The organism is Neobacillus sp. PVCKKU3 (genome assembly GCF_058323225.1).
Genome location: NZ_JBLVQN010000001.1, coordinates 173015 through 286413, shown reverse-complemented (window position 1 = coordinate 286413; position 113399 = coordinate 173015). Strand labels below are relative to the sequence as shown.

At 40.6% G+C, this 113399-nt stretch carries 127 protein-coding genes, 2 pseudogenes and 2 riboswitches (2 of these 131 running past the window's edge); of the genes and pseudogenes, 20 read left to right on the top strand and 109 right to left on the bottom strand.

Annotated features, from left to right (window positions below):
* The 33 genes from ACNQGS_RS01515 to ACNQGS_RS01355 form a co-directional block, all read right to left on the bottom strand.
* Positions 1 to 355 carry the 5' end (the start) of a TlyA family RNA methyltransferase gene (locus ACNQGS_RS01515; RefSeq protein ID WP_491485783.1) on the bottom strand. 476 nt of this gene lie to the left of the window's left edge, so 355 of the gene's 831 nt are visible here — the first part of the coding sequence; the start codon lies at positions 353 to 355; its stop codon lies off the left edge, out of view.
* Positions 356 to 358: 3 nt separating this feature from the next.
* On the bottom strand, positions 359 to 2254 hold the full coding sequence (gene dxs / locus ACNQGS_RS01510; RefSeq protein ID WP_491485782.1) for a 1-deoxy-D-xylulose-5-phosphate synthase: 1896 nt from the start codon (positions 2252 to 2254) through the stop codon (positions 359 to 361).
* A gap of 158 nt (positions 2255 to 2412) precedes the next feature.
* Positions 2413 to 3306, bottom strand: a complete 894-nt coding sequence (locus ACNQGS_RS01505; RefSeq protein ID WP_491485781.1) for a polyprenyl synthetase family protein — start codon at positions 3304 to 3306, stop codon at positions 2413 to 2415.
* Between the two features lie 2 nt (positions 3307 to 3308).
* On the bottom strand, positions 3309 to 3542 hold the full coding sequence (locus ACNQGS_RS01500; RefSeq protein WP_213144906.1) for an exodeoxyribonuclease VII small subunit: 234 nt from the start codon (positions 3540 to 3542) through the stop codon (positions 3309 to 3311).
* On the bottom strand, positions 3532 to 4887 hold the full coding sequence (gene xseA, locus ACNQGS_RS01495; protein WP_491485780.1) for an exodeoxyribonuclease VII large subunit: 1356 nt from the start codon (positions 4885 to 4887) through the stop codon (positions 3532 to 3534). Before xseA ends, ACNQGS_RS01500 begins: the two co-directional genes overlap by 11 nt.
* Before the next feature lie 123 nt (positions 4888 to 5010).
* Positions 5011 to 5868 (bottom strand): bifunctional methylenetetrahydrofolate dehydrogenase/methenyltetrahydrofolate cyclohydrolase FolD, encoded by an 858-nt coding sequence (gene folD / locus ACNQGS_RS01490; RefSeq protein WP_491485779.1) that lies wholly within the window; start codon positions 5866 to 5868, stop codon positions 5011 to 5013.
* 34 nt (positions 5869 to 5902) lie between these two features.
* On the bottom strand, positions 5903 to 6301 hold the full coding sequence (gene nusB, locus ACNQGS_RS01485) for a transcription antitermination factor NusB (protein WP_213144903.1): 399 nt from the start codon (positions 6299 to 6301) through the stop codon (positions 5903 to 5905).
* A gap of 302 nt (positions 6302 to 6603) precedes the next feature.
* Entirely contained in the window at positions 6604 to 7011 is a 408-nt protein-coding gene (locus ACNQGS_RS01480; RefSeq protein WP_213120236.1) for an Asp23/Gls24 family envelope stress response protein, read from the bottom strand.
* Positions 7012 to 7029: 18 nt separating this feature from the next.
* On the bottom strand, positions 7030 to 8385 hold the full coding sequence (gene accC, locus ACNQGS_RS01475) for an acetyl-CoA carboxylase biotin carboxylase subunit (RefSeq protein ID WP_491485778.1): 1356 nt from the start codon (positions 8383 to 8385) through the stop codon (positions 7030 to 7032).
* A 13-nt stretch (positions 8386 to 8398) separates the two neighbouring features.
* Complete coding sequence (gene accB / locus ACNQGS_RS01470; protein WP_491485777.1) at positions 8399 to 8908, bottom strand: acetyl-CoA carboxylase biotin carboxyl carrier protein; 510 nt, start codon at positions 8906 to 8908, stop codon at positions 8399 to 8401.
* 138 nt (positions 8909 to 9046) lie between these two features.
* On the bottom strand, positions 9047 to 9607 hold the full coding sequence (locus ACNQGS_RS01465) for a SpoIIIAH-like family protein (protein WP_213144900.1): 561 nt from the start codon (positions 9605 to 9607) through the stop codon (positions 9047 to 9049).
* A gap of 16 nt (positions 9608 to 9623) precedes the next feature.
* On the bottom strand, positions 9624 to 10286 hold the full coding sequence (gene spoIIIAG / locus ACNQGS_RS01460; protein WP_491485776.1) for a stage III sporulation protein AG: 663 nt from the start codon (positions 10284 to 10286) through the stop codon (positions 9624 to 9626).
* Entirely contained in the window at positions 10279 to 10908 is a 630-nt protein-coding gene (gene spoIIIAF / locus ACNQGS_RS01455; RefSeq protein ID WP_213144898.1) for a stage III sporulation protein AF, read from the bottom strand. The genes spoIIIAG and spoIIIAF overlap by 8 nt, the downstream gene beginning before the upstream one ends.
* Before the next feature lie 16 nt (positions 10909 to 10924).
* Positions 10925 to 12133, bottom strand: coding sequence for a stage III sporulation protein AE (gene spoIIIAE, locus ACNQGS_RS01450; RefSeq protein WP_491485774.1), 1209 nt, complete (start codon positions 12131 to 12133; stop codon positions 10925 to 10927).
* A gap of 29 nt (positions 12134 to 12162) precedes the next feature.
* A complete protein-coding gene (gene spoIIIAD / locus ACNQGS_RS01445) occupies positions 12163 to 12543 on the bottom strand; it encodes a stage III sporulation protein AD (protein WP_491485817.1) in 381 nt (126 codons plus the stop codon).
* A gap of 25 nt (positions 12544 to 12568) precedes the next feature.
* Positions 12569 to 12772, bottom strand: coding sequence for a stage III sporulation protein AC (gene spoIIIAC / locus ACNQGS_RS01440; RefSeq protein ID WP_007084610.1), 204 nt, complete (start codon positions 12770 to 12772; stop codon positions 12569 to 12571).
* Positions 12773 to 12783: 11 nt separating this feature from the next.
* Positions 12784 to 13299, bottom strand: coding sequence for a stage III sporulation protein SpoIIIAB (gene spoIIIAB, locus ACNQGS_RS01435; RefSeq protein WP_491485772.1), 516 nt, complete (start codon positions 13297 to 13299; stop codon positions 12784 to 12786).
* Positions 13300 to 14217: a stage III sporulation protein AA gene (gene spoIIIAA, locus ACNQGS_RS01430; RefSeq protein WP_213144895.1), complete on the bottom strand. Its 918-nt coding sequence runs from the start codon at positions 14215 to 14217 to the stop codon at positions 13300 to 13302.
* A gap of 177 nt (positions 14218 to 14394) precedes the next feature.
* On the bottom strand, positions 14395 to 14904 hold the full coding sequence (locus ACNQGS_RS01425; protein WP_491485771.1) for a TlpA family protein disulfide reductase: 510 nt from the start codon (positions 14902 to 14904) through the stop codon (positions 14395 to 14397).
* A gap of 43 nt (positions 14905 to 14947) precedes the next feature.
* Positions 14948 to 15079: a CcmD family protein gene (locus tag ACNQGS_RS01420; RefSeq protein ID WP_491485770.1), complete on the bottom strand. Its 132-nt coding sequence runs from the start codon at positions 15077 to 15079 to the stop codon at positions 14948 to 14950.
* 12 nt (positions 15080 to 15091) lie between these two features.
* Positions 15092 to 15853, bottom strand: a complete 762-nt coding sequence (locus ACNQGS_RS01415; protein WP_491485769.1) for a cytochrome c biogenesis protein — start codon at positions 15851 to 15853, stop codon at positions 15092 to 15094.
* Between the two features lie 3 nt (positions 15854 to 15856).
* Positions 15857 to 16537, bottom strand: a complete 681-nt coding sequence (locus ACNQGS_RS01410) for a heme exporter protein CcmB (protein WP_491485768.1) — start codon at positions 16535 to 16537, stop codon at positions 15857 to 15859.
* Entirely contained in the window at positions 16534 to 17238 is a 705-nt protein-coding gene (locus ACNQGS_RS01405; RefSeq protein ID WP_491485767.1) for an ABC transporter ATP-binding protein, read from the bottom strand. Before ACNQGS_RS01405 ends, ACNQGS_RS01410 begins: the two co-directional genes overlap by 4 nt.
* 25 nt (positions 17239 to 17263) lie before the next feature.
* Complete coding sequence (locus tag ACNQGS_RS01400; RefSeq protein WP_491485766.1) at positions 17264 to 18253, bottom strand: hypothetical protein; 990 nt, start codon at positions 18251 to 18253, stop codon at positions 17264 to 17266.
* Positions 18250 to 18621, bottom strand: a complete 372-nt coding sequence (locus ACNQGS_RS01395) for a hypothetical protein (protein ID WP_491485765.1) — start codon at positions 18619 to 18621, stop codon at positions 18250 to 18252. The genes ACNQGS_RS01400 and ACNQGS_RS01395 overlap by 4 nt, the downstream gene beginning before the upstream one ends.
* A 12-nt stretch (positions 18622 to 18633) precedes the next feature.
* The gene (locus ACNQGS_RS01390) at positions 18634 to 19137 is read right to left on the bottom strand and encodes a cytochrome c-type biogenesis protein (protein WP_491485764.1); all 504 of its coding nucleotides are present in this window, start codon (positions 19135 to 19137) and stop codon (positions 18634 to 18636) included.
* Position 19138: 1 nt separating this feature from the next.
* Positions 19139 to 21121, bottom strand: coding sequence for a heme lyase CcmF/NrfE family subunit (locus ACNQGS_RS01385; protein ID WP_491485763.1), 1983 nt, complete (start codon positions 21119 to 21121; stop codon positions 19139 to 19141).
* A 25-nt stretch (positions 21122 to 21146) separates the two neighbouring features.
* A complete protein-coding gene (locus ACNQGS_RS01380) occupies positions 21147 to 21599 on the bottom strand; it encodes a cytochrome c maturation protein CcmE (protein ID WP_213120218.1) in 453 nt (150 codons plus the stop codon).
* Between the two features lie 13 nt (positions 21600 to 21612).
* Entirely contained in the window at positions 21613 to 22671 is a 1059-nt protein-coding gene (locus ACNQGS_RS01375) for a hypothetical protein (RefSeq protein WP_491485762.1), read from the bottom strand.
* Between the two features lie 251 nt (positions 22672 to 22922).
* Positions 22923 to 23576 carry a c-type cytochrome gene (locus tag ACNQGS_RS01370; protein WP_491485761.1) on the bottom strand — a complete coding sequence of 218 codons (654 nt, stop codon included), beginning with the start codon at positions 23574 to 23576 and terminating at the stop codon, positions 22923 to 22925.
* A 10-nt stretch (positions 23577 to 23586) separates the two neighbouring features.
* Positions 23587 to 24039, bottom strand: a complete 453-nt coding sequence (locus ACNQGS_RS01365) for a PCYCGC motif-containing (lipo)protein (RefSeq protein WP_338088289.1) — start codon at positions 24037 to 24039, stop codon at positions 23587 to 23589.
* A 181-nt stretch (positions 24040 to 24220) separates the two neighbouring features.
* Positions 24221 to 24712, bottom strand: a complete 492-nt coding sequence (locus ACNQGS_RS01360) for a DUF6803 family protein (protein WP_213144882.1) — start codon at positions 24710 to 24712, stop codon at positions 24221 to 24223.
* 29 nt (positions 24713 to 24741) lie between these two features.
* Positions 24742 to 26535: an urease accessory protein UreH domain-containing protein gene (locus tag ACNQGS_RS01355; protein WP_491485760.1), complete on the bottom strand. Its 1794-nt coding sequence runs from the start codon at positions 26533 to 26535 to the stop codon at positions 24742 to 24744.
* Between the two features lie 253 nt (positions 26536 to 26788).
* Between ACNQGS_RS01355 and ACNQGS_RS01350 the strand changes: the two genes are divergently transcribed.
* Positions 26789 to 27673, top strand: coding sequence for a patatin-like phospholipase family protein (locus ACNQGS_RS01350; RefSeq protein WP_491485816.1), 885 nt, complete (start codon positions 26789 to 26791; stop codon positions 27671 to 27673).
* Between the two features lie 31 nt (positions 27674 to 27704).
* Here ACNQGS_RS01350 and ACNQGS_RS01345 read toward each other — a convergent pair whose 3' ends face one another.
* Positions 27705 to 28094: an SA1362 family protein gene (locus ACNQGS_RS01345; protein WP_491485759.1), complete on the bottom strand. Its 390-nt coding sequence runs from the start codon at positions 28092 to 28094 to the stop codon at positions 27705 to 27707.
* A 57-nt stretch (positions 28095 to 28151) separates the two neighbouring features.
* Complete coding sequence (locus ACNQGS_RS01340) at positions 28152 to 29096, bottom strand: DUF1385 domain-containing protein (protein ID WP_491485758.1); 945 nt, start codon at positions 29094 to 29096, stop codon at positions 28152 to 28154.
* A gap of 238 nt (positions 29097 to 29334) precedes the next feature.
* Here ACNQGS_RS01340 and ACNQGS_RS01335 point away from each other — a divergent pair, with 238 nt between their 5' ends.
* From ACNQGS_RS01335 to efp, 3 genes are all read left to right on the top strand, one after another.
* Complete coding sequence (locus ACNQGS_RS01335; RefSeq protein ID WP_491485757.1) at positions 29335 to 29832, top strand: YqhR family membrane protein; 498 nt, start codon at positions 29335 to 29337, stop codon at positions 29830 to 29832.
* Positions 29833 to 29910: 78 nt separating this feature from the next.
* Positions 29911 to 30972 carry a M24 family metallopeptidase gene (locus tag ACNQGS_RS01330; protein WP_491485756.1) on the top strand — a complete coding sequence of 354 codons (1062 nt, stop codon included), beginning with the start codon at positions 29911 to 29913 and terminating at the stop codon, positions 30970 to 30972.
* A gap of 21 nt (positions 30973 to 30993) precedes the next feature.
* Complete coding sequence (gene efp / locus ACNQGS_RS01325; RefSeq protein ID WP_213144875.1) at positions 30994 to 31551, top strand: elongation factor P; 558 nt, start codon at positions 30994 to 30996, stop codon at positions 31549 to 31551.
* 146 nt (positions 31552 to 31697) lie between these two features.
* Here efp and ACNQGS_RS01320 read toward each other — a convergent pair whose 3' ends face one another.
* The 9 genes and pseudogenes from ACNQGS_RS01320 to ACNQGS_RS01280 all read right to left on the bottom strand — a co-directional run bounded on the left by ACNQGS_RS01320 (position 31698) and on the right by ACNQGS_RS01280 (position 42173).
* A complete protein-coding gene (locus tag ACNQGS_RS01320; protein WP_491485755.1) occupies positions 31698 to 33074 on the bottom strand; it encodes a sensor histidine kinase in 1377 nt (458 codons plus the stop codon).
* Positions 33050 to 33760 carry a response regulator transcription factor gene (locus tag ACNQGS_RS01315; protein ID WP_491485754.1) on the bottom strand — a complete coding sequence of 237 codons (711 nt, stop codon included), beginning with the start codon at positions 33758 to 33760 and terminating at the stop codon, positions 33050 to 33052. The genes ACNQGS_RS01320 and ACNQGS_RS01315 overlap by 25 nt, the downstream gene beginning before the upstream one ends.
* Positions 33761 to 33861: 101 nt before the next feature.
* Positions 33862 to 36276, bottom strand: a complete 2415-nt coding sequence (locus ACNQGS_RS01310; protein ID WP_491485753.1) for a heavy metal translocating P-type ATPase — start codon at positions 36274 to 36276, stop codon at positions 33862 to 33864.
* 40 nt (positions 36277 to 36316) lie between these two features.
* Positions 36317 to 36523, bottom strand: a complete 207-nt coding sequence (copZ, locus tag ACNQGS_RS01305; RefSeq protein ID WP_491485815.1) for a copper chaperone CopZ — start codon at positions 36521 to 36523, stop codon at positions 36317 to 36319.
* A 573-nt stretch (positions 36524 to 37096) separates the two neighbouring features.
* Complete coding sequence (locus ACNQGS_RS01300) at positions 37097 to 37273, bottom strand: NlpC/P60 family protein (protein WP_491485752.1); 177 nt, start codon at positions 37271 to 37273, stop codon at positions 37097 to 37099.
* Between the two features lie 17 nt (positions 37274 to 37290).
* Positions 37291 to 37893, bottom strand: a pseudogene (locus tag ACNQGS_RS01295) (ribonucleotide reductase barrel domain-containing protein); the annotation flags it as partial.
* Positions 37894 to 37972: 79 nt separating this feature from the next.
* Positions 37973 to 38674: an HNH endonuclease gene (locus ACNQGS_RS01290; protein ID WP_491485751.1), complete on the bottom strand. Its 702-nt coding sequence runs from the start codon at positions 38672 to 38674 to the stop codon at positions 37973 to 37975.
* A gap of 380 nt (positions 38675 to 39054) precedes the next feature.
* Positions 39055 to 41007: pseudogene (locus tag ACNQGS_RS01285) on the bottom strand (vitamin B12-dependent ribonucleotide reductase); the annotation flags it as partial.
* A 329-nt stretch (positions 41008 to 41336) separates the two neighbouring features.
* Positions 41337 to 42173 (bottom strand): lipoate--protein ligase family protein, encoded by an 837-nt coding sequence (locus ACNQGS_RS01280; RefSeq protein WP_491485750.1) that lies wholly within the window; start codon positions 42171 to 42173, stop codon positions 41337 to 41339.
* A gap of 181 nt (positions 42174 to 42354) precedes the next feature.
* Between ACNQGS_RS01280 and ACNQGS_RS01275 the strand changes: the two genes are divergently transcribed.
* Entirely contained in the window at positions 42355 to 42738 is a 384-nt protein-coding gene (locus ACNQGS_RS01275) for a rhodanese-like domain-containing protein (protein WP_491485749.1), read from the top strand.
* A 133-nt stretch (positions 42739 to 42871) separates the two neighbouring features.
* Here the strand turns inward: ACNQGS_RS01275 and gcvPB are convergent, their stop codons facing one another.
* From gcvPB to gcvT, 3 genes are read right to left on the bottom strand one after another with little or no spacing between them, the layout of a single operon-like run.
* Entirely contained in the window at positions 42872 to 44332 is a 1461-nt protein-coding gene (gene gcvPB / locus ACNQGS_RS01270) for an aminomethyl-transferring glycine dehydrogenase subunit GcvPB (protein ID WP_491485748.1), read from the bottom strand.
* On the bottom strand, positions 44325 to 45671 hold the full coding sequence (gene gcvPA / locus ACNQGS_RS01265) for an aminomethyl-transferring glycine dehydrogenase subunit GcvPA (protein ID WP_491485747.1): 1347 nt from the start codon (positions 45669 to 45671) through the stop codon (positions 44325 to 44327). The genes gcvPB and gcvPA overlap by 8 nt, the downstream gene beginning before the upstream one ends.
* An 18-nt stretch (positions 45672 to 45689) precedes the next feature.
* Positions 45690 to 46796, bottom strand: coding sequence for a glycine cleavage system aminomethyltransferase GcvT (gene gcvT, locus ACNQGS_RS01260; protein WP_491485746.1), 1107 nt, complete (start codon positions 46794 to 46796; stop codon positions 45690 to 45692).
* 151 nt (positions 46797 to 46947) lie between these two features.
* A riboswitch (glycine riboswitch) is annotated at positions 46948 to 47024 on the bottom strand.
* A gap of 3 nt (positions 47025 to 47027) precedes the next feature.
* A riboswitch (glycine riboswitch) is annotated at positions 47028 to 47117 on the bottom strand.
* A 159-nt stretch (positions 47118 to 47276) separates the two neighbouring features.
* On the opposite strand from gcvT, the gene ACNQGS_RS01255 reads away from it, so the two are divergent.
* Positions 47277 to 48965 (top strand): DEAD/DEAH box helicase, encoded by a 1689-nt coding sequence (locus tag ACNQGS_RS01255; protein WP_491485745.1) that lies wholly within the window; start codon positions 47277 to 47279, stop codon positions 48963 to 48965.
* Positions 48943 to 49734: a YqhG family protein gene (locus tag ACNQGS_RS01250; protein WP_491485744.1), complete on the top strand. Its 792-nt coding sequence runs from the start codon at positions 48943 to 48945 to the stop codon at positions 49732 to 49734. Before ACNQGS_RS01255 ends, ACNQGS_RS01250 begins: the two co-directional genes overlap by 23 nt.
* A 44-nt stretch (positions 49735 to 49778) precedes the next feature.
* On the opposite strand, the gene ACNQGS_RS01245 is transcribed toward ACNQGS_RS01250, so the two are convergent.
* The 8 genes from ACNQGS_RS01245 to comGA are packed head-to-tail and all read right to left on the bottom strand — an operon-like array spanning position 49779 to position 54037.
* Positions 49779 to 49976 carry a YqzE family protein gene (locus ACNQGS_RS01245; RefSeq protein WP_213120191.1) on the bottom strand — a complete coding sequence of 66 codons (198 nt, stop codon included), beginning with the start codon at positions 49974 to 49976 and terminating at the stop codon, positions 49779 to 49781.
* A gap of 56 nt (positions 49977 to 50032) precedes the next feature.
* Positions 50033 to 50413: a competence type IV pilus minor pilin ComGG gene (gene comGG, locus ACNQGS_RS01240; protein ID WP_491485743.1), complete on the bottom strand. Its 381-nt coding sequence runs from the start codon at positions 50411 to 50413 to the stop codon at positions 50033 to 50035.
* Entirely contained in the window at positions 50410 to 50859 is a 450-nt protein-coding gene (gene comGF / locus ACNQGS_RS01235) for a competence type IV pilus minor pilin ComGF (RefSeq protein WP_491485742.1), read from the bottom strand. Before comGF ends, comGG begins: the two co-directional genes overlap by 4 nt.
* A complete protein-coding gene (comGE, locus tag ACNQGS_RS01230) occupies positions 50834 to 51166 on the bottom strand; it encodes a competence type IV pilus minor pilin ComGE (RefSeq protein WP_491485741.1) in 333 nt (110 codons plus the stop codon). Before comGE ends, comGF begins: the two co-directional genes overlap by 26 nt.
* The gene (gene comGD / locus ACNQGS_RS01225; protein WP_213144861.1) at positions 51150 to 51590 is read right to left on the bottom strand and encodes a competence type IV pilus minor pilin ComGD; all 441 of its coding nucleotides are present in this window, start codon (positions 51588 to 51590) and stop codon (positions 51150 to 51152) included. Before comGD ends, comGE begins: the two co-directional genes overlap by 17 nt.
* Complete coding sequence (gene comGC, locus ACNQGS_RS01220) at positions 51587 to 51943, bottom strand: competence type IV pilus major pilin ComGC (RefSeq protein ID WP_491485740.1); 357 nt, start codon at positions 51941 to 51943, stop codon at positions 51587 to 51589. The genes comGD and comGC overlap by 4 nt, the downstream gene beginning before the upstream one ends.
* A 23-nt stretch (positions 51944 to 51966) precedes the next feature.
* Positions 51967 to 52998, bottom strand: a complete 1032-nt coding sequence (gene comGB, locus ACNQGS_RS01215; RefSeq protein ID WP_491485739.1) for a competence type IV pilus assembly protein ComGB — start codon at positions 52996 to 52998, stop codon at positions 51967 to 51969.
* On the bottom strand, positions 52985 to 54037 hold the full coding sequence (gene comGA / locus ACNQGS_RS01210) for a competence type IV pilus ATPase ComGA (protein WP_464494550.1): 1053 nt from the start codon (positions 54035 to 54037) through the stop codon (positions 52985 to 52987). Before comGA ends, comGB begins: the two co-directional genes overlap by 14 nt.
* 258 nt (positions 54038 to 54295) lie before the next feature.
* On the opposite strand from comGA, the gene ACNQGS_RS01205 reads away from it, so the two are divergent.
* Positions 54296 to 54994 carry a helix-turn-helix transcriptional regulator gene (locus tag ACNQGS_RS01205; RefSeq protein WP_213144859.1) on the top strand — a complete coding sequence of 233 codons (699 nt, stop codon included), beginning with the start codon at positions 54296 to 54298 and terminating at the stop codon, positions 54992 to 54994.
* An 85-nt stretch (positions 54995 to 55079) separates the two neighbouring features.
* Positions 55080 to 55322, top strand: coding sequence for a DUF2626 domain-containing protein (locus ACNQGS_RS01200; RefSeq protein WP_213120184.1), 243 nt, complete (start codon positions 55080 to 55082; stop codon positions 55320 to 55322).
* A gap of 33 nt (positions 55323 to 55355) precedes the next feature.
* Here the strand turns inward: ACNQGS_RS01200 and ACNQGS_RS01195 are convergent, their stop codons facing one another.
* Positions 55356 to 56453: a class I SAM-dependent methyltransferase gene (locus ACNQGS_RS01195; protein WP_491485738.1), complete on the bottom strand. Its 1098-nt coding sequence runs from the start codon at positions 56451 to 56453 to the stop codon at positions 55356 to 55358.
* Positions 56454 to 56639: 186 nt separating this feature from the next.
* Entirely contained in the window at positions 56640 to 57275 is a 636-nt protein-coding gene (locus ACNQGS_RS01190) for an MBL fold metallo-hydrolase (protein WP_491485737.1), read from the bottom strand.
* Between the two features lie 94 nt (positions 57276 to 57369).
* On the opposite strand from ACNQGS_RS01190, the gene ACNQGS_RS01185 reads away from it, so the two are divergent.
* Both ACNQGS_RS01185 and ACNQGS_RS01180 read left to right on the top strand, forming a co-directional pair.
* A complete protein-coding gene (locus ACNQGS_RS01185) occupies positions 57370 to 57846 on the top strand; it encodes a hypothetical protein (protein WP_491485736.1) in 477 nt (158 codons plus the stop codon).
* Positions 57847 to 57950: 104 nt separating this feature from the next.
* Positions 57951 to 58127: a DUF2759 domain-containing protein gene (locus ACNQGS_RS01180; RefSeq protein ID WP_213144855.1), complete on the top strand. Its 177-nt coding sequence runs from the start codon at positions 57951 to 57953 to the stop codon at positions 58125 to 58127.
* 31 nt (positions 58128 to 58158) lie between these two features.
* Here ACNQGS_RS01180 and ACNQGS_RS01175 read toward each other — a convergent pair whose 3' ends face one another.
* From ACNQGS_RS01175 to ACNQGS_RS01075, 21 genes are all read right to left on the bottom strand, one after another.
* Positions 58159 to 59295 (bottom strand): YqgU-like beta propeller domain-containing protein, encoded by a 1137-nt coding sequence (locus ACNQGS_RS01175; RefSeq protein WP_491485735.1) that lies wholly within the window; start codon positions 59293 to 59295, stop codon positions 58159 to 58161.
* 143 nt (positions 59296 to 59438) lie between these two features.
* Positions 59439 to 60407, bottom strand: a complete 969-nt coding sequence (locus tag ACNQGS_RS01170; protein ID WP_491485734.1) for an ROK family glucokinase — start codon at positions 60405 to 60407, stop codon at positions 59439 to 59441.
* A gap of 9 nt (positions 60408 to 60416) precedes the next feature.
* Positions 60417 to 60626, bottom strand: coding sequence for a YqgQ family protein (locus ACNQGS_RS01165; protein WP_491485733.1), 210 nt, complete (start codon positions 60624 to 60626; stop codon positions 60417 to 60419).
* 67 nt (positions 60627 to 60693) lie between these two features.
* Entirely contained in the window at positions 60694 to 62076 is a 1383-nt protein-coding gene (locus ACNQGS_RS01160; protein ID WP_491485732.1) for a rhomboid family intramembrane serine protease, read from the bottom strand.
* A gap of 339 nt (positions 62077 to 62415) precedes the next feature.
* The gene (gene yqgO, locus ACNQGS_RS01155; RefSeq protein ID WP_213120176.1) at positions 62416 to 62610 is read right to left on the bottom strand and encodes a protein YqgO; all 195 of its coding nucleotides are present in this window, start codon (positions 62608 to 62610) and stop codon (positions 62416 to 62418) included.
* Positions 62611 to 62700: 90 nt separating this feature from the next.
* On the bottom strand, positions 62701 to 63657 hold the full coding sequence (locus tag ACNQGS_RS01150; RefSeq protein ID WP_491485731.1) for an L-lactate dehydrogenase: 957 nt from the start codon (positions 63655 to 63657) through the stop codon (positions 62701 to 62703).
* Positions 63658 to 63684: 27 nt separating this feature from the next.
* Positions 63685 to 64470, bottom strand: a complete 786-nt coding sequence (locus tag ACNQGS_RS01145; RefSeq protein ID WP_491485730.1) for a DUF92 domain-containing protein — start codon at positions 64468 to 64470, stop codon at positions 63685 to 63687.
* The gene (locus ACNQGS_RS01140; RefSeq protein ID WP_491485729.1) at positions 64467 to 65033 is read right to left on the bottom strand and encodes a 5-formyltetrahydrofolate cyclo-ligase; all 567 of its coding nucleotides are present in this window, start codon (positions 65031 to 65033) and stop codon (positions 64467 to 64469) included. Before ACNQGS_RS01140 ends, ACNQGS_RS01145 begins: the two co-directional genes overlap by 4 nt.
* Before the next feature lie 56 nt (positions 65034 to 65089).
* Positions 65090 to 65239, bottom strand: a complete 150-nt coding sequence (gene rpmG, locus ACNQGS_RS01135) for a 50S ribosomal protein L33 (RefSeq protein ID WP_082692947.1) — start codon at positions 65237 to 65239, stop codon at positions 65090 to 65092.
* 54 nt (positions 65240 to 65293) lie between these two features.
* On the bottom strand, positions 65294 to 65944 hold the full coding sequence (locus tag ACNQGS_RS01130) for a hypothetical protein (protein WP_491485728.1): 651 nt from the start codon (positions 65942 to 65944) through the stop codon (positions 65294 to 65296).
* A 4-nt stretch (positions 65945 to 65948) separates the two neighbouring features.
* Complete coding sequence (locus tag ACNQGS_RS01125; RefSeq protein ID WP_491485727.1) at positions 65949 to 67190, bottom strand: glycosyltransferase family 4 protein; 1242 nt, start codon at positions 67188 to 67190, stop codon at positions 65949 to 65951.
* Complete coding sequence (locus ACNQGS_RS01120) at positions 67183 to 67869, bottom strand: DUF4912 domain-containing protein (protein WP_491485726.1); 687 nt, start codon at positions 67867 to 67869, stop codon at positions 67183 to 67185. The genes ACNQGS_RS01125 and ACNQGS_RS01120 overlap by 8 nt, the downstream gene beginning before the upstream one ends.
* A gap of 362 nt (positions 67870 to 68231) precedes the next feature.
* Positions 68232 to 68891, bottom strand: coding sequence for a phosphate signaling complex protein PhoU (gene phoU, locus ACNQGS_RS01115; RefSeq protein WP_491485725.1), 660 nt, complete (start codon positions 68889 to 68891; stop codon positions 68232 to 68234).
* Positions 68892 to 68904: 13 nt separating this feature from the next.
* A complete protein-coding gene (pstB, locus tag ACNQGS_RS01110) occupies positions 68905 to 69678 on the bottom strand; it encodes a phosphate ABC transporter ATP-binding protein PstB (RefSeq protein ID WP_491485724.1) in 774 nt (257 codons plus the stop codon).
* 13 nt (positions 69679 to 69691) lie between these two features.
* Positions 69692 to 70489, bottom strand: coding sequence for a phosphate ABC transporter ATP-binding protein PstB (pstB, locus tag ACNQGS_RS01105; RefSeq protein ID WP_491485814.1), 798 nt, complete (start codon positions 70487 to 70489; stop codon positions 69692 to 69694).
* 38 nt (positions 70490 to 70527) lie between these two features.
* Positions 70528 to 71415: a phosphate ABC transporter permease PstA gene (gene pstA / locus ACNQGS_RS01100; protein ID WP_491485723.1), complete on the bottom strand. Its 888-nt coding sequence runs from the start codon at positions 71413 to 71415 to the stop codon at positions 70528 to 70530.
* Positions 71412 to 72335 (bottom strand): phosphate ABC transporter permease subunit PstC, encoded by a 924-nt coding sequence (gene pstC, locus ACNQGS_RS01095; RefSeq protein ID WP_491485722.1) that lies wholly within the window; start codon positions 72333 to 72335, stop codon positions 71412 to 71414. The genes pstA and pstC overlap by 4 nt, the downstream gene beginning before the upstream one ends.
* Before the next feature lie 95 nt (positions 72336 to 72430).
* Complete coding sequence (locus ACNQGS_RS01090; RefSeq protein ID WP_491485721.1) at positions 72431 to 73339, bottom strand: phosphate ABC transporter substrate-binding protein; 909 nt, start codon at positions 73337 to 73339, stop codon at positions 72431 to 72433.
* Positions 73340 to 73531: 192 nt separating this feature from the next.
* Positions 73532 to 75622: a peptidoglycan D,D-transpeptidase FtsI family protein gene (locus ACNQGS_RS01085; protein ID WP_491485813.1), complete on the bottom strand. Its 2091-nt coding sequence runs from the start codon at positions 75620 to 75622 to the stop codon at positions 73532 to 73534.
* Positions 75623 to 75795: 173 nt separating this feature from the next.
* Entirely contained in the window at positions 75796 to 77013 is a 1218-nt protein-coding gene (locus ACNQGS_RS01080; protein WP_423799103.1) for an MFS transporter, read from the bottom strand.
* Positions 77014 to 77128: 115 nt separating this feature from the next.
* Positions 77129 to 77737 (bottom strand): superoxide dismutase, encoded by a 609-nt coding sequence (locus ACNQGS_RS01075; protein ID WP_491485720.1) that lies wholly within the window; start codon positions 77735 to 77737, stop codon positions 77129 to 77131.
* A 371-nt stretch (positions 77738 to 78108) separates the two neighbouring features.
* Here ACNQGS_RS01075 and ACNQGS_RS01070 point away from each other — a divergent pair, with 371 nt between their 5' ends.
* From ACNQGS_RS01070 to ispG, 4 genes are all read left to right on the top strand, one after another.
* Entirely contained in the window at positions 78109 to 78804 is a 696-nt protein-coding gene (locus tag ACNQGS_RS01070) for a Crp/Fnr family transcriptional regulator (protein ID WP_491485719.1), read from the top strand.
* Positions 78805 to 78913: 109 nt separating this feature from the next.
* Positions 78914 to 79687, top strand: a complete 774-nt coding sequence (locus tag ACNQGS_RS01065; protein ID WP_491485718.1) for a DUF1189 domain-containing protein — start codon at positions 78914 to 78916, stop codon at positions 79685 to 79687.
* Positions 79688 to 79782: 95 nt separating this feature from the next.
* Complete coding sequence (locus ACNQGS_RS01060; RefSeq protein ID WP_491485717.1) at positions 79783 to 80112, top strand: hypothetical protein; 330 nt, start codon at positions 79783 to 79785, stop codon at positions 80110 to 80112.
* A 114-nt stretch (positions 80113 to 80226) separates the two neighbouring features.
* Positions 80227 to 81327 carry a flavodoxin-dependent (E)-4-hydroxy-3-methylbut-2-enyl-diphosphate synthase gene (gene ispG, locus ACNQGS_RS01055; protein ID WP_491485812.1) on the top strand — a complete coding sequence of 367 codons (1101 nt, stop codon included), beginning with the start codon at positions 80227 to 80229 and terminating at the stop codon, positions 81325 to 81327.
* 54 nt (positions 81328 to 81381) lie between these two features.
* Here the strand turns inward: ispG and ACNQGS_RS01050 are convergent, their stop codons facing one another.
* Positions 81382 to 81741 (bottom strand): DUF4190 domain-containing protein, encoded by a 360-nt coding sequence (locus ACNQGS_RS01050; RefSeq protein WP_213145293.1) that lies wholly within the window; start codon positions 81739 to 81741, stop codon positions 81382 to 81384.
* 371 nt (positions 81742 to 82112) lie between these two features.
* Between ACNQGS_RS01050 and ACNQGS_RS01045 the strand changes: the two genes are divergently transcribed.
* Positions 82113 to 82715 (top strand): 5' nucleotidase, NT5C type, encoded by a 603-nt coding sequence (locus ACNQGS_RS01045; RefSeq protein ID WP_491485716.1) that lies wholly within the window; start codon positions 82113 to 82115, stop codon positions 82713 to 82715.
* Positions 82716 to 82769: 54 nt separating this feature from the next.
* Here the strand turns inward: ACNQGS_RS01045 and zur are convergent, their stop codons facing one another.
* From zur to ACNQGS_RS01030, 3 genes are read right to left on the bottom strand one after another with little or no spacing between them, the layout of a single operon-like run.
* Positions 82770 to 83183 carry a zinc uptake transcriptional repressor Zur gene (gene zur / locus ACNQGS_RS01040; RefSeq protein WP_464494553.1) on the bottom strand — a complete coding sequence of 138 codons (414 nt, stop codon included), beginning with the start codon at positions 83181 to 83183 and terminating at the stop codon, positions 82770 to 82772.
* Positions 83184 to 83199: 16 nt separating this feature from the next.
* A complete protein-coding gene (locus ACNQGS_RS01035; protein WP_491485715.1) occupies positions 83200 to 84039 on the bottom strand; it encodes a metal ABC transporter permease in 840 nt (279 codons plus the stop codon).
* A gap of 1 nt (position 84040) precedes the next feature.
* Positions 84041 to 84808, bottom strand: coding sequence for a metal ABC transporter ATP-binding protein (locus ACNQGS_RS01030; RefSeq protein WP_491485714.1), 768 nt, complete (start codon positions 84806 to 84808; stop codon positions 84041 to 84043).
* Between the two features lie 179 nt (positions 84809 to 84987).
* Between ACNQGS_RS01030 and ACNQGS_RS01025 the strand changes: the two genes are divergently transcribed.
* Entirely contained in the window at positions 84988 to 85245 is a 258-nt protein-coding gene (locus ACNQGS_RS01025; RefSeq protein WP_491485713.1) for a DUF2624 domain-containing protein, read from the top strand.
* Between the two features lie 653 nt (positions 85246 to 85898).
* Here ACNQGS_RS01025 and ACNQGS_RS01020 read toward each other — a convergent pair.
* Positions 85899 to 86792 carry a deoxyribonuclease IV gene (locus ACNQGS_RS01020; protein WP_491485712.1) on the bottom strand — a complete coding sequence of 298 codons (894 nt, stop codon included), beginning with the start codon at positions 86790 to 86792 and terminating at the stop codon, positions 85899 to 85901.
* An 18-nt stretch (positions 86793 to 86810) separates the two neighbouring features.
* Complete coding sequence (locus ACNQGS_RS01015; RefSeq protein ID WP_491485711.1) at positions 86811 to 88124, bottom strand: DEAD/DEAH box helicase; 1314 nt, start codon at positions 88122 to 88124, stop codon at positions 86811 to 86813.
* A gap of 342 nt (positions 88125 to 88466) precedes the next feature.
* Here ACNQGS_RS01015 and vrrA point away from each other — a divergent pair, with 342 nt between their 5' ends.
* Both vrrA and ACNQGS_RS01005 read left to right on the top strand, forming a co-directional pair.
* Positions 88467 to 89210, top strand: a complete 744-nt coding sequence (vrrA, locus tag ACNQGS_RS01010; protein WP_491485710.1) for a VrrA/YqfQ family protein — start codon at positions 88467 to 88469, stop codon at positions 89208 to 89210.
* 131 nt (positions 89211 to 89341) lie between these two features.
* Positions 89342 to 90286, top strand: coding sequence for a 4-hydroxy-3-methylbut-2-enyl diphosphate reductase (locus ACNQGS_RS01005; RefSeq protein WP_491485709.1), 945 nt, complete (start codon positions 89342 to 89344; stop codon positions 90284 to 90286).
* A gap of 30 nt (positions 90287 to 90316) precedes the next feature.
* Here ACNQGS_RS01005 and ACNQGS_RS01000 read toward each other — a convergent pair whose 3' ends face one another.
* The 25 genes from ACNQGS_RS01000 to rpsU form a co-directional block, all read right to left on the bottom strand.
* Positions 90317 to 91432, bottom strand: a complete 1116-nt coding sequence (locus ACNQGS_RS01000) for a Nif3-like dinuclear metal center hexameric protein (protein WP_491485708.1) — start codon at positions 91430 to 91432, stop codon at positions 90317 to 90319.
* Positions 91419 to 92141, bottom strand: coding sequence for a tRNA (adenine(22)-N(1))-methyltransferase (locus ACNQGS_RS00995; RefSeq protein ID WP_491485707.1), 723 nt, complete (start codon positions 92139 to 92141; stop codon positions 91419 to 91421). Before ACNQGS_RS00995 ends, ACNQGS_RS01000 begins: the two co-directional genes overlap by 14 nt.
* A gap of 79 nt (positions 92142 to 92220) precedes the next feature.
* Positions 92221 to 92589 (bottom strand): cytochrome c550, encoded by a 369-nt coding sequence (gene cccA, locus ACNQGS_RS00990; protein WP_423799118.1) that lies wholly within the window; start codon positions 92587 to 92589, stop codon positions 92221 to 92223.
* Positions 92590 to 92964: 375 nt separating this feature from the next.
* Positions 92965 to 94104 (bottom strand): acyl-CoA dehydrogenase, encoded by a 1140-nt coding sequence (locus ACNQGS_RS00985; protein ID WP_491485706.1) that lies wholly within the window; start codon positions 94102 to 94104, stop codon positions 92965 to 92967.
* A gap of 428 nt (positions 94105 to 94532) precedes the next feature.
* On the bottom strand, positions 94533 to 95675 hold the full coding sequence (gene rpoD / locus ACNQGS_RS00980; protein WP_491485705.1) for an RNA polymerase sigma factor RpoD: 1143 nt from the start codon (positions 95673 to 95675) through the stop codon (positions 94533 to 94535).
* 43 nt (positions 95676 to 95718) lie between these two features.
* A complete protein-coding gene (gene dnaG / locus ACNQGS_RS00975) occupies positions 95719 to 97527 on the bottom strand; it encodes a DNA primase (protein ID WP_213144824.1) in 1809 nt (602 codons plus the stop codon).
* A gap of 179 nt (positions 97528 to 97706) precedes the next feature.
* Positions 97707 to 97829 (bottom strand): hypothetical protein, encoded by a 123-nt coding sequence (locus ACNQGS_RS00970; RefSeq protein ID WP_491485704.1) that lies wholly within the window; start codon positions 97827 to 97829, stop codon positions 97707 to 97709.
* Positions 97830 to 98184: 355 nt separating this feature from the next.
* The gene (locus ACNQGS_RS00965; protein WP_213145291.1) at positions 98185 to 98994 is read right to left on the bottom strand and encodes a pyruvate, water dikinase regulatory protein; all 810 of its coding nucleotides are present in this window, start codon (positions 98992 to 98994) and stop codon (positions 98185 to 98187) included.
* Between the two features lie 32 nt (positions 98995 to 99026).
* On the bottom strand, positions 99027 to 99662 hold the full coding sequence (gene ccpN / locus ACNQGS_RS00960; protein ID WP_338088285.1) for a transcriptional regulator CcpN: 636 nt from the start codon (positions 99660 to 99662) through the stop codon (positions 99027 to 99029).
* A gap of 207 nt (positions 99663 to 99869) precedes the next feature.
* Positions 99870 to 101252 carry a glycine--tRNA ligase gene (locus ACNQGS_RS00955; protein ID WP_491485703.1) on the bottom strand — a complete coding sequence of 461 codons (1383 nt, stop codon included), beginning with the start codon at positions 101250 to 101252 and terminating at the stop codon, positions 99870 to 99872.
* 289 nt (positions 101253 to 101541) lie between these two features.
* Entirely contained in the window at positions 101542 to 102294 is a 753-nt protein-coding gene (recO, locus tag ACNQGS_RS00950) for a DNA repair protein RecO (RefSeq protein ID WP_213144821.1), read from the bottom strand.
* Between the two features lie 31 nt (positions 102295 to 102325).
* The gene (locus ACNQGS_RS00945; RefSeq protein ID WP_213120142.1) at positions 102326 to 102469 is read right to left on the bottom strand and encodes a YqzL family protein; all 144 of its coding nucleotides are present in this window, start codon (positions 102467 to 102469) and stop codon (positions 102326 to 102328) included.
* 154 nt (positions 102470 to 102623) lie between these two features.
* The gene (gene era, locus ACNQGS_RS00940; RefSeq protein ID WP_217033700.1) at positions 102624 to 103547 is read right to left on the bottom strand and encodes a GTPase Era; all 924 of its coding nucleotides are present in this window, start codon (positions 103545 to 103547) and stop codon (positions 102624 to 102626) included.
* The gene (locus tag ACNQGS_RS00935) at positions 103537 to 103938 is read right to left on the bottom strand and encodes a cytidine deaminase (RefSeq protein WP_423799123.1); all 402 of its coding nucleotides are present in this window, start codon (positions 103936 to 103938) and stop codon (positions 103537 to 103539) included. Before ACNQGS_RS00935 ends, era begins: the two co-directional genes overlap by 11 nt.
* Before the next feature lie 199 nt (positions 103939 to 104137).
* Positions 104138 to 104527, bottom strand: coding sequence for a diacylglycerol kinase family protein (locus tag ACNQGS_RS00930; RefSeq protein ID WP_491485702.1), 390 nt, complete (start codon positions 104525 to 104527; stop codon positions 104138 to 104140).
* On the bottom strand, positions 104505 to 104921 hold the full coding sequence (ybeY, locus tag ACNQGS_RS00925; protein WP_378584408.1) for an rRNA maturation RNase YbeY: 417 nt from the start codon (positions 104919 to 104921) through the stop codon (positions 104505 to 104507). The genes ACNQGS_RS00930 and ybeY overlap by 23 nt, the downstream gene beginning before the upstream one ends.
* A gap of 50 nt (positions 104922 to 104971) precedes the next feature.
* Positions 104972 to 107143, bottom strand: coding sequence for an HD family phosphohydrolase (locus ACNQGS_RS00920; protein WP_491485701.1), 2172 nt, complete (start codon positions 107141 to 107143; stop codon positions 104972 to 104974).
* Positions 107144 to 107316: 173 nt separating this feature from the next.
* A complete protein-coding gene (locus tag ACNQGS_RS00915; RefSeq protein WP_491485700.1) occupies positions 107317 to 108279 on the bottom strand; it encodes a PhoH family protein in 963 nt (320 codons plus the stop codon).
* Complete coding sequence (gene yqfD / locus ACNQGS_RS00910) at positions 108276 to 109469, bottom strand: sporulation protein YqfD (RefSeq protein ID WP_491485699.1); 1194 nt, start codon at positions 109467 to 109469, stop codon at positions 108276 to 108278. Before yqfD ends, ACNQGS_RS00915 begins: the two co-directional genes overlap by 4 nt.
* Positions 109470 to 109484: 15 nt before the next feature.
* Entirely contained in the window at positions 109485 to 109769 is a 285-nt protein-coding gene (gene yqfC, locus ACNQGS_RS00905) for a sporulation protein YqfC (RefSeq protein WP_213144813.1), read from the bottom strand.
* Positions 109770 to 109859: 90 nt separating this feature from the next.
* Positions 109860 to 110285 (bottom strand): YqfB family membrane protein, encoded by a 426-nt coding sequence (locus ACNQGS_RS00900; protein ID WP_491485698.1) that lies wholly within the window; start codon positions 110283 to 110285, stop codon positions 109860 to 109862.
* A gap of 24 nt (positions 110286 to 110309) precedes the next feature.
* The gene (gene floA, locus ACNQGS_RS00895) at positions 110310 to 111293 is read right to left on the bottom strand and encodes a flotillin-like protein FloA (protein ID WP_213120132.1); all 984 of its coding nucleotides are present in this window, start codon (positions 111291 to 111293) and stop codon (positions 110310 to 110312) included.
* A 22-nt stretch (positions 111294 to 111315) separates the two neighbouring features.
* The gene (locus ACNQGS_RS00890) at positions 111316 to 111951 is read right to left on the bottom strand and encodes an NfeD family protein (protein ID WP_491485697.1); all 636 of its coding nucleotides are present in this window, start codon (positions 111949 to 111951) and stop codon (positions 111316 to 111318) included.
* 114 nt (positions 111952 to 112065) lie between these two features.
* Complete coding sequence (locus ACNQGS_RS00885) at positions 112066 to 112512, bottom strand: GatB/YqeY domain-containing protein (protein WP_213120130.1); 447 nt, start codon at positions 112510 to 112512, stop codon at positions 112066 to 112068.
* A gap of 13 nt (positions 112513 to 112525) precedes the next feature.
* A complete protein-coding gene (gene rpsU / locus ACNQGS_RS00880) occupies positions 112526 to 112699 on the bottom strand; it encodes a 30S ribosomal protein S21 (RefSeq protein WP_007087607.1) in 174 nt (57 codons plus the stop codon).
* Between the two features lie 218 nt (positions 112700 to 112917).
* Between rpsU and ACNQGS_RS00875 the strand changes: the two genes are divergently transcribed.
* Positions 112918 to 113399, top strand: partial view of a Na/Pi symporter gene (locus ACNQGS_RS00875; protein WP_491485696.1) — the 5' portion only. Its footprint extends 463 nt past the window's final position; 482 of the gene's 945 nt are visible here — the first part of the coding sequence; its start codon is at positions 112918 to 112920; its stop codon lies off the right edge, out of view.

Here is a 113399-nt window from a genome sequence, read left to right as displayed (position 1 = left end):
ACGCCAGCTGATTATAACCAACATCCAAGGCATATGACATCTTTGCGCCATTTTGCAGGGCACAATCAGTAAACCCTCCCGTTGATGCACCAATATCAATCAGAACCTTATTCGTGACACTTACATCAAAAACCTTGAGGGCTTTTTCAAGCTTTAGTCCGCCTCGGCTAACATATGGGAGCACATTTCCCTTTACGCTTAGTGAAATATCAATTTTTACTTTTTCACCAGGCTTATCAAGCCTCTCTTCATTTCCATAAACGAGCCCTGCCATAATAGCTCGTTTGGCTTTTTCACGGGTTTCAAATAAACCTTTTTCCACCAATAATACATCTAAACGCTCTTTATTTTTCATTGATTATGCCCTTTGTTGTTTTTTCCTGGCCAAAATGGAAACCCGTTTCACAACTTCTTCAGTCGTTAACCCGATTTCTTCAAGAAGGGAGCCGACATCCCCATGTTCAATAAACTGGTCAGGGATGCCCATTCTGTCAATTTGCGAATAATAATATCCCTTATCGTGTGCATATTCAAGAACCGAGCTGCCAAACCCACCCTGTAAAATGGCCTCTTCAATGGTGAGTATAGGGATATTTTCGTCCAAGATACCGCTTAGCATTTTTTCATCCATTGGTTTAATGAAACGAGCATTTACTACCTTTACTGAAATTCCTTGCTTTCCAAGAATTTCAGCCGCTTCTATGGCCATTGGAACTGTCGTGCCAAAAGTCAAAATAGAGGCATCATCGCCCTCTTTTAAAACCTCCCAGGACCCAATCGGAAGACTCTGCAATCCCTCATCCATCGGAACCCCTAAACCATTGCCGCGTGGGAACCTCATGGCAATCGGTCCGTCATCATAGGTCAATGCCGTATAAACCATGTGCTGGCCTTCGTTTTCGTCCTTTGGCATCATTAGCACTATATTTGGAACATGTCTTAGGAAGGCAATATCAAACACACCTTGATGGGTTTCGCCATCTGCACCGACTAGTCCCGCCCGGTCAATACCGATAAAAACATTTAAATTCTGCCGAGCAATATCATGGACCACCTGGTCATATGCCCGCTGCAGGAAGGTCGAGTAAATCGCCAAGAACGGCTTCATATTCTGGGTTGCCAAGCCCGCCGCAACAGTAGTCGCATGCTGTTCGGCAATTCCGACATCATACATTCGGTCTGGGAATTCCTTTGCAAAACCTTCAAGCTTTGAGCCAACGGGCATGGCTGGAGTAATCGCGACAATTCTTTCATCGCTTCGTGCCATCCTGCGCACAGTTTCACTGACAAGACTGCTCCAGGCCGGTGGCTGCTTTTTATTTGGTTTAACAAAATCGCCGGTATCCATTTTATATGGGCCGGTCCCATGCCATGTCCCTGTTTTATCGGTCTCTGCCGGTTTAAAGCCTTTCCCCTTCTTTGTGATTACGTGAAGAAGTACAGGTCCTTCGGTCTTTTTGGCGTAGCTGAAGTTTTCAAATAAATCTTCAAAATTATGGCCATCAATCGGACCAAGATACGTAAATCCCAGCTCTTCAAAAAACATACCGGAAACCAGTAAATATTTTAGGCTGTCTTTAATGCGTTCCGCAGTAGCAGCCAATACTCCGCCGACTGCAGGCACCTTCTTCAGCAGGACTTCAAGCTCATCCTTGACCCATTGATATTTTCCCGCTGTCCGCAATTGGCTAAGGATGTTATGAAGCGCGCCAACATTTGGGGCAATGGACATCTCATTATCATTTAAAATAACGATCATATCCTTTTTTTCATGGCCGATGTGATTCAATGCCTCGAGTGCCATACCTCCTGTTAAGGCACCATCGCCAATCACCGGTAAGACAAAGCTCTTTTCCTTTTTTAAGTCCCTTGCAATTGCCATTCCCATAGCCGCCGAAAGAGATGTAGAACTATGTCCTGTCTCCCACACGTCATGCTCGCTTTCAATCCGTTTCGGAAAGCCGCATAAGCCCTTAAATTGTCTCAACGTATCAAATTCACAGGCTCTTCCGGTTAGAATTTTATGGACATAGGATTGGTGACCGACATCCCAAAGAATTTTGTCCTTTGGGCTGTCAAAGCATTTATGTAAAGCAATGGTTAATTCAACAACCCCAAGATTTGGACCGATATGCCCACCAGTGGCAGACAGCTTTTCAATCAAGAATTGGCGAATTTCTTGACTTAAAGCCTCCAGTTCTTTATTGGACATCCCTTTTAAAAAGGATGGGTCTTTTATTGATAATAGATCCATTTATGGACCACTCACTTTCATACTTTTTCGTTCTAAGGTGTCTTTATAGATAATGATAAAATAGCCGCTAACACAATCGTGATAACGGCAGAATGACAACGTTTTCCACATGGAAACAATTATAACATACTTAATCTATTGCCTCAAATCACTGTTTTTCAATGGTTTCGGGAAGCGACCAAATCGGTAATTTCCATTAATAATGTCGTATTTAAACCGGTTTTCGCTAGGTTTTCTTTGGCTCGATGAGTCTGCTCTCGGAGGGCCGCCTTCGCGCCATCAAGAGATAGCAATTTTGGATAGGTGCTTTTTGAATTGGTTGTGTCACTTCCTACCGGTTTTCCGATTTCTTGCTCATTTCCAACTACATCCAAAATATCATCCTGAATTTGAAAGGCAAGTCCCAAGTGATGGGCGAATGCAGACAGATTCTCTATTTGACTTTGATTCGCTCCGGCAATCAATGCACCAGCTAAAACACTAAATCCTAACAGCTTTCCAGTTTTATGGATGTGAATATATTCAAGTTCCTGAAGGGTAAGGGATTTTCCTTCTCCCTCCATATCCGCCACTTGGCCGCCAACCATTCCTTCCGTGCCGGCCGCCTTAGCCATTTCCACGATTAGTTTTAGTCTTGTTTCAGCAGTAATAGAGTCATTTGGAATATTTCCAAGCACCTCAAAGCTGTAGGTTAACAGAGCATCCCCGGCCAGAGTTGCAACAGCATCACCGAAAACTTTATGGTTTGTCGGCTTTCCTCGTCTAAGATCATCATTATCCATGCTTGGCAAATCATCATGAATTAAAGAATAAGTGTGGATCATTTCAATCGCTGCTGCTGCAGAAAGCCCCTTTTTCGGATCCATTCCAAATGCATCTATTGTAGCAAAAACTAAGAGAGGCCGAATCCTCTTACCGCCTGCTTCAAGGGAATAGATCATAGATTCTTTTATTATCGCCGGTGCATCCAGCTTTCCAACCAGAGAACGAAGATTGCTTTCAAGCAGCTGCTTATATTGTTTTGCAAATGCCTCTAACTGTCCGGTTTCCAAATCTATTCCTCCTCAACTACGGAGAAATTCTCCGTACGTCCATCCTCCGTAATAATTTGCGTTAATTGTTCCTCAACACTTTTCAATTTATCGTGGCAAAGCTTAGATAACTCCATGCCCTCTTTATAATAAATAATCGCTTCCTCTAAAGGGACATCTCCTTCCTCAAGCTTCCCGACAAGCTGTTCGAGCTTGTTCATTGCCTCTTCAAAGGTTAACTTTTGTTCATTTGTCACTTTTATCCCTCTCCTTTATCTCTTCCACTTTACAGAATAGACTGCCATCAGTCAGCTGGATTTGGACCTGATCAGACACACTCACTTGATTGACGCTTTTAACAAGTCGGTTATCTTCTGTATAAGACAAGCTGTAGCCCCGCTCCATAATTTTTAGAGGACTAAGCGCCTGCAAGGTCGAAAGCATATGGTCAAAATCAGTTTGTTTTTTTGTCAGGATTTGCTTTAATGCCCGGTTCAATTCTTTATGGGTACGTTCGAAATGTTTTCCTGCTTCCTGCAATGCCTCACTTGGGTGGTTTCGCTCGAGTGATTTATCCAAATTAGTTAACTGCTCATTTTTTAATGAAAATAATCGTGATATGCCGCGCACAAGTCTTTCTGTCTCCTTATCAACCTGTTCAAGCTTTTGTTCATAAAGGCGCTGCGGATAACGAAAAGCATAAGATTTTTGGACGCGATTTAATCGTTCTTTCTCATAGCGGAATTTTTCCTGCATAGCGCGAATAAGTCGTGTTTGCCGCTGCAGGGTTCGATCCAGCAATTCCTCTATATGAGGAACAGCAAGTTCTGCGGCACCGGTCGGAGTAGGTGCCCTTAAATCAGCAACAAAATCAGCAATGGTAAAATCCGTTTCATGTCCAACAGCAGAGATGATCGGAATGGCTGATTGGTAGATGGCCCGAGCCACAAGTTCCTCGTTAAATGCCCAAAGCTCCTCAATCGAACCGCCGCCGCGGCCGACTATTAAAACATCAATGTCTTTATTATTGGCTTTTTCAATGGCCTTTGCAATAGAAGGAGCTGCGTTATCCCCCTGCACAAGGGCAGGAAACACCAGAATATTGACAATCGGAAATCGCCTTTTAATCGTTGTGATAATATCACGGATGGCTGCACCAGTTGGTGAGGTTATGACCCCCACTGTTTTTGGAAACAGGGGCAGTGCCTTTTTTCTCTCCGGCGCAAACAAGCCTTCTGCTTCAAGCCTTTGTTTTAATTGTTCATAAGCGAGAAATAATTCGCCAATTCCATCAGGCTGCATGTCTTTAATATAAATTTGATACTGTCCACTCGGTTCATAAACGGAGATGTCGCCTTTGACAATCACTTTCATCCCATTTTCCGGCTGAAATCTCATTACCCTGGAGTGGCTTGAGAACATAACAGCTAGAATTCGCGCCTTTTCGTCCTTAAGCGTAAAATACATATGCCCGCTTGAATGCTGCTTAAAATTCGAAATTTCCCCGCGCACATGAAGATCCCTTAAATGCGGGTCGGCATCAAATTTTCTTTTTATGTATTTGGTTAAAGCATTCACAGATAAATATCTTTGTTCCTGCATAAGTTCTCCTTTTTAAGTCCACAAGATAAAAACTGTCCCTATCCATTATATAATCAGCCCCCCGGTTTGTCCGCAAAAAGAACATAAGGGCTAATCATCATAGATAAGGACAATTTCTTAGACTTATTTGCGGTTCATACTTTCCTTCGCAGACTGTAAGGTATTATACATAAGCATTGTAATCGTCATCGGACCCACACCCTTTGGAACAGGAGTTATGTATCCAGCTTTTTCACTAACTTCAGCAAATGCCACATCGCCGCAAAGCTTTCCTGCCTCATTTCGGTTAATTCCAACATCAATAACCACTGCCCCCTCTTTAACATGTTCAGCAGTAATAAAGTTTGGAATTCCCACGGCTGCAACCAGAATATCTGCCTGTCTTGTTTGCTCGGCTAAATCCTTCGTTCTTGAATGGCAATAGGTGACAGTAGCGTGCTGATTAAGCAGTAATTGGCCAACCGGCTTCCCGACGATGTTGCTTCTGCCGACGACAACTGCATGTTTACCGGCAACAGAAATTCCATATTCTTCGAGCAATACCATAATTCCATATGGTGTACATGGCAAAAACGTTTTCTGTCCAGTCATCATTCGGCCTATATTAATGGGATGAAAGCCGTCAACATCTTTTAATGGCGAAATCGTTTCGATGACTTTTGTCTCATCAATATGCTTTGGCAGTGGAAGCTGGACCAAAATGCCATGAATCGCAGCATCATTATTCAGCTCTTCAATCTTTGCAAGAAGTTCCGCCTCTGATGTTTCTTCCGGCATTTCAATTAATATTGAGTTCATGCCAAGCTCTTTACATGTTTTCTCTTTATTGGTGACGTAAGTACGGGATGCATGATTATTGCCAACAAGGATAACCACTAAGCCCGGAGTTATCCCCTGACCTTTCAGGCTTGAGACCTCTTGGGCAATTTCATGCTTTTTTTTGTCTGCGACTTCTTTTCCATTGATAATAACAGCTGTCATTTTCCTTTTCTCCCTTCCCTTTATCTATCCATTGTTATTCCATAACAAGCTTTTGTTTTACTTTTGAAAGAATAGCATTAATAAACTTGCTTGATTGGTCATCTCCATATATCTTGGCAATCTCAATTGCTTCATCTAAAATTACATTTTCAGGGACATCAGGCTGCATAAATTTTAATTCATAGGCAGCTATTCTTAAAATATTTCTGTCAACTGCTGCCAAACGATCAATGGACCATTTTTCTAAGTTCTCAATGATTAGCTTGTCAATTTCTTCTTTATGCTCGACTACTCCGAGAACAAGCCGGGATAGATAATCGTCGCCTGCTTCCCCCTCTAATACGTGTTCGATTGCAGAGGATGGCTCGCTCTGTGAGACATCAATTTGAAAGAGTGCTTGTAAAGCCTTTTCTCTTGCAGTTCTTCTTTTCATTATACAGTTAACTCCTTTAGGGATTTTAAGTAATTTATGACTATTTTTCATCCATATTATAGTATTAAAATAATGTCGAAACCTTAGACATAAATTGATAATAGCATAATTAAAATTGATTCGCACTTTGAAATCGATTTCTCCGGATAAATGTAAACTCGCCGATTGGCGAGTCCGATAGGACGAAGACAGAGGCGTAGTTGAATTTATGCGTTAAGAAAGTATAAAGCTTTCGACAGAAAGTTTATACTTTCTTATTAGCAAACAAAAAACCAAAGGAGCGAATCCTTTGGTTTTTGCTTTTATACTTCTTCATCCACAATTGGTTCTACTTTCTGTGTTTCGAATTGGACGCCGACTACGTGGATGTTTACCTCTTCTGCTTCGAGTGCGGTCATGTTAAGTAGTGCTTGGCGGATATTTTCTTGAATTTTCCCTGCCACTGATGGAATGGAAATTCCAAATTTCATTAAACAGTAAACATCAATTTTGATTCCTGTCTCTGTCAGTTCTACCTTTACGCCTTTTCCGTGATTTTTCTTGCCTAGACGCTCCACCACACCTGTTGCAAAGTTTCCGCGCATTCCGGCTACACCTTCAACCTCGGATGCGGCAATACCGGCAATCACTTCAATCACTTCAGGAGCAATTTCGATTTTCCCCAGGCCATTGTTCTCATGTTCCATTTCCAAAATGCTAAATTCGCTCATCGTGCGATCCCTCCAGATTTATACTGACTTCATCACATCATACAACTCCAGGAATTTCGTATTAAACTGGCCTTCGACGAATTTTTCGTGCTCAAGAAGCTTTAAATGAAATGGAATCGTTGTGTGAATTCCTTCCACAACAAATTCGCTTAAGGCACGTTTCATTCTTGCGATTGCTTCCTCCCTGGTGCTGCCGTATGCAATTACCTTTGCAATCATGGAATCGTAGTAAGGTGGAATGGTGTATCCCGGATAGGCAGCAGAATCAATCCGAACTCCCAGCCCGCCAGGCGGTAAGTACATATTAATCTTTCCAGCTGAAGGAAGAAAATTCTTCTCCGGATTTTCGGCATTGATCCGGCACTCAATCGCCCAGCCATTGAAGGTCACATCCGCTTGGGTTAACGATAGTTTTTCACCATTTGCCACGCGAATCATTTCTTTAATAAGGTCAATTCCAGTGACCATTTCAGTTACAGGATGCTCTACCTGAATCCTTGTGTTCATCTCCATGAAATAAAATTTCCGATTGCGGTAGTCATATATAAATTCTACCGTTCCAGCACCTGAATAATCAACCGCTTTTGCAGCTTTTACAGCAGCATTTCCCATTTCCTCACGAATCTCTCCATCAAGGGCAGGAGAAGGAGTCTCCTCAAGAAGCTTTTGAAGTCTGCGCTGAATCGAGCAATCCCTTTCACCTAAATGAATGGTATTCCCATAATTATCACCAAGGACCTGAATTTCGACATGGCGGAAATCTTCAATGAACTTTTCGATATAAACGCCCGGATTTCCGAAGGCTGTCGCCGCTTCCTGCTGTGTGATATTGATGCCTTTGATTAATTCCTGCTCGTTTCTGGCTACGCGGATTCCTTTACCGCCACCGCCGGCAGTTGCTTTAATAATCACTGGATACTGGATTTTTTTGACAAGCTCAAGGGCTTCGTCAATATCATTAATGATCCCCTTCGATCCAGGAACAATTGGAACCCCTGCTTCGCGCATGGTTTCCCTTGCGATGTCCTTGGTTCCCATCTTTGTAATCGCTTCAGGACTTGGACCCACAAAGGTAATATTACATTCACGGCAAAGCTCGGCAAAATCGGCGTTTTCTGCCAAAAATCCATAACCAGGATGAATCGCATCACAGCCTGTTAATTTTGCGACACTTATAATATTAGTAACATTTAAGTAACTGTCTTTTGATGACGTTGGTCCAATACAGTAAGCTTCATCAGCCAGCTGAACATGCAATGCTTCACGGTCCGCTTCAGAAAATACCGCAACCGATTCAATTCCCATTTCGCGGCAGGCGCGGATAATCCGAACTGCAATTTCTCCTCTGTTTGCAATTAACAGTTTTTTTATCATTCCTTTACGCTCCTTATTCTGGCTTTACTAAAAATAACGGCTGTCCGTACTCGACTAATTGGCCATCTTTAACTAGCACTTCGACAATTTCTCCGGTTACTTCTGCCTCAATTTCATTAAATAGCTTCATCGCTTCGACAATACAAACGATGGAATCCTTCGTCACTTTTGAACCTGCTTTTACATAAGCCTCTGCGTCTGGACTTGGGGAAGCATAGAATGTTCCTACCATTGGTGAAGTAATTTTATGTAAATTCGTATCCTCTGTTTCAACAGCTGCAGCCTTTGGTGCTTCCTGTTTAACAGCTTGAACAGGTGCCTGCGGGGCCGGGGCCGGCACTGGGGCTGCTTGAACGGCCACAGGAGCTTGAGCAGCTGCCGGTTGTACAGCAGGCTGAACAACAGTTACACCATTATTCTTTTTCATTTGAATTTTAGAGCCTTCGTTTTCATATACAAATTCTTCAATACTGGATTGGTCAACAAGTTTAATTAATTCGCGAATTTCTTGAACCTTTAACATTGAATAACACCCTCTTGTTCAAATTAAAATTATTACTTGCTACTAATACTATACCTTAATACTTCATATGAGTTCAATCATCTTAATTATAAAACACAAAAACAGGAAAGCGCAAAAGCGCTTTCCTAACCTCTCTTTTTATTTAGATGGCTGGAAAGTAACGGCTACAAAATTACTTTCACCGATCTCCTTTTTCACTTCTAAGATTATTTTATTTGCAGCTGAAGCAGATGGCTTTTTCTTGGATTTAACGGTTACTCTTACCTTTTCACCATCAGCTCTTACCAATGCATCCTCATAGCCCATTGTTTTAATCATCGTTTCTAATAATTCTTCCTTTTGGGCAATGTCATTCAGCTTTTGCATTTGATCCTTCGCTTTCATCCGCTCTTCTGCAGGAAGATCAGTGGAAGCCATAGTAGCTGTTAATTCTTCCTTCTGTTCGCCACGCAGTTCATCAAGCTTTAAGCGAAGCTCTTCAAATTCCGCATCACCGGCAACTGTAGAAACGACTGTTTTTCCATCCTTTGCTTCGGTTTTCGTTTTAGTATCCTTATTTGCCACCTCGTTCTTCACATTTTTCTCCACAGAGGCAAGGTCTGTGCTCTTTTGCTCTGGAGATGTGATGTAATAAACCGACAATACCACGACCAGACTCAACATCGTTAATAACCAAACTGTTTGCTTTTTCAATAGCATTCTAAAAATCCCCCTTTTATTTTTTAGGAACAACTGATACACGATGGCTCGAAACTCCTAAAACCCGTGTAACAGCTTCGACTATCCATTTTTTCACTTGAATATTTTCTGCACCTTTCGCTACGACTAAGACACCGCGAATATCCGGCTTCTTGGTTTCCACGACAACCGGCACTTCTTTTTCGCCATTTCGGATAATCACCAGCTGCTCATCAATGGTATTATCCTGAACCTTGCGCTGGCCGCCCTGAGTATCCGATTCCTCGGTTGTTTGCGATTTGTTTGACCGATTCTTTTCGAAAATTTTCTTGTCTGAAGAATCAATGTTAACAATCACGGTAACATCATCGACACCCAGCATTTCCTGGAGTGCTTTCTTTAATTGGTCCTCATATTTTTCTTCATATTCAGCAATGGTTTTATTGCCAGAGCTTTTATTCAATCCAAAAGCGGCGACATCCTCATCGCCACTCGTCTTTGCGGTTGTGGCTGCCGGAATGGCCGTTGCGCCAGTGTCATTTTTTAACACGATATTTCCAACAAGCATTAGGCTTGCTCCAATACACAGAACAAGAAGCATATACTGGAATTTTCCCGGCTTTTTACCTGATTTTTCATCCTGCTCATCCATTCTAAGCAGCTTTTTTAGCCATGAAATTGGCCCTTTATTATTACCCATTCTTCTTCTGGATCCCCCCTTCAATCGAAACATCAACTGTTTCTTCTGTTACGTTCCATTTTTTAGAGAGAAATGCGGCAATTTTTTCTGTTTCTTCTGCCCGTTTTTTAGATGGAAGAGGTGCTTCTGTGTTGATCACTACTGGTTTAACTGCTTCGACTGTCTTTTCGCCTGTTTCTGGCTGTTTCAGAAGAACCATTACCTTTTGGAGGTTTTCAGGGAATGCTCGGTCACTTTCTGCATTTGTTTCTACATCAATTTGTGCGATTTCCAATCCATACTGCTCCATTAACTCCCCCTCTACACCCTTTTTTAGCTGGACAGCCATTTCTTTTAAAATATATGCATGTTGAGAGGCTTGTATTTCTTTTTTCTTTGAATCTATTAAATTTTTCATATTTTTTTCTTCAGGAGCCTGATAAGAAGGAATAGCTGCAATAGCTCCCTCAAAATCCTTTGAAATAATCTTGAAGAGAGGAGTTAGAATAATGGCAATTAACAAAAGGCCCGTCACCATCTTCGTATATTTCTGCATGCTTGAATTTGGCAGCAGCATATCAATCACCGTGGCCAGCAGGATAAATAGAATGATATTTGTAACCCACTCTTTTAAAAATTCCATTTTGCTCACCCACTCCCTATCGCATCATCATCGTCAAATTTCCGGCTGCGATTATGACTGTTATACTTAGAAAAAACATCAATGAGACAATCCCTAATGCGGCGAAAACATAGATGACACTTTTGCTGATAATATCAAGGCAAGTGATAATGGGCCCTCCGCCTAACGGCTGAAGGATGGCTGCAGCAAATTTATAGATAAATGAAATCATCAAAATTTTAAATGCAGGGAAGGCAACTATAATCAGCAAAATGGCCACTCCGGCAATCCCGACTGAATTTTTTAAAAGTACTGAGGCACTGACAACCGTATCAGTCGCATCGGTAAACATCCTGCCAATAACCGGGATGAAATTTCCGGTAATAAATTTAGCAGTCCGTATCGTAATTCCGTCTGTTACCGCTGTAGATGCTCCCTGGACGGAAATTACCCCTAGAAATACGGTTAAAAACAGTCCCATTAAACCGATGCTCCAGTTTCTTAATAGCGCGGCCAATTGAGTGACCTTATATTGATCAGACATCGTGCTGACAATGCTTAGTAAAGCTGCCAGGAACAAAAGCGGCAGGATTACGTATTGCATTAATAATCCACTCATATTCATCAAGAACAAAATAACGGGGTGAAAAAACGCTGCCGACACCAGTCCGCCCGATGCAGCCATCAAAGCGAGCAGCAAAGGAATCAAGGCGAGAACGAAGGAGATCATTGTTCCAATCGCTTCGTTTGTATAGGAAATGGCGATATGAAAACTATTTAAAGCGATAATCACGAGCACCATATACACAATCGCATAGGCCACTTTGCTGATATTGCTTTTTTCAAAGGCATTTTGCATCGTTTGCAGAAACATACTGAATATCGATAGCATGATTAATGAACCGAGCAATTTGCCGTTGGCCAGGAACTCATGGAAAAGGAATTTTAGAAATCCCATACCCCACTGCTTGAACGAAAACTCTTTCTCGCCTTTGATAAAGTCATACAGGCTTCCCTTCTGACTCTCCGGAAGAAAACCGCCGTATTTATTGCTAATATCTTCCCAAAACTGTTTAAGCTCTGTTAAATCCAGGCTTTCTAGCTGTGAATCCACCAGCTCCTGCGGCGAAAGAGGGCTGGCATTGGCTTGAGTGGGCTCTGACCCCTGTGCAGCTTGGACACTTGGACTATAGCAAAAAAAGACTAAGAGAATGATAATTGGAATAATCTGCAGACACTGCTTCATCTTTTACTAACACCTCTTCCCGAAAACGATTAATTCGGAATTAGTTTGATTATGGTTTCGATTAATACAGTAAGAATTGGTATAGCCATGGCGAGTATAATGACTTTTCCTGCTAATTCGATTTTAGAGGCGACGGCCCCCTGGCCCGCATCCTTTGTAATCTGAACGGCAAATTCGGCGATATAGGCAATCCCGATTATTTTAAGAATCGTCTCAACATAGACGAGATTCACCTTTGCATTTATAGCCAGTCTTTCGAGCATATGAATGATTTCGTAGATCTTGTCCACCATAAAAAGAAATATCGAGCAGCCAACAAAGACAATTAATAGGAAGGCGATGTTCGGTTTTTGTTCCTTAATAATTAAGGCAAGAAAGGTAGCGACGAGGGCAATTCCAACTATTTTAATAATTTCAATGGCAAAGCCCCCCTTTCTATTGGAACAAAAAGACCGATTTTATTTTTTGGAACAGATCATCTACGATGGATGCCACTTGAAATAAAATATAAATAAAGCCAAACAAGGTTACCCATTGTGCATATTCCTTTTTCCCAACTTGATCAAGAACTGTATGCAAAAAGGCGACCACAATGCCGACACCTGCTATTTTGAAAATAATATCCACTTCTAAACCCATTGCTTTTCCCCCTAAAATAATAAAATTATCAACAATAATCCTGATAAGAATCCAAGACTCTTGACCATTTTTTCGTACTTCGCTTGTGCTTGGACAGCCTCTGCTTCTTCTCTTTCCAGATGTGTTAGGGTCAGCATGATGTGTTTCTGCTGGGAAAAGCGGTCATGTCGGCCAAGGGTTTCGCCAAATTGCCTCATAATTTCATATTCGCCCTGTTTTAATGCAGTCGATTTCCATATTTCCTTTAGGCTCGATTCCCAAGCCTCTTTTACAGTTGTCTCTGAATTGGTCAACTTCCCTGCAAAGCTCTCAAAAAAAGTGGATAGGGGCTTAGCCATCTGGGCTGCCAGCCGTCTTGCGGCTTCATGAAGAGGCGTATGCCCATACATGATTTCAGCCTCAAGGGATTGTAGGGCAAATTTCAAAGTTCGCAGCTGCTTCGGCCTCTCGCTAAGGTTTCTTGCGGCCTCAAAGCCTGTGAAGGTAGTGGCAACAACAATAAAAATGGCACCAATCAGCTTAACCATCTATGTCACGCTCGCTTTTTGGTTCAATTTTTGTCCGCTTCCATCCAAAATTTCCGTGATCGTTCCCGGACCAGCCTTACGGCTAAGGATTATTAACCGATCAAAGATTCCTTGGCTGAGTATTTCTTTTAACGAAGGCCTTTTGCTGATTTCTTCCAGGCTCGTCCCATGGGTCGTCATGAACAGCTTGATGCCGGCATGAACGGCTTCCTGGATTGCTTCGGCATCTTCTTTACGGCCAATTTCATCTACGACCAGAACTTCCGGGCTCATCGAGCGGATCATCATCATCATTCCCTCCGCTTTAGGGCAGGCATCAAGAACATCCACACGGTACCCGAAGGTTAATTGCGGGATTCCATTTACACATCCCGCTATTTCACTCCGCTCATCGACGATGCCTACTTTGGAGGCAGCAATATTCCGGTAACCTGTTGAGATAATCCTTGCAACATCCCGCAGCAGTGTTGTTTTTCCTGTTTGCGGCGGCCCGATAATCATCGTGTTCATCCAGTTACCATTGCAGATGTAGGGAATAATAGGTTCGGCACTGCCGAGCTTTTCTTTCGCAATTCGAATGTTAAACGAAGAGATATCCCTTATCGCCTTTACTCTTTCATTCTCCAGAATGACTTTTCCAGCTAGACCGATTCGATGGCCGCCTGAAACAGTGATATATCCGCGCTTAAGCTCCTCTTCCAAGGTATAAATGGAAAAATGGCTAATTTTATTCATTAACTGAACGGCATCTTCAGGCTGAATAATATACGATAGAAAGGTTGGCGCTCCCCTCATCGTTAATTCGATGGGCCGATTTATACGAATCCGAATTTCTTCGATTTCCTTTTTTTGGACAGGAGGGATTTGATTGATCAGGTCGGCGATTTTTCTTGGTAAAAAATTAAGTAAAGTTTCCACGAAAGCTTCCTCCTTGATTTACCCTTCTCATTAATTAAAATGTATGCCTGCTTGGACACATTATGACTGACAAATCTTCTAAAAATTGCTTTCACTCTATTTTTTTACATCTATTTAATAGAAACGAAAAACGGGGACGGTTCTTCCGCTCAAAAGCAGAAGAACCGTCCCCGTGCATCATTTATCGTATTTCTTGATCCAGTTATACATTTGCATTTCGGTAACCGGACCATTGTAGTGTTCTCTTATAATTCCTTGCTTATCAATGACAAAAGTCTCAGGCTGGCCAGTTACGTTATATTGCTTGGAAACTTTGGCATTATAGTCGAATAAATAAACCATTCCTTCCTTATTGTCATTTGTTACCTTTTTTATTCGGTCAATGGTTTCGCCACGGTTTATCATAAGCAATGGATATTTGCCGCCATAATCTTTTTGATAGGCTGCTAATTCCGGGAACTCATCCTTACAAGGCTTGCACCAGCTTGCAAAGTAGTTTAAAATCACGACTTTACCTTTATAATCTGAAAGCTTTGTCGTTCCGCCAACATAATTAGGCAGTTCAAAATTAAAGGCTTTATCGCCAACATCGGTATGTTTGCCTTTTGTGACAAGGCTATAACCAAAAAATCCGAACATCGCGACAATAAGAATCAACACAAGTGGCTTAATAACCCGCTGGTTCATTCGCACTTCCTCCTGACGGGCTGTCTCCCAGCCTTATTCCTTCCTATTTATCTAACTGCTTTAAAAACTCAATTTCTTTTTTCAGCTTGTCATGCCGTTTTCCAATAATAAGCGTATACACAAAAATCACAACCCAAGCAACAGAATAAGCACCTAACATATATTCATAATTCATGGCCGGTTCCTCCTATTTATCTAATGACTCTCTTAATCTTTCCTTATATTGTTGTACTGTTATTTTCATTTTTTCAAAAGAAACACCCTTATGAAGTAGATAGGAATAAAGAATAGTAAAAGCTGTAATCGTGACCAGCAAGGCAACAAGCATTGTATCCTCAATTCCGCCGCCTTTTTGAGAAGGTCCATCACCAAAAACAATTGGGTGGAACTTTGTCTGCCACCAGCGGATTGCAAAGAAGACAATCGGTACGTCGGCAAAGCCAATAATTCCGAAGACTGCGGCGAGTCGTGCTTTCTTATCCCAAACCCCATCCATTTGCCGAATCATGATATAGGCAATGTAAATAAAGAATAGAATGAGCGTTGTAATAAGGCGCGGTTCCCACACCCACCAGGTATTCCAAGCGGATCTTGCCCAGATTGGACCTGTTGTCAGAACGATAATCGTGAAAACAACACCAATTTCTGCGGAAACATAGGCATACGTGTCATAAATCCTTTTCCGTTTTATTAAAAATAAAATGCTGAAAACGAATGTTACAAAAAACGCCAAGAAGGCAAGCCACGCTGAGCTTACATGGTAATAGAAAATTTTTTGCGCAGCCCTCATGGTTTTTTCTTCATCTGCAAAAATAAAGATAAAATATAGTGCCGTAAACATCGATATGATGGTTGCGCCAAACAATACTTTTCCTAGGTTAACACTTTTCGTGTCTGTCAATTGCGAAGGGGGCAGGACCGCTTTTTCCCGTTCGAGATTCATACTCATCACTTAAACCTCCAGCACATAATCAATTAATAAGAAACAAACAACAAAGAAAATCACATCATAGGCTGTAACCAGCTGAATCCACGCCAAAGCGCTCGAAAACTGATCCATGTTCGTTAAAATGATTTTAGTTGCCTGAACCACACCGATTAAAATAGGGGTGGTAATTGGAAATAACAACAGCGGCAGCAGCATTTCACTGCTTTTGGAATTCGCCGCAAGAGCTGCCAAAAAAGTCCCGATGGCAATAAAGCCAAAGCTTCCTAAAAAAATCACCAATAGAAAATACGGAAAACTGCCAAGAAATTTAAAATCAAATAATAAGAATAAAAACGGAACAGAAACAATTTCAACAACTAATATCATCGCAAAGTTTGCCAAGAACTTGCCTAAGTAAATACTGGCGGCCTCCATCGGTGCAACAAGCAGCCCCTGCATCGTATCGTTCCGTTGCTCCGAAATGAACGACCGGTTAAGACCCAAAATACCGGAAAACACAATAATGACCCAAATGATCCCGGGGATTACAGCCTTTGTCGTGTTATTGGCCGGATCAAAGGCAAAACTGAATACAACGATGACGAGTCCGGCAAAGATAATTTGCGTGACCAAAATTTGTTTTGTTTTTAACTCAGAATATAAATCTTTTTGGGCAAGCAAGAAGGCTGAGCGAAATAGATTCATGATACACCCTCCACCTGCAGCTCATATTTTTGTAAAACATATCCCAAGCTTGAATTTTCAATTCTGAAGTCATCGACAATTTTGCCGTTTTTGACAATAACAATGCGGTCGCAGATTTCGGCTGCCTGCTTGAAATCATGGGTGACCATTAAGGTTGTCGTTCCTTTCTCTTTCATGGAGAGAATCACGTTGTTTAAAATGGCAATTGCACCCTGGTCCAGCCCAGTATGCGGCTCATCCAGCAGCAATACTTCAGGTTCATGAATAATCGCTCTGGCAATGGCAATTCGTTGGATCATGCCGCGCGAGAAGTTTTTGACCGGTTCATTTAAAAAGAAGGATAAGCCCACTTCTTTAACAAGCTCGGCCGCTTTTTGTTCTACATTTTTAACCCCATATATATTCCCGAAGAAGACGAGGTTTTCTAATGGGGAGTAATGGTCGTAAAGCAAGCTGGAATGAGGCAGATAGCCTAATATTTTTTTTATTTCAAGCGAATCTTTCTTCAAGTCCAAACCATTGATCTTGATTATTCCTGATGTTGGTTTAATTAATGAGGCCAGCACCTTTAGAAGCGTGCTCTTTCCTGCCCCGTTTGGACCAAGAATCCCAACAGTTTCCCCTTTATGGATTGAGAGGTCAACACCACGTAAGATCAGCTTGTTGTCAGCCTGCTTCGTCAGTTTTTTAATTTCTATCATTTGCGCATCCCTCCCACTCCAGCTGCTATTCTACAAAATTGCGTAAATTTAATTTCACCTGAACCAAGTGCTGTTTGTAAGCATCAAGCTTGGCATGATATTCCTTTTCAGTCAGCTTTCCATCACCGAAGGTTTCTTCCAATTCGATAATCTTATCCATGATCGCTTTCTGCTTTGACATTAACAGCTTAAAGGCTTTTTCCTCCTTATCAGCACCAAGCCGCTCACTTTCAAGTCTCGCTTTTCTTCTAAAGTAGGCATAATAGGATAATCCTGCGATAACGATTGCCCCTAAAATAATCAGAAAAATATGCGGATTAAAACGATGCAATGGTGATTGCGCCCACATCCTGAGGTGGCCCGGATTATGGAAAGCCGGTGCCGTGTGGGTAACGGACGTATTTTTAGCGGTTCCCCCAGTTGCCTGTGTTTGCGTGGTACTATCGGGCTGGATATCCTTGTTATACTCCAGCTTAAAGGACTGACCTGCTTTTAAATTTTCAATACTGTATCCCCAATAATTTTGATCATCAAATTTAAACAGACCCTGATTGGTTGATTGTGCCCCTTTTATATCAATGCTTCCCCTGCCCTCTGGTACGAGAATTTGGAGCATCTGAACCGGGTAGTCAACCGTCAGATTGATTTCTTTATCCTTTGGCATCCGATAGCTATATGGCAGCACCATGGTTTGGTTGCCTGGAATCGACGTAGTTGTAATAAATCCTTTATCCACCTGTTTAAACGCAATTTTGTTATCTAGAAAATTTAAATCCTTGGCCCCTTCTGGCAGCGTTACAGTTAGTACCGCTTCATTCTGGTCATCGCCTTTATACTCTTCTGCCGATTTATTGGTGTAATCGACCATATTCATCAGATTTGTTGAACCGTCTTCGGCCGGACTGACAACGAGGTAATGCATATCAATTAAAATATTGGAGTCGGATGCTGCCAAACCCTTTACAGGAATAAACAGCATCAGGCCCAGGAGGATAACGGTGATTTTACGAATCACTTTTCATCACTCCTTTTGCTTTTGTAACTTTTCATTTGTTCTTCTATTTCTTTTTCCACTTCTGCCATTAAATCTTTATCTGTGGTGCCGCTGATTATTTCTTCTTCCTTCATAATGCTTGCTATTTCTATTTCATATTGTCTTTTTAAATTTTTATAATCAGCAGGGGAAATCTTATCCATTTTGTACTCAAACTCTATTTCGTTTAACGTAGTCAATAGGGCTTCCTTTGTTGAGGCTAAGTCTTGATTTTTCGAACCGAGATGTAAGTACGTATCCCACTTAAATAACGGTGACAAAATTAGAAACAAGCAAGTTAACGCCAAGGCAGCGGAAAAAATCATTGAAATGATGGAGATATCGTGCATTTTGTTCACATCCTATAGATACTTTTTACGTTCTTCATCAATTATGGAAGAGAGAATTTCGCCTTCCACTTCTTCCTCAGCCGTCTGATTTTCCATCACTGGTTCTTCCGTCCCTTTTCGTTTGACCCATTTACGAATAACAAAGAACAATCCACCACCAGCGGTACCTAATGCCACAAACGGCAGTACCCAGGCAGTCAAGCTAAATCCGTTTTTCTCAGGCGCGGTTAAAATTTCTTCGCCATAAATATTCACGTAATAGTCCCGAATCTTGTCCTTATCCCAGCCCTTATTCATCATTTCGACCAGGTCAGATTTAAAATCCTTTGTTAATTGGCAAGTATTAGGATCGCATTCATAATGGTCCTGTCCGCACCCGCATGTACAGGCAAACTGCTGCGCAACGGCTTTAAATTCTGGTGATTTATAGTCAAATTCTTTTGCTTCGGCATGAAAGATTGAACCCTGGAAGATAAACGCAATAAGGAGGAGCCCCAGATAAATTTTATTTCTCATGCTATGCCACCTCTTTGCGTACTCCGGTGTATCTCGGAGTAACATTTCCATATTTTCCGTTCCAAACGGCGAAAAGTGCACCAATGACAATCATAAATGATCCCATCCATAACCAGTTCATCATCGGATTAACCTTTACCACAAATGTGGCCTTCCCATCATCCTCCCAGGCACTTAAAACAATATATAAGTCTTCCTTCAATGAGGAGATAATCGCCACTTCAGAAGAAGGCTGCTCCCAGTTCCCATAGAAAACTTTTTCGGGCTGGAAAGTGCCTAATCTTTTTCCATTTTTAAATACCGTTACATCAGCGTAAACAATATCGTTTATTCCTTCCCGTTTTTGATCAAGCCGCTCGTAATTTAGCCGGTAATTATTAATCTCAAGCGAACCGCCTAATGGTACAGTTTTCATTGTTTCAACATCATAGTTTTGTGAACCAATAATCCCCATGGTGATGAAGGCAATTCCAAGGTGAACAATATATCCCCCGTAACGGCGACGGTTTCGAATCATCAGGCGGTAAAGGGCAGTTAACGGTTTTTCCTTCGTCATTTTTCTTCTTGCCTGAACCCCTCTATAAAACTCTAAGAAGTGAGTGATAAATAATAGAGTAATAACTCCGTAGCCAATGACGGCCCACGCTTTCTGAATACCCAGCAACACCATTAAAACCATAGCGATAACAGCAAGAATGGCAGGAATCAAAAAGTTCTTCCGAAGATTTTTCACGCTTGAACGCTGCCAAGCCAAGAGCGGACAAACTGCCATCACAAACATCATGGACAATAGAATCGGCGCTTCTACTTTGTTGAAGAATGGCAAGCCGACCGTTACCTTTGTGCCGCGGACTGCTTCTGAAACGAGCGGGAAAATCGTTCCCCAGAAAACAGCAAAGGCTGCACCTACAAGAAGTAAGTTATTAACTAAAAAGCTGCTTTCCTTTGAGACAAAGGATTGAAACTCTCCCGCACTGCGTTTTAGCAGATTATAGCGGCTCATTAGCACATACAATGCACCAATTACGGCAATAGCCATAAAGATTAAGAAATATAATCCCAAATTGGAATTCGCAAAGGCATGCACCGATGTCAATACTCCGCTTCGAACCAGGAATGTGCCGAATAGTGTCAGAGCATAGGAAACGATAATTAGGCAGATATTCCAGATCTTCAGCATGTTCTTCCGCTCTTGAATCATCACAGAATGCAGGAAGGCAGTAGCTGTCAACCACGGCATAAACGAAGCATTCTCAACCGGATCCCAGGCCCAGTAGCCGCCCCAGCCTAACTCTACATAGGCCCATTGGCCGCCAAAGATATTTCCGAGACTCAAGAATAACCACGCGATAATGGTCCAGCGTCTTGTCATTTTAATCCAGAAATCATCGACGTTTTTCATGATTAAGGCCGCCATTGCAAAAGCAAATGGGATGGCAAGACCTACATAACCAAGGTAAAGTGTGACAGGGTGGATAATCATCCCTGGATTTTGCAGCATTGGGTTTAATCCTTTTCCTTCAAGCGGGACCTCATCAAGCAACACAAATGGCTTTGCGACAAATCCCAAGATAAAGAAGAAGAAAACCGCATTGGCCATTAGGATCGCTGAAATGTATGGAACCATTGGGTTCCCTTTCATCTTCCTTGAAAACACAATCATGATGGTGTATAAAGTTAAGAAGAATGTCCAAAGTAACAAGGAGCCGGCATTACCTGCCCACAGGGCAGTCAGTTTATAAATAATCGGTAGTTCGCTGCTTGTATAGTCTTTTACGTATTCAAATTGGAATTGGGAAGTAGCTAATAGGTAGAACATCGACAGCATAGCCATTGACGTACAAACTAGCAATGCAATAGTTCCGCCTTTTCCACTATTTATTAGCTTTTGATTTTTCGTGCTGATCCCCAGTGTTATAACTAAGAGTGAATAGATTGCAACCGCAAATCCAATATAAATGGCCGCATTAGCAAATAGATACATTTCGTCACCTTCTTATGTTTGCCTGTTATTTTTCTTTCGGTGGCTGATTCAGCTTGTCCTTATGGGTTTCCGGATCGTAGTTCTTCATGTCTTTTCCTTCATATTTGGAAGGGCATCTCGTTTTCACTGTTTCAGCAGCGAAAGTATCTTTTTTGGTCGGCGAGCCTTGGAGAATGGTGATTACCCCTTCGGAGAAATTGTCAGGCTTTGGCCCATTATGAATGACATGCATGATATGTCCTTCGTTGTCTTTCACATCAAATTTCAACTCTATTTTGTCAGGATTCCATTTAATAGAGTCTTCGATTAAAAGTCCTTCAACGGTTACAAAATCATCTTTGTGCTCATCTTGGGTGGCCAAGAGATCTTTTAAAGTTAATTCAATTCCGCTCGAACCCGGAGTGGCAGCCATTAAGAGAAAAACAATTGCACCGGCAATGATAAATCCCCCGAGGAGAACTAACGTATTTTTCTTCATTCTTCTCACCTCATTAAATTAATTTTTTCATTTCCTCATCGTACGTTTCTTGATCAATCTTGCCTGTTAACAGCTTTTTCCTAAGTTCCTTTTTAGCTTCAACATTCATTGTCTTATTTTCCTTTTTGCTCGAAGCTTGTTTCATAACTTGAGGTTTTGTTTGTTTCTGTTTTTTGGCCGCACTTTGAACATTTGCCTTCATTCCTAGGTAGACGAATGCTCCGGCAATAATAAGGGCGATTCCGATAATAGACGCTCCGCCGATGCCGATAATAGGCTGTTTTGCCGTGTTCTTAGTACCATTGCCATCTAAAACTTGATCTGTCGCGCTGCCTTTCACGCCGGAATGGTTTTCATCATTTGGTGGTTGAACCTTGCTCATCGCTTCCATCGTTGATTCTGTTCCCGGTTTCTTGTAAGAAAAGGAGTATTTTAAATTTTCACCGGCTTTTACATTTTTATATTGATAAAAATAGAGTTCTTCTCCATATTCATTTTTTGAATTCTCCTGCGCCTTTGGCTCAGCTTGAATATCCTTGGCATTCATCGGCGCGTAAAACACAACATCAAGCTGTTCTGTTTCAGCTCTGTTTGAAAATTCGTATGTAAAACTTTTTTGGTCCTTCACATCAATAGACTGCGTATAGTATTCAATTACAAATTGATAGGTTTCGTTATTTTTAATGGTCTTACCCGGTTTCCAGACAACCATGCCCTTGTCTTTGTCAACATCATACGGCCGTTGAACCTCCGGCTTATCTTTTTCTGGAAATTCGGCTACTAGGAAGGCCTCAAACCCTTTATCCTTTGCAGGAACAGGAATTTCTATTTTCCCATCATAATCTTGCCCGCTTTTATTGGTAATCGTTCCGTACATTCCGACCAGCAAGGAAGGAATCTCCCTCGACGGCCAATCCTCCGGATAGTCAAACTCCGGCATGACTTGAACCTGCATACTCTTATATGGAAACTTTTCCGGCTGAAATACTGTCTCTGCGCTTGCCTTTGGTACGATCAGGCTTGTCATAAATGCTAAAATAACGAATAATGCCATCCATTTCTTTTTCCGCATAGTTATCCTCCTTGAATCAAAAAGCTCGTTAAAACCGTGACTTTTTCACTATAGTCCTCTTTGAAATAAATATAATCTTTCTCGATTGCCTGTTGTTGATGGACTATTGAACATTTTGTTAACCGGCAAAAATCGTTACCTTTTCGTCAAAAAATAACCATAAATTGTTCACATTTGTAAAAAAGGGATATTTTTTACATAATAAAAAAACAGCCCTAAATCCTTTAAAAGATTCAAGGCTGTTTTTTATGTCATTTCGGTTCTAATGAACGGATATAGGCGGTTATGTCAGAAATATCCTGTTCGGTGAGTTGTCGGGCGCCTTCTAGACCTTTCAATGATGGTCCCATCCGGGTTTCTTCTCGCCCATAAGATGCCCCAATCCAAATTTGTTTGTCACTTGTATATTTCAAGTATTGGGGACTGGAAAGGGCTGTTCCCATTTTGATTTTTCCTGCTCCATTTTCCCCGTGGCAGGAGAGACAATAAAGCTTATATTGTTCCTTTCCTCGTTCAGGGTCTCCTAATACAGTTGCCGATGCTTTTAAGTCCAGTTCTTCTGTCTGCCACTCTCTCATAAATGCAACTAGATTCTTCAAATCCTTGTCGGACAAACGAGTTTCATAGGAGGGCATACTTGTCCCTTCACGCCCATATTTCACATAATTGTAAAGGTCTTGATCAGAAACGGAACTTAAAAAATGTTGATTATTAATCGCTGTCCCGTCCTTTGCTCCTTCACCTTTTCCTGTTTCGCCATGACAGGCAAGACAGTTTTTTTCATACACTTTTTCACCTGCCGCAATGGCCTTGGAATTTTCACTGCTGAAAATGCCGCTATTGGCAATGCAAAAAACAATGCCAATTGTATTTAAAATATAGGTTCCGATTAAAATTTTCTTCATGGGCTGCTCCTTATTTTGGTTCAGGTGTAGGAGTCGGTTCCCCAAAATCTTCGTACTTCGTCGTAATTAGGTCATAAATCTTCTTAGGGCTTTTACCGTCAAGATGCATCTCTACCGCCTCCCGGGCGATATCTATACAGACGTCTCACGATATTCCCATCGAATCCCATTCTTTTACAGCATTACCAGACCCGAATTGGTCAACGAAGCAATCGAGGTTACTCTCATGGCCATCCTGCGCAAAACAGCCGCAATAGCATGGGACCTGCGCCAGCACCTTTGGGTATGTAGCTGCCATAATATAGGTTTCTTTAATTTGATCAGATGAATTTAACACATAATCAGGCAGCGGTTCGTGCTTTTTATCAAGGGCCCATTTTTTATCACTGACATTGGATCCGCACCCAGCTGCTATAAGGACAATAGCAAAACAAAGAACAAAAAGCGAAGGTATTCTTTTCAAAAGTTGTCACCCCTTCCAGCTTGATATCACAAATTTATTTTAACAAAAAGAAAGACAGCCATCAGACGCTAATTCTTACTATTTAGTGAAGTTTTTAAGCTTGATAAAGTACAAATAATAGATTCAATGAAAAAAATATAAATCGCCGGAAACTCCGAAAGGAATGTCCGACGATGGGTATCTACATGTTCATCATGTGACCGCCTGTGCTTGTACCAATGGATGGGTCAACCATTCCAAATATCATTGCAACATGCGCAACTACTAAGAACATCCCTACAAAAAAGGCATGTGTTTTTAGTTTTTCAACAGCGTTTTTATTTTTAAAGACGATACCCAGGTCAAGAAGCGCCATGCCTAATAACGGCACAACCCCCAGCAGGTAGAAGGTAACGGCGGTTACATCAATCCATCCCTTCCATTCGCCGTTAGCCGTCAGCGGGATATACGCATTCATTAAGAGATATATAAATATTCCGGTGAAATAAATCCCGGCAAAAATGCTGACTGCCTTATTTACTTTCTTTAAGGAACCATCAAGCTTACGGGAAAATAAGATTCCCAGTTCAGTAACAGCGATTGTTTCCGCACATATGACTGGAATGGCCATAAAGATAATTAAATTCCAGGGCTGATTATCAGCAAGCAATCCCATATAATGTGTCATGTTCATAATTTCTCTCTCCTATCAAATACTCTATATTATTTAAGAAACTGCTTTCTCACTACCTCTAAGTCAACATCCGTTACATCATCAACAGCTTTAATAATCCCTAGTAATTCCTCCTCATTGAGATAAATTCCATAAGTTCCAGTGCGGTCCAGTGTGAAATCAACTTCGGCAATCGCCTCCTTACCGGTAAATTCAGCCGCAATTTGCTTTGTTTTCGTATTCAGGATTAAAAAGCTCCCGGCAGCTTGATCAAATTGTGATAAATCGATTGTCAGCTTCGTCTTAATTCCTCTATTAACCACCATAACTAAAGGTTCAAACTCATAGCCAATTCCTTTGACAGCTAAGGATTGTTGATTATTAGTAACCTCAGCCTTTCTTACCAGACGCTCAGTTGGGACCTTGTTAATATCATTTCCATATATGCTTGCCTTTGTCTCGGATGAGCTTTTGGCTGTTGACTTAGTCGAGGCATCGATTCCGTCCGCCTTGCTGCTCGTAGCAGAAATTTCCCCAAGGTTATCAACCACCTTAATCATGCCCCGCTTCATTCCCATCCAGCAGCTAAATGGGATATCTTCAGTCCCCGGTGTAAATTCAATAACGTTTTTACCGTTTTGCAGCTTTTGCTGCACATTCATATCAGGAACCACAATCGTATTATTGCATCCGGTGAGCTGTTTGACATCAACCACCCACTTGACGGGCATCCCTTTTTTCACATATAAAACTCTTGGGGTGTAGCCATAAACGTCCGCCGTCATATTTAGAACCTGCACGCCATTCTTGATGGTTGCTTTAATCGCATCAGTGGAATCCGCCGACGAATTTGAGCTGGTTCCGCCAACGCTTGCCATGATGTCCAGCGGACCAGTTTGAACACCGGCAAGTGCCAGCCCCCTGTTGCTCATAATCAGCCCGAGCACAATAATGAGAATTCCACTGAATTTAAGGATTTTCTTTGTATAGCCGTTGCTTAACAGTCCCGAAAGAGCTCCAAAGCTTAGCATCAGCGGGACCGTCCCAATGGAAAACATAAACATGGACAATGCCCCGGTTAAGGCACTACCCGTACCAAGCGCATAGATTTGCATCGTCTGCAACGGTCCGCAGGGCATTAAGCCATTAAGAACCCCAACCAGAAAGGGCGTTCTTGGCATTTTCACCTTCTTACAAGTGATAGCAGGTAATTTAAAATGCAGCTTTCTAAAGACGCGGAATCCGGCCATATTAAAGCCCATAATCATCATAAATGTCCCTGCAAATATCTGAAGTCCGGCTTTGGCTGCCAACGAAAGGGCAAACACCGACCCGATTGCCCCAATAACTCCGCCAATGATGGTGTAAGCAGTCACTCTCCCTAGGTTATAAAGAAGCGATGGCTTTACGGCATCCCATCTATTATTTTTTTCTTTACCAATTGTCTGGGACAGCATGATGCCACCGCACATCCCTACACAGTGGAGCGAGGTGATTAACCCAACGACAAACAAAACAGCATACGAGGCGGAGTTAAGTTTTTCCTCCATATTAAAGCTGCCTGTATTGATGCCAAGGAGGACGATAGCAGCAACAATGATAAATATGCCGATAAATTTATAGCCCTTTGAACCCTCCGTACTGTATCCGGCCTGTCGGATTGCGTCTTTCAGCAAGCTTAAAGTACATTGGTCTTCGTCAAATTCAATATCAGCAAATTGACCACTGAAACTTGCTTGAACATTTTTTACCCCCTCTAGCTTTTTCACGGTTCTTTCTACCCGTTTTTCGCAGGACGAACAAGTCATATCGTAAACTTTTAATCTGATCCGTTTGACACCCATAACGGCCACCAGCCTTTAAACAAATTCCTTTACCTTCTTGATAGCTAAAGTATAAAAAACCGATATGTTGGTGGTATGAAGAAAAATAAGGGCCTGGTGACCAATTTGTGGACATAATTTTTCTAATTCTTGAACAACCTTCAAGCTGCCCATAGGGGGTTATCCACTAAAATATTTATCTTGTCTCCCGTACTATTTTGTAAAACAGCCGCTTAAAGATGTAACAATGAGTACATCATTGGGAGTGGCTGCCATGAATATTGATGGAGTTTTTTCCGGAGGAGGAATAAAGGGATTTGCGCTTATCGGGGCGTGTGAAGAAATTGAAGAACGAGGCTTTAAATTTGTCAGGGTCGCCGGAACCAGCGCTGGCTCCATAATAGCCGCTTTAATTGCCGCTGGTTATACAAGCAAAGAAATCTATCAGCTCATTGACGAAGTGGATCTAACTAATCTGCTTGATACCCGCAAAACCATCATACCTTTTAAACTCGCCAAATGGCTGTTACTTTATTGGAGATTAGGGCTCTACAAAGGGAACGAATTGGAAAAGTGGCTTAGGATAAAATTAGAGGCCAAAGGACTGAGAACATTTTCCGATTTACCGCCTCAAACGTTAAGGATTATCGCTTCAGACCTTTCTAACGGACAAATGGTTGTTCTTCCTGATGATTTACCGAAATACGGAATTTCACCGGGCTCTTTTCCAATTGCCAAGGCCATCCGCATGAGCTGCAGCATCCCATATTTCTTTGAACCTGTAAGATTACGGACAAATGACGGGACTAATGTTCTAGTGGACGGAGGGGTATTAAGTAATTTTCCAATGTGGCTTTTTGACCAGGAGAATATAAAAAAAACAAGACCTGTCCTCGGCATCAAATTAAGTCCAAGTGAATACGAACATGAAAAGCATAAAATAAACAACGCGATTGAACTTTTCGGGGCGTTGTTTGAAACGATGAAGGATGCCCACGATTCCAGATATATTTCCAAAAAACATGCCGAAAATATTATATTTATCCCTACAGAAGGGGTAATGACCATTGAATTGCACTTAACCGAGGAAAAGAAACAGGAGCTTGTAAACTTAGGCAGGGAACGGGCAAAGAGCTTTTTGAATAAATGGGGTTATTAATAAGGAGGTAGAAAAAAGAAAAATCGAGCGTTTAGAAGGACGCCCGATTTTTCTTTTTTCCTTTTTTTCCATCAATGACGGTAAGATGGGCAGGAGGTTTCTTTTTGCCCTTGCCTTTCTTTAATGTCGTCAATGTACCTAAAGTGGAACCTTTTACATTTGGCTCTCCACTTCGATGCTGCAAGCGTTTTTTAGACCTTCTTGCTGCTTTAAGAAATGCCCGCTGCTCTTTTTTCTGAGGGCTCGAATTTGAAAACTTGCGAACAACAAAATATATGACCAAACCAATTAAAACGAAGACAGCTATTTTTTGTAGAAATGCAGCCGGGTCAGCCGTAAAAGAACCATAAAGCCCAAGTAAAGCAAGGATAATAAGTACCCCCACAATAATTGCGGATGTCCGATTTTTCAAGAACGCCACCTCCCTATGAGCATCATAAGCATTTTTTTATCCTTTTAAACACTTCCTAACAACGATTTAGACAATTTCTTCTTGTTTGACGAATCTGTCTGTTTCCTCTTCTCTTCTTAACAATTCTTTAAAAGAGAGAATGGCTACTTCCACCTGCTCATCGTTTGGCTCCTTGGTTGTAAGAAGCTGTAGCCAAAGACCTGGCAGACCTAGATATTTTAGGACAGGAACGTCTCTTAGTTTATTTGTAAATTGGAGAACTTCAAAGGAAATCCCCAACACAACCGGTATTAATAAAAGACGGTCAACAATCCTCAGCCACAGCGGCGAGGTCGGTACCATCATATACACAAAAACACCGACAAAGACAGTAAATAGGATAAAACTGCTGCCACAGCGGTAATGAAGCCTTGAGTGGGCCTGAACGTTAGCTACAGTCAAATCTGCTCCGGACTCGTAGGTATTTATTACTTTATGCTCAGCACCATGATATTGAAACACCCTTTTAATCAACGGTGTTAAGGAAACAAAATAAATATAGGAAAGGAGAAGGATAAGCTTGAAGAAACCTTCAATCAGGACCTGGGAAAAATCCGATGAAAAAATGGGCTTTGTCAATTCCGCTAAGAAAACAGGAATAAGCGTGAATGCAAATTTACCAAATAAAAATGAAATAACCCCGATTACCGCCACACCCAGGTACATCGTCATTTTTGAAACTTCTTTTTCCTTTAAGGTGTCATCCTCCTTTGGGTCTAAATCAAATCTTTCAGTTGAAAAATTTAAATGTTTAGAACCATTGGCACTTGCTTCTATTATAGCAACGATTCCACGAATAAACGGAATTTTTTTAATTTTTGTTAAATAAGGATTTGTTTTACGCGGTAGATGGAAGTATTCGACTGAATGGTCCTTTCTCCTTATTGCGGTAACATAATGATGTTTACCTCCGAACATAACTCCTTCAACCACGGCTTGACCGCCATAAACATTATTTTGTGTATTAGACATTAGCTAGAACACCAACCTATGCAAAAGTAGCACGATAGCAGAAATGATAAATCTGTATGTACTTAAATGTATTCTACTAGAAAACCGAAAAAACCTCTAGGATATGACATAAGTTTTCCATTTAAATTATAAAATAATTTTTTTATGCAAGGATTGTTGTTACAGGGGCATAATAAAATTGGTATTTATTAAGGTACGAATCAATAATTTGTATCAAAAAGTTATGGAGGTTGTTGTAATGGCTTCTGAAAAAAAAGCAGGAAAATATCCTAAGCCGATGTCCTTGCCGGTAATGGTCTTTTGGACTGGTTTATTTGGAGGTGTTTTTTGGGGAACGATTGGTTTTTTTGCAAGCTACTTTAGTTTAACGGAAATCCGTCCCAATATAATCCTTGAACCATGGATGCTGGGGAACTGGAAATATGGCTGGAAAGGAACGATTTTGTCCATTCTCATCATGGGCGTGCTTTCAGTCGGTGCAGCCTACCTATATTATGCTTTATTAAAAAAGCTGAAAGGTATGTGGATTGGCTTAGGGTATGGAATCATTTTATTTTTAATTGTTTTTGTTATTCTGAATCCTCTTTTTCCTGGGATGAAACCATTATTCGATTTAAGCAGAGATACCATCCTATCTTCCCTTTGTCTCTATATTCTGTATGGGATTTTTGTTGGCTACTCGATCAGCTATGAATATCAAAATCAAGAAGTACAAAAAAACGAACCAGCCACTTAAACTGTTATTAGTCGTATTTGTGTGGTTATGATAAAATAATTGTGTCCGATAACGGATTGGAAAAGGAGAGTGGACACGATGGAGAAATTAGAAAAATTAAGGTCAAGTTTTTCAGCAGAAGGAATCGATGGCATACTTATTACAAGCCCCTATAACCGCCGTTACATATCAAATTTCACAGGTACAGCTGGCATTGTTTTAATCAGTGCTGATAAAGCTCTATTTATTACAGATTTTCGTTATGTTGAACAAGCCCAAAAGCAATGTGAAGGGTTTGAAATCATTAAATTTTCAGATACGCTTCCTAAAGAAGTCGCTGAACAGGCGAAAAAAATAGGGATTCAAAAATTAGGTTTTGAAGAGGACTATTTAACATACTCCTCCTTTAAAGTATATGAAAAAGAGGTAGAAGCTGAACTTGTCCCTGTTTCGGGATTAATCGAAAAGTTACGCTTGATAAAGACCGATTCAGAGATTAAGATATTAAAGGAAGCAGCGGATATAGCTGATGCCGCATTTAAACATATTTTAGACTTCCTTCGGCCGGGAAAAACGGAGCTGGAAGTATCGAATGAGCTGGAATTCTTTATGAGAAAAGCCGGAGCAATATCTTCTTCCTTTGATACCATCGTCGCTTCAGGGTATCGCTCGGCCCTTCCGCATGGTGTTGCCTCTGATAAGGTCATTGAAAAAGGGGATATGGTCACCCTTGATTTTGGTGCCTATTATAAAGGGTATGTTTCCGACATTACAAGGACTGTTGCTGTCGGCGAGCCTGACGCCAAGCTGAAGGAAATTTATCAGATTGTCCTCGACGCTCAATTACGCGGCATCGATGGTTTTAGACCAGGAATGACAGGAAAAGAAGCGGATGCTTTAACTCGGGACTACATAACAGAGCAAGGGTACGGAGAGTACTTTGGACATTCCACCGGACATGGGATTGGGCTTGAGGTTCACGAGGGACCGGCTCTTTCATTAAAATCTGACATTATCTTAGAACCAGGTATGGTTGTAACTTGTGAACCGGGCATTTATATTCCTGGACTTGGCGGCGTTAGAATTGAAGACGATACGCTTATTACGAAGGATCATAACGAAAGGCTCACACATTCTACAAAAGACTTAATTATTTTGTAACTATTTTAGGAGGATTTGCCAATGATTTCTGTTAACGACTTCCGTACTGGATTAACCATTGAAGTGGATGGCGGCTTATGGCGCGTCATGGACTTCCAGCACGTAAAGCCTGGTAAAGGAGCAGCGTTTGTCCGCTCCAAATTACGTAACCTGCGTACCGGAGCCATGCAGGAAAAAACATTCCGTGCTGGCGAAAAAGTAGAAAAAGCACAAATTGATAACCGTAAAATGCAGTATCTGTATGCAAGCGGCGACCAACACGTGTTTATGGACATGGATTCCTACGAGCAGGTTGAACTGCCTGCTGCAAGCATTGAATATGAATTAAAGTTTTTAAAGGAAAACATGGAAGTTCATATCATGATGTTCCAAACTGAAACACTTGGAGTTGAACTGCCAAACACGGTTGAACTTGAAGTAACTGAAACTGAGCCTGGCATTAAAGGTGACACTGCATCAGGCGGCTCCAAGCCGGCTACGATGGAAACCGGTCTTGTTGTTCAGGTTCCTTTCTTCATTAACCAAGGTGACCGCTTGATCATCAACACAGCTGAAGGTACTTACGTATCAAGAGCTTAATTGTTAAATGAAAACTCGCCGATTGGCGAGTCCGTAAGGACGATGACAGAGGCGTAGTTGAATTTATGCGTTAAGAAAGTATAAAATTTGGGAAAATTTTATACTTTCTTATTAGCTAAAAGAGCCTTAAGACCCTATTTGGGCGCTTAAGGCTTTTTTATTTTCGGAAAACAGACGGTAAATTTACTACCTATTCCTTCTTCACTCTCTGCTTCGATGGAGGCATCGTGCAGTTGTAAGATGTTTTTAACAATGGTCAGGCCAATTCCATTTCCCTCAATTTCCTGCCTGCTTTTATCTCCCCTGTACAATCTTTCGAAAATAAAAGGGAGGTCCTCTTTGTTAATACCAATGCCAGTATCAACTACTTCCACAATAATATCATCATTCTTTTCATATAATTGGACAAGAATCCTCCCGCCTGGAGTAGTGAATTTAATGGCATTTGCCAGCATGTTAACAAATACCTGCTTAATTTTATCTTTGTCTCCGGTAATTGAATACATTTTATCCGGTTGAATGGCGAAATCGATTTTAAGTTTTTTCTTTTCAGAAGGTGCATGAAAATCATGACAAAGCTCCAGAAGTAATTGATCTAGTTTGATGATTTCATAACTCAACTTGGTGCTTTCAGACTCAAATTCCTTTAAGACATTTAAGTTGTTAATCAGCCTGCCAAACCTGATTACCTCCTCATTTAGATAATGGAGCTTTTCTTGCGTAACTGGATATACCCCGTCAATCATGGCTTCTAGATTGTTTTGCAGGACATTTAACGGTGTCCTTATTTCATGTGAAATATCTGAGATTAATCTCTGTCTCAGCATATCCTGAAACTGTAATTTACCAGCCAATATGTTTACACTTTTTCGCAAGTCCTCTAGCTCGTAAATGTTGCTTTTCATAACGGATTTACTGTTAAAATCCCCCTTGGACAAGTCAACAGAAAGCTTGGCCACTTCCTTAATAGGACTCGAAAATTGCTTCGAAAAATAGAGACTTAAACCAGTTATGATGAGGAGGGTCAACAGTCCGCTGGCAATTATGCTTTTATTTATGGACGATTTAAAGTTTTGATCTTCCTCCGTTAAGAGGACAGAAGAATACTGGCCGATATCCACATAGCCAACTACTTTATCTTCCTCATTAAGCTGAAATGTCTTTGTGGTATAAACTCCTTTTTGCTGGACTGGCATTGTCCCCATGTTTAATTGGTTTTTGATTTCCTTCGGGTCCATTCCCCAAATCGTTTGCTCATGCTGGTCCCTTAACGTAATGCAATAATTGCCCATATAGGCCTCATGCATGAGTTCAATTCCGGTGTTTGCTGTTAATCTGCCATCTTTTTTATAGGCATCTTCAAAATAGGCAATAATTCTTTCGTACCTCTTGTTTTGAATGTCCATCATGTATTGATTAAATTTATTGGTAACTGTAAGATTTACAGTCAATGTTACAAGCAGGATAGAGGCAATGGTGCAAGCAATAAAAAATAAACTTAATCTGCGGCTAATGGAATGCATTTTAGCTCACCGCCAAATTTATAGCCTGCTTTCAGGACCGTGATAATATATTTTGGGTTTCTCGTATCTATTTCAATTTTCTTGCGAATATTTTTGATATGGACATCAATAGTCCGATCAAAGCCATCAAAATTTTCACCATATACCTTCCCAATTAGCTGCTCTCTCGATAATACCTTGCCCTTACTAGCCGCTAATGCCCAGAGAATATCAAATTCATTCGGTGTAAACGGGATTTCTTCTCCCCTCAAGATAACCAGCCTTTTTTCAAAATGAATGGATAAGTTCCCATCATCAAAAATCATCCAGACTGATGAGTTTGTGCCGTTTAATCTGCGGAAAAGAGCATTGACCCTTGCTGTCAATTCCCTTGGACTGAAGGGTTTAACTAGATATTCATCGGCGCCATTATTTAATCCTACAACACGGTCATTTAAAGAGCCTTTTGCTGTCAGCATAAAAATATGGACATCTGATGTTTCCCGCATCATTTTGCAAACATCCTCTCCAGCCATATCGGGGAGCATCAGATCGAGAATAACAAGGTCTATATTCGCTGTTTTAAAGATTTCCAATCCTTTTGATCCATTGCCAGCCCAGTAGACTTTGTAGCCGTTCTTCTCTAAATAAGCTTTGATTACATCTGATACGCTTCGTTCATCCTCAATCAATAAAATTTGGTTCATTTGAAATCACCTGATTGCTTTTTTGATAAGTAAAGTATACTTGCTGACAATGGTGAAAACGCAGGAAAAGGCTGACAATTGTGTGTCAGCCTTTTAAAAATTTATAGTTTAACCTTTTGTAATCTAAGTGCGTTCAGGACAACAGACACCGAACTGAACGCCATTGCTGCCCCAGCTAGCCAAGGAGCTAGGAACCCAAGAGCTGCAATCGGAATGCCCAAGGAATTGTAGGCCATCGCCCAGAATAAGTTCTGCTTTATGTTTGTGATTGTTTTTTTGCTCATGAAGATTGCATCTGCAATGCTGTTTAAGTCACCGCGAATGAGCGTGATATCAGCCGCTTCCATGGCGACATCGGTGCCTGTCCCAATGGCCATTCCAATATCTGCCACGGCAAGAGCAGGTGCATCATTAATGCCGTCCCCGACCATTGCAACTTTCTTGCCTTCCGCTTGCAGCTTTTTAATTTCCGCTGCTTTTCCTTCAGGCAAAACCTCCGCGATGACGGTGTCAATTCCTGCTTGGCCTGCTATGGCCTTTGCTGTCTGCTGATTATCACCAGTAATCATGATAACCTCAAGACCCATCTTTTTGAGGCGGCTGATGGCTGTTTTGGAGGTTGCTTTAATTGTATCAGCGACCGCCACAATCCCTGCATATTGCCCGTCGATAGCCGCTAACATTGCAGTTTTCCCGGCTCTTTCGAGTTCCTCCATTTGAGGAAGTACAGTTTCTATTTCCACATTAAATTTCGTCATAAGCTTTCTTGTACCAATTATTAATTGCTTTCCTTCCAGTGACGCCTTTATTCCAAAACCGGGGATGGCTTCAAAATCGGTTGGCTCCTTTAATAATACACCCTTGTCTTTAATTCCCTGCACAATGGCCTGGGCAAGCGGGTGTTCTGATTGCTTTTCAGCCGAACCAACCAAGCTTAAAAATTCTTCCTCAGTAATTGAATTGGTGTGGCGGACATCAGTTAACACCGGTGTCCCATTTGTTACTGTACCCGTTTTATCCAAAACCACCGTTGTGATTCGGTGGGTCATTTCCAAATGTTCGCCGCCTTTAAAAAGGATTCCATATTCAGCGGAACGACCGGAACCGGCCATGATTGAGGTAGGTGTCGCCAATCCTAAGGCACACGGACAGGCAATCACTAATACAGCAATCATTTTTTCTAAGCTTTCAGCGAAATTACCGGGTTCTACCCACAAATACCAGATCATAAAGGTGATTACAGCAATGGTCACGACAACTGGAACAAAAACTCCGGATATTTTGTCGGCAAGCCGTTGGATAGGGGCTTTAGAGCCCTGCGCCTCTTCAACCACTTTAATAATTTGTGCTAAAGCGGTATCCCGGCCAACCTTTGTTGCTTCAACTTTTAGGAAACCATTTTTGTTCAGCGTAGCCCCGATGACTTCATCGCCAATTTTTTTATCAACCGGAACACTTTCACCGGTCAGCATTGACTCATCGATAGCGGATTGGCCCTCTATGATTTTACCGTCAACGGGAATTTTTTCACCCGGCTTAATGTAAAGAATATCCCCGACAATAACTTCTTCAATCGGGATTTCCATTTCGCGGCCATCTCGGTTTACAGTAGCCATTTTGGCTTGGAGCCCCATCAATTTTTTGATTGCCTCTGAGGATCGTCCCTTTGCTCTTGCTTCAAAAAGCTTGCCTAATATGATTAAGGTGATTAAAACGGCACTGGTTTCATAATAGAGTTCTACCATATGAACACCTTTGCCAATCGTGGTGATTGACAAATATAAACTGTAAAAATAAGCGGCCGATGTTCCCAATGCAACAAGTACATCCATGTTGGCACTTTTATTTTTTAAGGCTTTATAGGCACCGATGTAAAACTGTCCGCCAATTAAGAATTGAACCGGTGTAGCGAGGAGCAGTTGAAACCAGGGATTCATGAACATATCCGGTACCCAAATAAAAGATGTAAACGAAAAATGCCCTGCCATTGCCCATAAAAGCGGAAAAGACAAAATTGCCGAGAAGATAAATTTTTTCGATTGCTTTTCGATTTCCTTTTGGCGATGGTCCACTTGATCTTTTGTTTCTTCTTTGAGTCTTGCCCCGTAGCCAAGATTTTCAACCTTTTTTATGATGTCTGCAGTTGTCAGGGCGGAACCGTTGTATTCTACAGTTGCTTTTTCAAGTGCCAAGTTAACGTTTGCCTTTGTGATGCCATCTAGCTTATTTAAGCCCTTTTCAATCCGTGCCGAGCAGGCTGCACAAGTCATTCCTGTAATATCAAATTCCACTTTTTCGGTTACGACATCATAGCCTAAATCTTTAATCTTCTGTTCGATTTCTTCCAGTTTTATCTGGGAAGGATCGTACTTAATTGCCGATTTTTCTAATGCAAGATTGACAGTTGCTGTTTCTACTCCGGTTAGTTTTTTCAGACCCTTTTCAATTCTGGCCGCACAGGCTGCACAGGTCATACCGGAAATTTGCAGGCTTGTTTCTTTTATAGTTTGACTCATAGTAAGTCAACTCCTCATATAGTGAGTTGAAATTGTCTTTTTAAACTACATCATAGCCTTGATCATCAATTGTTTCTTTAATTTGATCGAGGCTGACGGTTTGCGGGTTGAACTCGACATCAACCGTTGCTGCGTCTAAATTCACCTTAACGGCAGTGACACCATCCAGGGTCGCAACGCTTCCTTCAACCGCCTTTACACAATGTCCACAAGACATTCCTTTTACGTTTAATGTTACTTTTTCCATGTTAATCATCCTTTCAAAAATGTATTTGTTATTTTTGATTTCTAATTTTATGTTACTATACCCCCCTACCCTATGTAAAGTGTTTTGTCATGGTTTCACAAAACTTCCACATATGCTGCTGTAGCTTTATTTATGTTTTTAATCTAGCAAAACAATATAAAGACCGTATGTAGTTTTTTATGTGTCATGAAACGGTCAAATTTACAGTTCATGTTGAATCCTTTTTTCTATGCATATCTAATTGGCTTTTGCAAAGGCTCTGTTATTATTCATTGTTGATTTTCATGTAGGTATGAAAATTCATAGGCGGAGAATTTCCGGCTAATGTATAAAAAGGAAGCTTAAGAAGCAGAGATAAGCGGAGATATTCCGTTTAACTGCTCTAAATAACACAAAATCCAAAGATTTAAATGAAATAGCCGGAAAAACTTCCTTAATTTTTAAGGGAATATGAGTATTTCCCAAAATAAACGGAATTCTTCCGTTTATTTTTCAAACTCAGTAAAATCAACATTCAGTTATAACAGAGCTTTAAAAAAAAGAACATCGACTTTTGTCGATGCCCTGAACTTATTATATACGCTTGGCGCCAATGTATGTTGGCTTCCAATAGGTATTGCTTGTGTAAGCGATCATAACCCCTTTAGAAGATGATGCCATAATCATATTGCCTGCTCCAATATACATAGCCACGTGGGTTGAGTTTTTGTGAATAATTATAAAAAATAAGAGAATGGAGTATATCTCCATCCTCTCTCAAAAGCATTTTATAGACCACACTTTAATTGTGCGCCACAGTTAGTACATGTATTACAGCCGCCAATTTCTTTAACTTTTCCTTTGCGGCATACCGGGCATGTGTTGCCGACTTCAGAACCTATCGTTACATCCGTTGAACGAAGGTCAGTGATGGTTTCGACTAAGACTACATGCTGCTTTTCTTCTTTTTCAAAGATAGATAATTGTTCATTTGTGTTTTCTTCAGCTTTCAATGTTAAAACCTGAGAATCGCGTGAACCGTCTACATAGACAGTACCGCCTTTTGCACCGCCACGGTATAAACGCTCGTATACCTTTTCAACCTGCTCAACGCTGTATCCTTTTGGTGCATTAACTGTTTTACTGATGGAACTGTCAATCCAGCGCTGGATGACACATTGGACATCTGCGTGTGCCTCAGGAGCAAGATTCATCGCAGTGACGAACCAGTTTGGCAGATTATTTGAATCTGCTTCTGGATTTCGGTCTAAATACTCCTGTACGATGTCTGCTTTCACTTCGATAAATTTACCAAGGCGTCCACTACGGAAATATGAGAATGAGAAATAAGGTTCTAATCCAGTTGAAACACCAACCATTGTTCCAGTACTCACGTTTGTTACTCTCTATAATTAATCAGTTTATAGAGGGCGGGATTATTAGTACCCGCTCCATATGTCGCCATATGGGTCAGACTATATCACCAACCATTTTTGAATGCCTTTTTCTATGACAAGGGTATTCACAGAGAGTTACTAGGTTTGAAAGTTCATTAGCCTTCTCCCAATCTCCGTTAAAATTTCTAAAAGGTATAATATGATGAACAGAAAGTTCATGTCCGTACTGTTCTTCAGTCTTTCCACAGTCACGACAAGTATAGTTGTCACGTTTTCTTGCCAATCTTCTTTGCAATCGCCAATTAGGCCCATAGTAATCTATGTCTCCGCCATTCCAAGTCCCACTATTTTCACCAGAAAATAATTTATTTTTACTGTAATAGCTGCCCATACAATCAGTTGAACAAAAATTTAATGGCCGACAAGTAGAGGGTTTCTTCTCAAATTCCTTACCACAATTATTACATTTTACTAATAATTGTTTTTTGTATAATATTTTTCCCCTTCTACCATTAGCAAGACCAAGACAATGTTTTGAACAATATTTAGAAGTTAATTCACGATTCTTGGGCACACTGAATTTTTTTCCGCAAATATCACATTCTATTTCAACCCGATTTTTGAGATGCTGGTTAATTAATTGGGCATTTTGAATTTGATATTCTTGTTTACATTTCTGGTTACAAAAGTTGGTATTAAATATGGCTGATGGCTTTCTAAGTAATTCGTTCCCACAAAAACTGCAATTAACCTTTACCTTTTTTGACAATTCCATCCAAAAGTCAGGCGGATTGGTCTTGTGGAAACTAGATTGACATTGTCGTGAACAAAACTTTTTTCTATCGTAATGACTGGGTTTTACCTTTATTTCCTTATCACAGTTGAGGCATCTTTTAATCATTGAAAAACACCGTCCTGTTTTCTTTCATTATAAAACAGAACGTACGTTCCTTCAACAAAAATGGTTGCTCAGCATGTAGTCGTTGAGGGGTCAGCCACGACTTCCCTGCGGATTGTCTGGTAGGCAATCACCAACACTCTTACATTTTTACCCTTTATTTGTTGGCAAGACAAGGTAGTAAGAGATGCGCCAGAGTTTCCCGCATATAGCTAAGTTTACGCAGCGCTCTTACGAACACTGGGGGCAATAACTTTACCCGTTGGAGCAACAGTTAGCAAATGTGAATTCCTTATTCCGTTTTCCACAATAGATTCACGGATTTCTTCAGGCATTTTCTTCATAAATCCGGTATTAATAAATGCTTGGCGTAAGCGGTTTGTTTCCTCAAGTGTTTCACCAGTTAAGAATGGGAAGCTTCCCTTTTCTTTCGCCAATTCAACAGATTCTTTGTAAGCTGTAGTTGCAATTGTTTCGAAAACTTGATCGACCAGCTTATTTCCTTCAGGTGAACCGTACTCAGTTTCGCAGTAGATAAGCAGGTCGTGCAGACCCATTACCCCAAGACCAACGCGGCGTTCACCAAGTGCTTGCTTTTTGTTTTCGTCTAAGAAGTATGGAGTAGCGTTGATAACGTTGTCCTGCATGCGGACGCCGACTGCTACTGTATTTTTTAACTTATCAAAGTCTACTGTTTTAGTTTCCTTATCTGCCATTTCTGCAAGGTTTACTGCAGCAAGGTTACAGACGGAAAATGGTGCGAGAGGTTGCTCCCCACAAGGATTTGTAGCAACTACCTGTTGACCATATGCTTTCGCATTTGTCATGTCATTTGCATTATCAATGAAGAAGATACCAGGTTCTGCAGAGTAAGTCGCACAAATATTAACTAAGTTCCAAAGTTCTTTTGCCTTAATTTTTTTGTACACACGAACTTTGTGACCCAGTCTTTCCCACTCGCGAACATCCCCAACTTCATGCCATTTTTCATTATAGATTTTCATTTCCTCTTGGTCGTAGTTTTCTACGTAAGGGAAACGAAGTTCATATTCACCATCATTTTCAACAGCTTCCATAAATTCTTTCGTCAAGCAAACAGAGATGTTTGCTCCAGTGAGGAACTCTGGATTATGAACTGAATAAGTACCGCCAGTTGCGAGTTTTTCCTCAGCATCTGCAATAATTGATTCGCTGAAACCACCATAACCAGGAATGTTTTTATAATTTACAATTCCTTGGTACATCGCTTCTTCTTGAAGGGTGAATGGTTTAAATTTCAGCTTTTCTTTAGCAAGCTTTTTGATTGTTTCATCAGATGTATTTTCAATTAAGAATCTAAGGATTCTAGGATTTTGCATCTTAGAAATAATAAATTCAATGATGTCTGGATGCCAGTCCGCCAGCATGATCATCTGGGCGCCCCTGCGTGAGCCCCCCTGTTCGACCAAATGAGTCAACTTCGCAATATCATCCAACCAAGATACCGAACCGGATGATTTACCATTTACGCCTCTTGCCAAGGTGTTTCTTGGCCGTAATGTCGAACCATTGGTTCCAACACCGCCGCCGCGGCTCATGATTTCCATAACCTGCTTGCGGTGGTCAGAGATTCCTTCACGGGAATCCGCTACGAACGGCATTACATAGCAGTTGAAATAAGTTACCTCAGTGCCAGATCCCGCGCCATACAGAACACGGCCGGCCGGAATGAAGTTCAAGCTCACTAGCTCTTGATAGAACTTTTCTGTCCATTCTATGCGCTTCTCTTCCGTCTCTTCTACAGCAGCAATGCCAGTCGCAACACGTTTAGCAATCTGCTCATAGAAAAGCTCTAACGGCTTCTCAATGACATCCAGCGAACTATAAATAACTCCAGTTTCTGCTGCTTCACCATCGAGGACGCCTCTAAATTCCTCTTCTACTAAAACCTTAGCCTTCTTCTTCTCCCAATCGATTTCCTGAATGTATCCTAAGCCGCGTGCCGGGAATTTTGTATCTTCTTTAATCGTAAGAACAACAAAGTCGCCATTTGTGAGGGTGATTTTTTCAGTGTCTTTAAAGGTGTAGCGGTCTAACATGACCAAACGCGAAACACCCTTGTGAGTTATTTTCATATCTGGGGTGACCGGGTGCACCTGTGGAAATAGGCGGATATCCTCATTCAACCTCCCAAAATCAATATTCAATTCTTGTCTAAAAACTACAGACATGAATACAACTCCTTTATCTATATATTCTCTATCTTGTGTAAGAATCTAGTAAGCTTTTGCTTATCTAGTTGATTTAATAAATTTAAGTTACCATATATGAACATAGCATGGCAACAAAAAATCAATATATAGTACCGAAAATATTTTCGACACCCCTACATATTGTATGTCATACAAAAAACAATTATTTTGTCAAACTTTAAAATAAATAGATTCACGAGAAAATAAAAGATATAGTGCAATTTTCGCTATAAAACGAGAAATTTTAACAATTTTCGCCGGTTGCCTCCAATGAAATAGGAAAAAAGCGGCAAAGCCGCTTTAGCAAGTCATCTCTTAAAATTCCACTCATCATTTTCATACCGATCTTTGGCTAGCTTATTAACATAGGCAAGCTCTTCATCTGTCAACTGATAGGATTCAAGCTCAATATTTAAACCTTCTGCAAATCCTTTATAAAAAGCTTCCTTGGCCTCATCGAGAGTAATCCTTCGCGGACTAATCGCATTAATAGCAACAGCCTTATCCTTGAATGCTTTTTTCATCCGCTCCTTCACCCGGTCATTCGGGTATTTGAATAAGCTAAAAAGCTTGTCTTCATCCAGGTCCAAAAGAATCGAGCCATGCTGGAGAATGACACCCTTCTGTCGTGTTTGAGCACTTCCTGCGACCTTGCGCCCTTCCACCACCAACTCATACCAGCTTGGGGCATCAAAGCAGACCGCGGACCTAGGATTTTTTAAGGCATCCCGTTCCTCAGCTGTTTTCGGAACAGCAAAATATGCTTCTAGTCCCAGTTGATGAAATCCTTTTAGTATCCCTTCAGAAATAACACGATAAGCTTCAGTAACTGTTTTGGGCATTGCTGGATGCTCCTCTGAAACAATGACGCTGTATGTCAGTTCATGCTCATGGAGAACCCCTCTGCCTCCAGTTGGTCTTCTGACAAAGCCAAGCCCGTGTGTTTTTACCGCTTCCATATCAATTTCTTTTTCAACCCTTTGAAAATAACCAACGGACAGCGTCGGCGGGTTCCAGCCGTAAAATCGGATCACCGGTGGAATCTTTCCTTCACTGTGCCAATCTAACAAGGCTTCATCCAATGCCATGTTAAAAGCAGGAGAACTATTGCCAGAATCGATAAACCGCCATATTTCCTTTTCCATAGAAAAACCTCTTTTATTTATAATTTCCTTTTACTAGTCTATCAAAATGAGGGGGAATTTCAAAATGAGATGTTTTTGGTATAATTTTTTAAGAAGATTTTTGTCCATTCTTCTTTATCTTTAAGAAAATGACTTATATAATAAATACTAGTGCAACAAGCTTGAAGGGGGCAAATAGAAGTTGAATTCACTTTATGTTTTATTAATCATTGTCGTAGCGGTTATCATCTACTCTGTTTTTACTTTCTTTTATCAAAAAAGAATTGTAAAAACAGTAACAGAAGAGGAATTCCGTGCAGGATACAGAAAGGCACAGCTGATTGATGTTCGTGAACCAAATGAATTTGAAGACGGACATATTTTAGGAGCACGTAATATTCCAATGTCACAAATTAGAATGCGCATGAAAGAAATCAGACCGGACATGCCTGTTTATTTATATTGCCAAAGCGGCATGCGCAGTGCTCGTGCGGCTCAATTTTTACACAAAAAGGGCTACAAGGATCTAACTCAGCTTCAAGGCGGGTTCAAAAAGTGGTCTGGTAAAGTGAAAGCCAAAAAATAATCGTAAATGGGCTCCAGAACCTTTCTGGGGCCTTTTATATTGATTTTTATGAAAAATCGCAACAGCCTATTGGCGTATTGATATAAAAGCTAAAAAAGCAGGCTCCGGAGCAATCCAGAGCCTGTTAATCTTTTTATGCATTCTGATATCGTAAGACCGGCTTACGAGCAGCTGTCGTTTCATCTAAGCGGCCTACCACGGTTGTGTGCGGAGCCTCCTGGACGATTTCCGGATTTTCCTCGGCTTCCTTGGCGATTTGGATCATGATGTCGATAAAGGAATCTAACGTTTCCTTAGATTCTGTTTCTGTCGGCTCAATCATGATACATTCTTCCACATTTAATGGGAAGTAAATGGTTGGTGGATGGAAGCCGAAATCAAGCAGTCGCTTCGCAATATCCAATGTGCGGACGCCCAATTTCTTCTGGCGTCTTCCGCTTAATACAAACTCATGCTTACAATGTCTGTCAAACGGCAGATCATAATACTCCGCCAATCTTCTCATCATATAGTTAGCATTTAAAACAGCATATTCAGTCACTGCTTTTAAGCCGTCTGGCCCCATAGACCGAATATAGGTATAAGCGCGGACGTTAATGCCAAAGTTTCCGTAGTATGGCTTAACGCGGCCAATTGATTGCGGACGATCATAATCTAGAACATATTCGTCGCCCTGTTTGGCAATAACCGGTCTTGGCAGGAACGGAATTAAATCTGATTTCACACCGACAGGACCGGAACCAGGACCGCCGCCTCCGTGCGGGCCAGTAAACGTTTTGTGAAGATTCAAGTGAACTACGTCAAAGCCCATATCACCCGGGCGGGCTTTTGATAGAACTGCGTTTAGGTTCGCCCCGTCGTAATAAACCTTACCGCCAGCTTCGTGGACGATTTCAGCAATTTCAACAATATGTTCTTCAAAAAGGCCAAGTGTATTCGGGTTCGTCAACATTAACGCTGCTGTATCTTCTCCCACCACTCTTCTTAAGTCTTCTAAGTCTACAAGACCATTTTCATTCGACTTTACTGTAACCGTCTCAAGTCCTGCAACTGTTGCAGAAGCTGGGTTTGTACCGTGAGCGGAGTCAGGTATGATAACCTTGTTCCGTTTTAGGTCGCCATTTGCTTCATGGTATGCGCGAATCATCATCAATCCGGTCCATTCCCCGTGGGCACCTGCCGCCGGCTGTAAGGTCACTTCATCCATACCGGTAATTTCTTTTAAATGCTGCTGAAGGTCATATAAAAGCTCAAGCGCACCTTGAACTGAACTTTCATCCTGGAGCGGATGAATATGCGCAAACCCGTTGTAGCGGGCTACATTCTCATTAATCTTAGGATTGTATTTCATCGTACAAGACCCTAATGGATAAAAACCGGAGTCTACACCGTGATTCCGTCTGGAGAGGGACGTATAATGGCGCATGATATCCAGTTCTGAAACTTCAGGGAGCAGAGGCTCCTCTTCCCTTAAATATCCTTCTGGAAGGAGCGCAGCAACATCTGCTTCAGGAACATCCATTTCCGGAAGGCTGTATCCGACCCGGCCTGGTGTACTTACTTCAAAAATCAGCTTCTGGTCTTGATTATGCATGCAAATCCCCCAATTCTTTCACTAATGTATCAATCTCTTCCTTCGTTCTTTGCTCTGTCACGCAGATGAGCATATGGCCTGCAAGCTCAGGATAGTCACGGCCCAAATCATAACCGCCAATGATTCCTTTTTGGAGCAGCTGCTGATTAACCTCTTTTACCGGTTTATTTAAATTGACAACAAACTCGTTAAAGGAGTGACCATCATTAACTACTTCAAACCCTGCTTCTTTAAAAGCGATTTTTGCATAATGAGCCTTTTGTAAATTGGCTGTTGCGATTTCGCGGACACCTTTTTTTCCAAGGGCAGTCATCGCAACAGATGCAGCAAGGGCATTCAAGGCTTGGTTGGAGCAAATATTAGAAGTCGCCTTATCGCGGCGGATATGCTGCTCACGTGCCTGCAGTGTTAAAACAAAACCGCGGCGGCCTTGGTCATCTGTTGTCTGGCCGACAAGACGTCCGGGAACTTTACGCATTAGCTTGGTCGTAACCGCAAAATAGCCACAGTGCGGACCTCCAAAGGCAGTCGGGATTCCGAACGGCTGGGCATCGCCGACAACAATATCTGCACCAAATTTTCCTGGGGGTGTCAAAATTCCAAGTGATAATGGATTGCTGGAAACAACAAACATTGCTTTATTTTCGTGAATAATCTCTTCAAGCTCTTTTAAAGGTTCAATTCGACCTAAAAAGTTTGGATATTGAACGACAACCGCAGCTACGTCAGCATTTAGCAATCCTTTTAGGGCTTCAACATCAGTAATGCCATCCTTCACAGGAACCTCAATCACATCAAGGTATTGACCCTTTGCGTAAGTTTCCAGAACCTCACGGGATTCAGGGTGGACAGCACCGGAAACCAGGATGGTTTTCCGTTTAGTGTGGCCAGCACTTAGCATTGCTGCTTCAGCAAGTGCGGTACCGCCGTCATACATCGAGGAGTTAGCCACATCCATTCCTGTTAATTCACAAATCATTGTTTGGAATTCAAAAATCGCCTGCAGTTCCCCTTGGGAGATCTCCGGTTGGTAAGGTGTATAGGCTGTGTAGAACTCTGATCTTGAGATGACATGGTCAACGATAACCGGCATATAGTGGTCATAAACTCCGGCACCTAAGAAAGACACATTCGATTTTAAATCAGCATTCCGGCTTGCTAACTGAAAAAGTTCTTTCATCAAAGCTGTTTCTGATTTTGCCGGTTTAATATTGTATTCACCTTTAAATCGTACTTTTTCAGGAATATCACTGAATAGTTCATCGACAGTGGAAACGCCAATTGTCTCCAGCATTGCCTGCTTATCTTGTTCAGTCATGGGTAAATAGCGATGTTTCATAAACCTTGCTCCCTTCTGCTATTTCTTTTCTCTTTTATAAAAAGGTGTAGGAACCACTTTCGCTTTTAAACGTTTTCCGCGAATTTCAACTTCAACTTCGGTATCGAGTCCTGCATGTTCGGAAGAAATGAGGGCAAGTCCGATGTTTTTCTTTAAGGTTGGGGACTGTGTACCGGTGGTAACTTCACCAATTAGCGCTTCCCCTTTGTAAACTGGATAGCCGTGACGCGGAATTCCCCGGTCAACCATCTCAACCCCAACAAGCTTCCGGGACAAACCTGCTTCCTTTTGTTTCACGAGAGCTTCTTTTCCAATAAAATCAGCCTCTTTATTCAATTTCACTGCAAAGCCAATTCCTGCCTCAAGCGGGGAGATTTCCGGTGATAATTCCTGGCCGTAAAGCGCTAAATTTGCTTCAAAACGAAGTGTGTCGCGTGCACCGAGGCCGCAAGGAATAACTCCCTCGTCTTTTCCGGCTTCCAGAATGGCAGTCCAGAGTTCTACGACATCACCGGCATCACAATATACTTCAAAACCGTCTTCCCCTGTATAACCAGTTCTAGATACAAGTGCTTTTTTCCCATTTAAAACAACTTCCTGCTGGAATTTGAAAAAGCCGATTTGACTTAAATCCGTCTCTGAAGCAAGCTTCTGTAATACCTTTTCAGCAAGAGGGCCTTGAAGCGCAAGCTGTGCCATTGTTTCAGACAAATTTTCGATTGTTACATCGCCTTCAAGATGCTTCTCCAGCCAGTTGTAGTCCTTTTCAATATTCGATGCGTTGACAACAAGCAAATAATGATTGTCTTCAACCTTGTAAACAAGCAGGTCGTCAATAGTTCCGCCGTTTTCATAGCACATCGCAGTATATTGTGCCCCGCCGTTTTTCACTTTTGAGATGTCATTTGTCATCAATTTTTGTAAATAGTTGAGGCTGTCTGGGCCCTTTACCTCAACTTCGCCCATATGGGACACATCGAATAAACCGGCTTTCGTGCGGACAGCTTCATGCTCATCCTTGATGCTTGAAAACTGGACAGGCAGCTCCCAGCCGCCAAAATCGATGGTTTTTCCGCCGTATTCCTTGTAAACTTCAAACAGCGGAGTGCGTTTTAATTCCGTCATCATAAATCCCCCTTCATTTACTACATGTTCATTATTTGTAAAAATGAATTATTGCCAATTAACAAAACCAGGAAAACTCCTTGCCCTTTTCCTAAAAACAACAAAAAGGTGCAAAAAAGGACAGAAACCTCCCTTTACCAATAAAGAAGGTCTCTGTCCTTGCACCTGAAAGTTTACCTAAATCGGCTGTCCCCTTTGGTGGCTGGTATCATCCAGCACTCTCCAGAGCTGCGTCCAACAAGAGTTCTTTTGCCTGAGAGATTCACATAAGCTGCTTGCTCCTTCGGCGCTACAAAAAGTAGTCTCTCCCCTTGTTTTCATTCGCACTTATAATATTTTTTTCCAATTTGGTCATACTAATTATACTTAAAAAATAGATTACCTTATTTAAATATTTGAAACTTTCAAAGCTATTATCATCCTACCATTAAAACAACATATCGGGCAATAACATTTTATCGAAAAAAGGAGCTGAAAAGGATGAATGTCGAAATGGAATTTGATTCCTCCTGGCAGGATGATTTTTTACATAAAATTGATCATGATGGACCTTGGGGGAATTGGGAGCTTTTTAAATTGGCCATCGATATTGAAAAACACTTGGTGGTCCCGGAATTCGAAGGCCTGCAGGCCCCAAAGCATCTGCCAAATTTGACGCCTCTCCCTCATCAGCTTGAAACAGCCAAGCAGGTGGTTGAAAACATGAACGGAAAGGCCATCCTTGCGGATGAAGTGGGTCTCGGAAAGACTATCGAGGCGGGGTTAATTTTAAAAGAATACATGATTCGCGGATTAGTGAAAAAAGTGTTAATTCTTGTTCCCGCCTCCTTAGTCACCCAGTGGGCACAGGAATTAAATAGCAAATTTTATATACCAGCTGTCACTCAAAGAAAAAGCTATGTTTGGGAACAATGTGATGTCGTTGTTTCCTCCATCGATACGGCGAAACGAAATCCGCATCGGGAGATCATTTACAAGCAAGACTATGACCTCATCATTATCGATGAAGCCCATAAATTAAAAAATAATAAAACTAAAAACTACGAATTTGTTCAAAACTTAAAAAAGAAGTTTTGTTTATTGCTGACGGCAACACCTATTCAAAACAGGATTGAGGAGATTTTTAACCTCGTATCCCTATTAAAGCCTGGTCACTTAGGGAATGAAACTGTCTTTTACGAAAAATATAAACGTGATTCCCGTTCCTTAAATGATGACCAGCATCTAAAAGAGCTAGTCAATAAAGTCATGATCCGCAACCGCCGTGCCGATACAGGAATCGAATGGACGAAACGGCATGTGGAGACGATTCCGATTGAATTTACAAAATCGGAACGCGAACTGTATGACTCCATCTTAGAGCTTAAAAATGAGGGAGACTGGGTTCAAACGAGCAGTTTTTCTGTGATGACTTTGCAGCGTGAAGCATGCTCAAGCCGCGAGGCCGTTTTCTACACCTTAAAAAACATGCTTCTTAAAAAGGAAAACCCAACGCAGGCCTATCAAGAACAAATCAACTTTTTAATTAAAAAGGTAGAGACCGTCGAGCAAAATTCCAAGGCAGTAAAAGCCCTTGAATTAATTCAGAAAATAAATGATAAAGTGATTATTTTTACGGAATACCGGGCTACCCAATTATATTTACAGTGGTACTTAAAGCAGCACGGAATTTCCTCCGTTCCTTTCCGCGGCGGTTTCAAGCGCGGGAAAAAGGACTGGATGCGCGAGTTGTTCCAAAAGCATGCCCAGGTGCTGATTGCCACTGAAGCGGGCGGGGAAGGGATTAACCTGCAATTTTGCAACCACATTATCAATTTTGATCTGCCGTGGAACCCGATGAGACTGGAGCAGCGCATCGGAAGGATTCACCGCCTCGGTCAGGAAAAAGATGTCATGATTTATAATTTTGCCATCAAAGATACAGTGGAAGAGCATATTTTAAAGCTTTTATACGAAAAGATTGATTTATTTGAAAGAGTCATCGGAGAACTTGATGATATTCTAACAAAACTAGAATTCGGAAATATTGAAGATCATATAATGGATATCTTTGGCGACTCCTGCTCAGAAGGGGAAATGCGGATTAAAATGGAGAATTTATCTTCAATGATTGAATTTGCACAAAATATGAAAAAAGGAGAATCACATGCAGCAGCAGGAAATTCATAAGTTTCTTTTAAATTATTTTATGGCAAATGAATGTCCCATCGTCACTAATCACCCTGGATACTTAGATGTCCAACTAACAATTGAAATGGATAAGGAACTAATGAATCGGCCCTTTTACTGGCATTATTTAGAGAAAACTGGCGGAATACCAAATCCAATGAGATTGACCCTTATCACCAACCAAAAAGCAGCACCTGAAAATCTCAAAGGGGAAACCATCCATTTTGGTTCGCCCCGCCTGCATCAAATTTTTGAGTCTACAAAAAATTTAGCCAGATATATAAGGCTTTATGAAAATCACGGCAACTCCGCCGTCCAGACTCCCTTGCTGCCATGGCTGTGCATGAATGTAAAAATCTCCTATCAATGTGACCGTAAACGCGATATTTTTAAATCAATCGGCCTTCAGCTTATTAACGGGAAAATGGTGGAGGATTTTCATAATTACCTGCTTAAAATTTCGTTAACGCCGAAAATCCCTGATTACTCGTTTACATTATCACCACTGGTTAAACCAAAAAGCGGAATGGTTCGAATTGAAAATTATTTAAAATCAGTAATTGAAAATGATGACCATACCTGGGCCGATGAAGCAAAGATACGCTGGAAGAAGGATTTAGAACTGCTGAATCATTTTTATGAGGACATCGAAGATGAAAACGAAAACTATGAGACAGAAAAACAGGCTCTCAAGGATCAATATGAGCCGCGAATTCATATTTCCTTTATCAATGGCGGGCTGTTTTACTTAACAGAAAAGGCAATATAAAGAGGAAACCCCCAAGTCTTAAAATTATGCTTGGGGGTTACTTTTTAAAGTCCACTGTCTTTCATTTTCCGTCTCTTAACCTCTGAATACACAATATAGGGAAGGATGCCAAACCAGCGATACCAGAAGGATGCTTTGGTCTGTTTTCGCTCGAGGCGCTGACGTTTTCGTTCGTCTTTCGGCTGGTCCGCATATTTGACAATTGTTTGCGTCATATATTTTACATAATCATTCGTTTTCATGTACACACCTGCCTTTAACTTACATTACAAGTATGTCCAAGGTTTATCCTTTCAAATCAATAAGTAATCCATTTCATTAGCTTTTTTGACCTCGTGTCAAAATATCCTTTCCCGTTTACCAATTCTCCCGACTGAAGCCGGAGTGTAAAGGAAACTCTTTGGACATATCCTGACGGGGGATCGGCGAGAAAATCCATATTCCCCTTCTGAAATCCAAACGTTCCTTTAGACGGGATTGTTCCTGACACCTGAGCCTGAGTTTCGAATTTCTTTACCGATGACAAGAAATAATACTCTTCCTGGAAAATAACGGCTGATTCGTGCGCTAGCTTTCTCTCCGACAGAAGTTTCTCCACCTCCATTGAAAAAAACAGCAGAAAAATGATCAACAGACATAATGTAAGGGGATAAGTGAAGCCTTTTTGACTATTTTTCATGTGCTCTTATTCCAATCAATTAAAGAATAGGCGGTAACAGAATACTCTATACCTTTTAAATCCTTTACCGTTACCTTTACGGCATTATTCATCAAAGCAAACGAATGCTGTGAAACATTCTGCAGGATAATTTCATGCCCCGTCGAGTTAACCCGTCTTCTTAAATTGCTGCCGTAAATTTCATAATAAATGGTTTCTCCGTCTTTTGTTAGGATCAGCCGATTGGAAACTACCTCGGCCTTGGTCGACCAGCGGATTTCTTTTTTTATTTGGCTGCAGAAAACCTCCCATTCCATTGCTTGAATACTCGCTTGATTCTCCTTATTGTCAAGAATAAGTTGAAAGAGAGGTGTCATATAAAAAACAATAATTGAAAGAATTACCAACGAAAACATTACCTCAATGAGCGTAAAACCTTTTTCATTCGAGACTGCCACAGATTTCATTTTCCAAATGTAAGGGCGTTTTTTCAACTTTAACGCAAACCTCCTTTTGCCCGAAGGAGTCCTTCCAAGTAATTTGATAACCAATCTCATTTTGTACCAATGTATAATTGGCAAATGTCCGATTATCAATTAATTTTGCCTCCAGTTCCTCATACATGATCTGCCTCATCTTTTTCTCAATCTGCACATTTATGGATTGCTTTCTTAAATCCGTGACCGACGGAATGAAAACCAAACAAATCAAAAACATAGCTGATAAGGACAACAGTAATTCTAATAAAAAGAACCCTTTATTGTTCTGTAACATAAAACCGGCCTTTTCCAATTAAAATGGTCATTCGATAAGTCTTCTTCTCAGTTTCTATGAAGAAAGAACCAAATTTATTTACATTTCCATCAGGCTGAAATTTGAAATATAAGGGCATCGAACCTTCGATGATATGAAAACTTGAGGAGTAAGTTCTGTCGAGCAGATGCGGCTGGTCAGAGCGTAAAACAAGCGAGTATTTTGATTCGTTAGGCAAAATGACGACCGACACTTCCTGCTGGTGGGACATCGCATAGGACTGGGCATAAAATAAATCCGCTTTTAATTGGGTTAATAAGGCTTCATCCTCGACCATCGTATGCTGTGGTTTTAACGAAAAAACGGTTACCGAAGACAAAATCATGAAAATGGATAGGACTACTAATGACTCGGCTAAAGTGAAGCCTTGCTGGTTATGTTTCATTGGTTAGTGGTGGTATCAGATGCAGTTTTTGTATCGATGGCATCTTCCAACGTAACAGAACCATCCGCCCCAATCACAACTTCTTTTCCTGGGCAGCCCTTGGCCTCTTTTTTTATATATCCTGCACTTATTAGTTTTTCCATTGTTGCTGGTTCATTTTTTTCCATTTCATAGGCTTGTACCTGAGCCTCGACCATTTTCTGAAAGCCTTCACAGCCCTTAGTCTTTATATTTGCGTTATGTTTAGCGACGTTTGGTATTGTAATAATTAGAATTACAGAAATCACGAGCATAACAATCATCATTTCGATCAGTGTGAAACCAGCCTGTTTATCTCTATTAATACTTTTCATTTTCCTAAACCTCCATTTTTTTATTAAATTCCATCAAGCATATGAAACATGGGTAAAAGGATCGCTAAATACATGGAAACAACTAATAAACCGATAAACAGATAAAGAATGGGCTGAATCGTCCTTAGGCTTTTTTCAATTAGTACTTCCAGGTTCATCACACAATGCTTGCTGAAAAAGAGCAATTCCTGTTCCAATTTGCCATTTTCCTGGCCGTGTTTAATAATCATCGGAAAACCCTTGTCAAAAAAAATCATCGAAGCCAATATGGTTTCTAATTTTTCGCCCGTTACAAGCTTGGCCTTAATTTCTTTACCAAGTTCACTGTAAAAAGGCTGTCTTTTGTTTTCCTCAAAGAGACCCAAGCTCTCTGAAACTGAAATTCCGCCAGATAAAAGGAAGCTTAATTGAATGGAGAAATAATGAGTAAACAGCAATTTGAGGATTCTGCCGATAAAGGGCAGACGCACGAGCAGCATTCGCTGCTTTAAAATGGGATAGTTTCGGAAGATAAAATAATAATAAATTGCTGTTGCCAATAAGAATGCAAGCAAAGCACCAATGAGGATTGGGAAAATTTCATCGAAAGCATAGATGACCTTTGAAAAAAAATTCTCCTCCAAACCAAGCGATGAAAAAAGTTCTGTAAACCTTGGCAGCAATGTATTCTCTAGAAAAACGAAGAGAATCCCGGTAATAAAAAGCAGCAATACTGGATATTGAAGCAATTTTAAAAGCTTATGCAGATCCTTCTCCTTTAACAATGCGAGACGGCTGCCCTCAAGCAGCGCTTCTGCAAAACTCCCATGCTGCTCAGCAAAGTAAACAAAACCGGTTAAATCCTTGTGAAAGCCAAGCCTTTCAAGGACCTCATGAAACGGCAGCCCGTTTTTTAAAACTGTTAATGATTGATATAACTCCTCCTTTCTTTTCTGAGGCAAGTACAATGCTATGGAATCAATTGCTTCGGCAATTGGATATCCCCGTGCCAACAGCTCGCCAATTTGTTTTAAGAAGTTGGCTTGCTCAGTTACAGACCATTTATGATTCTTCATCATAAACCAGCCTGTCGTATTCAGATTCCTGAATAAATCCTAAGGCAATCCCCTTTTTAATGACATCCCGGATTGTCCGATAACGGGTTTCAACCTTCTCTCCCTTTGCAGCTTTCATGGCGCTATTCAAATTTTTCCCCGCCAAAAGCTCAAACACACTCGCCCTCTTCCACCTTCCATACGAATAACAAAATGGAGTGCATTCACCCTCGCAAAATGGACAAGTTAATTCAACAAGTCTTTGAGCAGTCACCGCAATTAAGGTCTGTTCAACCTCCAGCCAATTCACTCCAAATTCGTGCAGGCGGAACACCGCTCCCTTCGCATCTCTAGTGTGCATCGTGCTGAGTACTAAATGCCCGGTTAAGGCTGCACGTACAGCAATCCTAGCGGTTTCTGCGTCCCTGATTTCCCCGACCATTATGATGTCCGGATCATGCCTTAAAATCGCTTTGAGGCCGGCCGCATAAGTGACACCAGCTTTTTCATTCACTTGTACCTGCAGAACGGAATCGTAATTTTTTTCAATCGGGTCTTCGAGTGTAATAACATTACGATGGAATAGGTGGGCAGTTTCATTTAAAAGGGAATATAAGGTAGTTGTTTTCCCTGAGCCAGTCGGCCCGGTAAAAATGATTAAACCGTGAGCATGTTTTAATAAAGCTAGAAGTTTTCTGGTCATTGCCGGAAATAAGGAAAGCTGATGAAAAGGGATTTGCTCCTGCTGGGGTAATAGCCTGATGACAAGGCTTTCGCGTGTATTGGATGGCAGGGTAGATAGCCTAAGCCCCATTAATTGTCCGTTAACCTCACAAAAAATTGCACCGCTTTGCGGACGTCTTCTTTCGCCGATATCCATATTCGCTTTAAATTTAAAATGGGAGATCAATTTGTCGCATTCATCTTTTGGAAGGGATAATCGAGGAATGAGTTTGTTGGTTAACCGGATTTGAACGAGTGTGTCATTCTGCCTGGGAATTATGTGAATGTCAGTTGCTTGGTTTCTTGCAGCGTCACAAATAATTCTGTCAGCTAACATTTCAATTGAACTAACAATGGGAATCACCGCCTTTAAATTTTCTTTTCTGTTATTTCGACAGTCTTCTTACCCTTCCTTCTTTATTTTAAAAAAGTTTTTTTGTAAAGAAAAGGAGTATATTTCTAATTTTGTTACAATTTATCGTCAATAATTGTGAACATTTTCTAAACATATAGTGTTTACCTTGTTAACCTCATTCCCACTTTAGTATCGCTGTATTATAATGGAATAAATCATGGGGGTCCGAGGTGAAACGAGATGGAACAAACGTTAAAAATTACTAACGTGTTGTCAGATCCAACTAGATATTACATTTATCAATACATTACGAAACGCCACAAGGAAGTAACCGTTCAGGAGATCGCGGATAATTTCAACATCCACCCGAATGTGGCGAGATTGCATCTTTCTAAGCTCGAAGATGTGAACATGCTGGTTTCGGAAACAAAGAAAACAGGGAAAGGCGGACGGCCAAGCAGATTATATCGTTTGTCAGAGGATGTAATCCAGCTCCACTTCCCATTCCGCGATTATATGCTTTTATCAAAAGTCGCCATTCAAACGATGATTTCCCTTGGCGAAGCTGGAAGAGATGCACTTTATTTAACAGGGAAGCGTTTTGGGGTTGAAGTGATTGAACAGGAAAAAGCAAAAAAAGCTCTTGGCGATGAATTAAATTTTGATGAAAAGCTAAGCATATTAAAAAATGCAGCCACGCTGGCAGGCTTCTATCCGGAATTTGAAGCAAATGGGGATGAAACGAAAATTTATTTCTCGATTTTCAATTGCCCTTTCAAAGAAATAGCGGAAGAACATACCGAAGCTGTCTGCAATATGCATCATGAATTTTTAAAGGGAATGTTTGAAGCGCTGTTCGATTCAGTTGACCTGATTGAAAAGGAAAATATGATTGCTGGCTGTGAAACTTGCTCTTATCAAGCATTTGTAACAAACTAATTCTGAAACCATTATTTACATTATTCCTTCTTTTACTTATAATATTGTAATGATGGTATCGAAAGGGTAAAAGGAGGGGATACATATGGACCGCATGTTCAGAGTATGTGGTTTCTGGACGGGCATTTTTACTGTAATGTTATATCTTGGCGATTTAAACAAAACAGCATTGCTTTTCCTAGCCCAAACAGGATTCTTCGTTCTACTTAGTTATCTTAAATTGTCTGAACGTATGTATATGTATGTGTTCGGAGCATATCTAACTATTTTCTTTGCTGGCTTTACATATTGGACTACGTTCATGATGCCACTTGGTGGAGGCCACTAAGAAAAATAAAAACGCCGTTTCGATACGGCGTTTTTATTTTTGATTTTGAAATAAATTTATACCCTGCTTTACCATTCCTTTTTCCTGAATAACAATATGAAAATAAGAACTCATCCCACCCGGCATAATTAAACTGCGGATGGCCCGATTTCTTTTGCCGACCTCAGAAAATGGATTAGGGTCATAATGGTTCTCAAGCTCCTGGAGGATTCCTGCCTTCAACAGAAACTCATCCTGACGCAGCATGGTGACAAACTCTAACGCTAACTGTCTCCCTCTTTCAATCAGGTAGTCGAAATGGATATGCGTGGTGACATCCATCGCTCCTGGATTATCTAAAATATTATCATACATTCGATGCTGAAAAAATCCTCTCAGACTTCCGGTCGACCTTGCTGGATGCATCCATTCCTCGTTCGTATAGCCATAATCAGCCGTTACAATCAGCCCTTTTTTGATGGCAGTCGCGATGGAACCTAACATCTCCTTCATTGCTAAAGGCACTTCAATCCGTTGCTTCTCTTTTAATTCCAGCCCGCTTTCCTGCAAAAATTGCAAAATAGCTGGATTAGTCAATGGAACCCTTTGCTCAACAAATCCTTCGTTTTGAATGCCTATCATAACCTCAAGCAATTCACCATTTATTTTTTCAATGACATGAACAGGGAGGGCATCGAAAAGCTCATTTGAAAAAATCATTCCTTCGAAGTTCTTTATAGCCGTTATATCCTCTACCTGAATAACTGAAGGATATTGATCTAATAAATTTTGTTGCAGTCTCCGATGGTAGGGGCTTGTTTCGACAATGACATATTGTAAAGGACTTTTTATGGATTCCTGCCACTCCTGCAAAAAGGCATGGGCAAAGCGTCCGTTTCCTGCGCCAATTTCGCAAAAGGCATTAGGAAGTCCCGTTCTTTCGCAAACATAAGCAAACCATTTTGCCACCAGCCTGCCATATATATCTGAAATATTGCTGGTTGTAATAAAATCACCCTGCCGCCCGATTTTCTGCTGGTCTCGCATGTAGTATCCGTATTCCGGATGGTAAAGGGCAGCACTTATATAATCTGCATAGGTAATCAATTGGTTAGGTGAGTGTTGAATAAAGCTCTTTATGTACGAAATCATATTTTCTCCTTTTGAATTAACACTATTGACACGGTGTTAACTTTGGTATATTGTAAAGTTAGTAGCTTAACAATATCCCCTCCCATTATATGAATAGAACATCCCCCGAAAGACCCTTTCCTAAATGGAAAAGGGTCTTTCTATTTATTCACGAGCTCCTGCTCCAGGCTCGCACTGCTTTTCTTATTAAAATCCATTTAAAAAAGGGTTGCTGTCCATTTCGTCTGCGATGGTGGTAACGGCTCCGTGACCTGACAATACATACGTTTCTTCTGGTAATGTTAACAGCTTATCATGGATGCTTTTTAAAAGCTGGGTATGATTACCCCCTTGAAGGTCAGTACGTCCAATACTGCCTTGAAATAAGGCATCACCAGAAATCACAAACCCTTCCTTTGCAAAATAATAAGACACACTTCCTGGTGAGTGCCCAGGAGTATGATAAACGTGGAATGTAAATTCACCGATGTTCAATTCCCCTTCATCCTTAATTAGGTGATCAGCCGCATTGGCTTTAATAGGTTCAATTAACGGGAAAAACTGTGATCCGTTTAGAGCTGGATCCCCTAACCACTTTTCTTCTTGTTTATGAATATAAACCGGGATTTGATAAGCGTTTCGGACGTCTTCAACTGCCCCAATGTGGTCAAAATGCGCATGTGTCAATAGCACGGCCAGAGGTTTTAATCCTCTTGTGTTTAAAAGATTCAACAGCTTTTTTCCATCACCGCCAGGGTCGACAATTAAGCATGTTTTATCTTTGTTTTCAACAATGTAACAATTTGTTTGAATGCTCCCTAAGGGAATTTGCTGCCACTTCATTACTTTACCTCCAATTTGGATTTGCATTAGAATTATTTTACACTATATTCATGTCTTGGAGAAAGAAATGAATGAAATACAAGGGGGAATGAGAATGAAATCGGCTTTTGCGGTTGAAGCTAAGGGAGAAATAGAATTTCTGCCTGAGATTAAAGAGTTAATATTAAAGGAGACAAACATAGCCTTCCAAAAAGATAACATGTTTATTTATCTACGTGCCGATGATGCGGATTATGCAAAAGAAATTTTAACGGCTGCAGAATTGTTTGAGGAACTGCATCAAGTCATTCTTACTAATAACGGAATAGCAGGACCGTATTTCGAGGATTTTGGCATGCAGTTATTAGACGATTGCTATTGTTTGTTTAAAGCAGATTTACTTTATTTCTCATTTACTGCAGGAAACCCAAATGATATTCAAATGGCCAAATATCAGGTAGAAGAGCATTTGGTGTTTGAAACCATCCATAATGAGACAGCTTTATTTTTTTCAGAGACACATAATAAAGAACTGATTCAGAATATTGCTAAGGCATATAAAACTGTTCTTTCATTTACTATCGACAAATGAAAGAAAAAAATATAAAATAAGAAGCGAATGTATATAATATTGTTACATAATTTTCTAATCATGCAGGTAACTACCTAATTTTATTGGAAAAGGGGGGATTATTCATGGGATTGGTCATCATTTTCGCGTTAGTAACCATTTTAGCAGCACTCGGTGGATTTCGTTCACTTAAGAAAAAAAATTTATTAGGTGCATTTTGGGGAATCGCTTCCTTTCTAGTTTTCGGCTGGTTCACCGTTATGACTCTTATCAACTCAGGTTACCCTACAGGAACCCACTAAAAAAGACTGCCCTTGGCAGTCTTTTTTATAATTATTCCTTGACCAAGTCGAAAATTTTCTTGGTATTCAAATCAATGATTTTTTCAAACCGCTCTCCATATAGAATCGTTTTTCCTGATGGTGAAATCATTATTGGAGCATTTTTAAGGCCGGTTAAAATTTTTTGGCTGCTGTCTTTCTTCAAATCATAAGAAACAAGATTAAAACCTTCTGTGTACACATCAGCTTCCCCATCTTTTACTGCATTTAAAGCAATAAATTCCTTCTCCTTCTCGTTATAATCAAAATAAGGGACGAGCCAATCAGAATATTTCGTCAGCAGTGGGTTTGAAAAAGAATAGATTTCCTGCAAATCTTTATCCAAGAAAGAATAACGCGCTAATTGGTTTTGGTCATTTATCTCAATCTTGACAAGAAGATCTTTAAATGTTGAAAATTGTAAAACAGTTGGAAATAACGTTTTTTCCATCCCATTATTTAACCCCTTCTTAATCAGCGGAGCAAATAAAGAAGGATGTTCTTGATCCCAATTTAGAAAAGCAAGTTCATTTGCACTCATCCATTTATTAAATGGCTGCGGGAGTGGCAATTCCTTTGTCTCACCAGACTTAAAATCCAATAGGAAAACGTTAAAATCCCAATCTTCACTGAAAGTTGATACAAGCACTTTTGAGTCATGATACGGATTCCACTCAAAGGATAACTCGTAGGATGGAAACGACTGCTTAAGTTTTTCAATTCCCTTCGTATCGATTATTGTTACTAAACCCTCGTAGGAAGATGGCGAAGAATGAATTAAAATAAAACTTTTGGAAGGACTAATTTGCGCGGTGACAATCGGAAATTCACTATTGTAGATTAACTCGCTTTTCCCCGTCAAGAGATGATAACGATATACATTAGAAGATTGCCCGACATTGGTGATATAAACTATTTCCTGATCTCCCAGCCAGCCAATGCTTTTATAAAATTCACCATCCGGAATGGAAATGGGGAGCACCAGCTCATTACTTTTCTCTGTATTCGGTGCTTTCGGCTTCTCCGTTCCAGCAGAGCCTTTAGACTTTATCTGCTTATTGTCAGAACAGGCACCGAGCAGGAGGGCTAAAACAATTAAAAACATGGTTATGGCTAAACCTTTTGGAGCACTTTCCTTTATTTGAATCACTTTTCCCCTCCCCTCCAATTTCCTCTCTATATTTAGTACGAAAAAACAGCCTATTTTGTTTCAATAATATTAACTTTATTACAAAAACAGGAAAAAAGCCGCAAAACTCGGCTTTTTTCAAAAATTAAAAGCATCCTAATTATTTACAATTTATTTCTAATAAGCCAGGCTGCTCCCAGTACTCCAGCGTCATTTCCTAAATTCGCGATTGCCAGTTTGGTGGAGTTTCTGACAGGTGTAAAAGCAAACCGCCCAAAATTCTCGATTACAGGCTCTAACAGAATCTCACCTGCTTTGGATACACCACCGCCCAAAACGATTTTCTCAGGATTTAGCAAATTAGCAATATTGGCCAAAGCAAGCCCTAAATGAAAGGCAACCTCCTGAAGGATAGTAAGCGCCAGTTCATCACCCGTTCTTGCTGTATCAAAAACATCCTTTGCAGTTATCTTCCCATTTTTTGCATAAACATCCGCTAACGGGCCTTTAACTCCATCCTTCTGAATTTCTGCAAGCGCCTGCCGCACAATTCCTGTTGCTGAAGCAACAGTCTCAAGGCAGCCCGTTTTTCCGCAATTACAAGGTGCCCCTCCGAACGGAATAGCAGTGATATGACCAATTTCCCCCGCGGCCCCGTTTACTCCCTGAACAATGTTTCCGTTTGAAATCACACCGCCGCCTACTCCAGTCCCCAGCGTGACACAAACCAGATTGTTCGCACCACTGCCGGCACCCTTCCACATTTCTCCCAAGGCAGCGCAGTTTGCGTCATTTTCAACAGCAGCAGGAAGTGAGGTTGCTTTCTCCAGACTATCCTTTAGCGGAAAATTATCCTTCCAGCCCAGGTTAACTGTATTTAAGATCACACCTGTTTCATAATCGACAGGGCCTGGAGCACCCATTCCAACCCCTGCCAGTATATTTTTCGGCTGATTAAGCTCAAGCAGTTTTTTTTCTATCGATTTCGCAATATTACTCGTAATATACTGGCCCTCATCAGAATTATCAGTTGGGATTTCCCATTTATCAATAATTTCCCCATCCAATGTGATAAAAGCTATTTTCGTCGTTGTCCCCCCCAGGTCAACTCCCGCTATCCATTTTTCTGACAATATTCTCACCTATTTCTTTTGTCCATTTTCTTTTAAAAATTGGATTTCATGTCTTAAGATTAACAGGGCCGTTTGATATTCTTTAGGCTCCATAAGCTGAGACTGATACAGCTCTTTCAGTTCAGCCTCCATCAGCTCAAGGTCTGCTACCCTGTCGCCAATATAAATGATGGTTCCAAACCTTTTTAGAAATTGTTGAATTTCATAAACCGTTTTCATCGTGGGTCTCCCTCATTCCTAGTCAACAAAAAGTATAACCTATGCCAAAATTGTCCTCAAGGCAAATCTATTCACTGCCTGATGTTTTTATCTGTTGATTAATTTCATCAACCAAATTTGTATATTCTTTTTGGTTCGGGTTTAACTTGACTGCTTTTTCAGCATTGAGTTTTGCCGCATTTAGATGATTTTCCTCGAGATTTATTAACGCCAAATTAAAGTAAGCTTGATGAAATTTCGGATCAAGCCGAATAGCTTTTTGCAAATGGAGTTTGGCGTCCGTAAGCATTTGCTTTTTTATTTCAACGTAGGATAAAAGAAAATAGGTTTTTTCTGTTTCGGACTTTGAACGATCCTCAAAACTTTTTAAAACACTGTATGCCTTATCGTAATTGTTTTGTTTGATATACTCCTGCGCCAGCAGGAGTTGCGAATCTTCATCCTGTTTTTGCCCTGCAGCACTAAATCCATAGTTTAAGGAGCCCCAAACAATACCTGCACTCATGATTAAAAAGATGAGCTGAAGCGGAAGCTTTGATTTCTTTGGGAGACTGACCACACCGGCAGCCAGTAATCCTCCGGCCAAACCGCCTAAATGGCCGGCATTATCGATGCCAGATGAAGAAAATCCAAATACAAGATTGATAGCGAGAACGACAATTACATTTAGCCCCATCGTTCGAAAAAATAATTTTGGGTTCATCATGCCAAAATAAAGCAAAGCTCCGAAACACCCAAAGATCGCCCCGCTTGCTCCAGCAGATAAATGCGTACTAAACAAAAGACTCGCGATGACGCCAGCTACACCAGAAAATAAATAAATAAGGAAAAAACGGGTTCTGCCGAAGATTTGTTCGACAGCCGTGCCCAAAAAATATAATGCCAAGGTATTCATCGCCAAATGCAAAAAACCGATATGAATAAAAACAGGTGTTATGAATCTCCAGTATTCTCCTTCATATATTAGCTGATTAACCTTAGCCCCATATTTGATTAATGTCGAAGTATTTGTGCTTCCCCCATTTAATTCCATCCATACAAAAACGGCCAGCTGAATCACGATAAACACATAAGTAAAGAAAGGCTTGCTATAAGTAAGGACAGCCTTTTCCTTTTTTACTTTATTTACTGCCGTCCCCAAGGTTAATCTTTTCAGCTCTTCCACTTCATTTTCCGAATAATCGTTTTGGATATCAAAATGGATGTCTTTTTGCAGCCGTTCAGCAAGATCCTTCAAGCCTGTTTCCCATTCTCCCTTCGTTAATAGAAAAGAACTGACGGATGTTTTACTTCCTTCGGGAAAAAGGTAGGGATTCCTCAGCCTAAATTCATACTCATCGACAGGTGGAAATTCACTGATATAAATATTAACGATATCCAGTTGAGGGCGCCCTAACTGCTTGCGGATTTTTTCTCCATTGGCTGCCGCAAACTCGATATCTTTTTGCATAACATTGCTCCAATCAAGATTTTCAAGATGGACTCTAATGATTGGGGCTTTTTTGTTTTCTAATTTTTCCAGCCATATTTCCTTTTGGTTCTCAAATAATTGAATAATACGATAGTCTTGTTCGGAAATAAAAGAAAAGACAAGCCTCCAAAAAATATATCTCTCTCGATTAATGGCTCTCCCCTGCTTTCTTTCATAACAATTATTTTATAAATATTTGTATTCATTTTTGCCGCGTTTCTTTCATTATAAACGAAACTAAAGGCTTTACCGTTTTAAAAGGCTCTAAAAACCTGAGATGTTGATTTTTTGTCAAAAATAAAAAACCATCTGTGGTTTTCACCATTCAGATGGTCCTCCAAATACTGATTGCATCATTCTTCGTTTTATTCCGGGCAGACTCATCATTGAGCTAACCGCAATTCTCCTCAACCAACCGGAAGAAAGGAGTGTGTTGATAATACGGTATCTAAACCTATAAGCAAAATAACCAAGCGAACCAATCATTAAAATAGAAGTCAGCATTCGAGACATTTTTATCCCTCCTGCCATTATTTTGTGATTCTGACTGAAAGATTATCCAAACGTTCCAGAAAAAATAAAAATTTACTCGAATAAGAAAAATTATTTACCAGCAGGAAATACGGAATTCATTGTCTTCTTTAGTACATCGACAGAATGAGTAAATTTCTGCTGTTCCTCTTCACTTAATTCAAGCTCTACAATATTTCTTACACCATCCCTGTTCACGACGGCCGGAACGCCAATATACAGATCTTTTTGTCCATATTCTCCATCGAGATAAGCTGAAACCGTCAGAACAGAATTTTCATTTTGCAAGATTGCCTTTGTTAATCGCACAAGTCCCATAGCAATACCGTAATAAGTGGCACCTTTTTTCTCGATGATATGATAGGCGGCATCACGTACATTCATAAAAATCTGATCAAGTTCTTCCTGCCGGAACCCGTCTTTGCTTTCTGCCCATTTAGAGATAGCTGTACCGGCAATATCAGCATTACTCCATACGGGAAGTTCAGTATCCCCGTGTTCACCAATAATATAAGCATGAACATTACGCGTATCAATATCGAAATAATCACCAAGCAAGAAACGGAACCGGGCCGTATCTAGAATAGTCCCTGAACCAATTACACGTTCTTTTGGAAATCCGGAAAATTTCCAAACAGCATAAGTAAGGATGTCTACCGGATTAGTAGCAACGAGAAAAATCCCATTAAATCCGCTGGCCATTATTTTTTCAACGATACCTTTAAAAATTCTCGTGTTTTTTTCAACCAGGTCAAGGCGGGTTTCACCTGGCTTTTGGTTAGCACCGGCTGTAATAACTACAATGTCCGCTTCACCACATTCGGAATAGTCCCCGTACCAGATCTTTGTATGGGACGGCGCAAAAGGGAGACCGTGATTTAAATCCATCGCATCTCCTTCGGCTTTTTCTTTATTTAAATCAATTAAAACGAGTTCTTCAGTAATACCTTGATTTAAGAGGGCAAAGGCGTAGCTTGAACCCACAAACCCTGCTCCGATTACGACCACCCTATTCACACGATTCAACAAACTAAATCCCCCATTAACAAAATATTATTAAAGCATTTGAGCGACAAATATTGCTAAGGCCGCTGCCAACAAACCGGATAGAAAATTAACCATATCATTATCCACCAGAGAAATGCCCTTAATGCGGGAAGTCGGCATACCACAATGGTTTCGTTTTTCTGTTTCTATACCGCATTGCTTGCAAACATAAGCCTGTTGATAAAATGCACCAAATAATGTATCAATGACATTCCCAATATAGCCAAATAAAAATACCAACATTACATTAACGAGACTTAACTGAAATAACCAAAAACTAACCAATGCGATAATCAGTGACCCTAGTAGTGCTGCCATACTGCCAAGTAAACTGACTGCTCCGGAGGTGCCCTTTTCTACTCGCTTAAATGTCCGAATAAAAATCGGCTCTTTCCTGCTTAAACTGCCAATCTCCGAAGCCCAGGTATCAGAATTGGAACTAGCCAATGAAACAATAAAGCCAATTACCCAGCTTTCTCCTGGATGGAAATAATAGCAGATACTAAATAATGCAGCCATTCCGCCATTGGCGATTACCTGACGCCAATCCCTTGTAGACCCTTTTGCTAATTTCTCTTCCAATTCCCTTTTGGCATAACTTTTATATTTTGACCAGAAACTTGAGGAAACAAAAAACACGCCTAATATAATAAGCCCCTTAATTTCAAATCCAGCATAAATGGCAAGACCGACAAAAACAGCTGCAATAGCACCTGAGGCTGTCAGCGATTTCTCCCGGTAACCAGCTAAACCTCCTGCAAGGAGGATAACAATGATAAGGATTGGTACAATCATACAGTTTTGATAACCTCATTTGATGTAACAATTTTTGCTACTGGGATATCATATTGTTCAACAGGAAATTCAGGAATCAACTGCTCTTGGAAAGCAAGGGATAGGGTGTTCCCAAAGTACCCTGATAAAAACCGGTCGTAGTATCCGCCGCCAAAGCCCAAGCGAAACCCCGAACGAGTGTAGGCAAGCCCGGGTACGATGAGAAGGTCAATTTTATCTGGACTGACTTCTGTAGTTTGTTCTACATTTGGCTCAAGCAACCCATAGAAAACGGATTCTAATTGAGAAAACTCAGTTAAGCTTCGAAAAGATAACCTTTTCTCCTTTGGGTAACATTTTGGAACAACAACTTGCTTGCCTGATTCCCATGCTTTTCTAATTATTTGATATGTATCGACTTCAGGTGCCCTGGAGATGGTAATGCCAATCACTTGTGCTTGCTCCCAATCTTCCATTTGATAAAGCCTGCTGGCAATTTTATAAGAGTAATCCTCATAAATAGGTTTTGTGAGCTTTGACAGCGATTCTTTCATTTGTTGACGAATGGTATTCTTATCGTCCATTTTAGAACGCCCCCTTGTTTTTAGGCAACAAAAAAAGCAACAGGAAGCCCTGCTGCTTATTTTGTTTCGCGGTGTACAGTTGTACGCTTTTCTCTTGGGCAATATTTCTTAAGCTCAAGACGATCTGGGTTGTTGCGTTTATTTTTGTTTGAAATATAGTTACGGTCTCCACACTCAGTGCAAGCTAACGTAATATTTACACGCATGTCTATTTCCCTCCAAACGATTAAGCTGTTCGTTCATACGACTTTTCTATAATATCATTTTTCGTTTGGAAATGCTAGTGGGTTTTTTAAAAGTGCTTGCTCCATTAAGATTAATTCCTTTTTACTCGAGCCGGAAATCGCCCAGGCATTCATTTTTTGGGTTTCCCGAGACCCAAGGGACATTTTAACGGTAAAAATGCTCGCTGCCGGCCCTTTTGCCATCGGCTGGTATCTTAGGGCTCCATTCTCCAATGAACTCCAAATTTGGTCGGTATACGCACTCCAAAGCGGAATAGTTGTATACTCACTTAATCCTGCACCATTAAAATTCCCATTGACGAGAAATACCTTATGGTCATGGGCGTGAAAAATTTTGCTTTCTGCTGGTGAAATAAACGTAAGGCTGTCTGTGTTGACATTAGAAAAATGATGCATGACAATGACTTTGATGTCCTTCTTGACATTGCTATGATTGCTAATATAAATGCTGAAGAAGCGAATTTTAGAATGGACCTGCTCCGGTTTAATTCTTAGAATTAAACCTTCTTCATAGATGACCTTTTCGGCACTATTATGCAGAAAGTAGCATTTTCCATTTACCCAGATGCCGAGAACTATTTGCAGCTGCTCCATTAAACCATGGCGGACCGTGTTCTGTTTACTTTTTTGGGACTCGATTAATTCCTTCATCACTGCACCTTTCACCTAATTATTTTTTCATAGTTTCGTTTACTTTTTTCTGTAGAGCCAAATCTTCCATCACTTTGCCAGTCTCCGAAGCAATTCGGCTCCAGCCATATAAACTTTTAACAATTTCTTTGCCTTTAGAGCCGATTTCCTCGGCAATGGCTGGATTTTCCTCGAGATAGCCGATCTGTTCAAGCATGCTTTCCGCATCCCCCGGAACCATCAACAGGCCCGTTTGCAAATGCTTGATAATCCCTTTCATGCCACCCGTATTGGACAGAATAGTTGGTTTTCCAAGCGCCATTGTTTCCAAGGCAACAATTCCAAAGGGCTCGTACAAACTAGGAATAACAGCCATTGAACACTTGTCAATTAACGCATTTCTCTGTTCATCTGTAATATAGCCGACAAAAGCAATCTGGCCGGCCAATTGCCTTTCCTGAACTTGCAGGCGGTAAGTCTCGAGCATTGGCCCTTTTCCAGCAACAACAAAAAAGTAATCCAAACCCTTTACCTTGGCAATTGCCGCTGCCTCAATAATCGTTTCAAACCCTTTTTCCTTTACGATTCTGCCAATTGAAAAAATATATTTTTTTTCTTGCAAGCAAGGAATTATCTCACCGGCACCCATATTTGAACTCGGCTCTTCAACCCCGTTTGGTATGACGATTACTTTTTTATCATCAGCCTGAAAAACGCCAGCAAGGTGCTCCTTCATGTAGCTGCTGCAGACAATAAGCTGATTTGATTCCCTCATTAATTGCTCTTCTTTTTCATGGATAAATCTTTGGATACCTGTAAAAATCCCATTATTCCGGCCATGCTCCGTTGCATGAATGGTCGTTAAAAGCGGAATGTCCAGTAACTCTTTCAAAGTAATGGCGGCGGCACCCACAAGCCAATCATGGGCATGGATCAAGTCAAAAGAGATTTCTTCTGCCAATTTTTCCGCCCGATAAGCCATTGCTAAATTAAGTCCGCCAATCCATGACAGAAAGTTTTCGTCCAATTCATTAATGGGAAAAACACGGTGTATGTTTACTTGGTTTGCGATTTCATGGTCAGGAACCTTGCTGTCTCCGGCAGTGATGACATGAACCTCGTATCCCATTTTCGCCAAATGAACTGATAATCCGGATACATGTCTTGCTAAGCCCCCAACGACATTCGGCGGATACTCCCAGCAAAGCATCAGCAATTTTACCTTTCTTCCAGATAATCGACTTTGCTTCAAGTCAGCCTCAGGGACAAGCATGTTAGGCATTTTTATTCTCCAAATTGGTTGATTCTTCATAATAACTATACGTACTGACATGGTTTCGCCACTTTGGAGGGCGGTCTTCATAACGTTTAAATTGCAGTAAATCCTGATGCAATTCATTCCCACTTGGTATCTCAGCCGCTGGTGTTTGAATACAATTGGACCTGTATAGAGGGAAAAATCCTGTTTCCGGCAAAAGCACACCCAGCTCTGCTATAAAGCTTCTATTTCCTGTTAATCCTTTAACAAACCAATACCCGTTCTGATAAGGAACAGTAATTTCATAATAATGGTGTGCATTTTTTCCATTAAAAATGATATCCTTCACATCGTAAACCCTTAATACAGTAACTAACTCCTCAAAAGGTTGATTGAAATATAAACGAACGATTTTTTTGGGGGTTTCTGAAAAATCCCAATAGAGAAACATTTTTTGAGGTGTAACAAGCTTGGCTGTAAGTTCACCCTTAAGAGGAACAAAGGTTTGTGGAGTAGATATAACCGAAGATTTTTCCTGGTTCATGTCCTTTTGAACATGGAGACTTTCATTATTATCTTGGTTCTCGCTTTCCATCCATTTATTCCAGCTGTATTGGACTTTCCCAACGGTAGTATTAAGTTCTACGGCAATCTTACGAAAGGAAAGTCCCTTCCTTCTTAATTCGATAATTTCATTAATCATGGTTTCCTCCATTCTGCAAACAAACAATATATTCATTAAGTAACAATTTATTCCTATCAGTGTTTATTTAATCGTAACACCAGAAAGAGAGTCAGACAATGAACGCAATTTGTCGTATTTTGCCTAAGCCATATGCAAAGCCTGTTTGACGACGGGAAATTTTTATTAACTTATAAATTATGCGAATTTCAATTAAAAATCGACAACATAAATGGAAATTCGCCGATTGGCGAGTCCGTTAGGACGAAGACAGAGGCGTAGTTGAATTTATGCGTTAAGAAAGTATAAGATTTTGGAAAAATTTATACTTTCTTATTAGCAAACAAAATAGGATGAGGCTTAAAGCCCCATCCTTCATCATATTATTTATTTAAATTCAGCCGTTTCCCAGTTTCTAGGTAGATTACATTTTCCGCAATATTCGTTGAGTGATCGGCAATTCTTTCAATGAACCGGCAAATAAAGGACAATTGGATAATTTGGTTCATCGAGTTTGGATTTTGTGGGATATAGGTCATCAGCTCATGAACTAGGTTCCCAAACATGTTGTCGACTGCATCGTCTTTTTCCGCACATTTTTGAGCAATCGTGATATCCTCGGTATAAAATGCGGTTATGGAATCAGTCACCATTTCCAAGGCAGCTTCCATCATCTGTGGGATATCAACAATTTCTTTAATATATTTTTCCTCCCCAATATGGACGACTGACTTAGCAATATTGACAGCCATATCCCCCATCCGCTCAACCTCGGATGAGACCTTCAATGCGACATTAATTCTTCTTAAGTCCCTGGCTACCGGTGATTCTGTAGCAATCAACATTAATGCTTTTTCATGTATTTCCTGTTCCAAGTCATCAATGGCATTATCACCGTTTATGACACGGTTTGCTAATTCAAGATCTTGATTTAGCAAAGCAAGCATAGCGTCTTTAATTGCCTGTTCCGATTTCCCGGCCATTTTAAGCAGCATTTCTTTTAAATGTTTTAAATTGTTATCAAAATTAGACCTTGTATTCATCCTTTTCACCCCATTATCCAAATCGTCCAGTGATATAGTCTTCTGTTCTTGAATCTTTTGGCATTGAAAAAATGTTTGGTGTCAAATCTACCTCAATTAATTCCCCCATAAGAAAGAAGGCCGTTTTGTCTGAAACACGAGCAGCCTGCTGCATATTGTGAGTGACGATAACAATGGTATACTTTTCTTTTAATTCAAGAATTAACTCCTCGATTTTTAAGGTTGAAATCGGGTCTAGCGCCGAGGTTGGTTCGTCCATTAATAACACATCCGGCTTAGTTGCAAGAGCCCTTGCAATGCAAAGGCGCTGCTGCTGTCCGCCAGACAGACCAAGCGCAGGGGCATGCAAACGATCCTTCACTTCGTCCCATAAAGCGACATCGATTAATGCCTTTGTGACAATTTCATCAAGATGTGTTTTTTTCTTTATTCCATGAATTCTCGGACCGTATGCAACATTATCATAAATGGACTGCGGAAACGGATTCCCCTTTTGAAAGACCATGCCAACATGTTTACGCAGCTCCACTAAATCGGTTTTTGGATTTAAAATATTTCCACCGTCAAAGTTCACTTCTCCGGTTATTTTTACATTCGGTATCATTTTATTCATCAGGTTAAGCGTCTTTAGAAAAGTTGATTTCCCGCAGCCCGAAGGACCAATCATCGCTGTGACTTCTTTTTTCTGGATGGGAAAGTTGATGCCTTTTAAAGCATGGTGCTCACCGTACCATAAATTAAGATCTTTTACATCGAAAATATCTCTTGTTAATGTCTGTGTGGACATGAGTGTTCCCCCCTTATCCGAATCGGCCGGAAATGTATTCTTCTGTCTTTTTAACTGATGGATTGGTAAAGATTGTTTCCGTGCTGTCGTATTCAATTAAATCACCGCTTAAGAAGAAAGCCGTTTTGTCCGAAATCCGGGAAGCCTGTTGCATATTATGAGTAACAATAATAATTGAGTATTCCTTCTTTAAATCAACAATTAGGTCTTCAACCTTGGCATTCGAGATTGGGTCAAGTGCTGAAGATGGCTCATCAAGCAGGATGACGGTCGGTCTCATGGCAATCGTTCTGGCAATGCAAAGGCGCTGCTGCTGCCCGCCAGAAAGCGAGAGGGCTGATTTATGAAGTCTATCCTTCACTTCATCCCATAGAGCCGCTTTTCGCAAACTCTCTTCGACAATTTCATCAAGTTTGCTTTTCTTCTTAATCCCAGCAAATTTTAAGCCATGGGTAATATTTTCATAAATAGATTTTGGAAAGGGGTTTGGCTTTTGAAACACCATGCCAATTTCCTTTCTTAAAGCAACTACATTGATATCTTCAGATAAAATATTGAGATCTTCATAGATAATCTCCCCTACTGCTCTTGCCCCGGGGATCAAGTCATTCATGCGGTTGATACTCCTTAGAAACGTTGATTTTCCGCATCCTGACGGACCGATTAGGGCAGTCACAGAATTTCTCTCAATATCCAAAGAAATCCCATTTACCGCTCGTTTTTCTCCATAAAAAATTTCTAAATTCTTCACAGCTAAAATGGTTTCAGGCTGGAATTCACTTGTTGTTTGAAAAGGTAATTCCACATTCATTCTCTCCTTTATCGCTGTCAACATTCGACTCCACCTCTTTATTTAGTAGCTGTTGCCCGTTTGTGAATCATACTTCCGATCCAGCGTGCCAATAGGTTAAAGATCAAGACTGAAAGAACGAGGACAGCAGAAGAACCGCTGGCAACTTCATCGACATCAGGAATTAATCCTTGGGTATTTACTGACCATATATGAACCGCCAATGTCTCGGCAGGGCGGAAAATATTCAACGGTGATTGTTCAGAAAGTGGATTCCAGTTTGTATAATCCAGTCTTGGTGTTGAAAGACCAGCAGTAAATAATAATGCGGCTGCTTCACCAAATACCCTGCCTGCAGCTAGGATGGCGCCAGTTAAGATTGACGGAAATGCCGCTGGTAAAATAACCGTTTTAATCGTATGCCAATGGGTAACTCCCAAGGCAAGGCTGGCCTCTTTTAAATCGCGAGGTACTGCCCGGATGGCATCCTCAGTTGTACGTACCATTGTTGGAAGGTTAAAGATTGTCAGAGCCAATGCTCCGCCTAAAATGGTGTAACCCCAACCGGTTGTGTTGACAAAAATCAATAAACCAAACATACCAATAACAATGGAAGGCAATGACGATAACACTTCAATACAGGTCCGGATTAAGTCCGTTACTTTACCCGGTTTCGCATACTCAGCCATATAGACGCCGCCGCCAATTCCAATCGGAACGGTAATCAGCATCGTGATGAACAAAATATAAAATGAATTAAATAATTGGTCGCGAATACCTCCGCCAGCCCGGACATTACTAGAAGGGGTTGTTAAAAATTCAAGCGAAATATGTTTAAATCCATTGACGAAAATATAGAAAAACAATCCTGCGAGAATCGTTACAATCGTGATGGCAATAGCTACAAAAACCCCTGTTGCAATTCGATCGGTTGCTTTACTATTCATCGTAACTTCCTCCTTGATGATAGATAACGAATGAGGAGAATGAAGGCGAACGACATAATCAATAAAATAAGACCCATCGACCAAAGCGTGTTATTCTCCACGCTGCCATAAGTGGTGTGCCCCATATTTAATGTAATAATGGTCGTTAATGTCGCAGATGCATCCAAAATGCTTGATGGCAGATCTCTCACGTTTCCGATAACCATCTGAACAGCCAATGCTTCACCAAATGCTCTCGCCATACCGAGAATGATGGCTGTAAGCAAGGAAGGCATTGCTGCCGGAACAAGCACTTTGCGAATCGTCTGCCATCTTGTAGCACCTAAGGCATAAGATCCTTCCCGAAGATGGTTCGGAAGTGAACTCATTGCATCCGTTGCAATCGTTGTAATCGTCGGTAAGATCATGACGGCAAGGACAATCATCCCGGATAGTAAACTAAATCCAAGCCCGCCGACATTTTCTCTGATAAACGGAACTAACACAGTTAAACCAATAAATCCATACACAACTGATGGAATACCTACTAATAGTTCCACGATCGGTTGGAGGATTTTTCTTCCCCAAGACGGGGCAATTTCTGTCATAAAAATCGCTCCGCCAATTCCTAATGGTGCCGCAATAAGTGCAGCAAGAAAAGTAACGGCAAAGGATCCAAATATAAACGGAAGAACTCCATACATCGGGCTCGCTTTATCAGTTGGATTCCAGTTGGTGCTTGTTAAAAACTCGATGATGCTAATCCCGTTCTTCGTAAATGATTGCATTCCTTTTGTTCCGAGGAAGATCGTAATCGCAATCGTAGCCGATATCATGATAACGGCACACAAAATGACTATTAATTTCCCTCTGAATTCCCCATCAAGACTGCTTTTCTTTGATTTTAGCAATCTATCTTTTGCGGGAAGAAGTTTCTCCATAATAAACCAAACTCCTCTTGAATACGTCATAATAGGGTAAACGCGCACGCATTTACCCTCTTTTGTTTTTCAATAGCACATTCTAGATGTTTATATTAGATATTTTTTTGATTTCCCTCAGCATCACGTTCTACTTTCATTTTTGTCACTGGAAGATATCCCTGTTCCTTTAAAAGAGTGTTTTGAATATCATCTGACATTAAATAGTCCAAGAACGCTTTAGTTAAACCTTCTGCTTCACCTTTAGTATAAGAGTGCTGGTATGCCCAGACCGGGAATTTTCCGGATTGTACATTTTCTGCAGTCGGTTTCACACCATCAATCGAAAGCGGAGTTACAGAATCATCAGTGAAGTAGGAGAATGCAAGGTATCCAATTGCACCTTCAGTTTCGTTAATAATCTTTTTAACCGTGTTTGAAGAATCCTCAGTAATTCCTTCAGCAGGTGTCGCACCATCAAGAGCAAAGTGATTGAATACTGCACGAGTTCCGGATGAATCAGGACGGTTTACAAGAACAATCTTTTGGTCTTTACCGCCAAGCTCTTTCCAGTTTGTAATTTTTCCAGTAAATACTTTGATTAGATCTTCTTTTTTAATATCATCAATTCCTACTTTAGGGTTAACAGCAGCTGTCATCCCCACCACTGCCACTTTGTGGTCAACAAGTTTGTCAGCAGGAATACCTTCTTTTTCTTCAGCGAAAACGTCTGAGTTACCGATTTGTACTGATCCTTCAGCAACCTGTGATAAGCCTGTCCCAGAGCCGCCGGCATTTACTTGTATATCAACCTTTGGATTTTCAGCCATAAATTCTTCAGCAGCTGCAGCGATTAACGGTTGCATGGCTGACGATCCTGAAATAGAAATTGAGCCTGATAGTTCCCCAGAGTCTTTCGCTCCACCACTATCTTTATCTGAAGAAGAATCACTTCCACATGCTGCTGCTATAATCATGAAAGCCGCAATTAACATCATTAGGCTAATTTTTTTAAAACTTTTCATTTACTAATTCCCCCTAAGAGTTTGGCTGTTTGTTCTGCCTTACAAACATAAGAATAAAGGATGACTGTAAATAGAGTTTTAATGTTTTGTAAAGGTTATGTAAATGAATGTTTAGTTTTTGTAAATCATAATCTAGCAATCTGGCAAAAAAAAACACCTGCCTCATCATCCTTGAGACAGGTGTCACTTTTATTAATGTTGTGGTTGATCAGCGGGTGCGTTGTTTGCCGCTGTGTTATCCTGCCCGGCAGCCGCTGTTCCGTTTTGGCGGGCATTTTTTAAGTTAAAATAAGCATCCATAGCCCTTGTGCCAATTAGATGGTTAATACTTGGGCCGCTGTTTCCTTCATAAGCCCAAGGCACCACTACAGCAATGGCCACTTCAGGATTATCGTATGGCGCAAAGCTGACAAGACTTAGGTTCCAAACTTCGGTTCCACGTTTCGATTTATCAGAGCCATCATAAAAAGCTTCCGCTGTACCGGTTTTGCCCGCCGGATTATATGGCTTACTTCTCCAGAAACCGGTACCGGTACCGTCGCCAACCTGCATTACCATTCGGAATCCTTCTTGGACACGTTTAATCCATTCATCCTTCATTTCAACACGATTTAATACCTTCGGCTGAATTTCCTCCACAATCGGACCCAATTCATTGTTATCCAATTCTGGTTCACGAATTTCCTTCACAACATGCGGCTGAATCCGGTAGCCCCCGTTTGCGATGGTCGAAATGTATTGCGCAAGTTGAATAGGTGTATACGTATCGTACTGGCCGATGGCAAAGTCAAGAAGCAGACCTGACCGTTTATCAGAGCCTGGAAAACCGCTCATTTCATTGGGAAGGTCAATACCTGTACGAATTCCAAGGCCAAACTGGTTAAACGATTTCCGCATTGTGTTAAAGCCTTTGTCCGTATCCAATACAAGCGGTCCATTTGGAACATAACGGCCGCCAGCCATGGCAATCACTGTTTTCCACATATACACGTTCGAGGAGACCTGAAGCGCCCGTAAATCGTTAATGTCGCCGAAGGTTTTCCAAGATTTTTTAACAGGTGTTCCTTTAATGACTAGAGGTTCATCCCGAAGTACAGATCCCGGTCTTATGGCACCAGTTTGATAGCCTGTTAAAATGGTCGCACCTTTAACAGCTGACCCCATGTTGTATGAGCTTGTAAACGTCCCTTGGGCATAATCCCGCATTTCCAGTTTGCCTGTTTCCTTATTCTTTACAAGCTGTTTACCTGACAATGCTAGGATTTCACCCGTTTTTGGGTTCATCATAACGGCAAAGGCCCTATCCATAAGTCCAGTATTTGGGCTCTTTTTAGCGTTCCAAATCTCTTCTTCAATAATTTTATCTACTTGTGCCTGTAGGTCCATATCAATGGTTAAGACAAGATCTTTTCCTCGATTGCCTTCCGATATGACCTCGGAAGATAAAATTTTCCCTGACTTATCGGTTGTATTTTTTACTTTAGCCTTCTCCCCGCGAAGGACATCTTCGTATTTTAATTCCAAATAACTCTTTCCGACCCGATCGTTTCGGCTGTAATCTTTGGCAAGATACTTGTCCAATTGTTCCTTTGGCAGCCCCGAATCAGATGATGATACATCCCCTAAAATAGATTTTAGGGTATCTCCAAAAACATAGTTTCTGGCCCAATCTGTGGTGGTATCAATCCCTGGGAGATTTTCCAGGTTTTCGCTGACAGCAGCAAATTCCTCTGGGGTTACATCTTTATTTTTGACAATTTGCGGTGTTAAAGCGTAACCGCTGTTGAATTCCCGATAAATAGCCAGCGTTTCTACCTCATCCGAGGTCAGACTGTTCAAATCTTCGTCCGTAATTCTCTTAAGCTGTAGTTTATAAATGTCTTTATCATCCAGCTTTTTATTTTTAAATTCGGTCCATTCTTTATCGGTGATTTTTTCTTTTGCCTTGTCCGGATGAATTAGGATCCAAAAATCCTTTTTATCACGTTCACGGACCTTTGTGGTGTCCATAGTAATTAATTTTGCTAATTTTTTAGCTGTTTCCAGCATTTCCTGAGGTGTTGTATTTTGATATTTAGTATACGTAATCGCATTTAGCGGTGAATTATCTACAATAACGTTCCCGTTTCGGTCATACATTTTCCCTCTAGGCACGGGATTTGAGACCGTAATATTGTCTGTTCGTTCAATTTCCCTTTTAAAATCTTCTCCGAATACAATTTGTAATTCTCCAAGCCGTAAAACAAGGATGGAAAAAAGCAAAAAGACGACAAAGAAAAGCATGTTTAAGCGAAAAGGAACCGCCGGCTTCTTCTTTTTCTTCTTCAAGGTCAAAACGCACCTCCCTAAGTCAATGACCTAATTAATTGTATAAGAAAGTGTAGTTTTTTTCTATGGAGAAGACTTACCATTTTTTCAAAATAAAAAAGCGATGAGCAAATCTTCACTCATTCGCTTTATACAGCAGGCAGTCGGACCCTTTTGATAAATAGATAAATCAATGTATGCCCAGCACCCAAAATCAATAATAAATATGGGATGCTTTTTTCTTCATTAAATAAGGTGACTGCTGCGAGGAAAGCAAGGACGGAAACAATACGGCCAACATTTAAGAAAATTTCCCTCACCACAATATATTCAATCCGCATTTCCGCTGCCTTCCAACCCGATCCAATCACATCATACGTTGTTGACATATACGGAACGAGCAAAAGAGGATAGGCAATCGCAATCATAGCAGCATAAATTAACAGCTTTGCGTAGTTTACTTCCCAGGCTATCAGAATGACTGCGGCATACAACATAAGTCCGCCAATGAGTATGGCCTTTTTCCGATAACTTTTTTTAATCAGCCTAGAAGCAAGAAAATAGGCTACAAACGAGATTCCTGAATTTAGCAGTCCAAAGGTCCCCAATGCCATTTCGCTGCCTGTTGAAATATACACAAACACAGAAATGACAAATAAAAACGTCCCTTCCCGGAGCCCCTGAAAAAAATGGGCGTTCGTGATAAGACGCCAATTTTCATTTTGTTTTCTTTCTTCCAATATTCGTTTGAAGCAATATCTCCCCTTCGCTGGTCTAGGTTTCAAAGAAAAGCTTAACAGCACCGCAAGGGCAAATAATCCTAACGACAAGCCAAAAACTATCGTATAGCCAGTAAACTTTTCGAATCGGGTAATAATCACCCCTGCTGCGATAGGACCAATCATCCCGCCTAAGGAAGATAATATTCCCAAAAAGCCATTGAAAAAATCTCTTGTTTCCGGTTCGGTGATTTCAAACGTCAGCACATTGTAGGCTAGCCAATAAAAACCGTACCCTACTCCTAACAGTCCCCCTAATAGCAGCAAATAAGTGGCAGCCTTAGTCCCGGTTAGTAAGACGGCCAAATAGAAGAACGCTAAAAAAGTAACTCCTATTCGGAGAACAATCACGCGGTCAATTTTCTTTGCCCATCGGCCTGCCAAGATAAATGTGAGTGGCTGCAAAACGACGATGGAAAGGTTATACAAGGCGAGATCAGAGTATTGGCCAGTTTGCTTCCATAAATAAATATTTACGAATGTGTTGGATAAGGCAACGCTTAAGGAATATAAGCCGCCAATCATCAGTAAAAGGGTTAAATCCTTTGTTAATTCAACATCCCCTAAAAATTTAAATTTTTTTGCCATAAAAAACTCCCCTTTGTCTTAAAAGGTAGTCTTTAACAAGCGGCAGGTTATTATTCAAATTTGGGCATGAAAAAAGACAGCTGCAAAGAGCTGCCTTTTTGTTAGATATAAATTATTATTTAGCTGCGCTGTAACGCTTAGAAACTTCGTCCCAGTTTACTACGTTCCAGAATGAAGCGATGTAGTCTGGACGCTTGTTTTGGAATTTTAAGTAGTAAGCATGCTCCCAAACATCTAGGCCAAGGATTGGAGTTTTGCCTTCCATCAATGGAGAGTCTTGGTTTGGTGTGCTGGATACTTCTAATTCGCCGTTATTAACGGATAGCCATGCCCAGCCAGAGCCAAAGCGAGTAGTTGCTGCTTTTGCAAATTCTTCTTTGAATGCTTCGAAGCTGCCAAATTTGCTGTTGATTGCATCAGCTAGTTCTCCACTTGGAGCACCGCCGCCATTTGGAGAAAGAATTTGCCAGAATAAAGAGTGGTTCGCATGGCCGCCGCCGTTGTTACGAACAGCAGTGCGTGCTGCTTCTGGAACAGCATCCAAGTTTGAGATAACTTCTTCAACTGACTTAGAAAGCAATTCTTCGTTGCCTGCTAAAGCGTTGTTTAAGTTAGTCACATAAGTGTTATGATGTCTTGTGTGGTGAATGTTCATAGTTTCCTTATCGAAATGTGGCTCAAGTGCATCTTCCGCGTAAGGTAATTTTGGTAATTCAAATGCCATGAAAAATTCCTCCCTATGTACTATTTTTTAAAGGCCTTGGTACACTAAAATTCATCGCAAAGAATTTTAAAATATTTCCAAAGCTTTGTGACTTTAGATTACCAAAGTTTAGTGGCAAGTATCAAATAATTTGCTTAAACCACCATATATAAAATATCCACTTTTCAGCGTTTTATGCAGTTTTTTTTACATTAACATTTCACAACTATCCACTTTTCGAAAAATTGTCATGAATCATGCAATCGGCATGCTGTCAACGATTTATGTCATAGCAACCGTTTTTATTTACACATTTTGTAAACACGCATATTGACTAGTTGAATTTTATTCCTTTTAATCATCATATACATGGTTTTAAGGAGTGGCGGGACATGCAGAAAAACAGCCTTTCTATTTATGAACTAGTACATTATTTTTTCAAAAAGACTGAGCCGGTAAAAAAGATAACAGCAGGTAGTGTGCTGTTCCATGAGAAAGATCCGGCCGAATTTATATACCTGCTCCTAAATGGCGGTATTGCCTTAGGGCGAATGCACGTTAGAGGAAAGGATTTTATTTTAAAAATCGTGAATGACCAAGAATTAATAATTGAATACCAGCTTTTTAAAACAAATCCCCGCTATCAGTTCTATGCCAAAACCTTGACGGATTGTGAAGCGATTGCCATCAAACGGGAGGACTTTGAAAATTTTGTGTTAACGGACCCGGAAGCCATGCAAGCACTCGCTACATGGCTATCGACAAGCTATTTGAAGGTGCAGATGAAATGCCAGGATTTAATCATGAACGGAAAAAAAGGCGGCCTCTACTCAATCCTTATCCGTCTATGTAATTCGTATGGAGTCATGACACCCGATGGGATCCTGATCGATTTGCCCTTGACTCACCAAGAATTGGCCAATTTGACTTTTGGCACTAGGGAAGTGATTCAGCGTGCCCTCAAGGAATTACGTGAGCAAAACATTATCTCCTATAACAATCAAAAATTTACGATAAGAAATCTCAACTACCTCAAGCAAACCGTGGATTGCCAAAACTGTTCTGCGGAAATTTGCGGCGTAAACTGATTGAATTTGCCTCTATGGCGGTTCTATTTAAAGTGTTAACTACCTTGTTCTTGTCTATCATAGCTTCAAAAGCTACAATAGAATGGTGAATCTATAAGAGGTGGTTATTATGAATATTTTCAAGCAATTATTTAAAAGTATCTACTCGCCGAAGGACATAGCCTTATTTCGTTTCCAAGGTATCGGAAAAACAATTCTTTTTGTTTTCTTATTGACTTTTATTTCCGTCCTTCCGTCGATTGTTTATTTCAGTACAGCGTTAACAACCGGATTGGATTCTGCCGAAACCTTTCTGGAAAAGGAGGCTCCTGATTTTACGATAAAGAATGGACAATTAGAGGCAGATACTAAGGTCCCTGTAACGATTAATAAGGATAATTTTACGATTATTTTGGACCCTACCGGCGCCGTTTCTAGTCAAGATGCAGCCGATCAAGGAAATACGTTCGCCCTGTTAAAAGATGAGTTTGTTATGACAGCCGGTGGTCAAAGCGATACATACCCCTATTCCATGATGGAAGGGCTCAAACTTTCAAAGAACGATCTCGTTGATTTTATTAACTCGATTAGTGGACTAAAGGGCATTATTATCCCGATTGTCTCCTTATTCATCTATTTGTTTTCAAGTGCCGCTAGTTTCATTGAAGTTTCTGTTCTTGCTTTAATCGGACTAGTGTTAAAAAATCTTGCCGGAAGAAAGCTTACCTATCGCCATTTATGGAGAATGGCCGCATACAGTGAAACATTGCCGACATTATTTTTTACGATAATGGCCGCACTGAAAACAGCCGTACCAAACAGCTTTTGGATCAATTGGTTTGTCGTTATCATTGTTCTATATTTGGCGATAAATGAAATCCCAAAACCGAAAAAAAGTAGTTAAAGCATCCATTCAATGGATGCTTTTTTCATTTATAAGTTCTATTTAAAGGTGGACAAGCATAGGTTTGTAGAAACTTTTGTTTGGAGGCTTGTCCAATGAAAAAATTGTTTGGTGTTTTAATTGCCATTTTAGTCATATATGTGATTTACTTCGACTTAACTGTCGGCACTTTGCCTTCTACAGCAAACATTCAGGTAGAGGCAAATGTTAATCAAACCGCAAAACCTAGTACCAGCATCCCTTCTTTTACAGAAAAGGTAAAACCAGGTGAAACTGTTATTTCCATTGTCGAGCACCAATTAGGAAAATCTCTTCCTGTATCTATTTCTGAGTTAATAGAAGACTTTCAGGCATTAAATCCAGGAAAGTCACCAGAAAAAATACAAATCGGTTCTACATATCATTTTCCTGATTACTCAAACTAATGAGGATAATCCTTATTCTTGTCAAAATTAGATGCAGGCTGATACAATAATAGATGAATTGTTTTTAATCCTATATTCGAATCCAGCTAAAGGAGCGAATTCCACGTGAGTGAAATTATACATCGTACGAAAACACGGCCGATAAAGGTTGGCAATTTAACCATCGGCGGCAATGATGAAATCATCATTCAAAGTATGACAACCACTAAAACCCATGATGTAGAGGCTACCGTTGCCGAAATCAAACGTCTTGAAGATGCAGGCTGCCAAATTGTCCGGGTCGCATGCCCAGACGAAAGGGCTGCAAATGCCATTCCTGAAATCAAAAAAAGAATCAACATTCCACTTGTTGTTGATATCCACTTCGATTATAAATTGGCACTAAAGGCGATTGAAGGCGGCGCTGATAAAATCAGGATCAATCCTGGAAATATCGGCAGAAAAGAAAAGGTTGAAGCGGTCGTAAAAGCCGCTAAAGAAAAAGGAATTCCAATCCGGATCGGTGTAAATGCGGGGTCATTGGAAAAACGAATTCTTGATAAATACGGCTACCCAACCGCTGATGGAATGGTCGAAAGCGCCCTCCATCATATCAAAATTCTAGAGGACTTGGACTTCTACGATATTATCGTTTCAATGAAGGCCTCTGATGTCAATCTTGCTATTGAAGCATATGAAAAAGCGGCCCGCACCTTCGATTATCCATTGCATCTTGGGATAACCGAATCCGGAACACTTTTCTCCGGAACCATTAAAAGCGCAGCCGGATTAGGTGCAATTATCAGCAAAGGTATTGGTAATACCGTAAGGGTTTCATTAAGTGCAGACCCAGTTGAAGAGGTTAAAGTAGCTCGTGAACTTTTGAAGGTATTCCACCTTTCCTCCAATGCTGCTACCTTAATTTCCTGCCCTACCTGCGGGCGCATTGAAATAGACCTAATCAGCATCGCCAATGAGGTAGAGGAATATATCTCCCATATTAAAGCACCTATCAAGGTTTCAGTTCTAGGCTGCGCGGTAAATGGACCTGGTGAAGCTCGTGAAGCAGACATCGGAATTGCCGGTGCCCGTGGTGAAGGTCTATTGTTTAGAAAAGGCGAGATTGTCCGGAAGGTGCCAGAATCACAAATGGTCGAAGAACTCAAAAAGGAAATTGACCAGCTTGCCGAAGAATATTTCCGCAAGAAGGAAGCAGAAGAAAAGGTAAACAAATAGATAAACATCACAAGAGGCCGTCCCGAGAGACAGCCTCTTTTCTTTGCTCCTATGTTAAAAGAACGGAAGAATAAAGATTCCGATGATAATCGATACCGCTCCAATCCCAATAGCCCACGCTCCAAGCCCTTCGGAGCCGCGGCGCCTAGCAACAAATCCCAGAATAATTCCTGCTGCACCAAACAGGATTGGCATTACGAACAAGGATAAAATGGACAGGACCAATGCGACAGTCCCTAGTCCCGCACCGCCGACCGCACGTCCTCGACCATTATCACCAATATCGTCTTTTTCCCTGCCTCTTATAATAGGTACGGGAGCCGCGATTTCGGCAGCAGTTTCTTCATTATAGGAAGACCGGATTGGCACGGATGCCCCAATTGGCGGATCATCTTTCTTTAAAGATACCCTCATTGGGACAGACGCTCCAAATTCATCTGCCGTTTCCTCATTATATTTGGAAGCTTGGGTTGTTACAGGTGTTGCGATTTCGGAAGTTGTGGCCTCACGATAATCCGATGGAGAATTTGGTATATCTTCACCGATAATTGGGCCACGAAGAGCTTCTTGCACCTTCGTGTCGCGTTCATCTGCCATCCTTTAATCCCTCACTTTCAATGTAGGAGCATTTATTATTGTTTGTCATTAAAGCCTTTTTACTATGACAATGTTTGTCTTAACTAGTTAGTTATTTCATATTCCGCAAAATATTTCATGCCAAACAGTTCACGGTCTTTGGTAAAATAAAAATAGAACTGAGGAAACAACAGAAGGTGAATTTAAAAATGAAAAAAAGATTTGGAATTGATATTGATGGAACAGTTACCTGTCCTACATCGTTATTGCCTTTTATAAACAAGGCATTTGGGATGAACATTGCTTATGAGGACATCACCCAATACGATTTAACTCCTTTTGTGAAAGTGGATGAAAAAGTATTTGCCCATTGGTTTTCAGAAAATGAGCCGATTATATATGAAGGTTCTCCACTTGCTAAAGGCGTAAAGCCGGTATTAAATAAATGGAAAAATGAACATGAATTGTTTTTTATCAGTGCCCGAGGACCGCATCTGCTCGAGGTGACCGAAAATTGGTTTTCAGCGCATGAATTAACCTTCCATCACATCGAACTGATTGGCTCTCATGACAAGGTAGAAACGGCTAAAAATCTCAAAGTAGATCTCTTTTTTGAGGATAAACACGACAACGCCGTTGCCCTCCATGAAGAATGCGGAATTCCGGTCATTTTATTTAATACTCCCTATAATCAAGAGCCCATTCCACAAGGTGTCATTCGGGTCAATGACTGGGCAGAAGCAGCCATTTGGGTGGAGAACTGGCTTAGGAAGCAGGAAAATATACGAGAAATGGCTGGGTCAATGAAATAAAAATAAAAAAAGCTGTCCCAAATGAGCAGTCACTCCGCTCATGGGTCAGCTTTTTTATTGTACACAATCCGGACAGCGGCCATATATTTCGAATTTATGCCCGGAGATGTCGTAGCCTTTTAAATTTGCACTGAGGCCCTCCATCGGACATGTTTCAATTTCTTTCGACTTGCCGCAGCTTAAGCAAATAAAATGATGGTGATGATGGGTGTGCGAGCAGGAAAAACGAAAATGTTTTTCGCCTGACAACTCCGTCATCTCTAGTATCCCCATGTTAACAAAAAGGGAAAGGTTACGGTAAATAGTATCAAAGCTTAAGCCTGGATAATCATCCTTCAATAGATCTAAAACATCTTTTGCTGTTAAATATTTATCGCTTTCAGCAAACAATTGAAGCATATCTTCCCTTTTTCCTGTCTGCTTAAATCCATTTTCCTTTAAAAATTGAAGTGCTTCTTGTACATTCATCATTTACACACCTCGCTTATGCTTTATTCACCAAGATTTTTTTATAAAATATCGCCAATATTAATATCAATACAGAGAGCATGACAATTGTTCCACCTGGAGCCAAGTCCAAATAATAAGCAAGGCTTAGCCCGCCAAGCACCGAAGCTTCACCGAAGATAACCGATAAAATAATGGCCTGCCTAAACCCTTTGGCAATTCGGATACTTGCTGCAACAGGAAGTGTCATTAACGAAGAAACCAACAGGATTCCAACAATTCTCATTGAAGCTGCTATGACCAGCGCCACTAAAATAATGAAAATGAAATGGATGCTTTTTGCTGCAATACCGGAAGCCTTGGCGTATTCCTCATCAAAAGACAATAAAAACAGCTCTTTATACAAGAGAACCACAGCCATTACCACTGCAATACTGATTACCAGAATCACCCAAAGATCGGTACGGCTGACGGCTGATACACTACCAAATAAATAACTGAACAAATCTGTATTAAAGCCTTTAGCAAGAGATATAAATATAACCCCCAGCCCGATTCCTCCGGAAAGAATAATCGGAATCGCCAGCTCTTGATAGTGCTTGTAGACTCCTCTTAGCTTTTCAATAAATAAGGCCCCGCCAACCGAAAAAACCATGCCCATATACAATGGATTCAGACCCGTAAGTGCAGTAACATAACGCTCAAGCAACAGACTTGCCGCAATCCCTGCCAAAGTTACATGGCTAAGCGCATCGGCAATCAAAGACAATCTTCTAACCACAATAAATACTCCCAATAATGGAGCTAGAATGCCAATTAACATTCCAGTTAAGAAGGCGTTTTGTAAAAATTCATAATGTAAAATCCCTTGAATCATACTATACGCCTCCGTGTTCATGATGATGAGTCAGCAATTGCACATCATGTCCATAGAATGATGACAGGTCTTCCATTCTCATCTGCTCAAATTCATTTGTCAGTCCATGAAAATGCAAATGCTTATTTAAACAGGCTACATGGGAAACCTTGTCGGAAACGGTACCGATGTCGTGTGTGACCATCACCAATGTAATCGCCTTATTTTTATTTAACACATCAAGCATTTCATAAAAAGCCTTTATGTTCTCTGCATCAACCCCAACGGTTGGTTCGTCAAGTATCAAGAGCTCTGGCTCACTCACCAAGGCTCTAGCTATAAATACCCGCTGCTGCTGCCCGCCTGAAAGCTCGCCAATATTTCGGTCTTTAAATTTTTTCATCCCTACTGCATCCAATGAGGCTAATACTTTTTCCGAGTGCTCCTTTTTGAAAAAAGACAACAGGCCCAGCTTTTTTGTTAACCCGCTTGCCACTACCTCATATACGGTCGCCGGGAAACCCGTGTTAAAGGAGTTGGCCTTTTGGGAAACGTAGCCGATTTTGTCCCAATTTTTAAATTTATTGATTTCTTGGCCAAATAGGTAAATTTCTCCCTTTTGCAGCTTTAACAATCCCAAAACTAACTTTAATAGTGTTGATTTTCCAGAACCGTTGGGGCCGACAATGGCTAGAAACGCACCCTTTTCCACGGATAAATTGATGTTTTCAAGAACGATGTCCTTTTCATATCGATGGGACAGCTGTTTAATATCAATAATTGATTGCATAGATTTCGCACTCTCACTTTAATTTTAAGAATCATTCCGATTTAACTTTATGTAGTATACAATAGTTATTTTGTGTTTGTAAAGCAGAGCAATTCGCGAATGTCTTATTTAACTGCCTTTATAAGTCACTGTCACACTCCAGCCGCTTTTTCATAAATTAGCATGGAGGAGTGATTAAGGTGAAGATTTTTGAAAGTATTATCAATCATAAAATAAATACCATCACTGCCGATGAACTGCTAAAATATGCAAACCAATTTAATATCGCTATAACCCGCAGTCAGGCAAAAAAAATAGCCGAATACTTAAGAGGAAAAAATATTAATATTTTTGATGACCGAGAGCGTGCCCAATTGGTAAGGGAAATTGCCAAAGCCGCCGGCCCGCAAACAGCCCGGGAGGTCAATAAACTTTTTGCAGAATTAGTAAAAAAATGAAAAGCAATGAGGATCTCCACAGCGCAGGCTGTCGAAAAATTTTCGATAGCCTTTTATTTTGTTTGGCTTTTCAACAAGTCTGTTGATTGGCGCTCCAGGCACTTCGCTTTCCGCGGGCGTTGCGGGGAGCCTCCTCAGCGCCTCTGGCGCCTGCGGGGTCTCCCCTGCCCCGTACTCCCGCAGGAGTCTTCGTGCCTTCCGCGCCAATCAACAGGTGTATTAATAAAGACCTCGACTTACAATAAATAATAATAAAAGTGGTGTTCTGTTATCTTAACCCACACTACAGCATGAAGTTTAATATTATTTTTCAAATGATATATAACTTAGGCATTTTTCATTTGTTCCTTATCTAATCGAAAAAAGCCTGTCAAAATAAAAAATTGCAACACACATAGCGCGGTTAGAAAAAAGTGTGTTGCAATACTTTAGGTTGAATTGCCTCCCTGTTGATTGGAGCGGAGGGCACTCGACTCCTGCGGGATATAGAGGTCACTGGAGACCCCACAGGCGCAATAGCGCCGAGGAGGCTCCAGGACCTCCCCGCGGAAAGCGAGTGCCCGGAGTGGAAATCAACAGGCCTAGTTGCAGAGACAATCAATAGATTTAAATAAAAAAGCTGTACGCATCTGCACAGCTTTTTTGTTTGGAATTTAAGACTGCATTATTTTATTCAGTAAATCCTCTTCAAACTTCTGCTCGCGAAGCATGGCGATTTCGTGGCGATATGGCGCCTTTTTATTGTTTTTGTCTTCACCTACAAACGGAGTTTCAAGAATTTTCGGTACATCCACCAATTGCGGATGATGAACAATATAGTTTAGTGCCTTAAATCCAATATGGCCAAATCCGATGTTTTCATGACGGTCTTTTCTTGTTCCTGATGCATTTTTGCTGTCATTGATATGGAGCACCTTTAATTTATCTACGCCAATAATTTTATCAAACTCATTAAGTACACCATCAAAATCCTCGATGATATTATAGCCGGCATCGTGGGTATGGCATGTGTCAAAGCATACTGACAGTTTTTCATTATAGTTGACACCATTGATTATCGTCGCAAGTTCCTCGAATGATTTCCCGCACTCCGAACCTTTTCCCGCCATTGTTTCTAAAGCGATTTGAACCTGTTCTTTTCCGGTTAGCACTTCATTAAGACCTTCGATAATCTTTTTAATCCCAGCCTCCTCACCGGCACCGACGTGAGCACCTGGGTGAAGGACTATTTGCTTGGCACCGATGGCTTCTGTCCGTTCGATTTCCGACCGTAAGAACCGGACGCCCAATTCAAATGTATCCGGATTGGTGGTATTTCCAATATTGATAATATAGGGAGCGTGGACAACTATTTCGGAAATTCCATTCTCCTCCATATGTCTTCTTCCCGCCTCAATATTTAAATCCTCGATTTTTTTCCTTCTAGTGTTTTGCGGGGCTCCCGTATAAATCATAAAGGTGTTGGCACCGTAAGAAATGGCCTCCTTACTTGCAGCGAGAAGCATTTCTTTGCCGCTCATTGAAACGTGCGACCCTATTTTTAACATTATTTCCTCTCCCTCTATTTATTTTTTCTTATCTAATCTGCGCTGCCGCTTCTTGATATTCTCTATTTCTGTTTGCATTTTCTTTTTATACCCTGGTTTTACCTTTTTCGGCTTTTTAATGACAGCCTTTACACGATGGTCAATCTCATCCTCTGGCTTTACTCGTGTTTTCCGGCGGTTTCGACCTTCTAGTTCAACAAATTCGTTATTTTTTAAGTCAACATTCTTAAATTGAATGCCCATCTTTTCAAGACGAATTAAAGCATCTTCATCTGATAAATCATAAATCGTTAAGGCAATCCCGGCATTTCCTGCTCTAGCGGTTCTGCCAACCCTGTGAATATAAAAATCCAAGTCAGACGGAATTTCATAGTTTATGACATGGCTTACCCCTTCAATATCAATTCCCCTTGAAGCAAGATCTGTCGCAACAATATATTGAAATTCCAAATCTTGAATCTGCTTCATCATTTTTTTTCGTTCTCTTGGAGTTAAATCTCCGTGGACTCGTCCAACCTTCAAGCCTTTTTGATATAAATAATCCGCCACCTCATCAGCCATTTTTTTCGTGTTTGTAAATACAATGGCTAAATAGGGATTGCAGGCGATGAGAGTATCATGAACAAGCCCCTTCTTATCGCGGTGTCTTGATGGAAGCAGATAATGCTCCAGGTTTTCAGCTGCCTTCCTTATCGGTTCAATCTGAATGTTTTTTGGATTCTCCATGTATTTTTTCAGAAAAGGCTTTAATTTTTCCGGAATGGTGGCGGAAAAAACATACATTTGCAGGTCTTCCGGCAGCCTTGACGCAACACGGTCAACATCTTCAATAAAGCCCATGTCCAGCATCATATCCGCTTCATCGACGACAAGAATCCGGGCTGTATGTACTAATAGCGCCTGTTCCTTTACAAGGTCGTTAATTCTGCTTGGGGTTCCGACAACAATATGAGGCTGTATTTTTAATTTCTCGATGGTCCGCTGCTTGTCTGTTCCACCTGTAAATAATTTGGCGGTAATTGTTTTCTCAGAGGGACAATGCTCAGTAATTTTTAAAATTTGTTGATAAATCTGGCTGGCAAGCTCTCTGGTAGGTGCTGTAATGACTGCTTGAACCTCTTGTCTCGAAGCATCCACCTTATCAAGGATTGGCAGCACATAGGCAAATGTTTTTCCCGTTCCGGTTTGTGATTGGCCAATCGCACTTTCCCCTTTTAATACCAACGGAATCATTCGTTCCTGAATTTCCGTCGGTTGAGTGAAGCCCAGCTTGTTCAGCGCCTCATTAATAAAGCCTTGAAAATCAAAACGTTCGAATTTAGTTTCTTTCATTTACGTACTCCTTATATAAAAATATCTTATTTTTAAGTCAAATGATCGGGAGACCTGCGATTTTCGCGTCCATCAAGTAATTATAGTAGAGTTCAAGGTAAATCTCCAGTTATTATCATCTTTTACTTTCCTGCAGCTTTTAAAACCATAAATTTCATTTGATTCTGAGTATAATACCTAAACAAAAACAAGGTGTATGCATATTGTAATTCAAGAGGGTAAAAGTGGAAATTCCGCACATGTTCAAGAGTTTTCCCCATCCGCACTTTTTCCTTTTGTAATTTCTTTTTTATGGGAAAACGGCGTCTTCATGTGCTGAAAAACGAGAGGAGGTTTTATGGTATGCAACCAGGACCTAGATTCCCAATGCCAGGGGGAATGGGACCGTTTGGCGGCGGTGGACCAATGATGGGCAGACCGGGCGGTTTATTCGGCGGGGGAAATCAAATGATGAGACCCGGCGGAGGACTGATGGGCGGTGGAAGAAATCCAATGATGGGCCCGCAAGGAAATCCCTTTGGCGGAATGGGCGGACAACAAATGGGCAGAGGCGGCGGATTACTCTCTAGGCTTTTTGGCGGAGGAAACCGCATGGGCGGACCAGGCGGAATGATGGGCGGCGGCGGACCGAGCGGCCTGATGGGGATGCAGGGTGCCGGCAGAGCCGCAGGAGGCGGCGGCGGATTGCTCCAATCCTTGTCTAACCCGGGTGGACTATCAAGTATTCTTAACAATACTCAACAGGTTATAAAGACGGCCCAGACAATAGGCCCAATGATCCAGCAGTATGGTCCATTAGTGAGAAACCTGCCAGCCTTATGGAAGTTATATCGCGGCTTAAAAAGCTCTGATTCAGATAAGGAAGAATCGAGTGAAAAGAAAAAGCAGTCAGGGGAAGAATCCTCTAGCAGCCGCTTAACATCAACAAATCGAACAACCAAAACTTCATCTAAAAAAACGAGTCGAAAAGGAACGCAGCAAACCAGTTCCGACAGGAAAAGCAGCGGAAAAAGAACACACAAGACCAGTGCGCCGGAAAAAAGACAGCACCCAAAAGGAACCTCGATACCTAAATTATATGTTTAACATAAGAATGCCGGCCACCGGCATTCTTTACTATTTTGGGCAGGAAAAATGTCTCTTTGTAATATATCTATTAGTTTTATATAATGGACATATAATCTATTAAAAATTTTTCCTTTTGGAGGACTTCATATATGCAAATCGTTAAAATTTCGCCGCGGGGTTATTGTTATGGTGTTGTTGATGCCATGGTCATTGCGAGGAATGCGGCATTAGATAAAACGCTGCCCCGGCCCATCTACATTTTGGGGATGATTGTTCACAATAAACATGTTACAGATGCCTTTGAAGAAGAAGGAATTATCACCCTTGACGGCAAGAATCGTCTTGATATCTTAGAGAAAGTTGACAAAGGGACCGTTATTTTTACAGCGCACGGTATCTCGCCAGAGGTAAGGGAACTTGCGAAAAAGAAAGGGCTAGTCGCCATTGACGCAACCTGCCCGGATGTAACCAGGACACACGACCTTATTGAAGAAAAGGCCAGGGAAGGATACCAAACGATTTACATCGGCAAAAAAGGGCATCCAGAGCCTGAAGGGGCACTTGGAGTGGCACCCGGCATGGTCCACCTTGTGGAAACACCTGCTGATGTCGAAGCATTGAATCTCGATTATGATAAACTCATTGTCACTAATCAAACAACCATGAGCCAATGGGATGTTTTCGATACGATGGAAAAGGTAAAAGAAAAATATCCTCATGTTGAGGTATTTAATGAGATTTGCCATGCCACCCAAATCCGTCAGGAAGCTGTTGCCGAGCAGGCTAAACAAGCGGATGTCACCATTGTCGTCGGTGATCCAAAAAGCAACAATTCTAATCGCCTTGCTCAGGTTTCTGAGGAAATTGCTGGTACAACAGCATATAGGATTGCTGATATTACAGAACTTGACATCGATTGGATTAAGGACGCCAAAAACGTGGCTGTTACTGCGGGTGCATCAACTCCGACACCAATTACGAAGGAAGTCATCACGTTCCTTGAACAATTCGATCCAAATAACGAAGCTACATGGGAACGCAAGAAAAACGTTCCATTGGCAAAAATCTTGCCTAAGGTAAAAAAAGAGAGCTAAGTGAGTAGGCTGACATAAGTCAGCCTATTCTTATATGAATTGAAAAGGATCGGTATGAATTTGTGAAGGAAAAATCTCCACTTCATAGCCTGCTTCTTGGCATAATATCTGCAACGTTTTGGTCAGGCCTTTTTTCATGACCTTTTCAACATTATGTCCTGGGTCAATCATATTCAAGCCATCCATCATCGCATCATGAGCGGTGTGATAATAAATATCCCCTGTCACATAAACATCGGCCCCTTTATATTTGGCATGGGAATAATATTTATTGCCATCTCCACCTAATACAGCGGCCTTCTTCACTCTTGCCTGCATATCGCCCACCACGCGGACTCTGTCCACCTCAAGAGCCACTTTTACCTTTTCGGCAAACTCCTCTAACGTCATTTCCGGAATCTTTCCAATTCTTCCTAGCCCAAGTACCTCTCCTTTATTTTCAAGCGGATAAACATCATAGGCCACTTCCTCATATGGATGAGCTTTAATCATAGCGGTGATTACCTTTTTTAAGATAGGCTCAGGTACAATCGTTTCAATCCGAACCTCTTCGACCGTTTCTGGCTCCCCAGGCTTACCGATAAAAGGATTCGTATCCTCCCCCGGCAAAAATCGGCCAGTACCGCTTGCCGTAAATGAGCAATGGCTATAGCTGCCAATAAAACCTGCACCGGCATTCCCAAGCGCCTGTCTTAGTTCATCAGCATGACTGACAGGCACAAACACCACTAATTTCTTTAGTTTTGTATCAAAAGTAGGAACTAAAACCTCAGCATCCTCCAACCCTAAGGCTTCAGCCAGCCAATCATTTACCCCGCCCTTGGCCACATCTAGGTTGGTATGAGCTGCGTATACAGCAATATCATGTTTGATCAATTTCTCAATTAACTGCCCTTGAACAGTATCAGTAATAATATTTTTTAGTGGTCGGAAAATCGGCGGGTGATGAGCAATAATAAGCTGAGCCTTTTTTTCAATGGCCTCATCAATGACGGAATCAAGAACGTCCAAGGCAATCATTACCCGTTCTACCTTTTGATTAAGGCGTCCAATTTGCAGGCCGATTTTGTCGCCTTCCATTGCCAGACTCTTTGGCGCAAATTTTTCAAACAGCTGAATAATTTCATGACCATTAGCTTTTTTCAATTTTCAATGCCTCCTCCACAAGTTTTAGCTTATCTTCTATTTCCTTTCTTTTCTCAACTGTTTCAGGGGTCGCAGCAGCGTTTTCTAACTGTTTTTTAACTCTTTCCCAATTGCTGCTTTCAGACAGCCATTTTTTCTTAAAGATCTCATTTTGGTTCTGAATGAGAAATGGTCCCATTAACAGCTCCATCTCCATTTTATTCTTTTGATAAGGGCGTTCTGCATTACCTTTTTCAGCAACTAAAATCTCATAGGTTTTGCCGTCTTCCTCAAGAATTTCTTCAGCAATCAACTCCCATTCATTTTCCAAAAACCATAAACGGATGGAAATGGCGCTAATGTTTGGCTGTAGCACAAGCCTCTTGACGGTTTCAAGCTTTTCTTTTCCATTTTCTAAAATACTGGCAATCAAAGCGCCACCCATGCCGGCAATCGTAATGCAATCTATTTCACCAGATTCGATAACCTCGAGGCCGTCTCCCATCCTGACTGAAATTCTATCTGACAGTCCTTCTGCCATTACATTGCTTTTTGCAGATTGATATGGACCTTTCGCTACTTCACCGGCAACGGCAAACGGAATGCCAGCGTTTTTTACTAAGTAACTAGGCAGATAGGCATGATCAGAACCAATATCTGCTAATCTTGCCTCTTTTGGAACGTATTTCGCAACAGCCGTCAAACGCATTGATAATTTTTCTGCATTCAAATTAACACACCTGCTTTTCAATATGTATGCCTTAATAATATAAAAGGTCCTTTACAGATGCAAAGGACCTTTTGTCAAATTATTTAAGTTTCGATAACCAATCTGCCATTGCAGCAGCTTTATCCTCGGGAACAAGACCTGCAGGCATGGCGCCTTTACCGTGAGTCACGATGTTTTTAAGTTCTTCTTTAGAAAGCTTGTCGCCAACACCTTTTAACGGAGGACCTACAACCCCTTGGTATTGATCGCCGTGACAGCCAATACAAGTTGTTTTATAAATGTCTTCTGGCTTAGATGCAGCCACTTCTGTTTTCTCACTGCCTTTGCCTTCACCTTTCTCAGCAGCAAGCTCCTTACTATCCCCTAGTCCTTTAAAAGACAAAGTGAACATAAGGACAATCCCAAAAACCATGATGAGAATGTAAGGAATTACCGGATTCTTTTTCATAATTTTACCTCCCTATGTATAAACATCTGTAAATAAATAAAACCGCCTACAAACAACTACTATTTTACTTGAAAATGAACAGAAGGAAAAGCCCTAATGTTATTTTATCACTATAATCTTTTAAAAAAAGAGCAAAGAGGCTAAAATAATTATTTATTTCAGCCTCTTTGTTATATTTCCCAATTATTTTTTTGCTATGAATAGTCTGTTGATTTCCGCTTCAGGGGCTCGCTTTCCGCGGGCGTTGCGGGGAGCCTCCTCGGCGCTTTAGCGCCTGCGGGGTCTCCCCTGCCCCGTACTCCCGCAGGAGTCTCGCCCCTTCCGCTCCAATCAACAGAGTGTGAAAAATAACATTTTGCCTTTATAGGGCCTGTTTTAACAACCAATTAATCTTGAAATCACCATCCGCTGGACTTCGGAGGTTCCTTCGCCTATTTCCAGAAGCTTGGCATCACGCATCATTCTCTCCACATGATATTCCTTCATATAGCCATAGCCGCCGTGAATTTGGACTGCTTGGCTGGTAACTTCCATACATATTTCGGATGCGTATAATTTACACATTGCTGCTTCCTTTGAAAATGTTCTTCCTTGATCCTTTAACCAAGCCGCCTTATAGACCATATTGCGGGCTAGCTCGATTTTCATTGCCATGTCAGCCAGCTTAAATTGAATAGCTTGGAAAGTTGAAATTGATTTGCCAAACTGTTTTCTTTCCTTAGCATAGGCTAGCGCTTTCTCGTAAGCACCCTGAGCTATCCCGACAGCCATGGCGCCGATTCCAATTCTGCCGCCATCAAGGGTAATTAAAAATTGCTTAAAACCCTCGCCTCGTTTTCCCAGCAGGTTTTCCACAGGTACTTTGACATCCTCTAGGACAAGCTCAGTTGTATTGGAGGAATTTAAGCCCATTTTTTCGTAATTATCAATTACTGTAAATCCAGCTGTATTCGTTGGAACAATGATGGCACTGATTTCTTTTTTACCGTTTGTTTCATTCGTTACAGCCGTTAGTGCCAAATGCTTGGCATAACTGGCATTCGTGATGAAACATTTATTTCCGTTGATGACAAACTGGCCATCCGTTTCCTTTGCGGTTGTTTTAGTTCCCCCGGCATCGGATCCGGCATTTGGCTCTGTCAATCCAAAGGCACCTAACGATTCGCCTGTGCAAATGGGTCTTAAATAGGTTTGCTTTTGCTCTTCTGTACCAAATAAGTTTAAAGGAGCGCCCCCTAAGGAAATATGCGCTGAATAAGTGATGCCTGTTGAACCGCAAACTCTGCTTAACTCTTCCACCACAATCGCAAAACTAACAGTGTCTGCCCCTCCCCCGCCGTATTCCTCTGGGAAGGGAAGTCCCATCATTCCCATTTCTGCCATTTTTTTAAACACATCTGTCGGAAACTGTTTTGTTCTGTCACGTTCTATTGCATCTGGCGCAACCTCTTCTTCTGCAAACTGGCGTATTGTCTTTTTAATCATTTGTTGTTCAGATGTTAAGTCAAAGTTCAAGTCCATCTCCCCCTAATCACCTATGTATACGCTTACAAATATATTATATTCTTTTCACCTGACAATTCTCAACCTTAATAAATTTTAGAAAATAAAATATTATCTGAATACGGATTGATAAACTCATTCACGTAGGGCATTTAGCACTACAAACCTTATCTGAATAGGAAGAATTGACTTTAGTTCACCTTTTTTACGATAATAATTAAGTTGTTATTTGGGGGGAAATACCAATTGGCCCATTTGCAAAATGAGAGACAATTCAGTAAAATAGAAAACAAAGAGAAAGAGCTTTCAAAAAAATAAATGAAAACTCGCCGATTGGCGAGTTCGTTAGGACGAAGATAGAGGCGTAGTTGAATTTATACTTTCTTATTAGCTAAAAAAAATAGTTTACTTCTTGTAAGAAGTAAACTATCTTTTGAGCCTTATTCCAAGAAATCTTTAAGGCGTTTACTGCGGCTTGGGTGACGCAGTTTCCTTAATGCTTTTGCTTCAATCTGCCGGATTCGCTCGCGGGTGACACCAAAAACCTTGCCGACCTCTTCGAGGGTGCGGGTACGGCCGTCATCCAGCCCAAAACGAAGGCGAAGAACATTTTCTTCCCGGTCCGTCAGGGTATCGAGAACATCTTCAAGCTGCTCCTTTAATAACTCGTAAGCAGCATGCTCTGAAGGGGATGTAGCATCCTGATCCTCGATGAAATCTCCAAGATGTGAGTCATCTTCTTCACCAATTGGTGTTTCAAGTGAGACAGGTTCCTGGGCAATTTTTAAAATTTCCCTTACCTTATCAGGTGTCAGGTCCATATCTTCGGCAATTTCTTCCGGAGTTGGTTCGCGGCCTAAATCCTGCAGCAACTGACGCTGAACACGAATAAGCTTGTTAATTGTCTCTACCATATGCACTGGTATCCGGATTGTTCTCGCCTGATCGGCAATGGCGCGGGTAATCGCTTGGCGAATCCACCATGTGGCATATGTACTAAATTTAAAGCCTTTACGATAATCAAATTTTTCAACCGCTTTGATAAGACCCATATTTCCTTCCTGGATAAGGTCAAGGAACAGCATGCCACGGCCAACATAGCGTTTTGCAATACTAACAACAAGACGGAGGTTTGCTTCAGCAAGGCGCCGCTTTGCTTCTTCATCACCTTGTTCAATGCGGTGGGCTAAGTTAATTTCTTCTTCAGCAGAGAGCAAATCAACCCGGCCAATTTCCTTTAGGTACATACGAACAGGGTCGTTGATTTTTACACCTGGAGGTACACTGAGATCATTTAAATCAAATTCATCGCCATCATCATCTTTTGATAGCGCCTTGATGCTTGGATCATCATCGTCCTCATCATCACTATCACCAACTAATTCAATTCCCTGGTCGCCAAGGAATTCGTAAAACTCATCCATCTGGTCGGATTCCACTTCGAAATTTGCCATTTTCTCGGCAATATCATCATAGGCAAGGACACCAACTTTTTTACCCAATGCGGTTAACTGGTCTTTCACTTGCTCAAGGGTCAATTCATTCTCGACCTCGCTTGCACGTGCTGATTTTTCAGCAGCCATACGGGGGTCCCCTCCTTCAATTAATCAAACACACTAAATTACTCTATAGTGATTTACGCAATTGATTGATTTCATTTCCAATCGCAGCAGCCAGCCTAAAATCACTGTGTCGCTCCGCTTCTTTTAACTCAGCTTCTTTTTCCTTTATTTTTAACAATTTTTTATGTTTCAACACCTGTTTGATATAATCAGTTAATTCCTGATGACTTAATTCATCATTAATTGACATCATTTCGATGTTGGCAACTATTCTTCTTAGATTTTCATCATGAATATAGGATAAAAATGCGCTTGAATCAGGGTTAATATGTTCTTCGTAAAATGCCAAAAGATAGGTTATGATTGCCTGATGTTCATCTTCGTTAAACGTATCGCCCTGTAGTAACTCCTGTACCTTATAGGTGTTATCCCTGCTTTTTAGCATATGGGCAATGAGACATCTTTCTGCCCGATAATACGCAGGTTTTAATTCATTTACTTTTTTTTGCACTAGAATCGGCTTAGATTTTGGTTCGTTCTTACCAATTTCCTTTTTCTTCTCCGCAAAATATATCTGCTGTTCCTGCTGTTTTAAGCTATCTAATGATAGGGAAAACTCTGCTGCAATTTGCCGCAAATAATGATCCTTTTCAACGGCTTTTGTTAATTTGCTGATTTCTTTTACTATTTGTTCGATATAAGCAAGCCTATCTCCTTCATTCTGAAGATTTTTTCCTCTTCGAAAATAAAGAATTTTAAAAGCCATCCAAGTTAAACTTGCTCCAATTACCTCGCCGCGAAATTTCTCCGGACTGTTCTTCTTTATATATTCATCCGGGTCCATGCCATCAGGCATTAAAGCTACTTTTATTTGAAAGCCTGCATCGTTCAAATGGTTGCCTGCTCGAAACGCTGCTTCAATTCCTGCTTTATCTGAATCATAGCAAATAGTGATGGTTTGCGCGCTTGTACGCAAAAGGGCGATATGATCATCAGTCAACGATGTCCCCATTGTCGCAATGCCATTTTCGATTCCGGCGCGGTCAGCGGAAATCACATCTGCAAACCCTTCAAATAAAACTGCCTGCTGGGATTTTTTTATGCTGGGCTTAGCCAAGTTGTAATTGTATAAAATTTTGCTTTTATTAAAGATTGCTGTTTCGGGACTGTTTAAATATTTGGGCTCATCAGCCCCTAGTGTTCTCCCTGAAAAAGCAATCGTATTTCCGTTTCTGTTGAATATCGGAAACATAATTCGGTCCCTAAATCGATCAAAGTATGTTCCATCTTTTTCACGTTTAATGATGAGTCCGGCTTTTTCCATCCATTCGGGAGAAAAATCCCGTTTCGTTAGGAACTTATAAACAAAATCCCACGAATTCAAGGAATAACCAATTTGAAATTTTTCAATCGACTCATGTGTAAATCCTCTTCCAAGCAGATACTCTAATGCATGCTGTCCTTCTTTTGTATTTACCAGCAAGTGATGATAAAATTTACGTAACAGCTCGTGAGCATCAAGCATGGCCTGAAGTTCATCAGAAATTTTTTTCTCGGAGTGAGCGGAGGATAAATTTATTTCAAGATTAATATTTCCTCGAGCAGCCAGTTTCATAGCCGCTTCCTGAAATGAAATTCCCTCTAGTTCCATTAAAAAAGAAAAAACATTTCCGCCTGCACCGCAGCCAAAGCAATGGAAGATTTGTTTGTCAGGCGATACTGAAAATGACGGGGTGCTCTCTCCATGGAAAGGACATAATCCGAAGTAATTTCGCCCCTGCTTTTTCAACCCGACATAATCGCTGATTACCTCGACAATATCAACAGCCTGACGAATTTGTTCTATTTTTTCTTCGGCAATACGGTCTGCCATGAAAACAACTCCATTGGTATACAGGTATTCAACACCTTCATTTTAAATTCCTGCAAATTTCGACAAAATTTTTGTTAATTCCGCCGTAAATTTTTCCGATCCGCTAAACGAAAAGGTTTTGGACCTTTACCGTAAACTCCCTTCCTTCTAGCCTTCGCGTTAAGGAACTTTTCCTTGTTTTAGTGGTCAAAGGAGGCGATAAAAAATATGTCAATGGCGAATTTCTTTGCAATTTCGACAATCTCCGCCTTGACCGGGAAGGAATCAGCATGGACATAAATTGTCGGGTGGTCTCTCACCATTTTATTAATTCTACATCACTCCGAATATTCCTTCTTTCCAGATTAATTTTATTGGGAAAACTCACCGATTTACGAGCAGGCAAACGGGTTATGGAGAAATTTTCCCGATAAAATAAGAATTTCAAAAAAAAATTCCTTAGAGTGAAAAAAAGGATTTATGTCGAATTTTTTTTTGTAGGTCCCCTTGACATCTCACAGTAAATAGTTTATTCGTTCAAATGCAAGTCTAAACCTAAAAACATATATTTTTATCACAATTTTTTATTATAGTATATTCGTTATCATTTTGCTATAACTTTTTATTTATTATTTTTTTACCCAATAAGCAAAAAACACATAATCATAAGATTATGTGCTATGGCCTGCCTTTTTGGATATAGTTTAAAATAACATTGGCCGTCTCTTCAACTGCTTTATTGGTTACATCAACAACAGGACAATTAATTTTCTGTACTACCTTTTCAAAAAAATTCAACTCTTCTTTTATCCTGTCAATGTTTGCATAGCTAGCCTGATCATTTAATCCTAAAGAAAGCAGTCTTTCTCTTCTTATGTTATTTAACTTTTCCGGACTGATTTTTAAGCCAAAGCATTTCTCTTTCGGGACTTTATAAAGTTCTTCCGGCGGATCAACCTCTGGAACAAGCGGGACATTGGCCACTTTTAGGCGTTTGTGGGCTAAATACTGGGATAAAGGAGTCTTTGAGGTTCGAGATACACCTATTAGCACAATATCTGCCTTTAAAATCCCTCTAGGATCACGCCCGTCATCATACTTTACAGCAAATTCAATTGCCTCCACCTTTTTAAAATAATCCTCATCCAATTTGCGGACCAGCCCTGGTTCACACAATGGTTCTTTGCCGCTGAAGCTTTGAATTTGATCGATAATCGGGCCAATTAAATCCACAGCTGAGATTCCTTCTATATCTGTTCTTTCTTTCATGTATGTACGCATTTCAGGTTTGACAAGTGTATATGCCACCATTGCATGATCTAAAGAAACAAGTGACAAGACTTCATCAATATTTTCCTTATCTTCTACATAAGGGAATCTCTTTAATGTCATCCCGGATCCATTAAATTGACTGATAGCCGCTTTTGTTACTAATTCGGCCGTTTCACCTACTGAATCTGATACCACATAAATCACTGGCGAGACCATTCCCAAATCAACTCCTTCTTATTACCAAACTTTTATTCATCATCACCTAACGCAACAAAGGCTTTGGTAATGTTCGTTTTCGTTACTCTGCCGATCACTTCAAAGCCTTTTTCGGTTTCTCTCACTACCGGCAGTGCATCTATTTGTTTTTCAATTAACTTTTTCGCAACTTCAATAAGCAGGTCATCCCGCTCGCACATGGTTATATTGGGCATTCTTGTCATGATGATATTGACAGGAATGGTCGTTAACTCTTGTTTCCCAATGCTTGCCCGAAGCAAATCTTTTCTGGATAGAACTCCAACCAAAACAGTATTTTGGTCGACCACAAATAATGTCCCGACATCCTCAAGGAACATGGTGCAAATAGCATCATAAACCGAGACGTTTTCACTTACGACAACCGGGATGGATTGGTAGTCCCTCACATATATTCGTTGAAGATTTTCCGTTAATAATTGCGCTCCTGATTTTCCTGTATAAAAATATCCGACCCGGGGCCTGGCATCTAAAAAACCAGCCATTGTCAAAATAGCAAGATCCGGCCTTAATGTAGCTCTGGTTAAGTTCAATTGGTCGGCGATATGCTCTCCTGTGATCGGTCCATTTTCCTTTACTATATCTAATATCAGCTCTTGGCGTTTTGTCAGTTCGATTGTCCTCACCACCCTTTTAATTCCTGAAAGTATCCCGGAAGCCTCTTATTTAGCAATATTATATACTAAATGCTAACTAATTGAAATGAATCGGCTGTGAACTACAAATGAAACCTAGCCGATTGAAAGTCCGATAGGACGGTTCATGAGGCGTAGTTGAATATATAATTTCCTCCTATTAGCCAAATAGGAAAAGGTGCGGGTTTCCGCACCTTTTTCTTAGAATGATACCTTTTCTTGTAAGAATGCAGCAAGCTCCGCTATTGGAACCCTTGTTTGTTCCATGGTGTCGCGGTCTCTGACGGTAACCATTTGATCTTCCTGGGAATCAAAATCATATGTGATACAGAATGGAGTACCGATTTCATCATGGCGGCGGTATCGTTTACCGATAGAGCCTGCTTCATCATAATCTACGTTAAAGTGTTTTGCTAATCGTTCAAATACTTCTCGTGCACCATCGGAAAGCTTCTTTGAAAGCGGAAGAATTGCTGCCTTAAACGGTGCGAGAGCAGGATGGAAACGCATAACTGTTCTAGATGTTCCATCTTCTAACTGCTCTTCATCATAAGCATCGATTAAGAAAGCCAACGTTACCCGGTCTGCACCAAGGGAAGGCTCAATGCAGTATGGAATATATCGTTCATTTGTTTCCGGATCAATATAATTGAAATCCTCACCGGAATGTTGCATATGCTGCTTTAAATCATAATCAGTTCTAGAGGCAACACCCCAAAGCTCACCCCACCCAAACGGGAATTTATATTCAAAATCAGTTGTAGCATTGCTGTAATGGGACAGTTCGTCTTCGGAATGGTCGCGAAGTCTTAAGTTTTCTTGGTTAAGACCTAATGACATGAGCCATTTTTCCGCAAATTGCTTCCAATAATCAAACCATTTTAGTTCCTCTCCTGGTTTGCAGAAGAATTCCAACTCCATTTGCTCAAATTCTCTTGTACGGAAGGTAAAGTTACCCGGTGTAATTTCATTACGGAAGCTTTTACCGATTTGGGCAATACCGAATGGCAGTTTCTTACGCATTGTCCGCTGTACATTTTTAAAGTTTACGAAAATACCTTGAGCTGTTTCCGGACGAAGAAAAATTTCATTTGCACTCGTTTCCGTAACACCCTGGAATGTTTTAAACATAAGATTAAATTGGCGAATGCCGGTGAAATCGTGGCTGCCGCAGTCTGGGCAGGCGATATTATGCTCTTTAATCAGCTCTTCCATTTTTTCAAACGGAAGGCCATCGACTACCATCTCAATTCCTTTTTCTTCAAGCGCATTTTCAATCAATTTATCAGCACGGTGACGGGCTTTACAGTTTTTGCAGTCAATCATTGGATCGTTAAAGTTGCCGATATGCCCTGAAGCTTCCCATGTTCTCGGGTTCATGAGGATTGCCGCATCTAAGCCAACATTATATGGTGACTCCTGAACAAACTTTTTCCACCAGGCAGCTTTTATATTATTTTTAAACTCGACACCTAAAGGACCGTAATCCCAAGTGTTCGCAAGTCCGCCGTAAATTTCAGACCCAGGAAAAATAAAACCTCTGTGCTTAGCGTGTGAGACAACCTGTTCCATTGTTACACTCATCGTAATAACTCCTTTTTCATATTCTTAATAAATAAAAAAACTCCCGTCCCTATGCCTATAATAAGCATAGGGACGAGAGTTACCCGCGGTTCCACCCTATTTGCTGCCCTAAATAGCAGCCACCTTAATACAACTTTGCTCAAGAACGCCTTCCTTAATACTCTATACCCTAGCTTACACTATCCTAGGTTCGCTTTTATAGAGGAGACTAAGTACTACTTTCTGTCAACGCAAATATTAATTTTAAAGCTAATATTAACCAAAATTTTGAACAATGTCAACATCGCATTTATAAAAGATTACGAAACTGCCCCATCGAGTCAAGGAATTTCTTTGTCTTCAAATGAAGCCCAGAATATTCTTCATAATAAACCGAAATAACTTTCTTCAGTTCCGCCTTTGTTTCATCTTTAACAGAGATATTTCCTAATCTAGACAAATCGAAATAATAAAACAACCTTAATAATTTTACCGCTGCTTGTGACAGTTTTATATGATAGGGATCTTTGGCTAAACATCGGTGACAGATAAACCCGCCTTCCCGGATCGAAAAAGAAAAATGCCCGTCTGTGCTTCCACAAACGGAACATTGATTCAATATAGGATATAATCCTAAAACATTCAACATTTTCATCTCATAGATATTCACAAGAATATCAGCATCAAAGCCTTCATTCATATAGTGAAGGGTCTGATAAAGCAATTCAAAATGAAAAGGATTAGGCTTTTTCTCCTCAGTACATTTATCCGTTAGTTCGACAATATAACTTGCATATGCGGTTAGAAAAATATCTTCCCCAATCGATCGCATCGAGGAAATGACTTCACCCTGCTGAAGGCCTCCTAGGCCTGTTCCTTTTTGAACGAGGAAGTAACCGTGAGTGAATAACTGGGTAATAGCTGAAAGACGGCTATTAGGCTTTTTAGCTCCACGGGCCATAAAGCCAACCTTTCCCCATTCCCTTGTATATAGTGTAATAATTTTGTTTGTTTCACCATAATCTGTTGTTCTAATGACGATGCCTTCACATTTCTGAAGCATGATTGTCACCTTCTTCAGGCGCGTGACTTGCTTATGAAACTGGAAAATCGATTTGAGCTAGCTCTTCATTCAGATTACCGGGTATTTCTTGGTTTTCCTTCTCAAGCTCTTTAAAGAGAAGATATGTGTCAATATTACCTGTTTGGCTAAATATTTTCCACGTAAAATCCAACATGAAAACCCCACCTTTCGATATTTAGACTAGCGTTACAGTTCAAACTTTACAATTATCATAGCCTGCCTACGCATTAATCATAAGACGTAAATTTTGTTAAAACTGATTATGCATATTCTTGAAAGAGTGTTAATACTTTAATTAAAGTGATTCACTAATATTCGTTTTCATTAAAGCCATATTCACGAAGCTGGGACATTCTATTGCGCCAATCCTTTTGAACCTTTACCCACAGTTCCAAAAAGACTTTGGAACCTAGAAGGTTTTCAATATCAACACGAGCACGCTTGCCTATTTCCTTCAGCATGCTTCCCTGCTTGCCAATGATAATCCCTTTTTGTGAATCACGTTCGACAATAATGGTTGCCATGACATGAATAATGTCTTTATTCCCCTGCCGTTCCATTTTATCAAGAACAACAGCCAAGGAATGAGGGATTTCCTCCCTTGTTAAATGAAGGGCTTTTTCCCTGATTAACTCTGTAATGATAAAGCGTTCCGGATGATCGGTTACCTGATCGGCAGGATAGTATTGCGGCCCTTCAGGAAGAATCGCTTTAATTTGCTCAAGCAGTCTTTCGACATTATTTCCTTCCAGTGCAGAAATTGGCACAATTTCTTGAAAAGCATACTTTTCTTTATACAATTCAATAATCTGCAACAGCTCATCAGGGTGAACTTGATCAATTTTATTAATGACGAGAAAGACTGGTGTATTAATGGTTTGAAATTTTTCAAGAATAAATTCTTCACCACGCCCAAAACCTTCTTCGGCATTGACCATAAATAAAACTAAGTCCACTTCTTTAAGAGTATTTTGGGCAACCTTCATCATGAAGTCACCTAGTTTATGTTTTGGTTTATGGATACCAGGGGTATCAATAAACACCATTTGGGCGTCTGAAAGGGTCAGAACTCCTTGGATTTTATTGCGCGTTGTTTGCGGCTTGTCGCTCATGATGGCGATTTTTTGGCCGATTACCCGATTCAGAAAAGTTGATTTTCCAACGTTCGGGCGGCCAATAATGGATATAAACCCTGATTTATAATCTGTTCCTGAACTCGTATTATTTACCATTTAAATCCTCCGGCGAAAAAGCACCTGGCAATAACTGTTCTACTGTGGTCTCTAGAACATCCCCTTTAAGGTTGGTTAAAACCACCTTCATTTCCCTAGGGCATAATTCTGCAATGACCTGCCTGCAGGCCCCGCATGGCGAGCATGGCCGATCAGTATCAGCAACAACGGCCATCATTTGATATTGCCGGTCGCCTTCTGAAAACGCTTTAAAAATAGCAGTCCTCTCTGCACAGTTACACATACTGTAGGCGGCATTCTCAATATTACAGCCATGATATACTTTACCATCTGTTGTTAAAAGCGCTGCTCCCACGCCAAACTTAGAATAAGGAACATAAGCTTTTTCTCTTGCTTTTTTAGCTTCTTCGATTAGTTGTTCGATGTTCACTAGTCTTCTTTCCTTTCCAGCAGGAGTCCTGCTGTTTCTTTATTTTACCTCAAATTTTCCAAAAAAACATTATTTGTAAAGAAAAAAATAAAAAATTTAAAATAGTTGAAATATTCTTAAAAATAGTTTTTTCTAAGAAGAAGCTGTTTAGTCATTTTACCTAAATCAAGCGGCCATTTCAAATCCTGTAATCAAAAGCTTACAAAAACAATTCCAAGAAATAGGGTAAAAATATGACGATTCCTATTACAAGTGTAATAATGGCAAAAATGAACACTCCTCCGGCAGCAATGTCCTTAGCCTGTTTAGCAAGAGGTTTATACTCATTTGTTACCAGGTCTACTACGCGTTCAATTGCTGTATTCAGTAATTCCAACGAAAACATGCCGCCAATTGAAACGAGAATAAACAGCCATTCTATTTTAGTAATAGAGAAGAACAAGCCAAAGGCAATCACAATAACAGCGCTTATTGCATGAAAACGCATATTTCTTTCCTGCTTTAAGGCCGTCACAATTCCTTCTATGGCATAGGCAAAGGTGTGCCAAATTTTTTTGCGTTTAGGCTTATCTAGCGAGTCCATATTCATTTAAAATTTCCTTCTGCAGAGAGAACATTTCTTTTTCCTCTTCCTCTGTCATGTGGTCATACCCTAATAAATGGAGAAATCCATGCACAGCTAAAAAGCCAAGTTCCCTTACGAAAGGATGGCCATATTCTTCTGCCTGCTCCATTGCCTTAGGAACTGAAATGATAATATCTCCCAATACCCTTGGCATCTCAGCGCCCTCAATTTCTATTTCTCCCTCACCTAACTCTTCCATGGCAAATGAAATCACATCAGTTGGCGCGTCCTTATCACGGTATTCACGATTAATTTCTTGGATTCTTTGATTTGTCACAAAGGTAACCGAAACTTCACTATGTTCTTCAATGCTTAGCTTATTTGCTGCAAAATTTAGTAACCTTTCAACATCAAGCATCTGTTGGTCAGACAGCTGCTCTGTTTCATCTAATGAATCAATAAGTAATGTCATGCTTGTTTCACCTTCTTTGTTAGCTCAGGATATTCAATTCTAGAATGAAAGATCCCCTTTAATGTTTCACATAATGTGAAAGTGACAGTTTCAATTTCCTTCATGGTCAGATCACATTCATTTAATTGCCCATCTTGAAGACGGTCAGCCACAATTTTTTTCACAAGAGACTCAATCAACTCTGGCGTAGGCTGTGATAAGGACCGTACTGCAGCCTCAACACTATCTGCAATTCCCACCACGGCCGATTCCTTTGACTGTGCCTTCGGACCGGGATAACGGAAATCATCTTCCCTTACATCAGAATCGGCCTGAAGCGCTTTATGATAGAAAAACTTCAGTAAGGTGGTCCCATGATGCTGTTCCGCGATTTCAATTATTTCCTTTGGCATATGGCACTTCTTTAGCATATTCGAACCATCCGTTACATGGGCAATGATGATGCTCGCGCTTTTATCCGGCGGCAGACGGTCATGCGGATTATCATGGTGGATTTGATTTTCGATAAAAAAGTTTGGCCGCCGCGTTTTGCCTATATCATGATAATAGCTTCCTACCCTTGCCAGCAAACCATTTGCACCAATAGCTTCGCAGGCAGACTCCGCTAAATTTGCAACCATCACGCTATGATGATAGGTCCCAGGGGCCTCCATTAAGATTTTCCTTAAAAGCGGATGATTTGGATTCGATAATTCGATCATCCTAATGGTTGATAGTATGCCGAAACTTGCCTCAAAAAAAGGCAGTAAGCCAATCGTCAACACCGCAGAGGCAATACCTGATACAAGGGCTGTAATAAAATAATACCCATATTCCAAGCCGGAATATTGCCCGTTTGGCAAATACATTAAAGCCAAAATGGTCAACAGATTCACTACTGCAGAAAATATCCCAGCCTGCAGAATTTTTGACCGCTGGTTTTGATTACTTAAAAATAATATGCCTCCCAAAGCACTGAATAAAATATAGATACCTTCTGAAAAGTTTAATGTCCCCGATACGCCTTCATTAAATAATACACTGCCGCAAACTGCAAGGATGATAGAGGTCATAATAGCCAGCTTTTCATCAATTAAAATTTTTATCATCATCCCAGCCAAGGCTGCAGGAAATAGATAGCCAATCGCTGAATAATTAAATACTTGCAGCATACTGAGTATTTTCAATAAAAAAATTGATAGAATGAAAATCATCCCGAACAATAACAAAAAGTTTTGTCTCTTTTCGGGGAGCGATTTCATTTGGTAAAAGTAACAATAAAGCGATGTAAGTATAATGCTTATTAAAACAACTAATCCAATGAACGGCTTAAAGGATTTTTCGTTATGTAGCAGTCCAACAAGCTTCAATTGACGGTAAATATCCTGGTTTATGAGTTTCCCTTCTTCTACAATAATTTGCCCTTGTAGAATCTTAACGGGTTCAACACTTTCCGCCGCCTGCCTCCTAAGTTCTTCGGTCGCAGAAGGGTCATAAAATTCATTTTGGATCACAGCATACCTGCCAAGATCAATTGCCGCAATTCTCATATTCTCACTCAATGCTGAATATTTTACCTCTTCCTCAACCCTTTTTTTAGCATTTTCGACTTCATCCGCAGATATTCTTTTCGTCATTACATTGTTTATGGCGGTTACCGTTAAATCTTTTGCAATGGACAATTCTTCGTTATTTGCCTGAACTAATGCGGAAAAAACCTGTTCGGATAAATCCTTCGATACCGTCGGCGTTAATTTCGACTTAAGCATCGTAACTTTTTCTGAAACACTTGGCTCTATAATTTGTGGCGGCTCCTCAGAAGCCTCTGCAGCCTGCTTTTTTTTATTATCCTTTACTTCATCATTTACTTCAGCCGCAGCGCTGAAAATGGAGGTAATTAGGTCAACGCGGTTTTGCGTATATTCATTTTTTAATGTATAGACAGCCTGAACCTGGTCGCGCGCCTCTTTTCTTTTCTTCTCCGTGCTTTGCTTATCCTCGACTGTCCCTGGAGACCGTATCGTTTTTCCTGCCACTGAAAACAATTCAATATCCAGCTTTTCCGGCTTTACGTTGTTAAACATAGCTGTGAAAAGAACAATTCCTAATACCAGGAAAAAAAGAATACGAAAGAATGTATTATCCAGCAGTTTGCGAATTCGAATGAAATGCTCCTGCAGTTTTTCCAACTATATCCCTCCAACCACGTTTCCCTGAATTATCAAGTCTTTACACTTATGTTATTTATTGATTTTAGATGAAAGCTTGCTTTATGTAAAATGATAACAGTTTTCCCGTCAAGTTTCATCCTCAAAAAAAAAGGAATCACTTTTATATATAGTGAGTTCCCTTCAAGCCCATCTTATTTTTCCTGTTTTTCGTATGCCAATATGATTCTTCCGACAAGCGGGTGGCGAACGACATCGACCGCTTCAAAATAGACGAAGGAAATGCCCTTTATATTTTGTAGAATTTCCTCAGCCTCAACTAGGCCTGATTTAGCTCCTTTTGGCAAGTCTATCTGGGTTCGGTCACCTGTAATGACCATTTTTGAGCCGAATCCAAGTCTTGTCAAGAACATTTTCATTTGCGCATGTGTCGTATTTTGCGCTTCATCCAGGATAACGAAAGCATCATCAAGCGTCCGTCCCCTCATATACGCAAGCGGAGCAATTTCGATTGTCCCCCGTTCGATAAGCCTTCCTGTATGTTCTGCCCCCAATATATCATGGAGCGCGTCATACAATGGCCGTAAATATGGGTCGACCTTTTCTTTTAAATCGCCAGGAAGAAATCCAAGACTTTCTCCTGCTTCAACAGCAGGGCGAGTTAAAATGATTTTATTAACCTGTCCATTTTTTAGGGCGTTAACGGCCATAACAACGGCTAAATACGTTTTTCCTGTACCAGCAGGGCCAATTCCAAACACTAAATCATTTTTCTTAATCGAGTTGATATATTGCCTTTGGCCAAGCGTTTTAACACGGATGGATTTTCCTTTAACGTTTTTGCCGATTTCTTCCTCATATAGATTCACAAAGTAATCAAGGGTGCCCTTTTGAGCCATTTGCACGGCATATAAGACATCTCGCCCGCTAATGGCAATTCCCTTTCGGATGACAAACATTAAGCGGTCGAGTATTTGCCCAGCAAGAGAAACCTGCTCCTCATCTCCTGAGAGGTTGAGCGACTCACCCCTTGTAATAATCGAAACATTAAGCTCTTGTTCAATAATTTTTAAATGTTGGTCTGAAGTTCCGAGCAGCGCCATTGCTTCTGCAGGATTTTCAAGCTGTACCTTAATGGTTGTTAACTTTTCTGTCATTCATGAGTCTCCTTGGAAATCGGTTGTCCGACTGCAATGTTTTCAATGATTTTAAAATGAACGTCCAGTATAACCTTACCATTTTTATTATCTTTGTGTAAAATTTTTTCATCTTTAATGATAGCATCCTCATCTAAAAGACTTTTTATTTGTTTTCTGGCTAATTCGAGTGCGTTTTCTTCCGCTTCTTTTTCTGTGTAATTTCTCGTGTATTCCTCTCTTTCCCGAATGGTTTTATGAACATAGGAGATGGGCAGCTCCCATTTTAAGAAATGAATTTTATGTTCAACCGTTTCGGTTTCAGATTCCTTGAAATCAGGCTTACCAAAGCCCCAGATTGGCAGCTCAAATTTTCCAAATAATAATGAATGCTTTTGTTCCTCGTTTCCGTTATAGACTTTAAAGCTGGTTTCAAACGGCAGCTCAACATGGCTCATATACCAAGTTTCGCCCCATACCTCTCCTTTTGCTGCGATCATTTTGGAATTTTCCCCTTCTCCGATTACACCAGAAACGAGTAATTGCCCTTCCTCCACATGATCATTCTTATCCACCACTGGTTGTCCTTCTTCAATATATCTTTTAACAATAATCGCCTTCTTTTTGGCGACGAGATTTTGCGGAGATAGTTGCTCAGCCTTCTTCGGTTCGTTTTTTTCGACCACCTGGAGATGATAGGTTGTCCCTTTTAATTCCACACCAACCCACGTAAGATCACCAATGTTATTGGTTAACTGTCTTTGAATTCCCTCAACATTTTTTACCGAAAATTGCAGCTTGCCAATCTTAACGCCCATCTTGTCCAATTCTTTGCGAATTTGATACTCAGTTGCGGGCTTAGCCCCTTTAATTTGGATTCCCCAAATGACATTTGATAAAACAAAAATTATGATCAGGAAGACTCCCGCACCTATCAAAAAGCCGCTGTTTTTCACCATTCTTTTAAATAAAAAGGGCATGCCGGTTCTTCGTAAAAAAGAAACCCTGCACCCGCTGTTACGAACAAAATATCTGATTTTCTTGGCATCCTCAAGCCTCATTTTAAACGTAATGGTTTCCGTTCCATGCCGCTTTACCTTCCAGATAAAAAAGCCATTCCTAATCAGGACATTAATAAAGCGCTCCATCCCTTTACCTGATACTTTTACTGTGACAATTCCAAATAAATATTCCATCCACAAATTCTTCATTTTGTTCCTCCCAGATTAATCATTAATAAACAGAACCTGATCTATTTTTCCTTCGAGTAATATCTCTTCTGGTAAGATGGTTTTAATGACGAAAGATTTTCCTTTTATCTGTAACTGCCCCTGTTTTAATAGCAGACGGAGTTCTTTATCGGTAAAGGCGAGCAAGCCTCGGTGATTTTCTATATAAATATGGATTTGTCCGATCATCGTAATTCGGGGCAAATCCATCAAAACGTCTTGAGGAAGATCCATTTTATTAGCCATCCAGTTGCGAATCCGTTGGCCCCATTTTTTTGCCATAAAAAAAGAACCCCCTTTCATCTCATGTTTATGAAATGAATAGGGGTTCTAGCACATCTTTTTAGTATTAGGTTCTGCGTTCTTAAGGCATTACCCTCTACCCTTTTTTACGTAATACGTTTTTTTAGATCGTGGCTCACCAAGAATTTCAGCCCAAATGATACCGTTGATTATTTTTTGCGGAGTTGGTTCCACAGAAATGGCAGTTTCCTCCTCAACTACATTATGATCTACCTTTGCTTTCTGGCTGATTTCGATAGGCTTTTCCTGACTATGATTAACGGTTGAACCGGTTGCCATCTTCTGTTTTGCCTTTTGATAAGCTTTTTCTATATCCTTTTCGTTGGTTTGTTTAGAATGTTTAAATTTCGTTTTAACCGGCTCATTTTGAAAATGAGCTCTTAAATCTTCAAAGGTATTCATAGAAAATGGTTTATATTTTGTCGTTGGTTTTTTCCCTTTTCGAAAAATCGTGGAGATGATTCCAATAATGATTAGGAAAAGCAGCGTTTCCATTACACCCGCCTCCTAAGATGAATTTTACTGACCATCTTTGTTTTCCCCTGTTATTTTCCCGATTGACCCTCTCATTTCAGTATCGGCGGAGATGTTTTTAAAGTTTAGATAGTCCATGACGCCGATATTGCCCGATTTCAATGCCTCAGCCATCGCAAGCGGCACTTTTGCATCGGCCTCTACTACCTTTGCCTTCATTTCCTGCACCTTGGCCTTCATTTCTTGCTCCAGGGCGACAGCCATAGCCCTCCGTTCCTCTGCTTTCGCCTGGGCAATCTTTTTGTCGGCCTCCGCTTGTTCAGTTTGTAATTCAGCCCCAATATTCTTACCGATATCGACATCAGCAATATCAATTGAGAGAATTTCAAAAGCAGTGCCTGCATCAAGCCCTTTGGCCAATACCGTTTGCGAAATCAAATCAGGATTTTCTAGGACTTTGCTGTGGCTATCTGATGAACCGATGGTGGAGACAACGCCTTCGCCAACACGAGCAACCACCGTTTCCTCGCCAGCGCCCCCAACAAGCCGATCAATATTAGCACGAACAGTAATTCTTGCCTTTGCTTTTACTTCAATTCCGTTCATGGCAACACCTGCAATAAACGGTGTTTCAATAACCTTCGGATTCACACTCATTTGCACGGCTTCCAGTACGTCACGTCCCGCTAGGTCAATAGCAGCACAACGCTCAAATGATAACTCAATATTTGCCCGATGTGCTGCAATAAGTGCATTTACCACACGGTCAACATTCCCGCCCGCCAAATAATGGCTTTCGAGCTGGTTTGTGGTAACATTTAAACCAGCCTTATGGGCTTTAATTAGGGGATTAACCACCTTGCTTGGTGTTACCCTTCTCAATCTCATTCCTATTAAGGTAAAAATACTGATTCTAACACCCGCAGCAAGCGCAGAAACCCAAAGCATGACCGGCACAAATGATAACAAGATGCCAAATAAAATTAAGGCAATTACTACAAAACCAATAATAAAAATAGATCCGTCCACGGTCCATTACTCCCTTCTGTTATTAAATTACCTCTCTGACAACAATTCGAGCACCTTCGACCTTGATGACCTTAATTTTTGCATTTTGGGCAATAAAACCGCCCTCACTTACCACATCAACTCTTTCATTATTAAAAATTGCTGTACCAGCAGGCCTTAAGATGGTTAATGCCACTCCTTCTTTCCCCAATAAATCGGTACGATTAATATTGGAAACATAACCATCTTCTTTTTTGGCTGAATCAAATAAAACCATTTTATTGAATAAAACAAGCTTTTTTCCCAGCACCTTTATCATTAAAAAAAACACGAGGGTTGATAAGAAAATTGAAATTAAAATTGAAACACCCATTTGTAAAGCATTCTCTCCGGCAAGAAAGAAGCTTAAAATCAAAGCTGCCAGGCCCAAAGTTCCCGCAACTGCCCCCGGAAGAAACAATTCAAAGAAAAGCAGCAGGATTCCCCCAGCAAATAAAACCAGAGTGCCAACACCGGCATAGCCTGCCATGAAATGTCCATAAAAAAATAAAACAAGCGCCAAAAGTCCAATTAAGCCTGATAGTCCAAACCTTGGCGAAAAAAGCTCCAATACCAGTCCAACTCCGCCAATCGTCAGGAGAACGGTTACAACAATAGGGTTCATAAGAAACTCAACCATCCGAGCCCTCCTTTCTTTACATCCTATAATAATACTTACGGATTATTGGCCTGAAAGTTTCATTTAAAAAATAAAAGACCACAGGCATTTACCTATGGTCTTAGTGTCAGAATACTATGAAAGGTGTTGTTGTACAAATTTATTAACAAGTGACCCGTCTGCTTTGCCCTTTACTTTAGGCATAATAGCAGCCATCACTTTTCCCATTTCCGTTTTTGATTTTGCACCGACTTCAGCAATAGTTTCTTTTACTATTTCTGAAAGTTCCTCTTCGGAAAGCTGTTTCGGCATATACAGTTCGACAATAGCGATCTCTGTACGCAATTTTTCAACCAAGTCTTCACGACCGGCCTTATCAAACTCATGGAGGGAGTCTTTGCGTTGTTTTAATTCGCGAGAAAGGACCGTTAACTCATCTGCATCGGACAGCTCACTTACACCAAGCTTAATCGCCTCGTTTTGAATCGAAGCTTTAATCATCCGAATAACAGAAAGTTTGTCTTTTTCCTTGTTTTTCATCGCTTGTTTCATGTCATTATTTAAACGCTCGAGAAGACTCATTTATTACACCCTCTTAAAACTTACGTTTTCTTGCAGCTTCAGACTTTTTCTTACGTTTTACACTTGGCTTTTCGTAGAATTCGCGCTTTCTTGCCTCTTGCAAAGTACCAGTTTTTGATACTGTACGTTTGAAGCGACGAAGAGCATCTTCAAGCGATTCGTTTTTACGAACAACGGTTTTAGACATTCTCTTTCCCTCCCTCCGAAACACAACACACTTACATTCAATCCATGTACCTTGCAATTATAATATAACCTAAGTGCAAGGTCAACTGTATTTCACACTGATGTGACAAGGAATGTACATTTTATGCAGATTATTTTTTAGCATGTCTTAATTTTCCTTTTAAAGATGGCATGTCCCCCCCTATCGAACCATACAATGAAGGGAGGGGAGGATAGACCATGCTTTACATATTATTATTTGTACTTTGCATTTTAATATTTATTTTTGGCATGACAATTATCAGATTTGGACTATTTAATTTATCCGCCAACAAACTTAAGACATGGCTGATTAAACTAACCAGTACACCTTTAAAAGGAATGCTGACGGGGACATTTATAACCGCACTCTTGCAAAGCAGTTCTGCGGTAATGGTTATTACAATCGGCTTAATTTCCGCAAGAATCATGACTTTTCCTCAATCGATTGGGATTATTCTTGGTACCAATATTGGTACTACCTTTAAGACAGAATTAATTACGTTTGACATAGATGCTGTTCTTGTCCCATTTGCGATCATTGGGGCAATTCTAATTTTATTTCCCAATAAAAAAGCCAGAAGTATTGGAATGCTTCTGTTTGGGATCGCTTCTGTTTTTACGGCGATGAAGGGGTTTGAAAGGTTGGCTGAGCCGTTAACATCGATGAACGTGATCCATCA

Coding starts and splice junctions, on each gene's coding strand:
- yqfC (WP_213144813.1), bottom strand. CDS start 109,769: ATGGCAAAAAAATGGGGCCAACGGATTCGCAACTGGATGGCTAATAAA.
- accC (WP_491485778.1), bottom strand. CDS start 8,385: ATGATAAAAAAACTGTTAATTGCAAACAGAGGAGAAATTGCAGTTCGG.
- comGG (WP_491485743.1), bottom strand. CDS start 50,413: ATGAAAAATAGTCAAAAAGGCTTCACTTATCCCCTTACATTATGTCTG.
- folD (WP_491485779.1), bottom strand. CDS start 5,868: ATGACAGCTGTTATTATCAATGGAAAAGAAGTCGCAGACAAAAAAAAG.
- pstC (WP_491485722.1), bottom strand. CDS start 72,335: ATGGAGAAACTTCTTCCCGCAAAAGATAGATTGCTAAAATCAAAGAAA.
- ACNQGS_RS01320 (WP_491485755.1), bottom strand. CDS start 33,074: ATGCATTCCATTAGCCGCAGATTAAGTTTATTTTTTATTGCTTGCACC.
- ACNQGS_RS01180 (WP_213144855.1), top strand. CDS start 57,951: ATGGGATTGGTCATCATTTTCGCGTTAGTAACCATTTTAGCAGCACTC.
- ybeY (WP_378584408.1), bottom strand. CDS start 104,921: ATGCTTGATGTTGAAAGGTTACTAAATTTTGCAGCAAATAAGCTAAGC.
- pstB (WP_491485814.1), bottom strand. CDS start 70,489: ATGAATGTGGAATTACCTTTTCAAACAACAAGTGAATTCCAGCCTGAA.
- ACNQGS_RS00965 (WP_213145291.1), bottom strand. CDS start 98,994: ATGGTCTCGCCAGTGATTTATGTGGTATCAGATTCAGTAGGTGAAACG.
- pstB (WP_491485724.1), bottom strand. CDS start 69,678: ATGTCCACACAGACATTAACAAGAGATATTTTCGATGTAAAAGATCTT.
- ACNQGS_RS01030 (WP_491485714.1), bottom strand. CDS start 84,808: ATGCAATCAATTATTGATATTAAACAGCTGTCCCATCGATATGAAAAG.
- cccA (WP_423799118.1), bottom strand. CDS start 92,589: ATGAAAAAGAATCCGGTAATTCCTTACATTCTCATCATGGTTTTTGGG.
- era (WP_217033700.1), bottom strand. CDS start 103,547: ATGGTAAATAATACGAGTTCAGGAACAGATTATAAATCAGGGTTTATA.
- ACNQGS_RS01480 (WP_213120236.1), bottom strand. CDS start 7,011: ATGAGCGAATTTAGCATTTTGGAAATGGAACATGAGAACAATGGCCTG.
- yqgO (WP_213120176.1), bottom strand. CDS start 62,610: ATGTCTCGAATGCTGACTTCTATTTTAATGATTGGTTCGCTTGGTTAT.
- ACNQGS_RS01375 (WP_491485762.1), bottom strand. CDS start 22,671: ATGCGGAAAAAGAAATGGATGGCATTATTCGTTATTTTAGCATTTATG.
- gcvPB (WP_491485748.1), bottom strand. CDS start 44,332: ATGCATAATCAAGACCAGAAGCTGATTTTTGAAGTAAGTACACCAGGC.
- ACNQGS_RS01300 (WP_491485752.1), bottom strand. CDS start 37,273: ATGGAGATATACTCCATTCTCTTATTTTTTATAATTATTCACAAAAAC.
- spoIIIAE (WP_491485774.1), bottom strand. CDS start 12,133: ATGAAGCAGTGTCTGCAGATTATTCCAATTATCATTCTCTTAGTCTTT.
- rpoD (WP_491485705.1), bottom strand. CDS start 95,675: ATGGCTGCTGAAAAATCAGCACGTGCAAGCGAGGTCGAGAATGAATTG.
- yqfD (WP_491485699.1), bottom strand. CDS start 109,469: ATGAAGAATTTGTGGATGGAATATTTATTTGGAATTGTCACAGTAAAA.
- xseA (WP_491485780.1), bottom strand. CDS start 4,887: ATGCAGGAACAAAGATATTTATCTGTGAATGCTTTAACCAAATACATA.
- comGD (WP_213144861.1), bottom strand. CDS start 51,590: ATGAAACATAACCAGCAAGGCTTCACTTTAGCCGAGTCATTAGTAGTC.
- ACNQGS_RS01405 (WP_491485767.1), bottom strand. CDS start 17,238: ATGATAGAAATTAAAAAACTGACGAAGCAGGCTGACAACAAGCTGATC.
- ACNQGS_RS01415 (WP_491485769.1), bottom strand. CDS start 15,853: ATGAGTATGAATCTCGAACGGGAAAAAGCGGTCCTGCCCCCTTCGCAA.
- ACNQGS_RS01250 (WP_491485744.1), top strand. CDS start 48,943: ATGCAGCAGCAGGAAATTCATAAGTTTCTTTTAAATTATTTTATGGCA.
- ACNQGS_RS01060 (WP_491485717.1), top strand. CDS start 79,783: ATGAAAAAATTGTTTGGTGTTTTAATTGCCATTTTAGTCATATATGTG.
- comGF (WP_491485742.1), bottom strand. CDS start 50,859: ATGAAATCTGTGGCAGTCTCGAATGAAAAAGGTTTTACGCTCATTGAG.
- gcvT (WP_491485746.1), bottom strand. CDS start 46,796: ATGACGGAATTAAAACGCACTCCGCTGTTTGAAGTTTACAAGGAATAC.
- ACNQGS_RS01340 (WP_491485758.1), bottom strand. CDS start 29,096: ATGTCTAATACACAAAATAATGTTTATGGCGGTCAAGCCGTGGTTGAA.
- ACNQGS_RS01280 (WP_491485750.1), bottom strand. CDS start 42,173: ATGGAAAAGGAAATATGGCGGTTTATCGATTCTGGCAATAGTTCTCCT.
- ACNQGS_RS01380 (WP_213120218.1), bottom strand. CDS start 21,599: ATGAAGAAAAATACGTTAGTTCTCCTCGGGGGATTTATCATTGCCGGT.
- accB (WP_491485777.1), bottom strand. CDS start 8,908: ATGTTAAAGGTTCAAGAAATTCGCGAATTAATTAAACTTGTTGACCAA.
- ACNQGS_RS01045 (WP_491485716.1), top strand. CDS start 82,113: ATGAAAAAAAGATTTGGAATTGATATTGATGGAACAGTTACCTGTCCT.
- ACNQGS_RS01335 (WP_491485757.1), top strand. CDS start 29,335: ATGGCTTCTGAAAAAAAAGCAGGAAAATATCCTAAGCCGATGTCCTTG.
- efp (WP_213144875.1), top strand. CDS start 30,994: ATGATTTCTGTTAACGACTTCCGTACTGGATTAACCATTGAAGTGGAT.
- phoU (WP_491485725.1), bottom strand. CDS start 68,891: ATGAATACAAGGTCTAATTTTGATAACAATTTAAAACATTTAAAAGAA.
- ACNQGS_RS01140 (WP_491485729.1), bottom strand. CDS start 65,033: ATGGACGATAAGAATACCATTCGTCAACAAATGAAAGAATCGCTGTCA.
- comGE (WP_491485741.1), bottom strand. CDS start 51,166: ATGTTACAGAACAATAAAGGGTTCTTTTTATTAGAATTACTGTTGTCC.
- ACNQGS_RS01255 (WP_491485745.1), top strand. CDS start 47,277: ATGAATGTCGAAATGGAATTTGATTCCTCCTGGCAGGATGATTTTTTA.
- copZ (WP_491485815.1), bottom strand. CDS start 36,523: ATGGAAAAAGTAACATTAAACGTAAAAGGAATGTCTTGTGGACATTGT.
- ACNQGS_RS01035 (WP_491485715.1), bottom strand. CDS start 84,039: ATGATTCAAGGGATTTTACATTATGAATTTTTACAAAACGCCTTCTTA.
- ACNQGS_RS00955 (WP_491485703.1), bottom strand. CDS start 101,252: ATGAGTGTAACAATGGAACAGGTTGTCTCACACGCTAAGCACAGAGGT.
- ACNQGS_RS01125 (WP_491485727.1), bottom strand. CDS start 67,190: ATGCCTAACATGCTTGTCCCTGAGGCTGACTTGAAGCAAAGTCGATTA.
- spoIIIAC (WP_007084610.1), bottom strand. CDS start 12,772: ATGGGTTTAGAAGTGGATATTATTTTCAAAATAGCAGGTGTCGGCATT.
- ACNQGS_RS01050 (WP_213145293.1), bottom strand. CDS start 81,741: ATGAGGGTATCTTTAAAGAAAGATGATCCGCCAATTGGGGCATCCGTG.
- comGC (WP_491485740.1), bottom strand. CDS start 51,943: ATGAAAAGTATTAATAGAGATAAACAGGCTGGTTTCACACTGATCGAA.
- gcvPA (WP_491485747.1), bottom strand. CDS start 45,671: ATGAAACATCGCTATTTACCCATGACTGAACAAGATAAGCAGGCAATG.
- ACNQGS_RS00970 (WP_491485704.1), bottom strand. CDS start 97,829: ATGGTGAGAGACCACCCGACAATTTATGTCCATGCTGATTCCTTCCCG.
- ACNQGS_RS01465 (WP_213144900.1), bottom strand. CDS start 9,607: ATGCTATTGAAAAAGCAAACAGTTTGGTTATTAACGATGTTGAGTCTG.
- rpsU (WP_007087607.1), bottom strand. CDS start 112,699: ATGTCTAAAACCGTTGTTCGTAAAAACGAATCGCTTGAAGATGCTCTT.
- ACNQGS_RS01195 (WP_491485738.1), bottom strand. CDS start 56,453: ATGATTTCGTACATAAAGAGCTTTATTCAACACTCACCTAACCAATTG.
- ACNQGS_RS01085 (WP_491485813.1), bottom strand. CDS start 75,622: ATGCTTTTCTTTGTCGTCTTTTTGCTTTTTTCCATCCTTGTTTTACGG.
- ACNQGS_RS01020 (WP_491485712.1), bottom strand. CDS start 86,792: ATGTTAAAAATAGGGTCGCACGTTTCAATGAGCGGCAAAGAAATGCTT.
- ACNQGS_RS01185 (WP_491485736.1), top strand. CDS start 57,370: ATGAAATCGGCTTTTGCGGTTGAAGCTAAGGGAGAAATAGAATTTCTG.
- spoIIIAF (WP_213144898.1), bottom strand. CDS start 10,908: ATGGAATTTTTAAAAGAGTGGGTTACAAATATCATTCTATTTATCCTG.
- ACNQGS_RS01420 (WP_491485770.1), bottom strand. CDS start 15,079: ATGAATTATGAATATATGTTAGGTGCTTATTCTGTTGCTTGGGTTGTG.
- ACNQGS_RS01005 (WP_491485709.1), top strand. CDS start 89,342: ATGCAAATCGTTAAAATTTCGCCGCGGGGTTATTGTTATGGTGTTGTT.
- ACNQGS_RS01145 (WP_491485730.1), bottom strand. CDS start 64,470: ATGATTGTACCAATCCTTATCATTGTTATCCTCCTTGCAGGAGGTTTA.
- ACNQGS_RS01200 (WP_213120184.1), top strand. CDS start 55,080: ATGGACCGCATGTTCAGAGTATGTGGTTTCTGGACGGGCATTTTTACT.
- ACNQGS_RS01330 (WP_491485756.1), top strand. CDS start 29,911: ATGGAGAAATTAGAAAAATTAAGGTCAAGTTTTTCAGCAGAAGGAATC.
- ACNQGS_RS01290 (WP_491485751.1), bottom strand. CDS start 38,674: ATGGAATTGTCAAAAAAGGTAAAGGTTAATTGCAGTTTTTGTGGGAAC.
- ACNQGS_RS00945 (WP_213120142.1), bottom strand. CDS start 102,469: ATGTTGGATTTTACGTGGAAAATATTTAGCCAAACAGGTAATATTGAC.
- ACNQGS_RS01425 (WP_491485771.1), bottom strand. CDS start 14,904: ATGAACCAGCGGGTTATTAAGCCACTTGTGTTGATTCTTATTGTCGCG.
- ACNQGS_RS00885 (WP_213120130.1), bottom strand. CDS start 112,512: ATGAGTCTTCTCGAGCGTTTAAATAATGACATGAAACAAGCGATGAAA.
- ACNQGS_RS01245 (WP_213120191.1), bottom strand. CDS start 49,976: ATGAAAACGAATGATTATGTAAAATATATGACGCAAACAATTGTCAAA.
- ACNQGS_RS00890 (WP_491485697.1), bottom strand. CDS start 111,951: ATGGTTGAGTTTCTTATGAACCCTATTGTTGTAACCGTTCTCCTGACG.
- nusB (WP_213144903.1), bottom strand. CDS start 6,301: ATGAAAAGAAGAACTGCAAGAGAAAAGGCTTTACAAGCACTCTTTCAA.
- ACNQGS_RS01410 (WP_491485768.1), bottom strand. CDS start 16,537: ATGAATCTATTTCGCTCAGCCTTCTTGCTTGCCCAAAAAGATTTATAT.
- ACNQGS_RS01015 (WP_491485711.1), bottom strand. CDS start 88,124: ATGAAAGAAACTAAATTCGAACGTTTTGATTTTCAAGGCTTTATTAAT.
- ACNQGS_RS01165 (WP_491485733.1), bottom strand. CDS start 60,626: ATGAAAACGGTTTATGAAATTCAACAATTTCTAAAAAGGTTTGGAACC.
- zur (WP_464494553.1), bottom strand. CDS start 83,183: ATGAATGTACAAGAAGCACTTCAATTTTTAAAGGAAAATGGATTTAAG.
- ACNQGS_RS01190 (WP_491485737.1), bottom strand. CDS start 57,275: ATGAAGTGGCAGCAAATTCCCTTAGGGAGCATTCAAACAAATTGTTAC.
- ACNQGS_RS01370 (WP_491485761.1), bottom strand. CDS start 23,576: ATGAAGAAAATTTTAATCGGAACCTATATTTTAAATACAATTGGCATT.
- ACNQGS_RS01315 (WP_491485754.1), bottom strand. CDS start 33,760: ATGAACCAAATTTTATTGATTGAGGATGAACGAAGCGTATCAGATGTA.
- dxs (WP_491485782.1), bottom strand. CDS start 2,254: ATGGATCTATTATCAATAAAAGACCCATCCTTTTTAAAAGGGATGTCC.
- recO (WP_213144821.1), bottom strand. CDS start 102,294: ATGCTTCAGAAATGTGAAGGCATCGTCATTAGAACAACAGATTATGGT.
- ACNQGS_RS01075 (WP_491485720.1), bottom strand. CDS start 77,737: ATGGCATTTGAATTACCAAAATTACCTTACGCGGAAGATGCACTTGAG.
- spoIIIAB (WP_491485772.1), bottom strand. CDS start 13,299: ATGGTTAAGCTGATTGGTGCCATTTTTATTGTTGTTGCCACTACCTTC.
- ACNQGS_RS01160 (WP_491485732.1), bottom strand. CDS start 62,076: ATGCAAAAAGATATCGAGTTTGCGGCAGCCAATGGAGAAAAAATCCGC.
- ACNQGS_RS01360 (WP_213144882.1), bottom strand. CDS start 24,712: ATGAACATGACACATTATATGGGATTGCTTGCTGATAATCAGCCCTGG.
- ACNQGS_RS01120 (WP_491485726.1), bottom strand. CDS start 67,869: ATGATTAATGAAATTATCGAATTAAGAAGGAAGGGACTTTCCTTTCGT.
- ACNQGS_RS01310 (WP_491485753.1), bottom strand. CDS start 36,276: ATGAGTCAAACTATAAAAGAAACAAGCCTGCAAATTTCCGGTATGACC.
- comGB (WP_491485739.1), bottom strand. CDS start 52,998: ATGAAGAATCATAAATGGTCTGTAACTGAGCAAGCCAACTTCTTAAAA.
- ACNQGS_RS01390 (WP_491485764.1), bottom strand. CDS start 19,137: ATGAGAAATAAAATTTATCTGGGGCTCCTCCTTATTGCGTTTATCTTC.
- ACNQGS_RS01385 (WP_491485763.1), bottom strand. CDS start 21,121: ATGTATCTATTTGCTAATGCGGCCATTTATATTGGATTTGCGGTTGCA.
- ACNQGS_RS01350 (WP_491485816.1), top strand. CDS start 26,789: ATGAATATTGATGGAGTTTTTTCCGGAGGAGGAATAAAGGGATTTGCG.
- ACNQGS_RS01070 (WP_491485719.1), top strand. CDS start 78,109: ATGCAGAAAAACAGCCTTTCTATTTATGAACTAGTACATTATTTTTTC.
- ACNQGS_RS00930 (WP_491485702.1), bottom strand. CDS start 104,527: ATGAATATGGACTCGCTAGATAAGCCTAAACGCAAAAAAATTTGGCAC.
- ACNQGS_RS01395 (WP_491485765.1), bottom strand. CDS start 18,621: ATGCACGATATCTCCATCATTTCAATGATTTTTTCCGCTGCCTTGGCG.
- ACNQGS_RS01355 (WP_491485760.1), bottom strand. CDS start 26,535: ATGGGTGTCAAACGGATCAGATTAAAAGTTTACGATATGACTTGTTCG.
- ACNQGS_RS01065 (WP_491485718.1), top strand. CDS start 78,914: ATGAATATTTTCAAGCAATTATTTAAAAGTATCTACTCGCCGAAGGAC.
- ACNQGS_RS01080 (WP_423799103.1), bottom strand. CDS start 77,013: ATGGCAAAAAAATTTAAATTTTTAGGGGATGTTGAATTAACAAAGGAT.
- pstA (WP_491485723.1), bottom strand. CDS start 71,415: ATGAATAGTAAAGCAACCGATCGAATTGCAACAGGGGTTTTTGTAGCT.
- comGA (WP_464494550.1), bottom strand. CDS start 54,037: ATGTTAGCTGACAGAATTATTTGTGACGCTGCAAGAAACCAAGCAACT.
- ACNQGS_RS01090 (WP_491485721.1), bottom strand. CDS start 73,339: ATGAAAAGTTTTAAAAAAATTAGCCTAATGATGTTAATTGCGGCTTTC.
- ACNQGS_RS00915 (WP_491485700.1), bottom strand. CDS start 108,279: ATGACAGAAAAGTTAACAACCATTAAGGTACAGCTTGAAAATCCTGCA.
- ACNQGS_RS01205 (WP_213144859.1), top strand. CDS start 54,296: ATGGAACAAACGTTAAAAATTACTAACGTGTTGTCAGATCCAACTAGA.
- ACNQGS_RS00900 (WP_491485698.1), bottom strand. CDS start 110,285: ATGGAAACGCTGCTTTTCCTAATCATTATTGGAATCATCTCCACGATT.
- rpmG (WP_082692947.1), bottom strand. CDS start 65,239: ATGCGTGTAAATATTACGTTAGCTTGCACTGAGTGTGGAGACCGTAAC.
- spoIIIAG (WP_491485776.1), bottom strand. CDS start 10,286: ATGGGTAATAATAAAGGGCCAATTTCATGGCTAAAAAAGCTGCTTAGA.
- vrrA (WP_491485710.1), top strand. CDS start 88,467: ATGCAACCAGGACCTAGATTCCCAATGCCAGGGGGAATGGGACCGTTT.
- dnaG (WP_213144824.1), bottom strand. CDS start 97,527: ATGGCAGACCGTATTGCCGAAGAAAAAATAGAACAAATTCGTCAGGCT.